Annotated in this window: 70 protein-coding genes and 1 pseudogene; 17 read left to right on the forward strand and 54 right to left on the reverse strand. The window is 37.3% G+C overall.

All coding sequences use genetic code 11. The features are described 5' to 3' along the window. Positions 1–546 precede the first annotated feature (546 nt). The 15 genes from rpiB to LI951_RS09585 form a co-directional block, all read right to left on the reverse strand. The gene (rpiB, locus tag LI951_RS09515; protein ID WP_229442065.1) at positions 547–990 is read right to left on the reverse strand and encodes a ribose 5-phosphate isomerase B; all 444 of its coding nucleotides are present in this window, start codon (positions 988–990) and stop codon (positions 547–549) included. Between the two features lie 22 nt (positions 991–1,012). Further along, the gene (locus tag LI951_RS09520) at positions 1,013–1,873 is read right to left on the reverse strand and encodes a PTS system mannose/fructose/sorbose family transporter subunit IID (RefSeq protein ID WP_229441972.1); all 861 of its coding nucleotides are present in this window, start codon (positions 1,871–1,873) and stop codon (positions 1,013–1,015) included. Next, positions 1,873–2,643 carry a PTS mannose/fructose/sorbose/N-acetylgalactosamine transporter subunit IIC gene (locus LI951_RS09525; protein WP_202068444.1) on the reverse strand — a complete coding sequence of 257 codons (771 nt, stop codon included), beginning with the start codon at positions 2,641–2,643 and terminating at the stop codon, positions 1,873–1,875. The genes LI951_RS09520 and LI951_RS09525 overlap by 1 nt, the downstream gene beginning before the upstream one ends. Positions 2,644–2,671: 28 nt before the next feature. Beyond that, complete coding sequence (locus tag LI951_RS09530; RefSeq protein WP_229441973.1) at positions 2,672–3,145, reverse strand: PTS sugar transporter subunit IIB; 474 nt, start codon at positions 3,143–3,145, stop codon at positions 2,672–2,674. 14 nt (positions 3,146–3,159) lie between these two features. Further along, positions 3,160–3,585 (reverse strand): PTS sugar transporter subunit IIA, encoded by a 426-nt coding sequence (locus LI951_RS09535; protein WP_229441974.1) that lies wholly within the window; start codon positions 3,583–3,585, stop codon positions 3,160–3,162. A 426-nt stretch (positions 3,586–4,011) separates the two neighbouring features. Next, on the reverse strand, positions 4,012–4,773 hold the full coding sequence (locus LI951_RS09540; RefSeq protein WP_229441975.1) for a DeoR/GlpR family DNA-binding transcription regulator: 762 nt from the start codon (positions 4,771–4,773) through the stop codon (positions 4,012–4,014). Between the two features lie 15 nt (positions 4,774–4,788). Continuing rightward, the gene (locus LI951_RS09545) at positions 4,789–5,865 is read right to left on the reverse strand and encodes an alcohol dehydrogenase catalytic domain-containing protein (RefSeq protein WP_202068436.1); all 1,077 of its coding nucleotides are present in this window, start codon (positions 5,863–5,865) and stop codon (positions 4,789–4,791) included. Between the two features lie 169 nt (positions 5,866–6,034). Beyond that, a complete protein-coding gene (locus LI951_RS09550; RefSeq protein WP_229441976.1) occupies positions 6,035–8,635 on the reverse strand; it encodes a sigma-54-dependent transcriptional regulator in 2,601 nt (866 codons plus the stop codon). Positions 8,636–8,962: 327 nt separating this feature from the next. Then, positions 8,963–10,954, reverse strand: a complete 1,992-nt coding sequence (gene tkt / locus LI951_RS09555) for a transketolase (protein ID WP_229441977.1) — start codon at positions 10,952–10,954, stop codon at positions 8,963–8,965. Between the two features lie 228 nt (positions 10,955–11,182). Continuing rightward, on the reverse strand, positions 11,183–13,894 hold the full coding sequence (locus tag LI951_RS09560) for a cation-translocating P-type ATPase (protein ID WP_229441978.1): 2,712 nt from the start codon (positions 13,892–13,894) through the stop codon (positions 11,183–11,185). Between the two features lie 643 nt (positions 13,895–14,537). Next, positions 14,538–15,299 (reverse strand): tRNA 2-thiocytidine biosynthesis TtcA family protein, encoded by a 762-nt coding sequence (locus LI951_RS09565; protein ID WP_202068428.1) that lies wholly within the window; start codon positions 15,297–15,299, stop codon positions 14,538–14,540. Positions 15,300–15,363: 64 nt separating this feature from the next. After that, positions 15,364–17,217, reverse strand: a complete 1,854-nt coding sequence (locus LI951_RS09570) for an LTA synthase family protein (protein WP_420705927.1) — start codon at positions 17,215–17,217, stop codon at positions 15,364–15,366. A 683-nt stretch (positions 17,218–17,900) separates the two neighbouring features. Continuing rightward, positions 17,901–18,278 (reverse strand): hypothetical protein, encoded by a 378-nt coding sequence (locus tag LI951_RS09575; RefSeq protein ID WP_229441979.1) that lies wholly within the window; start codon positions 18,276–18,278, stop codon positions 17,901–17,903. Between the two features lie 50 nt (positions 18,279–18,328). Beyond that, entirely contained in the window at positions 18,329–21,682 is a 3,354-nt protein-coding gene (locus tag LI951_RS09580) for an RICIN domain-containing protein (RefSeq protein WP_229441980.1), read from the reverse strand. A gap of 605 nt (positions 21,683–22,287) precedes the next feature. Then, positions 22,288–23,178, reverse strand: a complete 891-nt coding sequence (locus LI951_RS09585) for an ABC transporter ATP-binding protein (RefSeq protein WP_229441981.1) — start codon at positions 23,176–23,178, stop codon at positions 22,288–22,290. 195 nt (positions 23,179–23,373) lie between these two features. Between LI951_RS09585 and LI951_RS09590 the strand changes: the two genes are divergently transcribed. Next, positions 23,374–24,072, forward strand: a complete 699-nt coding sequence (locus LI951_RS09590; RefSeq protein WP_202068425.1) for a TIGR00266 family protein — start codon at positions 23,374–23,376, stop codon at positions 24,070–24,072. Between the two features lie 76 nt (positions 24,073–24,148). Here LI951_RS09590 and LI951_RS09595 read toward each other — a convergent pair whose 3' ends face one another. From LI951_RS09595 to LI951_RS09625, 7 genes are all read right to left on the reverse strand, one after another. Continuing rightward, complete coding sequence (locus tag LI951_RS09595; protein WP_202068424.1) at positions 24,149–25,111, reverse strand: LCP family protein; 963 nt, start codon at positions 25,109–25,111, stop codon at positions 24,149–24,151. Positions 25,112–25,448: 337 nt separating this feature from the next. After that, complete coding sequence (locus LI951_RS09600; RefSeq protein WP_229441982.1) at positions 25,449–25,835, reverse strand: hypothetical protein; 387 nt, start codon at positions 25,833–25,835, stop codon at positions 25,449–25,451. Between the two features lie 552 nt (positions 25,836–26,387). After that, positions 26,388–27,353, reverse strand: coding sequence for a DUF975 family protein (locus LI951_RS09605; protein ID WP_229441983.1), 966 nt, complete (start codon positions 27,351–27,353; stop codon positions 26,388–26,390). A 271-nt stretch (positions 27,354–27,624) separates the two neighbouring features. Then, a complete protein-coding gene (locus LI951_RS09610; protein ID WP_229441984.1) occupies positions 27,625–28,332 on the reverse strand; it encodes a hypothetical protein in 708 nt (235 codons plus the stop codon). A gap of 97 nt (positions 28,333–28,429) precedes the next feature. Beyond that, positions 28,430–28,666 (reverse strand): hypothetical protein, encoded by a 237-nt coding sequence (locus LI951_RS09615; protein WP_229441985.1) that lies wholly within the window; start codon positions 28,664–28,666, stop codon positions 28,430–28,432. A gap of 1,152 nt (positions 28,667–29,818) precedes the next feature. Further along, positions 29,819–30,148, reverse strand: coding sequence for a nucleotide pyrophosphohydrolase (locus LI951_RS09620; protein WP_229441986.1), 330 nt, complete (start codon positions 30,146–30,148; stop codon positions 29,819–29,821). A 212-nt stretch (positions 30,149–30,360) separates the two neighbouring features. Next, positions 30,361–31,965, reverse strand: coding sequence for a hypothetical protein (locus LI951_RS09625; RefSeq protein WP_229441987.1), 1,605 nt, complete (start codon positions 31,963–31,965; stop codon positions 30,361–30,363). Between the two features lie 730 nt (positions 31,966–32,695). Here LI951_RS09625 and LI951_RS09630 point away from each other — a divergent pair. Further along, positions 32,696–32,917, forward strand: coding sequence for a restriction endonuclease subunit S (locus tag LI951_RS09630; protein ID WP_229442067.1), 222 nt, complete (start codon positions 32,696–32,698; stop codon positions 32,915–32,917). 438 nt (positions 32,918–33,355) lie between these two features. Here LI951_RS09630 and LI951_RS09635 read toward each other — a convergent pair whose 3' ends face one another. The 12 genes from LI951_RS09635 to LI951_RS09690 all read right to left on the reverse strand — a co-directional run bounded on the left by LI951_RS09635 (position 33,356) and on the right by LI951_RS09690 (position 50,309). Continuing rightward, positions 33,356–34,072, reverse strand: a complete 717-nt coding sequence (locus LI951_RS09635; protein ID WP_202068414.1) for a Fic family protein — start codon at positions 34,070–34,072, stop codon at positions 33,356–33,358. A 342-nt stretch (positions 34,073–34,414) separates the two neighbouring features. Further along, positions 34,415–35,905, reverse strand: a complete 1,491-nt coding sequence (locus LI951_RS09640) for a hypothetical protein (RefSeq protein ID WP_229441988.1) — start codon at positions 35,903–35,905, stop codon at positions 34,415–34,417. Between the two features lie 86 nt (positions 35,906–35,991). Next, positions 35,992–36,264 carry a GNAT family N-acetyltransferase gene (locus LI951_RS09645; protein ID WP_324254783.1) on the reverse strand — a complete coding sequence of 91 codons (273 nt, stop codon included), beginning with the start codon at positions 36,262–36,264 and terminating at the stop codon, positions 35,992–35,994. A 9-nt stretch (positions 36,265–36,273) separates the two neighbouring features. Beyond that, positions 36,274–36,861 (reverse strand): hypothetical protein, encoded by a 588-nt coding sequence (locus tag LI951_RS09650; RefSeq protein ID WP_229441990.1) that lies wholly within the window; start codon positions 36,859–36,861, stop codon positions 36,274–36,276. Between the two features lie 624 nt (positions 36,862–37,485). Next, on the reverse strand, positions 37,486–38,439 hold the full coding sequence (locus LI951_RS09655) for a LacI family DNA-binding transcriptional regulator (protein ID WP_202068406.1): 954 nt from the start codon (positions 38,437–38,439) through the stop codon (positions 37,486–37,488). Between the two features lie 84 nt (positions 38,440–38,523). Continuing rightward, positions 38,524–40,176, reverse strand: coding sequence for a glycoside hydrolase family 13 protein (locus tag LI951_RS09660; RefSeq protein ID WP_202068404.1), 1,653 nt, complete (start codon positions 40,174–40,176; stop codon positions 38,524–38,526). 14 nt (positions 40,177–40,190) lie between these two features. After that, positions 40,191–41,861 carry a glycoside hydrolase family 13 protein gene (locus tag LI951_RS09665; RefSeq protein WP_229441991.1) on the reverse strand — a complete coding sequence of 557 codons (1,671 nt, stop codon included), beginning with the start codon at positions 41,859–41,861 and terminating at the stop codon, positions 40,191–40,193. Positions 41,862–42,807: 946 nt separating this feature from the next. After that, positions 42,808–45,102, reverse strand: a complete 2,295-nt coding sequence (locus LI951_RS09670) for a glycoside hydrolase family 65 protein (protein ID WP_229441992.1) — start codon at positions 45,100–45,102, stop codon at positions 42,808–42,810. A gap of 26 nt (positions 45,103–45,128) precedes the next feature. Continuing rightward, positions 45,129–45,953: a carbohydrate ABC transporter permease gene (locus LI951_RS09675; protein ID WP_202068401.1), complete on the reverse strand. Its 825-nt coding sequence runs from the start codon at positions 45,951–45,953 to the stop codon at positions 45,129–45,131. Next, on the reverse strand, positions 45,953–46,816 hold the full coding sequence (locus LI951_RS09680) for a carbohydrate ABC transporter permease (RefSeq protein WP_229441993.1): 864 nt from the start codon (positions 46,814–46,816) through the stop codon (positions 45,953–45,955). The genes LI951_RS09675 and LI951_RS09680 overlap by 1 nt, the downstream gene beginning before the upstream one ends. A gap of 412 nt (positions 46,817–47,228) precedes the next feature. After that, the gene (locus LI951_RS09685) at positions 47,229–48,539 is read right to left on the reverse strand and encodes an ABC transporter substrate-binding protein (RefSeq protein ID WP_229441994.1); all 1,311 of its coding nucleotides are present in this window, start codon (positions 48,537–48,539) and stop codon (positions 47,229–47,231) included. Between the two features lie 909 nt (positions 48,540–49,448). Next, a complete protein-coding gene (locus tag LI951_RS09690) occupies positions 49,449–50,309 on the reverse strand; it encodes a DegV family protein (RefSeq protein WP_229441995.1) in 861 nt (286 codons plus the stop codon). Positions 50,310–51,342: 1,033 nt separating this feature from the next. Between LI951_RS09690 and LI951_RS09695 the strand changes: the two genes are divergently transcribed. Further along, positions 51,343–52,758 (forward strand): gluconokinase, encoded by a 1,416-nt coding sequence (locus LI951_RS09695; RefSeq protein WP_229441996.1) that lies wholly within the window; start codon positions 51,343–51,345, stop codon positions 52,756–52,758. 364 nt (positions 52,759–53,122) lie between these two features. After that, positions 53,123–54,544, forward strand: coding sequence for a helix-turn-helix domain-containing protein (locus LI951_RS09700; RefSeq protein WP_202068394.1), 1,422 nt, complete (start codon positions 53,123–53,125; stop codon positions 54,542–54,544). 104 nt (positions 54,545–54,648) lie between these two features. Here the strand turns inward: LI951_RS09700 and LI951_RS09705 are convergent, their stop codons facing one another. Next, the gene (locus LI951_RS09705; RefSeq protein WP_202068392.1) at positions 54,649–55,020 is read right to left on the reverse strand and encodes a DUF7006 family protein; all 372 of its coding nucleotides are present in this window, start codon (positions 55,018–55,020) and stop codon (positions 54,649–54,651) included. Positions 55,021–55,601: 581 nt separating this feature from the next. Here LI951_RS09705 and LI951_RS09710 point away from each other — a divergent pair. After that, positions 55,602–56,354 (forward strand): annotated as a pseudogene (locus LI951_RS09710) (ISL3 family transposase). Positions 56,355–56,633: 279 nt separating this feature from the next. Here the strand turns inward: LI951_RS09710 and LI951_RS09715 are convergent. The 7 genes from LI951_RS09715 to LI951_RS09745 all read right to left on the reverse strand — a co-directional run bounded on the left by LI951_RS09715 (position 56,634) and on the right by LI951_RS09745 (position 65,164). Next, positions 56,634–59,327 carry an AAA domain-containing protein gene (locus LI951_RS09715; protein WP_229441997.1) on the reverse strand — a complete coding sequence of 898 codons (2,694 nt, stop codon included), beginning with the start codon at positions 59,325–59,327 and terminating at the stop codon, positions 56,634–56,636. 136 nt (positions 59,328–59,463) lie between these two features. Next, entirely contained in the window at positions 59,464–60,090 is a 627-nt protein-coding gene (locus LI951_RS09720) for a hypothetical protein (protein WP_229441998.1), read from the reverse strand. A gap of 23 nt (positions 60,091–60,113) precedes the next feature. After that, positions 60,114–60,563, reverse strand: coding sequence for a TIR domain-containing protein (locus LI951_RS09725; RefSeq protein ID WP_229441999.1), 450 nt, complete (start codon positions 60,561–60,563; stop codon positions 60,114–60,116). Next, a complete protein-coding gene (locus LI951_RS09730; RefSeq protein WP_229442000.1) occupies positions 60,553–61,563 on the reverse strand; it encodes a thymidylate synthase in 1,011 nt (336 codons plus the stop codon). The genes LI951_RS09725 and LI951_RS09730 overlap by 11 nt, the downstream gene beginning before the upstream one ends. Then, positions 61,560–63,218: a nucleotide kinase domain-containing protein gene (locus LI951_RS09735; RefSeq protein WP_229442001.1), complete on the reverse strand. Its 1,659-nt coding sequence runs from the start codon at positions 63,216–63,218 to the stop codon at positions 61,560–61,562. Before LI951_RS09735 ends, LI951_RS09730 begins: the two co-directional genes overlap by 4 nt. A 55-nt stretch (positions 63,219–63,273) precedes the next feature. After that, the gene (locus LI951_RS09740) at positions 63,274–64,425 is read right to left on the reverse strand and encodes a helix-turn-helix domain-containing protein (protein ID WP_229442002.1); all 1,152 of its coding nucleotides are present in this window, start codon (positions 64,423–64,425) and stop codon (positions 63,274–63,276) included. Between the two features lie 31 nt (positions 64,426–64,456). Beyond that, entirely contained in the window at positions 64,457–65,164 is a 708-nt protein-coding gene (locus LI951_RS09745) for a DUF5986 family protein (protein ID WP_229442003.1), read from the reverse strand. A gap of 369 nt (positions 65,165–65,533) precedes the next feature. Here LI951_RS09745 and LI951_RS09750 point away from each other — a divergent pair, with 369 nt between their 5' ends. The 3 genes from LI951_RS09750 (at position 65,534) to radC (ending at position 67,411) form a co-directional block, all read left to right on the forward strand. Continuing rightward, positions 65,534–65,995, forward strand: coding sequence for a hypothetical protein (locus LI951_RS09750; protein ID WP_229442004.1), 462 nt, complete (start codon positions 65,534–65,536; stop codon positions 65,993–65,995). A gap of 14 nt (positions 65,996–66,009) precedes the next feature. After that, positions 66,010–66,309: a hypothetical protein gene (locus LI951_RS09755; protein WP_229442005.1), complete on the forward strand. Its 300-nt coding sequence runs from the start codon at positions 66,010–66,012 to the stop codon at positions 66,307–66,309. A 457-nt stretch (positions 66,310–66,766) separates the two neighbouring features. After that, a complete protein-coding gene (gene radC / locus LI951_RS09760) occupies positions 66,767–67,411 on the forward strand; it encodes a RadC family protein (RefSeq protein WP_229442006.1) in 645 nt (214 codons plus the stop codon). Between the two features lie 261 nt (positions 67,412–67,672). Here the strand turns inward: radC and LI951_RS09765 are convergent, their stop codons facing one another. Continuing rightward, a complete protein-coding gene (locus tag LI951_RS09765; protein ID WP_229442007.1) occupies positions 67,673–67,948 on the reverse strand; it encodes a helix-turn-helix domain-containing protein in 276 nt (91 codons plus the stop codon). A gap of 214 nt (positions 67,949–68,162) precedes the next feature. On the opposite strand from LI951_RS09765, the gene LI951_RS09770 reads away from it, so the two are divergent. The 9 genes from LI951_RS09770 to LI951_RS09810 all read left to right on the forward strand — a co-directional run bounded on the left by LI951_RS09770 (position 68,163) and on the right by LI951_RS09810 (position 76,096). Further along, positions 68,163–69,008: a hypothetical protein gene (locus LI951_RS09770; RefSeq protein ID WP_229442008.1), complete on the forward strand. Its 846-nt coding sequence runs from the start codon at positions 68,163–68,165 to the stop codon at positions 69,006–69,008. A gap of 47 nt (positions 69,009–69,055) precedes the next feature. Beyond that, complete coding sequence (locus LI951_RS09775; RefSeq protein ID WP_229442009.1) at positions 69,056–69,313, forward strand: hypothetical protein; 258 nt, start codon at positions 69,056–69,058, stop codon at positions 69,311–69,313. 157 nt (positions 69,314–69,470) lie between these two features. Further along, on the forward strand, positions 69,471–70,052 hold the full coding sequence (locus tag LI951_RS09780) for a hypothetical protein (protein ID WP_229442010.1): 582 nt from the start codon (positions 69,471–69,473) through the stop codon (positions 70,050–70,052). Further along, complete coding sequence (locus LI951_RS09785) at positions 70,018–70,392, forward strand: hypothetical protein (protein ID WP_229442011.1); 375 nt, start codon at positions 70,018–70,020, stop codon at positions 70,390–70,392. The genes LI951_RS09780 and LI951_RS09785 overlap by 35 nt, the downstream gene beginning before the upstream one ends. A 110-nt stretch (positions 70,393–70,502) precedes the next feature. Beyond that, the gene (locus LI951_RS09790) at positions 70,503–71,792 is read left to right on the forward strand and encodes a CAP domain-containing protein (protein WP_229442012.1); all 1,290 of its coding nucleotides are present in this window, start codon (positions 70,503–70,505) and stop codon (positions 71,790–71,792) included. 1,935 nt (positions 71,793–73,727) lie between these two features. Then, positions 73,728–73,964 (forward strand): hypothetical protein, encoded by a 237-nt coding sequence (locus tag LI951_RS09795; RefSeq protein ID WP_229442013.1) that lies wholly within the window; start codon positions 73,728–73,730, stop codon positions 73,962–73,964. Between the two features lie 111 nt (positions 73,965–74,075). Continuing rightward, positions 74,076–74,564, forward strand: coding sequence for an antirestriction protein ArdA (locus tag LI951_RS09800; protein ID WP_324254784.1), 489 nt, complete (start codon positions 74,076–74,078; stop codon positions 74,562–74,564). Between the two features lie 111 nt (positions 74,565–74,675). Beyond that, positions 74,676–75,074, forward strand: a complete 399-nt coding sequence (locus LI951_RS09805) for a hypothetical protein (RefSeq protein ID WP_229442015.1) — start codon at positions 74,676–74,678, stop codon at positions 75,072–75,074. Between the two features lie 62 nt (positions 75,075–75,136). Beyond that, entirely contained in the window at positions 75,137–76,096 is a 960-nt protein-coding gene (locus tag LI951_RS09810; RefSeq protein ID WP_229442016.1) for an IS30 family transposase, read from the forward strand. A gap of 9 nt (positions 76,097–76,105) precedes the next feature. Here the strand turns inward: LI951_RS09810 and LI951_RS09815 are convergent, their stop codons facing one another. From LI951_RS09815 to aspS, 11 genes are all read right to left on the reverse strand, one after another. After that, on the reverse strand, positions 76,106–76,459 hold the full coding sequence (locus LI951_RS09815; RefSeq protein ID WP_229442017.1) for a hypothetical protein: 354 nt from the start codon (positions 76,457–76,459) through the stop codon (positions 76,106–76,108). A 137-nt stretch (positions 76,460–76,596) separates the two neighbouring features. After that, a complete protein-coding gene (locus LI951_RS09820) occupies positions 76,597–76,947 on the reverse strand; it encodes a hypothetical protein (protein WP_229442018.1) in 351 nt (116 codons plus the stop codon). Positions 76,948–76,974: 27 nt separating this feature from the next. Beyond that, the gene (locus LI951_RS15235) at positions 76,975–77,616 is read right to left on the reverse strand and encodes a papain fold toxin domain-containing protein (protein ID WP_229442019.1); all 642 of its coding nucleotides are present in this window, start codon (positions 77,614–77,616) and stop codon (positions 76,975–76,977) included. A 132-nt stretch (positions 77,617–77,748) separates the two neighbouring features. After that, a complete protein-coding gene (tnpB, locus tag LI951_RS09830) occupies positions 77,749–78,099 on the reverse strand; it encodes an IS66 family insertion sequence element accessory protein TnpB (protein WP_229442020.1) in 351 nt (116 codons plus the stop codon). Positions 78,100–78,534: 435 nt separating this feature from the next. Further along, positions 78,535–79,833 carry a phosphopyruvate hydratase gene (gene eno / locus LI951_RS09835; RefSeq protein WP_229442021.1) on the reverse strand — a complete coding sequence of 433 codons (1,299 nt, stop codon included), beginning with the start codon at positions 79,831–79,833 and terminating at the stop codon, positions 78,535–78,537. Positions 79,834–79,988: 155 nt separating this feature from the next. Then, the gene (gene tpiA, locus LI951_RS09840; RefSeq protein WP_229442022.1) at positions 79,989–80,744 is read right to left on the reverse strand and encodes a triose-phosphate isomerase; all 756 of its coding nucleotides are present in this window, start codon (positions 80,742–80,744) and stop codon (positions 79,989–79,991) included. Positions 80,745–81,090: 346 nt separating this feature from the next. Then, entirely contained in the window at positions 81,091–82,284 is a 1,194-nt protein-coding gene (locus LI951_RS09845; RefSeq protein ID WP_229442023.1) for a phosphoglycerate kinase, read from the reverse strand. Positions 82,285–82,579: 295 nt separating this feature from the next. After that, a complete protein-coding gene (gene gap, locus LI951_RS09850; protein WP_229442024.1) occupies positions 82,580–83,581 on the reverse strand; it encodes a type I glyceraldehyde-3-phosphate dehydrogenase in 1,002 nt (333 codons plus the stop codon). A gap of 39 nt (positions 83,582–83,620) precedes the next feature. After that, on the reverse strand, positions 83,621–84,658 hold the full coding sequence (locus tag LI951_RS09855; protein WP_202067988.1) for a sugar-binding transcriptional regulator: 1,038 nt from the start codon (positions 84,656–84,658) through the stop codon (positions 83,621–83,623). A gap of 552 nt (positions 84,659–85,210) precedes the next feature. Continuing rightward, positions 85,211–86,086 carry a YitT family protein gene (locus LI951_RS09860; protein ID WP_202067987.1) on the reverse strand — a complete coding sequence of 292 codons (876 nt, stop codon included), beginning with the start codon at positions 86,084–86,086 and terminating at the stop codon, positions 85,211–85,213. Positions 86,087–86,319: 233 nt separating this feature from the next. Continuing rightward, positions 86,320–88,089 carry an aspartate--tRNA ligase gene (aspS, locus tag LI951_RS09865; RefSeq protein WP_229442025.1) on the reverse strand — a complete coding sequence of 590 codons (1,770 nt, stop codon included), beginning with the start codon at positions 88,087–88,089 and terminating at the stop codon, positions 86,320–86,322. Positions 88,090–88,226: the final 137 nt, after the last annotated feature.

Consider the following 88,226-nt stretch of genomic DNA (forward strand, 5'->3'; position numbering starts at 1 on the left):
TGCTTGTTGGAAGAGATGGCCCAACTATCCTTGACTACGTGAGCTCCCCTTACTAGGAAACAAAAAAATTGAATAACGAGAGAATTTCAATAAGTGGCTAACTTGCACTTGAAATTTGCGTTTACCAAAAAAATAAGCCCAAAAGAAGAAAAGTCTAAAGAAAGCAGATCGTTCTTCTGGCTTCTCGTCTTAAAATTTGCGGATAAAAATAGCCTCTGTATATTGACCACATTAAAAATAAGTTATAATTCTAAACCAAGAAATATGGAGGATATTCAGCAGTCTCCGTTTAAACATTCAATGATTGTCATCTGCATACCATTCTGCTAAATGGATGTTTACTACAGAAAATCCTTGTATTTATGGGTCTCACTTTGTATTTATTTGGAAAAGCATTGGCATATCTTGTATAACCTTCAGACATGCAACGAGCATTGGGAAAGTATAGGAGAAAGTCCTTTGTTTTCAATCTCATCCTAATTTCAGCACTAAAAGAGTACAGAAAAGAATGATTCATTCCTGAGTAATCTTTTCTGCATTCCAATACTATTTATTTTTTTCAAGCCTATTTATTTTATCTATTCTTGTCTGATGCCTTTCTCCCGCAAATTCTGTATTAAGCCATACATCAACAATCATTAATGCAAGTCCTTCACCAATGACACGCTGTCCCAGACAAAGAACATTTGTATCGTTATGCTCCCGTGTTGCTTTTGCTGAAAAACAGTCGCTGACCAGAGCTGCCCGAATCCCCCTAATTTTATTTGCTGCAATACTCATACCGATACCTGTACCGCAAATTAAAATTCCTTTAGCATCTTCTTTATCCAAAACTCGAGAACAGACTTTTTCTGCATAGTCCGGATAATCAACACTTTCATGCTGATCAACACCAAGATCCTCAACAATTACTCCTTCTTGCTTCAAATATGATTTAACTGCATTTTTATATTCCACGCCGCCGTGGTCGCACGCCAGATATACTTTCATCATTTTACCTTCTCTTCTCTTATTAGTAAACGTTCGTCAATATTCCTAAAGCAGCCAGAATTCCTCCGCCGACAATCAAAATCAGAAGAACGGTTGTCGGCTTCATTTTTTTCTTAAGCAAAATATAGGTCAGCATTGTTGCCCCCAGAGGAAGCAGCCCCAACAGCAACGTATCCAATACATCCGTCTGCATTGACAGAACCTTGTCCCCACTTAATTTGATAGAAGTATCCGTTCCAACTTTTACAAAAGAAGCAGCCAGTGAACCAATAACAATTGCTCCTAAAGTCTGAGCAAAGGTCATCACATATGGCAGCAATGAGCCGGAAAGCATTTTTTGAATCCCTTCTTTTCCTGTTTCGTATCCTTTCATCCATAGAAAATAGGCAATACTTGTCATGATGCCCAAATGGAGAACGAAAAACGCAACAGGTCCTAATAAGATATTTCCTTCTGCACCAAACGCTAATGTAAATGAAAGCAGAATTGGAATCAATGTTCCCTGCCAAAGCGTATCTCCAATACCGGCAAGTGGTCCCATCAGCCCAGTTTTCAGCCCATTAATCGTTGCATCGCCAATTTCTGCTCCATTCGCTTTTTGTTCCTCCATCGCTATTGTCATAGACAAAATCGGTCCGCCAAATGACGGCTCAGTATTAAAAAACTGCATATGTCTTTCAAGCGCAGATTTCATTTCATCAGAATCCTTGCCATAAAGCTTTTTCAATACTGGAGATAAGGCATGAACCACTCCTGTTGCCTGTAGTCTTTCATAGTTGTAATTTGCATGAGAAAAGAAAGTCCAACGCCAAAACGCAGAAACGACTTCACGTTTGGTCAGTTTTTTCTCTGGTGTATATTGTTCTACTACATTTGCCTCCATTAGACAGTCCTCCCGTTCCCATTTTTCTTAAGATAAAGTTCAGTAAATACATAGGCAATCACTGCAGCAAATACCGAAATCGGCAGTGTTGGCAGTCCTGAATAAATTGAAAACATGAAGCCCAGCAGGAAGAAAATCAATGTGCCTTTTCCATTCATCGAACGAAGGTTCATCGCAATCCCCAAAGCGGGAAGAATTCCTCCGATTGTAGAAAGAACTTCCAATGGTTTTCCTCCCAGCTGATCCACCACACCTGCAACTGCATCTGCACCTAAATAAGAAGCCAACGCAACCGGAATCACTGTGATTACCAGTAAGAATAATTGGGGCGGAACAATATGAAGCATGTTAATCCGGTCAATGTTTCCTTCTTCCGCCGCTTTATCTGCCAAATGGACAAAGGTAATATCGACAGTCATGTGAGCCACCCAGACTAATGTACCCAATAAACCAAGAGGTACTGCCAGTGTCACAGCTACTGAAGGTTCAACATTGGCAGCCATAGCCAGTGCTGTGCCCAGTGTACCTGCTAATGCCGGGTCCATTGCCACGGTTCCTCCGGCTGAAATAAATGCTAAATACGGTAAATTAATTGCTGCTCCAATAATACAGCCCTGAACCGGATCACCCAGAATCAGTCCGACAATTGTTCCATTTACAAGTGGTCTCATCCAGCCGTGCGTTCCAACCAATGTAATCCAAGGTGTGCCGTTAACGCCCAAGTAATACACAAGACCAATCAAAATTGCCTGTACAATATTAATTTGCATAACACTTTTCCTCCTATCTCCTTGCTAATTATAAAATCCCTTTTACTGATATAGCTTTTTCGTCTGGAATGATGTGAATACTCATTTCCACGCCATGATCAACAATCTTTCTGAATGTTTCTCTTTCATTATCTGAGGCAGAAATATTTTTATAAAACTTGCTCCTGTTTTTATTTACACCCATTCCGCCGATAATGATCTTCTCCAAAGCAACACCTTTTTCAATCAGCTGAAGATACGCTTCCGGTCCTTTTGTCAAAATGATAATTTTGTCATCTGCCGGAGCATTTTTTAACAGCTCTGCTCCATCTTCAATGCCTGCAATTGATAAATCAATACCTCCAGGTACAGCCATAGAAATGATTGATTTAGTAAACTCGTCTGCTGCAGTCGGTTCATCAACAATAACGATATGGTTTCCTCCTGTATACTGCAGCCATGCTGTCATTACCTGTCCATGTATTAACCGATCATCAATTCTTGCTAACACGATTTTTGCCATTCTTATCTTCCTCTCTACTTTTTCGCCTGTACTGACGTCAGTTCTTCAAAAAACTCTTTGATACCCTCTTTACCTGCCTGCATCACATTTTTATACATATTATCCAATACTATCCCCAGCATCCGCTGGTTAAATGCTTCAATGACCATTGGAAGATTGACTCCCGAAATTAGGCGATAATTATGTCCCTCCAATTTTTTGAAGCTCATTGCCGTTTGATTGTATGGACTGGCTGAGAAAAGATCAGCCATCACCAGAACACCATTTCCTTTATCTAATTTTTTTATCTGTTCCTGAATTTGATCAGCAAATAAATTAATATCATCTCCGTGGCACAAGCTTAAGGTATGATAATTCTGCTGCTTTCCCATAATCAGTTCCAGACTGTCCATGATGCCATCTGCCATTTTTCCGTGCGTTACAATCAATATTCCTGTCATGCCCCATCACTTCCTTTCACCTTCTTTATAAGCAACAGGCATGCCAACTTTTCTGTGCCAGCTTATTACTCTTGCTTCTTTTCGTGATTAGTCTGCTTTTGAAAAAAGAAGCCCTGATACTGCTATATTTCCGTCTGCTATATTTTCTTCCTCAGTACTAGTATTACAAGAAAAAATAACTCTTTTATCCTTGAAAAAAGCTGAAATAGCACACTTTTTAAACTTCCAGCACAAAAAACACCTAAAAAGAAGCACTCACTTCTGCTCGTTCATACTAAATATATCTTTTTCAGCACACTTCGCCAAAAGAACACATTTTCGGCACACTCGCAAAACTATAAAAAACGTCTGAGCACTTTGCTCAGACGCCTTTCCACTTACCCTTTCATATTACATTCGAAGTCTTTATTCAGCAAATCATTCTGTTTAAGTCTGTTCAATCTTTAAGCCTTTCGACTGAAGCAGCGCAATACTTTCAGAATCAGCCTCTGTATCTGTAATCAAAAGATCCATTTCTTCAATCGGCCAAAATGCATGCAGCGCTTTTCTTCCCAGCTTTGTATGATCCGCTACAACAATAACATTTTGAGCGGATACAAGCATCTCTTTCTTTGCCGGAATCAAATATTCATCAAAATGATTCAGCCCTGTTGTCAGATCAAATGCTGGGGTCGCAATAAATGCCTTATTGACAAATAAATTTTTAAGTGCAGCATCTGTCAACATCCCATTCAGCATATAGCTGTTATGGTGAACAACGCCGCCCGTTACAATGGTTTTTACTTCCCGGTTATTTCTTAACACTGTCGCTATATTAATATCATTTGTGATCACAGTTAAATTTTTCTGATTTGTCAAATGTCTGGCAATCTGTAATGTCGTTGTACCTGAATCTAGAATGATACTGTCGTAATCCTTGATTAAGCTTGCTGCATAACGCCCAATTCGTTCCTTTTCATCAATATTCTCTGTCTGCCGCTCATCAAAAGGAGATTCATCTTTTTTTACATCTGACGGAATCACACCTCCATGAATACGGGCAACCAGTCCCTTTTCCTCCAAATCATCCAAATCTCTTCGAATGGTTGTTTCGTGAACAGAAAACGCATCTGCCAGATCATTGACTGAAACGAACTGCTTCTCTTTGATTAATTCAAGTATCTTGTATCTTCTTTCATCTGTTAACACATTACCGACTCCTGTCTATTCCCATTTGAAGTTGATAACTGTTTTTTTCCATCCATGATTTGCAGCAACTCGATCCATCACCTCTTTGAACTCAGCTCCATTGGATACATCATCCATTTTGACAGGAAGAATCCTTTTTAGCGCCTCCTGATAGGACAGATTCTTCATTCCTTCAATCACTGCCTGAAAATCTGCTGTAGATGAGCGGCTGCTGCCATGCAATGTAAGCCCCTTTTCCAGAATATCTCTGGTGTTAATTGGAACCCGGGCCTCGGTCACTCCCATCAGAATAACATCCGCACAGGAATCAGCAATATCAATCGCCTGATTTAGTGCATTCTCACTGAAGGCGCCGCCTGTACATTCCAGCAATATATCAAAACACATCTCGCTGTTTTCAAAATCATAGGTTGTCACGTTTTCTGTCTGCGCAAAGTCAAATTCTGCGAGTTTCTGCTCGTCTGCACCAAAAACAACAAAACGTTCTTTCTCAACTTCATACATATATCTTATCATAGAAGCGGTGAAATAGCCTACAGGACCGTCGCCAAACAATGCAATTTTCTTTGTTTTATCGAGTAGTTTTGAGCGTATATGGCTAATAGCATGAAAGGAAACAGTTGACAGCTCTGCGAGAACCGCAACTTCGTCTGGAATTTCATCAGGTATTTTCACAAGACATTCTGCCGGATGAACCAGCATACTTTGCGCAATACCATCATAGCCGCTTCCCAAAAATGAATTCCCTTTTGTATAGTTAACCGGCACTTCTGACTTTTGTTCAATTTCCGGATGAAGAACAGCACCGGGAATGTTAGGTACAATCACGACTCGGTCACCTGCTGAAAATTCCGGCGCATTCGATTCTTCAACAACTGCAATTCCTTCATGCAGCAAAGCCATCGGTAATTTTTTTGCCAGTGCTTCAGGTCGACGTTTTCCAGAAAAATATCTCAGATCTGCATGACATATACTGGCGAGTTTAGGTTTTACAGCAGCCCATCCCTTTGGAATGTTCCATTCCGTACTGACCTCTTCAATAACACCCGGCTGGATCAATCGATACATAACAGATTCTACAGTGCTTTTCATAATGCTTCCCTCCAAATTTTATCGCTCGAAACAACTCGTTTCTAGCTCGATTACGAGTTTACCACCTTTCCAAAAGCTTGTAAACCCTCGTTTAAACTCTGTGCAGAAAAAAATCTCAAAAAAAAGAGCAAAAACAAGCAATTTAGCACTTGTTTTTGCTCTTTTAAATTCAGTTAATAAATTTTTTCAGAAGTAATTCATTTTTCTTTTTACCCGCCTGATCATCATTGATATTTGAAAAATAGAAAATTTCTGCTACATAGGCAATTTCATCCTTGTCTATCTGAATACCAAAAGAAGCCTCAATAACCTGAAATTCTTTCTCAATAACTTCATAGATTGATTCAAATTCACTAATTTTTTCATCAAAATTATAATACCTCAGTGTATTCTTTTGAATAGCCCGTTCCAGCATTGTTACTGTATGAAATATATATTTGATATACAACGAATCTGTATGTTGAATCTTAGCTTGTTCAAGAATTTTTTGATACGCATCCTCCAACAGTTTACTGACTTTATCAACATTGATGAATGTCGTTGTTTCTTCAATCAGATGAAAAATTTTCTCTTTTATTTTTGGTTTTTGAGTATCAACCTCCGGCAGTCCATGTCGACTTGACGCAACATAGCTGTATTCTTTTCCATTATCCTGCAGAACATTGAGAATTTCATCAATATCATACGAATTACTTAAAGCTAAGCGGGTAGCTTCAAGGACATAAGGAGTACTTACACAGCTCAGTGTTCTGGTCAAACTCCCTGTTTCCTCTGTGATTATTTCACCAAAAGTTGTCAGCGACCCCATATCGACCAGCAGCAGAACTCCTTTACCTTCATCAATTTGACGAACCATCTCAATACTTTGCTCCAAAACCTCACTGACACTTGCTTCTAGCGGCATACAAATAGCATGACAATGCTTGACCTGCAGCAGTTTATTTGCAACAGCAGCTATGTCTTTCGCTGCATAATTTCCATGAGCAATAACCAAGATCCCTACGTGTTTTTCCTCATTTTTCAGATCAAGTGAGTTGAGAAAAAGCGCAATCATACTTACTTCATATGCCGGCACAGAAATATGATAATGCTGACTGATCTGATGAATAATTTTTTCAGCCATAATTTGATAGGACAGTGCCTTACTTTGCTTCACTTCACTGCGCGAGTGACTGTTATAGCTCCCACCCTGAATTTTGCTGATAACATTTTTCAGGTGCATCATCAAACCGATCATCGCCTGATTATTCAAATATATCTTCTGCTGAGACAGCGTTTCTTCAATCACCCTGAACAGAAAATGGTATTCCTCTTCCGGAATAATTTTATAAATTGGTTTTTCCTGTTCATTTTCTCCCTGGTAAATTCTTCCATTTTCTGCATTGCCAAAGTATTTCATCGTTTCTGTATCAACATACCTACGTATTTCTTCAGCAGCAATTCCTTTTTCAAAATACTTCTTAGAATTTTTCTCCAATTCTTTATAAAATGCAGATTCCTGTTGAAAATTAGTAACCAATTCTTCAATTGAGCTTGGTGCATCATCAGGATAAAAATCAAATGCTTCTTTTCCATTCCAGTCGAAATAATGCTTTCTCTGTTCTTCCAGAATCAGAAAGAAATTAAAATGATGCTTTGGCAAATTCCCCACTTCAATGTTTAAACACTCTGTTCCGCTTACCAGACTCTCAGAAAAAGCACTTGCTGTTGTCAACTTAATATCATTAATCAGCTGACCAAGATTATTAACACAGTCATAAAACAATAAAAAATTTATCACATCTGTTGAGACAGTAATCTGCCGATTAATCGCTTTGGCTTCACTTTTAAAATACAGATAAATCAGTTCCAGTCTTTCTTCCATTGAGCGCTCTTTCAGTGATGGAATTTTGATAACGTTGGGAATTCTCCGCAAAAAAGTCTTTAAAATGGCTTCATCTGGATCTTCTGTTGTAGCTGCAATAATCAGTACATCGGCTTTCTGATGTGTGGCAGACTCGCCCAGTCTACGGTATTCTCCCCGATCCATTAATGAAAACAGCATTTCCTGTCCTTCAGGCGGCAAACGATGAATTTCATCAAGAAACAGAATACCGCCGTTTGCTTGAGAAACAAGGCCCCGCTTTTCTTCCTCCGCTCCGGTAAAAGCTCCTTTGACATGACCGAACAGATGGGATAACAGCAGCTGAGGATTACCGGAATAGTCTGCGCAATTGAATAAAATATAAGGCGCATCCTCTGTAAATTTCTCATTTGCTACCGCAAAACGATACATTGCATTAGCAAAGGTTGTTTTTCCTACACCCGTCTCACCAATCAGCAGAGTATTCAAGCCAGACGGCGGGTAAAGTATTCCGGCAATAGCTTGTTTTACCTGTGTTTGCATGCTTTTGTCTGAGCCAATCAAATCTAAAAACGCATTCTCTTTTTCATTATCAGCAAGCTTTTCCAATTCCTTGCCGTTCCGTACCGATTCAATGAATTCAGGCAATGATGAAAATGTATTTCCAGCTAGCTGTTCACTGCTGTAGCTTTTTAATCCAGGTAATTTACGACTTAGAAAAAGAACCGGTCTTCCGCCAATTCTAATGGCTCTATTTTCAAGAACCAGCTGTTTCAGCTCTCTGCTGACATTATTTCTTGAGTAACCAGTTTTCTCTGATAGATCCGAAGCAGTAAAGCCTACCTCCAAGCTGTCAATTTGTTCATCATTAATCAGTACACAGCATTCCTCCAACGCTCCCAAAATATGATCAATTCTTTTCTCCATCAAAACAACTCCTTTCAACGGAACGGTAAACGCTCACAATTTGTGATAAAATCAGATATTTTCACATCCGCTCTTATCTCTATGAGACCATAATTCATTTAGTAATTCAATAAAAGAACAAACTTTTTTTCGAATCGTTCACTTGTTATAAAATAGTTTCTAATTAGTCAATAATTATGGTTTTTCAAAGGTTTTCCCCTAAAAAAAAATATCATAGTGTTATTTTATGAGTTTATTAAATAAACCCTCCCCTTTTTCAGACCCATACAATTAAGCTGAAAAAGAGAGAGTATAACATTAAAATAAAGAAATTCAAGTTTTATTTTTTCACAAAGATCGATATTTATTCACAACATTTTCCACTGTAAAGCCAAATGACTCCATAAGCAGCTCTGCTGGGGCACTAGCTCCATAACGGTCGATGGACAGCACCTCGCCTTCTCTGCCAATGTATTCTCTCCAGTCAAATTTGCTGCCCATTTCAACAGCCAAACGTTTGGTGATTTTTTCAGGAAGAACAGACTCTTTATATTCTTTACTTTGCTTTTCAAACCGGTTCCAGCTGGGCATTGAAACTACCCGGACAAAGATCCCTTCTTCTTCCAGTTTTTTCTGTGCTTCAATTACCAGATGAACCTCCGAGCCTGTCGCAAGCAGCAACCCGTCTATTCTGTCATTTCCTGCTTCAGAAACAATATAGGCTCCTTTGGACACCCCTGCATCAATGACTTTCTGATCAGAAGAAAGTGTTGGTAAATCCTGACGGGTTAATGCCAAAATCGTTGGTTCTTCTCTGTTGGAAAGACAAGCTTTCCATGCTGCAATCACTTCTTTTCCTTCAGCTGGTCGAATCAGATCTACATCCGGCATTGCACGTAATGCTGCCAAGTGCTCAATCGGTTCGTGTGTTGGTCCATCTTCTCCGACCGCAATACTGTCATGGGTAAAGATATATGTCACAGGCAACTTCATCAAAGCTGACATCCTAATTGCCGGACGAAGATAATCGGAAAAGACAAAAAATGTGGAGCAAAATGCCTGCAATCCGCCATGTAGCTGCATCCCATTGGAAATTGCTGCCATTCCAAATTCCCGAACACCAAACCAGATATTGCGGTTTCGGTAATTAAACGAGCTGAAGTCCCCTGTATTAGCCAGATAGGTCTTATTTGAGCTGGATAAATCAGCAGAACCGCCAATCATCGATGGAATCTGCACTGCAAGCTGATTCAGCACTTTCCCGGAGGAAACTCGAGTCGCCAGCGTTTGTCCTGCTTCATAGTCCGGATAGGAGAGCTGTGACAGATCATGAGAAAAGTTGATTGCCTGCTCAAATTCTTTCGCTTCTTTTGGATATTTTTCCTGATATTCTTCAAGTTTCCGATTCCATTCTTCAACAAGTTTTTTCCCAGTTGCAATCTGAGCGCGTGTATGTTCAAGAATATCTTCTGGAATAACAAATGGCTCTTCTGACCAGCCGTAGTTTTCTTTTGTTTTAGCAGCTTCTTCTGCCCCCAAAGGTGCGCCATGGGAACTGGAAGCTCCGGCTTTATTTGGTGAGCCGAATCCGATTGTTGTTCTGATTTCAATTAGAGTCGGCTGTTCAAGATTCGCTTTGGCTTCTTTAATCTTCTCATCAATGGACTCAATGTCATTACCGTTCTCAACTCTTAGGACCTGCCAGCCATAGGATTCATACCTTTTTTGAACATCCTCAGAAAAGGATTGGCTCAATTTACCGTCCAAAGAAATATCGTTGCTGTCATAAAGAACAATCAGCTTTCCAAGTTTCAAATGACCTGCCAGAGAAGAAGCTTCGCTGGTAACTCCTTCCATTAAATCCCCATCACCGCATAACGCATAGGTATAATGGTCAATGAGATTCAGCTCTTTCTTATTATAAGTTTCTGATAGATGCGCCTCAGCAATAGCCATCCCCACAGACATGGCAATTCCCTGTCCCAAAGGTCCGCTTGTAGCATCAATTCCGGCTGTATGCAGATATTCAGGATGTCCAGGTGTTTTACTGCCCAGCTGTCTAAACTGTTTCAGCTCCTCAACAGTCATCTCTTCATAACCAAACAAGTACATTAACGAATAAAGCAACGCAGAACCATGTCCAGCAGCTAAAATGAATCGATCCCGATTAATCCAATTTGGAACAGTGGGAGCATACTTCATTTGCTTTGCCCATAAAGTATAAGCCATTGGTGCTGCGCCCATCGGCATTCCCGGATGTCCCGAGTTTGCTTTCTCCACAATATCAATTGCCAAACTCCTAATCCCTGCAACAGCTCTGTTCTCTATTTCTTTTATCATTCTTACAGCCTCTTTCTGCTCTTAAGAGCTTGAATTCGTAAAAAACAACTCGTTATTGCTCATTTACGAGTTTAGCATGTTTCAATTCTGTTGTAAAGGCAATATGAATTAAAGAAAAAGAGTATAAGACTACCTTCAAACGGCTTTGTCTTATACTCAATCTAATGAACTGGAAAAAATTTTCCTTTTCTTCTTTTTTAAAGTACTGATATCCTGATTTTTAAGAAATTATGCCTTGCCTGTTCGTCTCTGAACCAATTTAACAATCTCAACAATCGGAATAATTGACACAGATGCCAATACCACAATCATCCACTGATAGGGATCAAGCGTAGTTACTCTGAACAGGTCATTAAAGCCCGGAACCACGATCGTTGCGGTTAGCAGCAGCGCAGAAATTAACAACGCCCAGTTAAAGGTCTTGTTCTTGAACAAACCAACTGTAAAAATAGACTCATGGATCGATTTCACATTAAATGCATGAAGCAGTTGAATCAGCCCTAATGTAGCAAATGCCATTGTTAATGCATCGCCATGCTGCAGGTCATATAGTGCCTGTGCAGATAAATTCGGCATATTTATTGCAGTATGAGCAGGATTCGTGATGGCCAGATGATACACAAACAGAATCAGTCCGCCTTGGAGTACTCCCTGATAAATCACACTGCTCAGTACACCGCCTGAAAAGAAATTGGAATTCTTTCCTCTTGGCACCTGCTTCATAACATCACTTTCTGCCGGCTCAACACCTAATGCAATTGCAGGGAAAGTATCTGTTACCAGATTAATCCATAATAAGTGAACAGGCAGTAATGTATCCCAATTCAACATGGTGGCAATGAACAGCGTCAATACCTCTGCAAGGTTCGCGGATAACAAGTATTGAATCGTTTTTTGAATATTGGAGAAGACTTTACGTCCCTCTTCCACCGCAACGATAATCGTTGAGAAGTTATCATCTGCCAGCACCATATCAGATGCTCCTTTGGAAACCTCCGTACCTGTAATACCCATTCCAATACCGATATCTGCAGCTTTTAACGCCGGTGCATCATTAACCCCATCACCAGTCATGGCGACTACTTTCCCTTCATTTTGCCATGCTTTGACAATACGAACCTTGTGTTCAGGTGAAACACGAGCATAGACAGAATACTTACCGACAGTACTTGCAAACACCTCATCAGAAAGATTATTCAGCTCCGCTCCGGTAATTACCGCAGCGTCATCCCCTTCTTTAATAATACCAAGTCTTGCAGCAATTGCTTCAGCTGTTTCACGGTGATCTCCTGTAATCATAATAGGACGAATACCTGCTTCTTTGGCAACCTTCACTGCAGCTGCAGCTTCTTTCCGTTCCGGATCAATCATTCCAACCAAACCAGCAAAAATCAAGTCTTTTTCCACTGATTCAGAAGTCATTTCAGATGGTACTGTATCAGCATAATTATAAGCCATTCCCAGAACGCGAAGTGCCTGCTTCGCCATTTTCGTATTGTTTAAAAGTATTTCCTTACGGTCATTCTCACTAATAACCGCTGTTTGACCATTTGTTTCGATCTGACTGCAGCGTTTCAGCAGTTCATCCGGTGCGCCTTTCACAGCAATCAAGTATTTGCCGTTTTCAAGTTGATGAACCGTCGTCATCAATTTCCGATCGGAATCAAATGGAATTTCAGCCACACGTGGTTCAGCCGTTACTTTCTCCGTAACATTAAAGCTGTGATCCAGTCCAAACTGTACCAATGCAGTCTCCGTTGGATCTCCAATGAGTGTACCGTCTTGAGAAATTTTTGTATCATTAGCAAAGGTCATAATCTTTAATGCCATATTATCGGGCGAAACAGCCTGTGAAGCGGGTGCCAAATGATTATTCGCATACAGCACTTCAACAGTCATTTGATTTAATGTCAATGTCCCGGTTTTATCTGAACAAATGATGTCTGTACTGCCCAAAGTTTCCACCGCAGGCAGTTTGCGGACAATTGCATTTTTCTTTGCCATTTTCTGTGTGCCCAGCGCCAGAATGATCGTTACAATAGCTGGCAGCCCCTCCGGTATGGCAGCTACTGCCAGCGAAATAGACGTCAGCAGCATGTCCACCCAATCTCTGCCGTTTGCTAATCCGACAGCAAACATAATCACTGCAATAATCAGAATTGCAACAGTCAGAACTTTTCCCAGCTGGTTTAAGTTCTGCTTGAGCGGTGTTTCCTGTTCCTTTTCACCAGCAAGCATCCCGGCAATCTTCCCAACTTCCGTATTCATTCCTGTACCGACAACAACTCCTACACCACGACCATAAGTTACGTTACTGTTGGAATAAGCCATGTTCAAACGATCACCTATTCCAATTTCCTGTGCCGACTGCTCCAATGTGCCGGCTTTTTTCTCAACAGGTACGGATTCCCCGGTTAACGCAGCCTCTTCAATTTTCAGACTTGCTGCTTCCAGTAATCGAAGATCCGCCGGAACCACATCTCCAGCATCAAGCAATACAATATCGCCTGGAACCAGTTCATCACTTTTAACGGAAAGAGCATGCCCATCACGACGAACATTGGCATTTGGCGAAGACATTTCTTTTAGCGCTTCGATCGCTTCTTCCGCCTTAGCTTCCTGAACAACACCAAAAACAGCATTCAGAACCACCACTAGTAGAATAATTACCGAGTCAACAATCTCATGAGAAAATAAAGCCGAGATTACCGCTGCAGCAAGTAATACGATAATCATAAAATCTTTGAATTGTTCCAAAAATTTAACAAAAATTGATTTCTTCTTACCTTCCTCTAATGCATTTTTTCCGTATTCAGTTAATCTCTTTCTCGCCTCTTCTTCGGAAAGACCATCAACACTGGTGGTCATTTTCTCCAGCACTATTTCCTCCGATTGCATATAAAATGCTTCTGTTAATTGTACTCTTCTCTGTTCTGACATTTTCTTCCTCCTTGAACATTGCAGCTGCTTTCCAGTCTATTTTACCTAATTTTTTACAAAACATAAAAAAATAGACTTCTGCATGCTACTTAAAAATTAAGTACACACATAAGTCTCACTGTTTAAGACAACACCAGGGAACGAATTCCAGTGTTGGTGATGCTGCCACAGCTCTTCAGCTGCCAGTTACTCCCTCATGAAAGAATAATCTCTAAAAACAACAACTGTTTTAAAAAATTACCGTTTCTAATATTATGACTGACAGCGATCCGTTTTTCAAGTCTAAAAGTAAATTTTCATGCTTTCTTTTTCATGAGGTCAGTAATTCACTCAAATAAAATGACTTAATTTTCTCTGGACTGTGGAATTAGTATATCTAGAAGTCTTAAAACCGAATAAAAAGCGTTCCAGTCTTTGTATGATCCGAGCATTCGTAAGAAGCATAGGAGCAAGTTCTTATATGCCCCTCAGACATACGATGAGTAACCGCAGGAGCACTTGCACGATCTTAACTGCGACGAGTAACCGCAGGAGCACGGAGCAGCTTTGTCACGACCTCAAAATAAAGAAACAGCCGCACAGTTATTCGATTTTTCAGGATTTTACCAATCTCAATTTTCTTCGCGTTAAACCGCCTGACTTCCTACCCTTCATCCTTGAATTTCAGACTTTTTGTCCAGAAATTTTCTTGCGTCCCCTGTTCCATTCCCATGATGAATTTCTCGCGAATATCCGGATACTTTTCTGAAAGCCCTGTAACCAAACGCTTTATTTCTTCCCGCTTTGTCTTTTTATCAACTGGACAGGGATTGAATATCACCGGCAGCTCTTCTCGCTTCACAAACTTGACAATATCCGTTTCATGAAGATAAAGCAACGGACGAATTAAGGTAACCGCTGTTTTTGTCAAATAGCTCTTCGGCTCAAAGCTTTCCATCGTTCCATGAAAGAGAAAGTTCATGAAATACGTTTCAATTGCATCATCCAAATGATGTCCTAGCGCCACTTTATTACAGCCCAGCTCTTTAGCACGATTATACAGAATCCCTCTTCTCAGCTTTGCACACAAAGAACAGGGGGAACGCTCTTCCCTGATGTCAAAGACCACTTTGGCAATATTGGTCGGTACAACATCAAGTGAATAGCCCAGCTTCTCCACAAAGTCCTGCATTGGGCGAATATCCATATCAAATCCCATATCCAAAGAAATTGGCACAATTTCAAACGAAAAGCCCAACCGTTCCTGCTTCGAGATAGTATCTAAAAAGTAAAACAGACTGGTGCTGTCTTTCCCGCCGCTCATTCCAATTGCAACTCTCTCTCCAGGCTGAATCATTTGATAATTTAAGACCGCACGGCGAATCGGGTTATAATAAATTGAGTTGTCTTTTTTCTTAAAGCTCATTTTAGTACTCCTCTTACCTATCATTCTATTGAGAAAAACGCAGAATTATGACCGGGCATCTCGTCTACTCAAAAGCTGAATTATAAAAATCTGTTTTCAAGCTGTATTTTTCTCCTGATACCAAATCATACTGAACCATCTGGTAAGCTTCATAATAGGCTTCCTGCTCATTGCTGAGCTTCATTTCCTTACTCCACTGATCACCAACATAGTAAATTCCTTTTTCAAATGCAGGGATTGCTTCCTGAACATTTAACAGCAGCTGATAGAAGCCGGATGTTTTCAAATTGCTCTGCTCAAGCAAGGATGGTGCAAAGTAGTATGGACTCGTGATTGCATCATGTGTTGTTTTTTCAGATAGCTGATGGGCTGTATCATACATGAGAAATTCTGTTCTGTGCATTTTAGCATCTGCTTCGTTGGCAGCCTGAAGTTCCTCTGAATAAATACTAGGCAGATGATCTCCCCAAAATACAACGAGTGTTCGCCGATCCAGCTGGTTCAGCTCTTCAATAAAATCTTTCAGTGCTTCGCTGCTGTATGCAATATCCTGCATATAGCTGTCGATGCTGTACTTATTTTCAGTACTTTGAGAAGAGTAGCTCAAGGTTGTATACTTATCGCTGTATGGCATGTGCGTCTGCATGGTAACCAAATGAATAAATTGCGGATCAGACGTCCCTGACAACAAACCCATGATTTCCTTATAAGCTGCTGCGTCTGAAATATACGAATTATTTTCAATCTTGTCAGTATGTTCCATTGTGTCTTCATAAATAAATTCATCAAAACCAAGCATAGTGTAAACATCTTTCCGTTTATACATCGAGGTATTGTAAGGATGAATTGCTGTCGTTGCATAATCCTCTTCTTTTAAGAAAGAAACGATCGAAGGAAACTCCTTCATATTTGGCAAAAGCATGGTGTATGGCGTTGTCATTTGCGCATTGAAAAGCTCCATGGACAAGCCGGTTAATGCTTCAAATTCGATATTCGCTGTACCTCCGCCATAATTTTGAGAAAGCATTTGACCACTGTAAGTCTGCTCAGCAATTGACTTATATTCTGCCAGCGGGTTCTTATCAGCAGTAATTCCTTCGAGTGCCAGCGGATCAGAAAAGCTTTCACTCATTATAAAAATAATATTTGGTTTTTCCTCAACAGCTTCCTGATTCTTTTTCTCTGCTTCTGCAGTGTATGTTTCGACTATTTCTTCAATAGTCTCTTTTGAATAATTTTCCGGCTCTTCCATAGCAGTAACTTTTAGATTGTAGAGAAAGCCGCCAATAAATCCGGTATTATAATAGTTCATTTTCTGACTGTAAGGAATCCAGAAGGCTGATCTGTTATATGCTTTTCTAAGCAGATTATTTGGATTGTTAAAATCACTGAAATAGAACATTAATCCAACAGAACAAATCAACAAAGCTCCTCTGATGATCTGTGTTTTCTTTGGCTTGGAAAAGCTTTTATAGATGGCCCAACCGAATAACCCCAAGCCAGCCAAACTGATTCCAATAATCACCACAAAAAGTACCGTTCCAATCATTTCCCTTAGCAGTCCAAATTCAGTTATCATTTTTAAATCATCGGGATAGATGGGTTCAAGCCGATAAAACATCTTCTGATAATCAGCAAAGCCCAGCACTCCGATAATAATGACATACAACAAGCTGCCAAAGCCTATCGACCCAGATAAAGCTACTAAAAACAGCAGGAATGTTCCAAGAACCAGGCATCCTAAAAGGAATTTTTCTGTATGCCATGAAAAAGCAAATTTAAAAGCCAAGTCAAAAGACAGGTCATTTTGACACATCTGTAAATATAAGTTGCTGATTAGAATCATTAGCGGTATGCCAACAATCAGCAGTTCTTCTTTCCATTTCATTTTTCCAAAAAAGTCTTTTATTTTCTTTATATATGTATGCACAAACAATCTCCTTTAAGTAAAATAGACACTCTATTATTCTATGTGTTCATTCTTAAAAAGTAAAGATTCTATTTTTGTCTTAAACGAAACCAAAACTATTTTTCTTCTTTCTGTGATCTCTACGTATGACTCACATACAAAAAATGATTTTTCACGTGAAAAACAGATAGATGAAGAGAGTTTGGATCTTTTATTTCTGTTCCACTCTCTTCATTCTCAATAATTTACAAATCATTATTAGGGCGTGTCTGAAAAGGTAGCGGCATTCGAATTTTTCAGTAATTTTTGTTGAAATAAAGGAAAAAAACAGCTTATGTGGTTCATAAATGAGTATTTATGACAATGAGTTCTATTAAAAATCATCAAAATATTTCCCGGTTGAGTTTTCAGACACGTCCTAGTGCTCTGACCAAATTATAAATTATAATAAAAGATCGTTTATAAATGATATTCAATGGTAAAAAATGTTAACGTGTATGCTTCAATGACAAGAACGAGCAGCTTCAATAAGTATTCCCTGAAAGAAGCGAGCTTAGTTAAATGTTGCACTGTTTTACACCTAGTTTGACTCCAGTTAGGGATATAATCGGCATTTTCTGACGAGTTGCTCCCGTACTGGCTGCACATTTCTTGGATTGGAAGCATAACTTGTTTTTAATTCGGTCAACACACTAGTTTAAAATATTTTCTTCCACATAAGTAACAAAATCAATATCTTTTTCTTTCGCCTGCTTTGCGTATTCTTCGATTTTAGAATCGGTCATACCACTTGAGTTAATTCCTGCTTCATACAGTTGTCTTCTTAACGTGGAAACATCTTCTTCAGGCGTAACTTTCCTGACATCATCAACTGAAGAAATCGTGGTTGCCGGCTCTGAGGTATTTTGCTGGTCGCTGCTGACAGAGTCGTTGCTTATAGAAGAACTTGTTTCATTGGATTGTGCAGATGATTCTGCCGTAGTATTTGTTTCCTTAGTCTTCGATTTATTGCAGGCTGATAAAGTTCCGATAAATAAAACAGCAAGAGCCAATGTTAAGATTTTTTTCATAATACTAATACCCTCCTTCATTCTTATATCCTGTCAACTTTATCCTTACTCTATTTAATAACAAAGTACGGTCTTCCCGCAGACCAGTCAATTGAATCTTTGGATGGTGTATTCCAAAGTTGACTGGTTGAAACCCAGCCATTATAAAATTGTCTGCCATAAGGATCATAAACATTTGTTTTACCGTTGGAATAACCATGAGTCACAATCGCATGCCCAATACCAACATCTACCAGCATAATAACCGGATAACCTTTTGACAGATAATCATTCAGCTCGCTTAGGCTGTTTATATTTGTAATGGTTCGTCCATAGGCTCTCATTCCTCTAACCAAGTCAGTACCGGATGAGCCAAAATACTGCTGATTGAAGCCCCCATAACTGAATACCCGGTTTGCTGTGTCAACAGGTGTTACATTCATTCCATAAGAACCCTTCAAGACCATTGCCATACTGGTCGGTACACATCCGGAAGGTCCGAATTTTGAAGTTCCAAAAGTCAGTCTGCTCCATCTGCTGTCCAGCTGTGAATAATAGTACGGCGGTTTTGCCAGGCGGTCATTAATATTGTCCTGCTCTGTTCTAACTTTTTCCAGTTTATAACTGGTTTTACCCACATAAACATCCGTACCGCCGGATTTAACATAGACGTGTGTATCAAAATGACCTGCGTGTTTAAAGTCAGCAGAATTCACCGTGACCGACCATGATCCATCTGAATTTTTCGTTCCGTTCAGCCATTTGATATCATCCTGACCATTCTCTCTGCTCCACGTAGGAAATTTTACACCGTCTGCTTTTCCACTGTTTGGATTGAATACCGTAACACGTGCTTTATCTTTACTCAATACTGTTGTCCGGAGTGCATTTGCCGAACTGATATTTTGAAGCTTGAATTTTTGAGCGGTTGTTTTGTTCAAGCTATATGTCTGAAGCTTCGTTCCGTCTTTCGTTGAGCCTCCAATAATATCCAGGTAGCTGCCCAATTTGCTTTGAATATAGACATAGCCGCTCCCGGCATTGATAAATCGAAATTGCTGTGCATCAGACGAATTCCATGAATATTGCTGAACTGAAACTTTTGCATCACTGCTGCCGCCAGAAATATCAAGGACCTTTTTAGATTTCACATTTTCCAGTTTATACCAGCCATTCCCCAAATCCTGAGGAATAAATTTCTGTTGATTCACTTTGTTTTCAGTCCAAAGTTGAACTTTGGCGCCATTTGCTGTACTGCCCGCTGAAACATCAAGTACAGAGTTTGAGCTTGTTCCTGCCTCTATAAAGTATCTATTTCCACTTGTTGGCTTGACAACATTAGGGGTTCCCTGTTTTTCAATTTTCCATTTTTGCGCTGCCGTTTTGTTCCAGACATACGTCTTAATAACCAGTCCTTCTGATACAGATGCTCCCGGTCTTTCCAGCACCGGCCCTAATTTAGATTTAATATAAACACAGCCATCACCTGCATCAATAAAGCGAAACTTCTGTGCCTCAGAATTATTGCTTGTATATTGTTGAATATTCGTACCGTTTTTATCTGACCCGTTTTGAATGTCTAGTACTTTCCCCGAAAATTTATTTTTTATTTGATACCAGCCATCCGATTGCTTAGTAAAAATAAACGCATCAATTTTTCCGTATGTTGAATCCCTAAGCTGGACAGTCTTCGAATTTGAACGATTCAGTTCACCAATTGAAAACACTTTGCTGGTACCTGCACCTTTAATCTGATACTCGCCATTTTCAATGTTGATCAATGAAACTTCCAGTGGGGCTGTCAGCTTCCACTTTTGCGCAGCCGTTTTATTCAGGCGATATGTTTGAATAGGTGTTCGATTCTCTGTTCCGCCTCCGCTTCTCTCCAAAACAGTTCCCAATTTTGAAAGAATGTACACATTCCCACTGCCTGCATTAATAAACTTAAATTTTTGTGCATCGGATTTGTTCGAAGCATATTGCTGAACCTTCGCTTTATTACCCGAATTTGCCGCATTCACATCCAAAACTTTTTTTGAATACTCATTCGTAATCGTATACCAGCCATCGGATTCTTTTATCACGTTAAACTGCTGTTTATTGTCAAAATCCACATGATTGATAATCAAACCGACACCGTTTCCTGTAGAATTAGTTGCCAAAGTCATATTCTTATTCAACCCGGCACTTGATAAATTATAAACACCATTTGCAACACTTACTTCATTTGGCGTCACTTTAGCAGCAACTTTCCATTTTTGTGCTGCTGAATAATTCAGCGTGTATGTCTGAATGAGTGTGCCCTCAGCTTGTCGACCTGCTGTCCGTTCAATGACAGTACCAAGCTTTGATTTGATGAAAACATCCCCGTTACCTGCATCTAAAAATTTAAATTTTTGCGCATCCGACTGGTTGCCTGAATACTGTTGAACAACCGCCTGCGCTTTTTTTGAAGCTCCCGCAACATCCAAAACTAAAGAAGAGTATGCATTCGTAATTGTATACCAGCCATCGGAAGACTTTGTAATTTTGAATTCACTGGATTTGCTGTACATTTCTGAAGAAATGATCAGCTGTTTTTTCAAACTTTTATTTAAATCACCAATGGAAAGGTACATCCCTAAGCCGCTGCTCTGCAACTGATAGGTACCATTTGCAACAGCAATCTCAGCAGGTGCAGCTGCAGAAAATGCAGTTGCTTCTGTAGCTGCAGGTTCGCTTACTTCAACTTTCCATTTTTGACTGTTTTCTTCTGTCTTCTCTGCCAGTTCAATTGTTCCTGTTTCAGATGTTTCCAGGTATTGTTCTGACTTTGACTGGATTAAATATTCACCATTTTCGCCATCTGCAAACAGCCATTTTTGTTCATTTGTATTCGCTGTATCTGAGTACGTTACTATTGTTTGTTCATTTTCAGATCGTTTTTCTATGCTTAAATATTTTTGTGTAGCTTCATTTTGAACCGTAAACCAACCGTCAGCAGAAGGTTCGATATTAAAATTTTGTTGTCTGCTTTCACTGATACCCTCAAGAATCAACTCACCTTCTTCATCTGAAGCCAATCGTTTCTCAGGCTTTTCCAAAGGAATCAATTTGATTTCCTTATTTAAAAAGTTAGTGATATCCGCCGGTTCAACTTGTATTGAGTCCTCCGTAGAAGAACTCGCAGTTTCTGGCTGAGCATTGATTGAATTTTCAATGCTGCTTTTTGTCGCCGACTGCTCAGAAACACCTGAACCTGCTGCTTCCTCAATAGAATGAGAGGAGCTTTTCTGATCGATGTTGTCCACTATTGAATTTGAACTGTTTTCTACTATACTGAAATTTTGTATTTCCTCACTGAATACAGTTATTGGAAATAATAAATTACTAGCAAGCAACAGACTTGCCCCACCCAAACAAAACAATTTTCCTGAGAATTTCATTTTTGTCCTCCTAAATTTTATATAACACTTTCCTTCTTAAATAGTTTACCTTAGTTCATGCTCATTATCGATATAATTTTATCAACAAATTTGTTTCATAGAAAAATAAATGCTTTTAAAAACCGCTGAGCAATCGACCTGTAAAGTTCCTTCTCGTTATTTCTCCATTCGTTTGACATATAATTCAATATATATAATTGATTGCTAAAGATTACTATAACCCATCCTGTTAGTTATTTACATTCACTTCTGATTAGCTGTTTTTCAAAAAAAAACTATTCTTCACGAAATGAAGAACAGCCTTAAAAAATTATAAAGTATTCAAGAGAAATAACTACACAAAATTTCCGCTTTTTTCTAATTTTTATGCTTCCCACCCTCACCAAAATACTAAGGAAGGTTGTGTGTCTCTGCCGGACTTGCGTATCTCCAGAGCTGTTGAATTTTGTCTGCATTTGCTTTCAGCTCATTAAATCAGCCTTGTCCATACATCGGATTCTGTCCTATCGACCAGCTAAATGAATCCCAAAAGAATAAAAAGAATGATCAACAGCAATACATTTTTAGAATTTCTTTTCCACTTTATTCATTCAAGTTTTATCAGCTTAAACTGCCTGCATATTTGAAAATAGTGTAAAGTAGATCATTTCCAGTGTCTCTTTTGCCATCCTCTGTTCAAAGATCGTAATATGCTGCTCCTCACAAAACGCCTGAAATGCCAGAAGCTGTTCTGAGTAAAAATAGCCCCTTATTTTATAAGGCGAACAGCTTTGATAAGATACATTGATATTCTCCAGAAAACTACCTGCAAGTTCCTGATTTGACAGAATAAACTCATACTCCATTTCATCAATATCTATTTTTTCCTTAGGGATAAGCTTTCCTTCATGTAAAAACAGGATGTTTTCCGTAATCTTTCCTATCTCCTCCAGATTGTGAGAAGATAAGATTATGGTTATCCCTTTTTTATGGAGCTTACTTAAGATTTCTCTAACCTGCAAAATACTGCCTGGGTCCAAACCGTTCAAGGGTTCATCCATAAGAAGCAGCTTGGGATCATTCATTAAGGCAATTCCCAGAAGCAAGTGCTGTTTCATACCCAAGGAATAATTTTTTACTTTTTTCTCCATATAATCGGTCATGCCAAGTTCTTCTACAAGAGCCGTCATTTCTTCTTTTGTCTTTTTATATTCCCGCCGAATAAATTCCATATGGTCCCAGCCAGTTAAATGCTGGTACAGGATTGTCGGATCCTGAAGATATGACATATCATAAAAAATCCGATAGTCATAATTTGGTCGTCCACAAATTCTCACTTCTCCTTCATCATAATCCTCAATATCCGCAATTAAATTCAACAGGGTTGTTTTTCCGGTACCATTTGGTGCGACAAGCGCAATAATCTCAGGTGTATCAATCACAAAATTGATTTCATCAAGAATTTCCTGCGTTCCATAGCTTTTGGAAAGACCGGTTAATTTTAGTATTTCATTCATTACTTTCACTCCCTACCTCATTTTCTCCCAATATCCTCTTATAGTTTATCTTGAATCTATTGAGTTATTATGAATTTCCTGATTCTAAATTAGAATTTTCTTTGAATTATCTTGGAATAAAGTTATAATTATTTGCACATGTGTTATTAAAAATAGTTAAATTTTAATTAAGGATATTCGAGGAGGAGATTACTGTTGGAATTTAAAATGACAGAAAACACGTTGTTTCCGTTGGTTGAAATTTCTTTAAAAAATGGAGAAATGATTCAATTAGAACGTGGTGCAATGGTTTATCACAATGGGCAAATTAATTTAGAAGGAAAAATGAACAGCAATGGCCAATCAGGTCTGGGCGGAGCAATTCGTGCGTTAGGGCGTTCCATGGCAAGCAGTGAAAGCTTTTTTATTACACAGGCAAAAGGCTTGAGTGATCACGCCATAATCGCTTTGGCTCCGGGAACTCCGGGAGCAATCAAAAAGCTGGATGTTGGTTTGGAACATTGGCGTTTAAATGACGGTGCTTTTCTGGCAGCCGACTCAACAGTTTCGTATCAAATGAAACGTCAAAAAATAAGTACCGCATTCTTCGGTGGCACCGGCGGATTCTTCGTTATGGAAACATCAGGAAAAGGAACACTTTTAATTAATGCATACGGTGACATTGTAGAACTTCAGCTTGACGGCAGCCAACCATTTATTATCGATAACCAGCACGTAGTAGCTTGGTCTGAGTCGCTGGAATACAATATTAAAGCGGCTTCCGGTATGTTCGGCTTCACAACAGGTGAAGGTCTGGTTAATGAATTCCATGGCAGGGGAACTGTTCTTATTCAAACAAGAAATGTTGAAGCTCTGGCTGGAATGCTTTCTCCATTCATTACTTCCGGTAAATAATCGTTTGATGCAAAAAGACCCTTTGACGACTTTCAAAAAGCTCCGTCAAGGGTCTTTTATTTATTTTTACTACTTCCTATTGTCTGCTGTCAGCGATCTGCTGATCAGTGTTTTCAGCAGTCTGAGTACCATTTAAGAATTCTTTTATTGCCTGTGCATTCATGGCTTCATCAATTTCAATCACACTTCCTGAAGAAGTATAATTGTTAAAATTCCAGCTTCCTTCAACAGGCACTGATAAAATTTCCAATGGTTTGACTCTGCCAATCAGAAAATTCTTCGCCAAATCAATAATCAAATCCGTCGGAACATTCGTATCAAGCTTGCCGGCTGCTTTTCCAGCTGCTTTTGGCAGTTTTAGTAAAGGAACCAAATCCTTAGACTGATCCGCTAAAGCAACCATTACCTGCTGCTGGCGACGCACACGACCAAAGTCGCCTTCTTCATCCATTCTAAAACGGGCGTATTGCAGCAATGTCTGACCATCCATCACCTGCTCACCCTGGTATATATCAACACCGTCCAGATTAATATCTTTTTCAGCATCAATAGATACCCCTTTTGGATAAAGCTCATCAATCAACCCGCTAAACTGACTGAAATCAATCACTGCATAATAGTTTATTGGAAGATCAAAGCTTTCATTTATCACTTCTTTTATCACCTTTGCTCCACCATATGCATAAGCTGAGTTAATCTTGTCATAGCCGTATCCCGGAATATTCACATAGCTGTCACGCATTATCGAGATTAGCTTCGGCTGCTTACTGGTAGTGTCGTAGTGCGCAATCATCAACGTATCTGAACGACCACCATCTACGTCGTCATCTACGTCAACATCTCGTGTGTCTGTTCCAATCAGCATGATTGTCAGCTCTTTATCATTCTGTAAATCATCCCCTGTAAAGTCATTATTCTTTGTTGCTTCTGCATTTTCTTTGGCGCTAAAAAAAGTAAGTGCTGCATAGCAGCCTAGTGCATCCAAAATAAAGACAGCCGACAAAAAAATAATGATACTCATTCTAGCTTTTCTTTTCATTGGTTAAACCCTTTCCAGTGTTTTTCAGCCATTGTTCTAAAATAAGTCCTTTTTACTATACGGCTGTACAACTAAGTATATTCGTAAGAAATCCCCAATTATATTTATTATTTCTCTAATTTTTTTCACTTTCTTACTATACCCACATCAAAAAATGAAGTCAATAAAATAATAGTTAAAATTTCATCCGTTTTTCACACGAGAAATATTTAGATAAAATAACAATTATTATTAATTTATATCAATAAAATTTACCATTCATACAAATACAAAAAAAGCCGATCTGAAGAGGATCAGCTCCATAATTGATATTCATTCTTAATACATCCCTGTATTCTTAATGAACCCTTTTTTTCAAAAATCTCACGATAATTCCAAAACTTACAAGAATAAAGAAAAGCAGCAGCCAGCCATACCAGCTTTGAAAAAGCTTTAGGAAGATATAGATCAGCAACAAGATTTTTGACAGAAAAAATAACCCTGAGAAAAGTTTTATCCAGCGAGGCTTTGTCATCAGCAGCACCAGCAAGCCGGAAGCTGAACTGATAAACGGAAGATAAATGATTAGCTTAAAAATGGAAAATCCAACAGACGCTTCTGCCAATGACACAGCAAATACAAGCGGATAAAAAAGCAGCAGATTTATCAGCACCTCACTCACTAAAAAAAGAATGACATTTCCTTGTTTGAATTTATTCTTTAATGCTTTTATATTCAGTTTCATTTATTACACACCTTTCATACATAATTAAATACTATTTGTGCAGAAAGGGAACTATACCGCATCTCCTAAAAACCGAATAAACGATACTCCACTTTATATACCTCTGTGATTAGCCATCTCCTATTTAAGAGTGAATATCTGCACATTTATGAGATCGTCAGTTCGCATACAGCTGTTCTTTTATATAGAATAAAATTTTGACAAATTTATCCCCATCAGAGCTGCGCATACCTTTCCACTTGATGTTCCTGTAACAGTAAGACTGGCAATTCTGATAACTGACTTTTTACTACAGAAAACCCTTGTATCTACACGTCCCACATCACTATAAATACAGCTCATCTATTTAGAAAAGTGTTGGCATGTCTTGTATGACCCTAAAACATGTAACAAGCATTCAGAGAAGCGCAGAAGCAAATTCTTACATAACCATAAGACATGCGACGAGTAGCCGCATCTTTTTCATTCTGCTAATTATACCATCTTTCAAAAAAAAACGATTCTGAGTGGTAAATCAAGCTCTCCCCAGAATCATTTTATTATTTATACTCTTTAGAAATCTGTAAATCCTGCTTCCAGTTCATGACTGAACAAATGGTGTTTTTCGGCAATCAGCTGATCAAAGAACAACGCCTCTGAAACACTGAAGTATGGAATAATATGGAATAATGAAATACCTATACTGAAGAAAGCGGAGAAATACCAAAGAGCGAATGACAGAGTAAACATAAAATATTCCATCTTATATCCCTTCATTAACTCCATACTCAACGCGATAGCTTCCTGTGCCGTCAACTTTTCATCTTTTCGCAGCAGATAATTTGTCATGCTGTAGGAAACTCGTTTCACAATTCCTGGAATATAGAATAACAGCGCCCACAGAAATGTGTAGAGCCATACCAGCAAGTTTGCTTTGACTACACGATTTCGATTTTCATTAAAGAATTTATTAAAGGTCAGCTTTAAACTAAATGGTTCTCCTTCAATATTATCAACAGCTGCCCATTTAATCATTCCCTGATACAAGACCATGACAATCATAATCAATAGCCATACTAGAAAAACAAAGAACCTTCCAATGAAGCCTGATCTGTCCCCATAATTATGATAAGAACGATACATGCTGCTTTCATTTGACAAAGTTGCTGTCGATGTACTCAATGGAACATGGATATTCAGCGGACTTTCTTCATCATCATAATAATAGTCATCTTCATGATATGCATCCCAGCCTTCATCCCAACCATCGTCCCAGCCATCATTATAACCATCATCATAGCCATCCCAATAATCACCGTATGTATTATTATTTGTTCCGCCATCCTGCCACGAACGATAAACATTGCTGTCATCATAATAGGTATGACTGCTGATTGTAGCCGCTGCGATGGAAAAAATCATTATAAAGAAGAAATAAATCCCCAATAAAACAAAAGGAATTACCACAAGCGTGCTCCAATGTCCATAATTCTTATGCAATAATTGTTTGGCTTTCTTTTTTATCTCGCTGCTAATCATTTTATTTCCCCTTTTCTTTTCAACAACCAATTTCTGAGCCCATCCAATATAGGCATTCTATTGTTGGATGGACCTAACTTTACTATATCGAATATCGGAGAAATGCACAACAGAAAAAGCTGATTTTAGTTTTCATAAAGCAGTTAATGAAGTTCATTCATTTTGTATCCAATCCTCTCAAAAAGGGCTGCTTCATAAGCTTATAAGCCTTCCTTAATCAGGACCCAGCATATTTTCTTAATAAAACTACTTGCAAAGTCCTCAGTCATTATTATAATTTATTGATAATCGGAACAGCGTCAGAGTCTTCAATTCTTTGTTTTTTTCTTATATAGTAGCAATACTCCAGCTTTGCCGCCCAAAGCAGTTCTGCCTGAGGAGGAAGAACAAATTGTCTGTCACGCTCATTCCAACAGCTGTCAGCTTGTCTGCAACCTTGCTCTAAGATACTATTTAGCTGATTAACCTTATCAAAGATCGCTGAAGAGCTGTTATGAAAACTTATCAGCTGATCGAGCTTTTGTTTCAACTCTGCCTTAATTCCTCCATAGGTTCCTAAAATCATCATATTTTCACTGATCTGAAAAGCTTTATTTCGTGGATCCATAGAAGAATCAGCCAAAGCTCTCAGCCTCATTTGACTTGTCGTAATTTGCAGCTCCCATAATTTGATTTGTTCTTCCAGCTCAGCTGAGTTCAAGCTGCAATCGTCTATATTTTCCAGATATTCTTCAATAAATCGCACATTCGCCTCTACAATCAGTTCACTTAGCAAAGCCGCTCCTTTGACTAAAGGTAAAAGGACAGCAACAAAATACTTTTGTGTCGAATCATACATCGGCGACTCCCGACTAATTGTTATACTTAAATGCTTAATTGTTTTTTGTAACTGTTCGTAAACCTGTAATTGGCTCCGACACATTTCCCGTATACTTTCAACCTGCAATCTTGCCAGTGTTAAATCCATTTCTATAACCATAGCTCTCTCCTAAAATTTCTGTCGTCCTGGATAACGCACAGCGATACTTTTAACAGATTAATCCTGCACTAATTAAACCGACCAACCAGTATTTATCCTAATACATGTCATTCCAATTCGCTCTCAATTCCAACTCTCTTAAATGAAAAATAGATTTACTTGTAATCAAATGAATCTCTTTTGCTGTTTTTAATGCAATATTGACAGATTCCTGTGCACATTGATTGCCATTTATCGTGGTAACCTCATCCCTATTTATAAAATACTCTCTATCCAGAAGCTCTAATACTGCTAAAGAATTCTCTACGATCAGCTCTGCCTGTTTTTCTCTCATGAACATAATCACTCCAAATTATAAAGAGGAAGCATCCTATATGTATAATTTATTCTTTTGGTTCTATGCTTCTCTTTTAAAAATATTTACCCTTATTCTTCTCTTGCTATATCCAAGCAGCAAAGATATACATAATATAAGAAAATAATAACACTAAAAACTGTATTATCTTATCAAAATTTTACAAAAAGGATAAAAGTCGTGAGAAAAAAGGGCTATTTTGAATATGAAATTACAGATTCCCCTAAAATAACAGGCTGTTCTATTCCATTTAATCAGAAAAATATGGCACAATGATTTGTTCAACATCACTTTAACTATTCGCAGAAACAAGCGATTATCACAATCTTTATTGAAGATCTATATTCACCAAAGTCGACTCTTTTTCAAAAAAAAAGAACTAAAGGAAAATAAAAAAAATAGTTACTTATACTTTATTTCCCTTTCCTCACCATTTTCATTTTTCTCACTTTTTGTCTTGCGTTTTTATTTAGTTCGTTTATACTAATAGGGTAGGATAGAAAGTATAATTTAATAGTAACATTGGCTCTTTTGATTTGGCGCCAACCATTTCATAAGAATGTTGAGACAACCACAATTGCCCGACCTGTTGCCAATAGTATCAGTAATCCGCTGCCTGAATTGTATACCAATTAGCCTGCAGTTCTCCATTACCCTGTGCTTTTTTAGGTGCACCTGTAATAGGGGGGAAGTGTGATTGCTTTTAATAAAACTATTGTAAACGATATTGGGATATTTCCAGTATCGTTTTTTCTTTCTATCCTGCCTTTTTTCAAAAAGAGGTAAAATAAAAAAAGGGCATCTCAAAGATCGGCGCCAACCAATCTTTGAAACCCTGTTTAGACAGCCACAACCCTCTAAACAAGTTTGCCCTAACCAGCACTTAAGCACTGGCTTCTCTATTGTACCGAACTTTACAGAGAATTTCCAGTCAGTATTTCTTTGTTCACTCCAATTTGAGACTAAACTTTCACATTTAGAAGTTTGGCTGGACCGTTTCTTGAGACAACCTTTTCTTTTTACTTCTTCTGAAATCAGGTTGAGTTGCAGTATCAGCAACTCAATAATTGAAAGCACCCTGTACGGATCGACTAACTTTTCAGTAAATCGTCTGTTCAAGGTGCTTTTTGTCTATAATTCTGTACATTTCTCTTTAGTTCCTTTACTTTTCTCCACAGGATATTTTATTGCATTCAGCTTCATCTTGCTTCGGATAATTTCTTTTACATCCAGATTTAAATCAGAAGCCAGCATCAAACTGTAAATCAACACATCTGCCAGCTCTTGTCGGATATTTTCTGTATTTTCCTGAAGCGCCTCACCATCAGTCAACCATTGAAAATTTTCCAATAATTCAGAAGCTTCCAAACTGATTGATATCGCTAAATCCTTTGGATGATGAAACTGACGCCAGTCTCTTTCATCTCTAAAATGATTTATTTCATTGATTAAATCTTCCATGATTCATCCTCTCCTATCATTTATGATTAAAGTTCCAAAAACAATTCTTTATTTATTTTACTCTATTTTTCAAATACTGTCGGTAATTTTCTTTGGCATAAAGAAATAAGAATAGCGGCTGAGGTGGATATTCTCCAAGATTTTATTGCACAGCCGTTCAAAGAGGCAGCACCAAACCTTTAGTTCACTACTGCCTCTTTGTTTAATCTCTCTTAATCTGCTTCAACTTTTACAATACCCATTGTCCTGCCATTTTCGTCAAACACTTCTGTTTCACCGTTCGAATGAACGATCATCACCCGGCGTTCTCCTATCAACAGCTGCTCATCTTCTGACCCTTTGTATAGAAGTGCACCATCAATATTGGTGTAAATAACCTCTGATGTATTATTGTTTTCATTTAGGCGTTCAATTACAAAAATATTTTTGATCTGATTAATACGAATAACTATTCCGTCTTCAATTGGGAAAAGTATCTTCCCCTTTTTATCAAGCAGCCCTTCATCATATTCTTCATTGGCAACAACGGAAAGTCCATTCTTAGTAAAAGGACCGATCTCAATAATCTCTTCTTCTGCGGCCTCCTCCTGTGAAAGAAGCTCTTTCCCCGTTGAAGTGATTAAGGCTGGCGATTCATCATTATAATTTTTTCTGACTGACAGCAGATCCTGGCCCAGATAACTTGGTTTAGATATTTCTTTATTCTTTATGGTTGAGAGAATCGTCAGCTTTTCATCAATCATACCATATGTTTCTTTCCCATCATTTAAAAATACTGCTATCGCTTTCCCATCCGGGTTAAATCCATAAATATTATGAATTTCTTTCTCGCTAAATTTTAAGCTGCTGGCTGCTATTTTACCAGTCTCATCAATAATCACCGCTTCATCTTCCAGTGTTCGAGCGGAAGCATAACCGTTGGAGCTGAAATTGCTTATATAATGAAACAGAAGTTTATTTCCTTCTTCATCTCTGACAATTTTCCCTTCTCGATCAATTATTCCATCCATTCCCTCAACAGTCGAATAGAGAGCAACCGGTGCAGCCCCATATGAATTAATAAAATTTATTCCTTCTTTTTTTACTTCTTCGGGAGATAGGATTAATCCTTCCTCAGAGTGGAAAATACCAAACTCCTCTTTATTTATACGAGCAGCTACTACATTTATATGCTCGTTAAATGTATCAAGCAAAACCACATCATCAAACTTTTTGCCTAACAGTTCGCCTTCTATATTAAAAACCCCCTGCTTTCCATCAGCAAATGAAGCCGTCATAAAATAATTATTCTTACTTGTTAACGTTTCGAGTCCGCTGAGTCTTCCAGGCTCAATGATATTCTTTCCATCTTTACTAATAAGTCCATAGTTTCCAGTTTCCCTATTATAATAAGAGCTGTAATTTGATTCCACAAAAGAGGTTTCATCCATCGAAAATTCTTCTGTCCTTATTCGCCATTCATTTTTTGTATTAAAATAAAATCCTGTGTAGTCCCCTCTGGAACACTTAAACCAGCTGCTGTTTGGAAGACTTTCAATCATTTTTACTCTTTCTGTCTCAGCATCAAGAACGATTTCCCCGTTTTCATCCATCAATCCCATAAAACCATCTGAATGATACACAAGAAATTCATCCTTCAGCTCCTGATCAGATGTCTTTATCTTGGTTTCCATTGCTCCCTGACTATTTCTGCCAGATCGGCTCTCACTCTCTTCATATTTAAAAAGCCAGAGTCCGCTCACCGCAGCCAGTGTTAATCCGGTAATCACTGTCCCGGAAAGAATCAGTTTTTTATGCAGCTTCCATATCTTCCTCATAAGTCACGCATCCTTTTTATAATATCTATACCTTCCGATGTTTGAATCACAGCAGTCCTTGTCTTCCAGATTTATTTCTCTCTCCCATTTCCCCACTTTTCTCAAATTATATTATAACAATATTTCATTAGAAAAATCTCTCGAATTTTCATTTTTTTCTAAACAAATGAGAAACTTTCTTGAAACATAAAAAGCCTGCCGGCGGACTCTTTGAGAAGAGGACCGGGCAGGACTAATATTTTTCTGGAGCAACTATCATTTGTAATAAAAAAACAAGTTATTTGAATAAGGTGTCGTGGAGTTTTTTTAAGATGGATAAATTCCATTTAATATCCTACAGAAAAGAATTAATTACTGAATTCCATTACCGTCTTTATTTCTGGCAATTGATTTTTTCATATGATTTTGTTATTCAGAAAAAAATTTTTCGACGCATGGGAACTGCATGAGTCATCTAGCCTGATGCCATTTTCAAATGGTATTAATGCCCCAAAAGAGAATTATGGTAAAGGTCATAAGATGATATATCCTTGATGATCAGCCTATAAAGTATGAATATATTCGAAATTCTGTTCAAGTTGATGCAAAAATTGAAGTAAAAAATAAAATTGAGTATGGAGCTTTAGTCTTCGTTAGGTCATCTGAAGTTCCAGAAGAAGTAAGATGGGCTAAAGCCTATTTAGAGGAAGAATATGCTTTATATAGTGGATTTTCTATTCGAGGGAAGAAGATAAATGAGTTTAATCCACATTTCGTTGAACTTTCATTAAATTCTATCAACAGAAAACAAATAGAAAAAAAGGCAGGCGGTAGTACCCGTTTTAATGTTAGTCAAACTATTTTGAATAGCTTAGAGCTACTGATGCCGAAAATTGAAGAGCAGAATAAAATTGATAAATTCTTTAAACAACTTGATAATACTGTCGTTCTTCATCAGTATGAGTATTTATAGCATGATTGTATCATGAGTAAGTAATTTCTAACAACTTCCTTTTGTGTTTAATTGATCGAATTTGGAATCTATTATTTCATTTTAAAATATTGCCAAACAGGGTACTAATCGTTTATTTATGATAATTAAAAGTATCAATTTCCCCTTGTAATAGATAACATAAATTGATACCAAATAGAATATCTTTTAAAAACTATTATTTCAAAAAAACAACTGGCACATTACCAGTTGTTTTGGGTTATAGGATAGTTATATTGGACTGCTTAGTGACTAGTCAGCTTTTTTCTGTTCAGCATCTTTTTCACTCTTCATTCCTGTACTCTTCTTTTCTGAAAGTAAGTTTGTTTACTCTCTTAATCACTCAATAGCCTCAATAATACAATCTTACCTTACTTATTTGTTTAGACATCTTATGAAGCAGCTATTTATTCACCTACATCAATTAAATCGTTCAATCAATTCCCTGTAATAGTCCTGTTCATTTAATAACGTATCTATCAAATATCCTTGATTTGTTTCATACTCTTGCAGCCCTCTTATATAATAAGCTCGATTTTCATCCCGAACAACCAGTGGTATTCCATCTATCCTTAAAAGTTCTTTATACAATAATAAACGCCCTATTCGACCATTTCCATCAGAAAAAGGATGAATTTTTTCAAAATCATAATGAAATTTGGCTATTGATTTTCCTTCATCTTTGATATCTTTGTACTTTTTAAAATAAGTCGTCATTTCTTTCTCAACATCTTCTACTGAGGTCGTTTGAGCAGCATTTAAGCTTCCTATTTGATTATTAAATCTCTTATACTCGCCAGTGCTGAATAATTCACTGCCTTCCTGGCTGGTATTCTGCTTTAACAGTCTATGTAAATGCTTAACAAAATCATGAGTTAATGATTCGTTTACATGTACTAAAATATAATCAAACGCTTTAAAATGATTTAATGTTTCCAAAATATCATCTGTTTTTATTGGTTTACTGCCATCAGGGAAAAAAGTTCCACTATCAAAAATTTGTTTGGTTTGTGACTCTGAAAGCTGACTTCCTTCCATATGATTGGAATTATAGGCAAATAAAATCTGTGTCCAATAATACAGACCCCCAGAAAAATTTCCACCTTTTTCCTGTGTCAATCGTGCTCTTAAGTTCACTTTTGCCGCCTCCTAAAATTCCTCTATTTCTTATTTAGTACTACATTCTGCTTTTCAAAGTATACTTTTCTTTTTTGATTGGTTAACTAATACTTTTTTTCTTCCATAATAAATTATCAAAGGTCACATATTAACCCATACCTCTCAGCTTTCACTATTCGATTATCAAAATTTTTTCCATTATCACTTAGTAAAATTCTCAAAATCACTCGAAAGAAACCTTTCCACTATTATAATAGCACTCATTCTATTTTAGCATGAAAATAAAAGAACTGAATGATACAGTTTTCTTTGCTGAATCTCTGCCATCTCAGTTCTTTCTCTCACGTTTTATACTTGCTCTCACCCCAAAAAACGCTCTACCTTCAATTCTTCAAAATCTTCTCCAAGTCTCTTCAACTGCTCTTCCTCATTTTCTGTGAACTGCACAAAAAATCTTCGGTTCCACTCCTGATGCCAGAGATTGATCCGAATAATGATCTCTCTTCGGACATCGTCATTCAGACTTTGCGGATATAAGGTAAATAAATCGATCAAATACTCTTTACGTGTATCTCCTGTCATCACTTTAATCACACTAATTTGATGTTTTTCCAGATCGGTTTGATTAAATATAACAAACAGTTTTTCTTTCACTGTCGGAGTAAAATGTGAAACGAGTAATTCTACTGCTTTTTTGTGAACATATCTGGAAATATCCATAATTCCCAGATACAGCAACGGCAGCTGCTCTTCTTCTGACAGACAAACTGACCAGTTTATTACAGCTGACCGCAGCTTTTTCCTGGCATCATGTATCAACGGTACCAGCAACTCCTTATCACTTCGGTTCTGAAGCATGCTCAATCCTTGGACGGCTATAACAGGTTCCTTTGAAAGCTTCTCCAAATAGAAGCTGCGAATATTGATATCTGGAAAATATTTGCTTATGTAATCTTTCGCCAGATAGCGTATACTGGTAACGGAATCCATCAATTTTGGAAGCATTGCTTCTTCCCACTCAAGATGATTATAGCACCATTCACATGCTAGCTTTCTGATGATTGTTTGCGGATGTTCCATTAGTTCCCTGACCCGAATCTCTGCATCAACGGTTTGCTTCATCAATTCTCGGAAGGTCCTGCCCAGTGTTAATTTATCCTTTTTCAGAAGCCCATTTTCCATGCTCTTTTCTTTAAGTACTCCATCAGATAAATAGCTCAGCTCGAAAGCATAACGATAAATGAATGGATCTTCGCTTTGCTGCGCACTCAACAATACTTCCGGCTTTTCAAGAAGCAATTGATTTAGATATTTTTTTATTGCTTCATTTTCCATCTGCTTTAGTCCGGACAGTCGCTGAATGAATGGTAAGCTGAAAATCAACTCTTCATCAGTTGTCTGCTCAGCTGTTTGCAGGATCATCGCCTTCGCCATGCTTCGAATTTCCGGAATATGATCGTTTAGAGAAAGCAGACAAACAATCATTTTTCTTCTTACAGGCTGCATATACAATTTGCTTAGAGCAAATTCTCTAATATAGCCATTTGGATGACCAGCCAGCCAACACCAAACTTCCGGAGGCATATCGCCAACTTTGTTAAGTTTTCTTTCATTCAAATCACTCCAATTCCAATCCTGCGACTTTTTTGAATAAAAGTACTGAAACTTTCGTAATTCTTTATGGGTTATTAAAAATTCTCTAGGAGTTAAACATTCGATATAGTCTTGAAAAATCCCCACATACTTTTCTTTATGTGCCAAGTCTAAAAACAGTTTATTGTAATAATATTTAATTTCCCCTGCACTCGAGGTTGTTCTCATCTGTTGACCGAATTCTTTAAAAATCGTCATCCTTTTCCTCATTTCCATACAACACTTTTTATTTTCTATAAGTAAAATAACGCAATTTCATAGTCTTATTCTGCCATTGTTCTTACCTATTCAGCTTTTCTGGAATAATATTCCGTCAATTTATGATTCCCAGAACAGCAATCAAAGTACACCGTTTTTCCACACGCTTTTCCCTGTTCCTTTGCACAACGGAACAGATGATCAATAGACTGCTTCCCCTGATAAAGAGGATGAATCACTATTTTTTCCAGATAAAAGACTGCCTCAGAAAGTTCAAGACTCTCCATATCTTCGCACTCAGTCAAAACCATGCCACCAATAATTTCATGGTCAGATACTAATAAAAATTCCTGACATATTCTTCTCCCTTACCAGATAATGATTTTTTCATCCACAATTAGTTTACCGGTCTCAGTATCTGTTGCTTTAATCACGATTACAGCAGGAATAAAACTTCTCCCTTTATACTCTGGCTGGCAGTTAAAAGAAATCTTTTTCCCGTCTCTTAGAAGACCTTCTAAAAGAGTATCAAATGAATCCTTGATCTTAGCTATACCAACCGGAACAAAGACGGTATTTTCAATACCTGTGCTGCCTCCAAAGCGTTCATCAATCAGGTACAGCGATTCTAAATTTCCCGCTCTTGCCTCTTCTAACGCTTTATCCATAGATGTAATAGATGAAAAATCTGGTTTATTTAAATAATCTTCACCTAACACTTTATTCTGTTCTTTCTGCATTGCTTTCTGATCTATTATATTCTTCAATGCCTGTACCAGTTTTGTCATCTCTATTTTTGGAAGATTCGGAAAGTTCTCAGCGAAATTATGTAAAGCAGCTGCTTCGATTTCACGCTTCACTGCGGGTATCTTTTTATCCACTGCCTTTTGTTGCCCAGTTGAAGGTTTTAAACTAACCTCTTCTTCTCTGCCAAATAGCTTCTTAAAAAAGTTCACTTCTTTTCCTCCGTTCATTGTTTAATTTACTGAGAGAATTCCTCTTTTTACAAGTCTTCTTTTTCTAATTTTATCACAGACACTCAGAAGTTCGTTCGATTTTTTTCCAAGCAAGAAAGCTGTTGATATAAATCCCACGGCTCTTGGCAGTCCGGACATTAATCTACTCTATTGCTGTTAAATAAGAACAGTCTAGTAAAAGAAAATTCTCCTATCAAGAAATGATAGGAGTTATGTTTGAGTTAGTGAACAACAAAAAGATCGGATGGTCAAGAGTTTTTTCAGTACCAAAGGAAAATTGGGAGTTAACAGCTGTTTTCAAGAACAAGTACAGCTGATTTGACTCGATTCAGCAATGGCATCGGACAATCGCTTTTCACAGCTAAGCAGCTTGCGGCTCACTGCCCGAATAATTGAACATGGCGATTCTTACAATTGTATTTTATAGAAGAATAATCCCTGGACGTAATACCCGTCTAAAAGAATCTACAGCTTAATTTACGTATTCTAAAAGTTCCATCATATTTATTCTCTTTCATCAATAAAAAAGGGATACTTTTCATTAATGAACAAGAAAAACAGCAGCTTCAATCAATCAGCTGCTGTTCTGTTTCATTCTCTGTTCTATTTCCTCTTTGTCGAATCTCTGATAATCAGTTCAGGTAGAAAGCGTCTGTATCCCTGGCTCTGACCATCTTCTTCAATCTTTTTAATCAGCATCTCTCCGCAGACTTCACCCATTTTCACAATCGATTGTTTTGCTGTGGTCAGCTTGGGCGAGCTGACCTGATCCAGAAAAACACCATCGAAACCAATAATACCAAAATCATGTGGTATTTTCCCGCCGCTGTTGGCGATTCCCCGCTCGATTCCGATTGCCAGCCGATCTGAACTGCAAATAAAGCAGGTATTAGGCGAAAAAGTCTCCCAGTACGCTTCAATAAACAGCTGACTTAGGGTTGATCGATTATTGAAACGCTCAATTCTGGCAGCTTTATTATTTAGCTCCATTGTTTTCAGATATCCCTGTTCCCTTGATTGTTCGAAGGACTCATCCACATCAATTCCAATATAAATGATTTCATCATAGCCGCAGGCAATCGCATAGTTGGTCGTCATTTCTGTTCCATACTGATTGTCGCTGTCTACATAATCATAGCCCTGACTGTTTTCGCCAAAGAGAACTACAGGTTTTTCCAGTGTACGAATCCAGTCAAAATCATTTGCCCGAAATCCCGTAATAATGTAACCATCGCAGGTGCCGGTATCAAAACCATCCTTTGTAACGAGCTGTAAAGAGTAATGCGCTTTTCCAACCGATCGTGCAATTCCCATCAGCAGATTCATATAATAGGGCTCTGTTGTATCAATTTCTTCCAAAATAAACAGTTTAATAATCTGAGAACGATTTTTCACAAGAGCCTTGGCCGCAATGTTTGGATGATAATCCACTTCCTTCATTGCATGATAAACCAGTTCCTTCAGTTCATCCGTCACTTGTTCCGGATGATTGATTACTCTTGAAACTGTCATTTTTGAAACATTTGCCAATTTTGCCACATCAGAAAGTGTTGCCATTTACTCACCTCGCCCTTCATAGCCTGCTGCGCTGTCTTCTGTGCCAAAAGCACTGCCCTTTGATTATACATGAAAAACAGTTTTTTAAACACGTACAACCCACGCATCATAAGGCTTTAATTGTATAGATGATGAAGCAAATGAGACAGAAGAAGAGTTGCTGATTATAAGCTCCTGAACTGTATCTTTTAGCTCAAATGTATGTGACTGACTGGAGAAATTCGCCGCAATCAGCCAGCGCTCTCCTTTATATTCTCTGTAATAAGCAAATACCTCAGCTTTTGTTGTATTAACCAGCTCGTAATCTCCCCAGACAATCAGCGGATGTTCTTTCCTAAGCTGAATCAGCTTTTGATAGGTATAAAAAATAGAATCCGGATTCTCCAATGCTTTTTCTGCATTAATTTCGTGGTAGTTTTCATTCACCGGCAGCCAAGGAGTTCCTTCGGTAAATCCTGCATTCTTTGAATCATCCCATTGCATCGGTGTCCGGGCATTATCTCTGCCTTTAACGTTAATGGAATGAATAAGTTTCTCCTCTGAATGCCCTGCAGCAAGCCGTTCATTATACATATTGACACTCTCAATGTCTTCCACTTCCTCAATCGAAGTAATCGGACGATTAGTCATGCCCAGTTCTTCTCCCTGATAAATATAAGGTGTTCCCTTCATCATGTGAAGCAGAATCGCAAACATTTTCCCGCTCTTCTCACGATAGTCCCGGTCATTTCCCCATCTTGAAATGATTCTTGGCAAGTCATGATTATTCCAAAAAAGACTGTTCCAGCCCTGACTGCCTAAAGACGTCTGCCATTTGGACAATACTTCTTTTAGTTTCTCAACAGACAGCGGCTGCAGGTCCCATTTATCTTTTCCTTCCTGCTGATCCAGACCCATATGTTCAAACTGAAAAATCATGGATAATTCCTGACGTTTCGGATCAGAATACAGTTTAGCAATTTCAGGTGTTGCTCCCCAGGTTTCGCCTACTGTCATCACATCATATTTTCCAAATGATGCCTGATTCATCTCCCGTAAATAAGTGTGAAGCTTTGGTCCATTCGCTGTCAGCATGTCATCCGGCAGCTTGCCGATCAGGTCAATCACGTCCATTCTAAAACCGCCAATGCCTTTTTCCAGCCAAAAATTCATCATTGCATATACATCTTTACGAACAGCTTGATTTTCCCAATTTAAATCCGGCTGTCTTTTACTGAACAGATGCAGATAATATTGACCGGTTTCTTCATCTAACTGCCAGGCACTGCCGCTGAAAATGGATCTCAGCTCATTTGGTTCCTTTCCTTCAACCGGATCACGCCAAATATAATAATCGCGGTAAGGATTATTTTTTGATTTTCTCGCTTCCACAAACCATCGGTGCTCGTCAGAGGTATGATTGACAACCAAGTCCATAATAATCTTGATGCCGACCTCTTCTGCTTTTTGAATCAGTTCCTCCATATCAGCCATTGTACCAAACTCCGTCATAATTTCCTGATAGTCACTGATATCATAACCGTTATCATCATTTGGCGACTGATACACCGGGGAAAGCCAGATGGCTGTAATCCCCAATTTTGCCAAATAATCAATCCGCTGAATAATGCCCTGAATGTCACCAATGCCATCCCCGTTGCTGTCCTGAAAGCTCCTTGGATAAATTTGATAAACCACAGCATTTTGCCACCAGTTTCCAGTTGATTCTTCTTGAAGTTCATTATGTTCTTTTATCATTTCCCCACCTGCAATCAATTACTATTTTTTTCATTTATTTTCAATTGATAAAGTCTTGCTTCATAGGGCTGCAGTGTACTTAGTTCAGAAAGCTTTCCAGTCTCGAAATAATTGCCTAAAACCAGCTGCCAGTCTTCCCCCAATTTCTCTAATTGTTTAGAATGTTTATAAGCTGCCCGTTCACCTGAAAGATTCACAATGATTAGAAATACGTCCTCTTCAAGAAGTCGAAGGTATACATATAACTGTTCATCTTCAGGTAACAGCTCTTCAAAGCTGCCATAAATCAATGCCTGATTTTCTTTTCGAAGCTGAATCAGCTGTTGATAAAAATGAAAAACAGAAGTCGTCTCCGTTTGTTCTTGTTCTGCATTAATTGTGGATTTATTTGGGTTTACAGACAACCAAGGTTTGTTTTCTGAGAACCCGCCGTAGTGTGTATCATCCCACTGCATCGGTGTTCGGGCATTATCCCGGGAAGTAGCCCGGATAACTGCCATAGCCTCTTCTTCCGATTTTCCCTTTTTCCGCAGTTCATGATAAAGGTACTTGGAATCCAACGCATCTACCTGCTCAATGCTTTCAAATGGCATATTCGTCATTCCAAGCTCCTGTCCCTGATAAATAAACGGGGTACCTTGCAAAAGCATGTACACCAACGCAAGAGCCTTCGCAGAAATTTCTCTGAGCTCCTTAGAATCGTTACCAAAAGCTGAAACAGAACGGGGAACATCATGATTTTCCATGTACAAAGCGTTCCAGCCCTTGCCGTCCAATGCATATTGCCAGCTTGACAAAGCTTCTTTAAACGCTTTTATATCAAATTCTTCTGACTCTTCCTGCTTCCAAAGTCCTATATGCTCAAATTCAAAGATCATATTGAAATAGCCGTCTTTCCCTGCCCATTTTTCCGCTTCATGTGCACTCACTCCGCTGGCTTCGCCTACAGTCATAATATCGTAACGATCAAATACTTCTTTAAGCTCATTTAAATGACTGTCAATACCTTCAATATTCTGGTATCTTGCTGCAACCTTTGTTTCGTGTGCCGGTAAATCATGAGCAGCTTTCTTTATATGAGAAATCGCATCTACCCGAAATCCGTCAATTCCTTTATCCAGCCACCAGCTGATCATTGAAAACAGTTCTTTTCTCACTTCTTCATTTTCCCAGTCCAAATCCGGCTGTTCTTTCGCAAATGCATGAAAGTAATATTGTTCTGTTGTCTCATCATATTCCCAGACAGAGCCGCCGAAAATCGCCTGCCAGTCAGAAGGCGGTCCGCCGTCCACTCCATCTTTCCAAATATAATAGTCTCTGTAGGGATTATCCTTGCCTTTTGCGGACTCTCTAAACCAGTCATGCTGATCAGAGGTATGGTTGATCACCAGATCCATAATTACTTTTAAATCCAGCTGATGCGCTTCTTTCAGCAGCAAGTCAAAATCTGCCATTGTACCAAAATCCGCTAAAATCTCATGGTAGTTGCTGATATCATACCCATTATCTATATTTGGAGAATCATAAACCGGATTAATCCAAATAAAGTTGACACCCAGCTCTTTTAGATAGGGAAGCTTTTCTCGAATACCATTCAAATCGCCAATACCGTCCCCATTACTGTCTTTAAAACTTCGAGGATAAATTTGATAACCAACTGCTTCTTTCCACCATTTTTTTTCCATAGTTTCCTCCCTGCTTTGAAGCTTTTTACCTGCATATTCCTTTGGAGTCATCAAGCTTCTGCTGCTATTCCTGAGAATAACGATAGAGAGCGGAACAGAAATAAAGTTCCAAGCTCTCTTCGTATCTCCCCCCGAATGAACGGCGGGACAAAAGGGACTGTGACATAAGTATGTCCGAGACCCCTAAAACCGAATAAACGGTGTTCCAGTCTTTGTATGATTCGAGCATTCGAAGAAGCGTAGAAGCAAGTTCATACATGCCCCTAAGACATGCGACGAGCATTCGAAGAAGCGTAGGAGTAAAGCCCCTCCATGCTTCGAGGATCGGAACGAAGTCCTTCAATTCTTAATGGCTTTGCCGTTTAGAAATTGATGAGATCGAAACGAAGTGTAGTGTAGTGAGAACCGTAGACGCAGAAAAACGGATACAGCGTAATGTTTTGTCTCGAGAATCGTTAGACTCGTAGAGACAGCAGTTCTTCTACGTAATGGTTTGTCTCGAGAATCGTTAGACTCGTAGAGACAGCAGTTCTGGAAATAAATCACTACGATTGACTCGTCAGAGTAGATGATGCATGATGCCTACTTGGTTCTTGAGACAGAACACTTCTGTCACAACCTCGACGAGTAACCGCAGGAGCAGCTCCTTCACCGGGTAAGTAACAGGACGTCATCTACTCTGCTAAAGCAAGCCTAGTGAAGACTGTCAACTCTAGTATGTTTCGTACGTAGAAGTTGATGTGATCAAAGTACAGTGTAGTGTCTCAATTCTCAGCTATTCATTCTATGAATAGTATTCCTCAACAATTTTCGGATATTCCTTCTTAATTCTCAGAGCTGATCGCTTTTGTCCCGACCTCAGATCGTTAGAAGCTTTCCTTCCACATAAAGTTGTTCCGCTGCTGTCATAATATAGATACGCATTTCCTGAGCAACTCCGCTCATTTTAGTCAACCGTTTCTTCTTTACGAATCGGAACTGTAATTTTTTCTCTTAAAGTCATTTCTTTTTCATAAATCGACAGACTCAGTTCTTCCCCTTCAACCAATTCCAGCGCAACTGTTTCTGAATTCACTGCGATTGAGATCAGACGTCCGCGGTAGTTAATGGCAAATGAGTAGCCCTGCCACATTTTAGGAAGAAACGGATTAAATGTCAATTGTCCATCGTAGGTGCGCATTCCTGCAAAGCCCTGAACAATTGCCAGCCAGCTGCCGCTCATGGATGTGATGTGAAGCCCATCATCTGTATCGTTATTGTAGTTGTCCAAATCAAGGCGGGCAGTTCGTTTATACAAGTCCACAGCTTTTTCTTCCTGCCCCAGCTCTGCAGCCAGAATTGCATGGACACATGGAGACAGGGAGGATTCATGTACCGTCATTGGTTCATAAAAATTAAAGTTCCGCTCTTTCTCTTCCCTTGTAAACTGATCACCGAAGAAATAAACACCCTGCAGTACATCAGCCTGCTTAATAAAACAGCTGCGCAGAATGCGATCCCATGACCAGTGCTGGTTTAATGGACGCTCTTCAGGTCTTAAGTCTGAAACCGGCATCAAATCTTTATCGAGAAATGTATCATGCTGAACAAATACATCCAGTTCCTCATCATAAGGATAATACATATGGTCAATAATGTCCTGCCATTTTTCCTTTTCATCTGCCGACACATTCAGTTCATGCTTTGATTCAGTATATGCACAGTCAATATTATCCAGCGCATATTTTAAGCACCATGAAGCAATATAGTTGGTAAACCAGTTATTGCTGACATTATTGTCATATTCATTTGGTCCTGTCACTCCATGAATCATATATTTCTGAACACGTTTCGAATAATGAACGCGGTCAGCCCAGAAACGGGCAATATTTACTACGACTTTGATTCCATCTTTTAGTAAATAGGTTTCATCTCCTGTGTAATTGGTATAATCAGCAATCGCATGAACCATTGACCCATTTCGATGAATTTCCTCAAAGGTGATTTCCCATTCATTATGACACTCCACCCCTGTGAAGGTCACCATTGGGTATAAAGCGCCTTTCAGCCCTTGACGCTGCGCATTGATCAGCGCACCATCAAGCTGCTTGTATCGATATTCCAGTAATTTCCGGGTAACCTTCGGCTCAGTAACAGACAGATACATCGGAACGATATATGCTTCCGTATCCCAGTATGTTGCTCCTCCATATTTTTCTCCGGTGAAGCCTTTAGGACCAACATTCAGACGTTCATCTTCTCCGTAGTAAGTGGAAAATAATTGAAAAAGATTAAAACGAATACCCTGCTGCGCTTCATCATCTCCTATAATTTGAACATCTGCTTTATGCCAGCGTTCTTCCCACGCTGCTTCCTGTTTTTCAAGATGCTGATCGAAAGTCTGAGAGAGACCAGCTGTTAAAAGCTCTTTCGCTGCTGTCAGCTGATTTTCTTCTGGAACATCCCTGCTTGTTACGACAGCGATTGTCTTTTCCAATGTAAACATCTGTCCGATATTTCCCGACCAGGTAAACTGATCACCGACCAGCAGTATTTCTGAAACCCTCTGTCCTTCAACAGACTCGCTGACTTTATTTTTCATCACTGTAGTAACAGTAAATCTGGGCACCTCAAATGCATTGGGAATGGTTTCCATCATCAGGTAGTTTATTCCATCCTGATTTTCCCGCTGCTTTTCTTCCCAGAACATTTCGTCATAGTTGCTGTCTTCGTTTCGGACATTTCCATCTACTTTTGAAAAGACACGAATTTCCGGATTTCCTGACAGCACTTCTGCTTTAACACGGACAAAGCCCAGTTCTTTATCAACAATACTGACAAAACGCTCAAAAGAAAAGGCAACCTTATTTTCTGCTTCCTCATAGACAAATGTTCGTTTCAGCAAGCCGTTTTTCATATCCAATTCCATATAGAAGTCTTTTACGTCCTGCTTTGCAAGATCTAATACTGTTCCGTTAATGGTAATATCAACAGCAATAAAATTGACTGCATTAATTACTTTTCCAAAATAGTCCGGATAACCGTTTTTCCACCAGCCAACTCGAGTTTTATCCGGATACCAGATGCCTGCCAGATACAACCCTTGATGTGAATCACCGCTGTATGTTTCTTCAAACATTCCTCGCATGCCCATATAACCATTGCCAATGGATGTCAAGCTTTCCATCAGTCGTTTATTCTCACGATCTAACTGGTTGGTCGCTATTTTCCAAGGATCAATCTCAAATAATCGTTTATACATTTCAGCCCTCCAACTGTCGCCTGTACCTATTTCACAGCACCATCGGCAACTCCTTTAATAATTTGTTTTTGCATGATAAAGTAGAAAATAATTACCGGAAGTATTGCAAGTACCAGACCAGCCAATGCTAGATGCCATTGTTTTGTATATTGTCCGAAGAAGAAAAACATTTTCAACGGAATCGTCTGTGTTGTCGGTGAATTAATAACCAGTGAAGGAAGCAGATAATCGTTCCAAATCCACATTGTATTCAATACAATCACTGTTACAGTCGTTGGCTTCAGCATCGGGAAAATCACTTTCCAAAATACCTGAAATCGGTTGGCTCCATCAATAATCGCCGCCTCATCCAATGCCTTTGGAATACTCTTCAATGCGCCATGGTATAAGAAAATTGACATACTCGCACCAAACCCAAGATACATGAAAATGATACCTGTCTGATTCAACATTTGTGCTTTACCAAATAGTGATACTAATGGAATCATAACAGACTGGAAAGGAACCAGCATTGCCGCCACGAATACCATGAAAATAAATGTACTTAATTTCGTCTGCATCCGCTCCAGTGCATACGCACAAAGGGAAGAGAAAATTACAATCACTGTTACACTTACGACAGTGATCAGAAGAGAATTAAATAAGGTCTTAATAAAGTCCAGCTGACTGAAAGCTTCAGGATAATTTGCCCATGTAAAGTTTTCAGGAATACCAAGCGGATTGGTAAATATTTCCTGTTTTGATTTGAATGAGTTGCTGATCATTAAGTAGAAAGGAATCAGCCAGACCAGCCCCAGACCGATCCCCAGAATCATTCGAAGTATTCTGCTGCTTGATTTTTGTTTTTCCATTATACTTCGACCTCTTTTCTCTTCGTCAGATATACTTGCGCCAATGAAATAACGGCTACAATAATGAAGAAGATTACCGCTTTGGACTGTGCATAGCCCATTTTATTTTCTACAAAGGCGCTGTTATAGATGTTCATAGCCACCATCTGCGTTGAATTGTATGGTCCTCCATTTGTCAAAGACAGGTTTTGATCATACAATTTAAAGCTGTTGGACAGTGTCATGAACAGACTTACCGTAAAACCGGGCATAATCAACGGGAATTTTACATGCCAGAATTTTTGCCAAGAAGTTGCTCCATCCAGATCTGCTGCTTCCAGCAGAGCATCATCCACATTTTGCAGATACGAGATATAGATAACCATGATATACCCAGACATCTGCCAGCACATCACAATAATCATCGCCCAAAAACCAGTCTGTGAAGTGGACAGCCATGTTTTAAGTCCTTCATTTCCAATCAGATCACCAATTGCGCTGAATGCATTAATAAAAATAAACTGCCAAATAAATCCAAGAATCAACCCGCCGATAAGGTTCGGCATGAAAAAGACCGTTCTTAATAAGTTCGCACCTTTAAATTTACTGGTCACCAGCATAGCCAGTCCCAGTCCAATCACATTGATTAATACAATCGATACAACAGAAAATCGAACTGTAAACCATATAGCTGACCAAAAGCCACTGTCAGATAATAACTTTTTATAGTTCGCTAAACCAACAAACTCTCCTCTGGCAACTGCATCCCAGTTTGTGAATGAATAATAGACACCATATAAAAACGGAATGACGACCACTATCGTCAATGCCAGCACAACCGGTGCAGCAAATAGATAAAACCACGTTTTCTTTTGATGTTTCATTATGTGTTCCCTCCTCTTATGTAAAAGGGACTGTGACATAAGTATGTCTGATATCCCTAAAACCGAATAAACGGTGTTCTAGAAGCTGCCTCTTCGGAAATAAGTCGAACTATACTGAAAATATGAGTAGCTATTTTCGTATAGTCCGACTTATTGTCATAAATCACTACGATTGACTCGTCAGAGTAGATAATGCATGATACCTACCTGGTTCTTGAGACAGAACACTTCTGTCACAACCTCACACAAAGCTTGATTTTCAGTTTTCCAAAACCATTTCTTTTGGAAATAAACTGTATTCTTTTAAACAGCACCTGAAATCAGCTGAATAGTATGGCAGCCTGATTGTCAGTTCTACTGTTTATTCTGTTCTATTGGTCCTTCTTTAAAACTATATCCCCTTAATACAGTCTTATTCTCTTTCTTCTGCCCATTTATCCTGAGAAACTTTTACTACTTCATCCCATGTTGCTTCTCCGGCAACATATTTTTGAATTTGAGCACCTAGTGTTTGTTCGCCCCAGCCGGCAGGATAGCCCATAAAGACCCAGCCAGTCGTGTTTCCTTCTGTGTAGTATGTGTATACTTCTTTAGAAAGAGGATCAGAAATCTTATCTGTATCATAGCCTGCATATGCCGGCACAAATTTGAACTCTTCCAATACAATTTGTTTTCCTTCATCTGTTGTATACAGATAATCGAGGAAATCTTTCGCTGCCTGAACTTCTTCATCAGAACCATTTGGATTTACACCCCAGTACATTGGTACACCAACTGGAATTGTTCCTTCCGTTACACCATCAATTGGAATTGGCAACAGACCAATATTTTCGTTTGCCAGTTCTTCGTCAAGTTCTGCAATGGTTGGATATACCCAGTTCCCCTGTTGTGTCATGGCAACTTTTCCATTTGCAAACAGTTGTTCAATTTGTTGAGAGTAATCCAGACTATTTGTCGGCTGTACAGAGTATTTATTAGAGATATCGATATATTTTTTAAATTGATCTCCATAAGTAAACTCCACTTCTTTCGCTTCATACGCCTGCATTACATCGTTGTTAAACTCCGCATTTAAAAATGCATTTGACCCGTGCAAGCCTGTAATCCACTGTTCTTTTGCAGCCAAAGCGAATGGCGCTTCAATGCCCAATTCATCCTTTTTAGCTTCCAACGTCTTCGCTGCATCTTCTAAATCAGATAAGGTAGAGATGCTTTCTGCATCAATGCCTGCCTTTTCAAAAATTTCTTTATTGTAAAGAACACCATAGCCTTCAATATTGTATGGAAGCCCAAGTACCTTACCGTCTTTTGTCGCACCAGTCAATGTTCCTTCAAGTGCCTGCTTTGCAGATTCGGTATCGCTTAAATCTGTTAAATTATCCAGCCACATATTTACATCTTCCGGACCGCCGATATTGTAGATATCAGGCTCATTACCGGAAGAGAATTTAGATTTCAGTGCAGCACCATAGTCAGAACCGCCGCCAACTGTTTCTATATTGATTTTTACATCCGGATTTTCTTCTTCATACTTTTTTGCCAGAGCTTCAAATTGATCTTTGAACTCTACTTTAAATTGAAAAATATCGATTTCTGTTTTGTCTGATGAGCTATTGCTTGAACTGCCGCTATTGTCAGCAGAATTCCCGCATGCTGCCAAACTTAATGCGATTCCCGACGCCAATAAACCTAAACCAATTTTCTTCCAGCTTCTTTTATTCATTTTGGTCCCTCCAAAGTTATTTTCTTAACATCTATATTGTGCAATCGATTTCGCTATTTTGCAAGCGTTTTTATCCTGTTACCGATAACAAGATTATTTCACCCTACAAACACATTCATTCCATACCATTCCCCATTCATTTAAAGTTAAAATCACTGTAATTATGATTGCTGATCTATTTTTATTTTACGCAAACGAATGCAGAAACTTAGTATGGGAGATACGGGATTTAAATTAGATTGCGACCGCAAAAAAGAGGTCGGGACAAAAGCGATCAGCTCCGAGAATTAAGAAGGAATATCCGAAAATAGGGCTTCATATTTTCAGGATAGTTCGGCTTAATTCCGAAGGAGTTGCTCCTGCGGTTACTCGTCGCAAAAAGAATTTTTGCTTTTGTACCGCCGTTTATTCGGGTTTAGATATGAAGAGAGTTTGGAACTTTGATTCTGTCCCAAACTCTTCGTTAAATCAGTCGCTCATTTTTATTATCAGGTTCGTTTTATATCAGATTCAACAGCTCTTCATCACCTATCAGCACATTAATCAAATTGCCTACCCCAATACCCCTGTCTCTTTACCAAGGTTCGTTTCTGGAATAACGACTCCCAGAGAGCATCACTCACCAGCTGATTGAAGATGAGGGAAGCTTGCGTACGATTCCTAACATGAATATTTTTGACTGTTTACCATCAAGAACTTCACGGACAGAATACATTTTTTCAACACTAATTTTCACTCTTTTGACATACGAAAAACTCCCAACATAGTAGTCTAGAAATTTTTATTTTTTCTAGTTCCTATTATGTCGGGAGCATATCAAACCTGAATTTCCTTCTCTATCTTTTTCACAGCAGGCAAAAAATCAAAGTACTTCTACAGCTTATTATTCAACAAAAAATCAAGAGACTTTTATAGATGATTCCCGGAAAAACCGACAATACCAAATGCTCCTGGACCTCCATGACTAGAAACCACACAACCGGTAGGAATCCAATGTACTTTTTTAAACCCCGCCTCTGCTGCCAACCTCTCTGCAGTTTTGCGAATTTCTTCCGACAGACCCTCACTGTATACAAAGGTTAATTCTTCTCTATCTAAATTATACATTTCTATATAATAAGCAAATAATTTTTTCATCGCAAGCATCATGGAACCACGATATTTTTTTGTTGATGTCAGCTTTCCCTCTTTCATTTCAATCAACGGCTTTAAGTTCAACAGTTTTGCACCAAGATATGCAGGGTTGCTGACTCTGCCTCCGGCCTTCAAATACATCAGCGTTTCAGGCATAAAACACATTTGGCAGGTATCAATCAGTTCATTTATTTTATTGATAACTTCACCATACTCCGCTTCCGGATGCGCCTCTATGAATTCAGCGGTTTTAATCACAATCATTGCCTGTCCGGCAGAAACCATTTTTGTATCAATGCTGGTAACATATGGCCGATTCTCCGCAGCAATCTTTGCACTTTGAAAAGACACAGTTGTAATGGAAGAATAAGCCAGATAAAGAATATGCTTATTTGGAAATTCCTGATGAATGCGGTCAAAAACTGTTTCAAAATCATGAGAATTACTACCAACTGTTGTCGGCAATTTTCCTGTCTTATCATAATAAGCAAAAACTTCTGAAACCGGGATAGACCCATCATCAAAGAATTCATCACCCATCCCTACATGCATGGGAACTACTCCTATATTATATTTCTCTACATACATCTGGGGGATATCCGCTCCGGATTCTGCTACCAAAACATAATCTTTCATCTTACACTTCCTTACTTCTTTTATTATAGGTTCTCGATTCCGAACAACGATCAAACTTATTTGAATGGCACCCCTATGCTTCAGCAAGAACAGGTTCCAAGGCATGATCTATAATAATGTACGTAATCCTCCTAAGCATACCATATGAAAGGCATTATCGCTTTATATTTTTTGCTTAACAAAAATAAAAAGAACCTGATATATTCCTCTTAATCTTTTTAGCCTTCAGTTCTTCTCTACTCTGTCTTCTTTAGAAATATCATTCTAAAAAAGTCTCGCATCAAAACATTCAATGTTCCACAAAATTGAGCGTATACTTTTATCCAACAAAAAAGTCTTTTATACTGACTCACTGGAAAATTTATCCTAAAATGATGTATGATATAGGTATCTACCTGAAAAAACACTATGGGAATGTACCTTGGCTTGTCAGTGAAAACAGCATGAACAGAAAGAACAATATATAGATGAAAATGGCATCGTAGAGGATAATTCGTATTGAATTCATTTTACAGCAGCTTGCATAGCTTTTGCGGGAAATTGAAGAAGGAATCAACTTTGAAGATTACATACTTTAGCATTTACAGACCGTGCTTCTCCAATGAATGCTTTTAAAAAGCGTTATGGACTTCATACGAATCGAATTGGATAACAACTAGACAAAAAGCTTAAAAACAGCACACTGTACAAGCAGCTGATTAATGAACGTGAATTCACACTCGCAGACAACGCTGCTGTAAAATAAGCAAAGCTCAATTTAACTCTGCTTATCTTAAGAGACGTACTCCTTCTCTGATTTAAGTAAAGCGAGGTAATTGTTTTAAGGAGAGTCTTTATCCCATGGAAAAAATCTCTTGAATTCTCCTAAAAGAAGCAACTATTTCAAAGACTGTATAGGTCAAAAGTACTCATACGATGGCTTTATCCTAAAAATTTCTTCAATCACTCTGTAAAGTATAAAAAGTTAAAATCATTAAACTTTTACCACACAGATTGTTTAAAGCACATAACGACCATTGAAAGGAGCAATAAGATGTTACATCAAACAATAGTGACCATTGATGTTGGCACCACCGCAATTAAATTTACTCTTTACCAGAATCACAATCAGATTCTGACAACAGAGCTGCGTATCCAAACTTACACTGAAAAGAGCGGAAAAAAATATCAAAAACCTTTGGAAATACTTGATTTATTGCAGACAGGAATCCACTCCATAATAGAAGAGTATCCTTACCCTATCCATTATATCGCCTTAAGCACCGCAATGCATGGACTGATGCCAGTCTATGAAGACGGGAGCTGCGGGGAACTGCTGATCTGGTCTGATAATCAAGCTGCCGAAACAGCTGCTGCATTTAGAAAGTCAGCACTCAGCCAATCTTTTTATGAAAAAACTGGGACGCCTATCCACTATATGTCCCCTTTCTCAAAACTTTTGTGGTTAAAGGAAACAGAACAGCTGCCGGATAATGTTATTAAATGGATTGGACTAAAAGAACTGGTTTCAAATTTCTTCACGGGTGAATATTACCTTGATTATTCAACGGCCTCGGCAACAGGGCTGTTTAACAGCCTTGTTCTTGACTGGGATAATGAAATCTTGACCTACCTCTCAATTAGCAGAAGACAGCTGCCTATACTGGTTGATACAAATACAATTTTAGCCCTCTCTGATGAAACAAAAAAAGCGTTGGGACTCTCGCCTCAGACGCAGCTCTTAATTGGTGCAAGCGACGGCTGTTTAGCTGCGTACGCCGGTTATTTGAACACGGAACTCTCAGTTAGTCTTACTTTAGGAACAAGCGGCGCCATCAGAAAGATCACAGCAGACCGAGAGTTAGATTCTGAAGGAAAAACATTTTGCTACTATCTGAAGAAAGGCTTATGGGTTGTAGGCGGTCCGACAAATAATGGAGGAACTGTTTTGGAATGGCTAAGCAAGCTGTTTTTCAATCATCCAACAGCCATTTTTGAGCACCTGGATAGCGCCCTTGAAGCAAGTTCTCCGGGAGCAGAACATTTACTCTTCCTCCCTTATATTAACGGAGAAAGAGCACCTATGTGGGAGCCATTTCTGACAGGCTCCTATCAGGGGATCACAGCACTGCATGGACAAAATGAATTTATCCGTGCTGCCGTCGAAGGACTGCTTTTTAACCTAAAAGCCATTATGGACGCAAGCCCCTTTCCTGATCAGGAAATTTCTATTAATGGCGGTGTTTTTCGACATCCGGCATTAAGTCAGCTTACTGCTGATATTTTAGGCAAAGACTGTCTGCTATCTGCCAATAATGAACCGTGCTTTGGACTTTTAGGACTAATAAATCAGAAGGCTCTTCCACAGTCAGACACTAACTGTCAATATATAAAAAAAGACACTAAAAATGAAAGCCAATATCTCTCCTTTTATCATTCTTTTCTAGAAACAGCAAAAATAAATCGATAAATATTTTAACTCTATTCCAGAGCAGCCCAATGAAGTATTTTTTGGCACTCTGGTTTTTTATTTTTCACTTAATGAACAGATGGGGTTAAAACACTTAATTTCTCTTGAAAATCAAGCAAAAAAACACTATAATTAATGATCGTTAAATACAAAAAATACATTATTTTTTAACATGTATTCAATTAATTTTCTAAGTGGAGCGGTAATCTGAATTGAGTACTACAACGACAAAGAGCTGCAGCTATTTTCTAGTATCTCTGGATTATACTGCATAAATTACCGTCTTTTTATTCAGCTTATAGGCTTTTAACAAGAGAATCTTTTGAATCCAATGTCAAATCTAATTTGTCTATGAGGAGAACAAATGATACACACATATCTAGAAAAAAAGTTATTACGAGCCATAGACGTTATCGACCTGCTGTTCGGCAGTGACTATCTTTCTCCTGCAGAACTTTCCAGTAAACTCAATTGCACTATTTTAACTTTAGAGAAAGATATTGCTTATCTCAGAGAAGAGCTGTGCATCCCTGTCACAGAGGATAAAACGGGAAATCTTCGTATCGATCCTTTTATTGCAGGCAATCAGGAGAGGCTTAGCAAGGAAGTCTACTCCCACTCACTATTTTTGCGAAGCCTGAATTTTTATCTCGTTCCCTCTGATAAAAAATATATTGACTTTATTGATGAACATTTTATTTCAGTTTCCAAGGGATATCAATTAAGATCAGATGTGGAGCATTTTCTAAAAAAGATTGGATTACAATTAACTGATAATCACGTCACTGGTGATCTGTCCAGAATCCGTTTTTTAATTTCCGAACTGGATAGACAGTTTGGTGCTGAGCTGTTGGTCTTCGATCCGATTGTTACTCAGAAGTCAAATCGGATACTTGATCATTTTGAACTGAATATGGGCATCTGCTTCTCTGAATACGAACGGACTTTCTTTCATTCCTTAATGCAGACAACAGTTGGAGAGGATCTGCCAAAAACTCCATTGATTTTCTCGAAAGAAGCAATTTACTCTATCAGCAAATATACTTGTCCGGAAAACTTTGAAGAGTTCGTGAAACAACAGTTTGAACCGATTTGGCAAGAACGCTTTAATGACGAATACAAATTCACTATACTGGCCTTAATTGTTATTAACACACATATTTTTGATCATACAACAAATAAAGAAATTTTGGCAGCTTACCGTGAAAATCTTATCAGCAATTCCTGTTTTCAAAAACTGCTGAGGCTTTTCACTGAAACATTCTCTGTAGATTATTCGAACGAGGACTGGTTTCTATCTGCTGTATATATTTTTTTAAAAGGCTCAACATTTAACTTACACCCAATGATTTCCATAGAATATTCAAAGCCTAATAAAATTGATCCATACTTTTTTAATCAAATAAAACAAATTGTGGATAAATGGAATGATTGCGGACTGATTATTACGGAAAAACACTTGAATGCCTTATGCTCTCGGCTGAGTCCGTTCATACTGCAAAAGCAAGCAAACACGATTGCACTTATTACAGAAAACAGTTTTGACTACCACATTACAAAACAAGCAATTCAACGGTTTCTTCCGGAAACCATCGAATTTTCAACGTATACTGAATTAACCAGTGAAATTATTGAGAATGATGATGTTGAAAATACATTGTTTATCCTTGATAAACGGGCACCGCTAGCCGGGAGTATTGAGAGTGTTAAACATTTCCTGTTTATTAACTTCCCTCCCGGAATCGAAGAACTTAAGGAAGTGCTGGCCTTTACACTTATAAAATAAAAAAGCAGCTTGGAATAAATGGTTATTTGAAAGATAGCCTTTCAAAAATACTTTTATTCTGCCTGCTCTTTTATCATATTTATTCATAAATATTCTGACTTGCTTCATCCAATTTGAAACAACAATGAATCTTTTTCAAACGGCTTAATCTCAAAGCTGGCCAGTCGATCAAAATGAGTCTTTTTGTATTCTGAATCTGCCAATTCAATTAGTTCTTCACACCTATATTCTTCAATTATTTCTTTGTTCGAAAAAAAGAAGGAAACAATTCGAAGCTTTGCATCAAACTTCATCAGCTGAGGAAGAACTTCATAAAAGTTTTCTCCGTTAATTTGCTGAACTAATTCGTTCGCTTCTTCACGAATCTTTGCAGAATAATCCATCAATTCCCTGTATTTTTCTCTATCCTCTTCCTCAAGAATATCCAACGAAAAGCATTTCTCTGAATTCCATAATCCGCACCATATATTTTTCAAGCTCCTACCTCCTCTACCCGCATATGATTTCGGGCAATCTTTATTCTACTTTGGCTCACTGCCTATTTTACCTGTTTTAATTACACTTATTTTCCACATTTATTTTTAGAAAAATAGAAAATAATGGTAAGATTTCACAAATATGTAAGAAAACAAATAAGAGCCTATTTCATCGGAAAAATAATTAACAATTTGAGCTTCAATTATAGTAATAATCGGCTTTCTTTCCTTAATTACTAGTTCTGCTCACATAAATACTCTAGCAGAATGGCGGGCGAAGGGCTCTATACTTTATGATGTTGGTGAAAAATCACTGGCATCTTTTTTAGTAAAACTATATGGAAAAGACACCCTGCAATCCTTTAAAATAAAGTCGTCAAAAACCACTTTAAAGGAGAATGCACGATGTCTTGTTCAGATTCTATCGAAGATATGCTCGATATTCTAGACGTAACCCTTCATTTCGAAGAAAAATTTTTTTCTAAAGAAATAATCAAGGAACAGGTATGTATGTTTTTTTCTGATGTCCTTGATGACATCCCTCGCAATTGTCCGCATTGCTTATGTTCTGTGGCTTCATGATGGACGGAGACACCCATCAGCTCATTGATATCCTTGAAAACAGACAGCTGACTTATTTAGAAAGGTACTTTACTCGTTACCCTTTGGCAGAACGGCAAAAAGTGACCTTCGTTGTCTGTGATATGTATACGCCCTATTTTTCTTTAGTGAAAAAGATGTTTCCAAATGCACAGATCATTCTGGACTGTTTTCATCTCGTTCAGCTCATCAGCTGAACGTTTCTGACCCATCGTATTCAGCGAATGAACACATTTGATCGCCGTGTTTATGCGGAACGAAGAAAGTACAACCACATAAAGAAGTGTTGGAAACTGCTACAAAAGAATCAAACAAAACTGAATAGTCAGAAGCATCTGTGGTGTCCTGTATTTCGTAACTATTTAACTGAAACAGACATTGTTGATCGCTTATTAAGTTATGATCTGGAGCTACATAAAGGATATACCCTTTATCAACACTTTCTTTGTGCATTTAAAGAGAAAAATTTTTCTCATTTCCACCAATTGCTTCTGGAAGATGTCTCTTCTCTTCCAGAAAACTATCAAAAAACGATACAAGCCTTCAAAAAAATGTCAAAGAAGATTAAGCGATCCTTTGAACGACCTTATTCTAACGGCCCTTTGGAATGTTTAAATAATCATATCAAGGTGCTCAAACGCAATGCTTATGGATTCAGAAGCTTTTATAACTTCAAACTCAAGATCAATCTCTGCTTTGGCGAAGCGCATTTCAAACTGAGCAAAAAAGCCTAGAGAAAATTTCTCTCTAGACTCTACTCTATTTCTCTCGATTTTTCTTACCAATATTCATTGACAAAGAACCGTTATCCCGCTGACCCTTCCAGCAAAGGGATAGTGTTTTCTACAAGTTTCAACAGCTTCTAAATGCTGTTATATCAACATCCGCTGTTTGGAACGATATCATGAAATTCTGGTGATTTTTCTAGATTGGTGCTAGTTTGGGTGTTAGTTATCAAATAAAAAATAGTTCCTAACTTCACTTTTCTTAGTGATAAGAGTATTTCACTTATACTAACTTTCCTCACCATCCTGGGTACTACTCTTAATAATACATTCGTTTAAAAATACTTTTGTTTTTCTCTCAATATTCCCCTCAGTTGTCTTTAATCTAAGCAAAGGAATATCAGCCTTTTCTAAAATAATATTTTTTACCGCATCACGTTCTTGTTGCACCTTAGCATCATGACTACCCCCATCTACTTCAATCACGCCTATCGGATTCTTTCCGACCTTATAATAAATGACAAAGTCACAGCTCGCTTTTTGTTTCATAAATTCTATTTCTCTATCAGTAAATGAATTATTTTTAATTGAGACAAGTTGAATCAAATCGATCTGCATATGAAACATTAAAGAAGTAAATTCAGCTGTCATTAAAATATCCCTAAGTAGGACAGCCATAATCTGCTCAGATTTGAAATGTGAATCCTTTAAATTCAATCGAGTATTTAACTTTTCTAGAGAACGATCATATTCTCTATACAATAAATCGAATGCGGAGATTACCGGGCTATCATAGACATATTCATCTGAAGCATAGTATTTAATATATCTAACTAAAGCTGCCAAACTTTGGTTGTTTCTTGTAAAAACTTCATTACCAGTTACTAAAGTAAATTTGTTGATGGCTCTTGAAACAGCTACATTCACCAAATGTGGATCATCAACAAAATCAATAGATTTTTGGCTACTTTTTTTCTTATCCAACACTGTTGAAAAAATAACCTCTTTACATTCTCTACCTTGGAATTTATGAATTGTTGCTTTAGCAAACTCTTCTGGCAAATACTCTCCAGCTAAATTGACTTGATTATTATAAGGTGTAATAAATCCGATATTTTTTTCATCAGACCAACCAACTTCCACTAGAGACTCAATTTCTCGCAGGTTAGCTCGTTTTCTTGTATGATTTCCTTTAGATGTGACGATTAGCTCAATTGAAGATTCGCCTCCATCTATAGTCATGGGTATTAGTTGATTATCGTAAAATTGTTGATTACAAAACTGGATAATTTTAGGATGACATCTATAATGCTCCTTCAGCAACGTTACGGGCACTTCCTCCTTGAACAGCTTAACAAATGAATCTAGCAAACTATATTTCGTACAATCATAATACTCTAAAGGAGAGACAGTTTCAGTCTTTTCGGGTATATGTGGGAGTTGCTTACGATCACCTACAACAATAATATTTTTTGCACAGCCCAGACTCAAAATACCTGGAACGATATCTTGCTGCGACGCCTCATCAATAATGATGTAGTCCAATATTGCTCCATCTGCTATCGAGTTAATAATCGAATGTGTACTACTTCCAATCACAGGAAACCGTTTAATAAAATTACTGAAATCCTTTCTATAGTTATCTACGGTAAAATTCGCATTTGCTGGAACCGATTTTGATAACTGCTGTTTAAGATACTGCATTGATTTATTCGTTAAATCTTCTAATAATTTTTTGAAATTTTCTTTTTCCAAATCGTTTTTATATTTTTGTAATTGCTGCTCTTTTTGTTGCAACATTTTTTCATAATAATGAAACTGTAGGGAATAAGTAAAATTTATTCGTTCAGTATAAGTGTCTAAAAATTTAGTTCTAAATATTCTAAACTCTAACAACAAACGGAATCTTTCTTTAAAAGACAAATTTTTTTGAGAAAGATAATTCATATATGCAAGTAAATCAGAAGTTTTCTCAGGACTCAATTTATATCTATCAACATCAATTAAATCTACAAGTACATTTTCCTCACGCCATTCTTCTAAGTGCTTTTTTTCAACAAGCAGCTCACTGATTTCTGCAGTCAATTGCGCTACTTTATTTTGTGCAGTTAGACTCGTTTTCACTCTTGTCAAAATATCATCAATTTCCTCTATAGAAACGGCTACAGAATCCGAGCTATAACGTGGTACTTCTTTCACTTCTGCAAAAAATTCTGTCTTATTGTCTGAACTCCCTAATTTAGCAATAAGGTAGTCTAGTTCTTTTTTAGCCATCTTCTCATACACATTTTCAACTGCTGGATTATTATTTGAAACAATTGCAACAGATTTTTTATTCACTAAAATGTTTGCGATGATATTTAAAATAGTTTGTGTCTTTCCTGTACCCGGAGGTCCTTCAATAATACTAATTTGAGAGGAAAAGGCATTTTCAACAGCTTCTAATTGACTCTCATTCAACCCAAATGGAAAAATAAAATGCTCTAAAGAATCTCTAACCTCATTTTTACCATAACAATACGAATGCAAAGCTGTTCCTTTATAAGGAGTAATTTTGTTCAATTGTCTCTCTATATTTTCGGCCATAGGTTTATTTGTTGGACTAGCATGGCGAACACGCTCTTTTACAATTTCAGTAAAATAAGAAAATGTATTCTCATTTTTCAAACCAGAACTCGCAATAATACTTACATTTTCCGACCTCATGATATACTTTTTTTGATCATTTGGATAATTTACAACAACATACTTATTCCCATATTCAGTCGCTTTATCTATTTGTTGATAAATGTTTTCTTCTCTAGATAAAAGACCTGCTTGTATTTGTTTTTGCGGTGTAATCTTGCAGAAGTTTAACGGTTTTGTAAATGACTTACCTGATGGAAAATCTACAGTCACCATCAACTGATTTTCTTTACTCCAGAGTCTCCAATCTGTTATTTGGTTCGTTTTGTTCTGTCCGTTCATATATATCGAAAACATTTTATACCGCCTCAAATATAATTTATATAAAACAAATTATATCAAACAAAAAGAACTATAGATAGTAAAATAATATTGCTATTGACTAATTTTATAAAAATTACTTTTCTGTATCACCTATATTAATGAAAAAAAGTTAGCTTATACCATCATATCTTTGGAATCCAGAAGTAAATTTTTCTGGATATCCCATTAATTGATTGCTATCAAATTGATGTATCCAACTTATAAATTCATCAATAAATTCCTTATCATCATTTTCCTTAATATTTTTATAATTCATTCTGACATTAGTTAATCTTTCTAAATTTGGTGGAAGCTTAACAGCATTTTTACCAAAATACCAAAATTTATTTGAGATCAAAACTTTTTCTCCACCAGTATCTCTGTTTAGATTGTGCATATTGGGTTCACCATTCTCATAGCTATGATGAGAATCAAGTTGTTCTATTTTTCCACTCTCATTAGTGTGATATATATTATCACCATATTTTTGTTGTATACTACCATTCATTACTGGCTTTTTTATTTGAAATCGACTATCCTTCCAATACTGATCGAAAGTTAGGATTTCATCTACTTGCATAGCACAAATTATCTTCCCTTTATAGATACTTGAAGCTGATCCTATACCAACTACCCAATCTCCAACTTCCGCACGTTTTCTCAGCATAGATTTGCAGGTAGCTAGTGTACACACACCATAAAATGGATTTGGAGCGAAACCATAGTCTCTTTTTACAATATAATGTGATAGTTTCATTTATTATCTATCCTCCATTCAAATTAGCAGCTCGATCTATGAATACTATCATTTGGCAAAGGTGCTCCAGTAGGGTCATCCCAAATTGGAACAGTTCCATTAACAGCTTCAGCAGCCTTATCCATTCCAACAGCTGCTGATCCAAAAATTCCACCACTATCTGGCAATGAGCCTGCTTCTTCCAAGTAAATAAAAACTACTCTTTTCCCCAGCATGCCAGCCTTTTCGACACACCAATCAATCCATTTAACTTCAGCTGTATCTTTACCCACCAGCACTACAACAATATCAGACCATTTAACATTTTCTTCAATAACTTTTTTCATTTTATCTGAAATATTACTGTTTGAAGAAAATAGCCTATACACTTCATCACTGTTACGAAAAGTATGTTCAACGCCTAAAGTCCTTGGCAACTGATTGATACCTTTTCTATCTTCTCTGCTATACGCTACAAAAATTTTATTTCCCATCTTCTCTTATCTCCTTTTTTTCTTGGCTCCAATTTTCCCAAAGTTTTACATACAATTCATTTGAGCAATTAGATAAAATCAGCTCGCATATTTCACTATATCCAAGTTTATCAGCTACATAGGAACTTATAATACGCATCATATTACAGTATCCTTCTTCTGGTTGATTTAGTTCAGAAAGTTCTAGCAACTTTTCTTTACTTAGATTTTTTCGAGTAAGAAGTTTCATATTATCAAAAATTTGTGAAATTAATTTATCTGATTTTTCTTTTGTTACTCTTAAGTCATCTGTATTTTTTACCTCTAGAGGAATCTGTGCACCAACTTTTTCTTTATCTCTATCGTACAAATGTAAACTATCACTAAAGTGACAATATGATCCAATTTCCAAGCCTAACCATCCAGCCATTATTTCTTGAATACTTGTAAACTGAACAAAATTATATGGTAATCCAAGTAAGAGATCATTACTTCTCATAATCTGAGTCCACTCCAGCTTTCCATTTCTCACCTTTAATAGAGAACAGACATTACACGGGATATCCTCAGCCCTGGGTTGTCCATCAGAATCTGGAAAGTCTCTATCAGGGTTCCATATAGAAATTACTGTTTGTCTGCTTTCTGGATTATTTTTTAGTGCTTCATACGCGCTATTCAACTGATCAAAACCATAGGATTTCCTAATTCTTTCGCCATATGCTCCATAATAAGTATCTCCCATACCAGCGTACTGTTTCAACGCAGGATTCCAATAATTAATAACCTTTGAATCATTGCTACCAGCCAGTATCCAAATCACTTCTGCTAAAGCAAATCCAATGCTTATTGCAGGTACTCGACTAGATACCCATCTTTGTTTCGGATTATCAACTTGCATAATTACATGTAAAAGTTCAGCTGTCTCACCAGTACGACTTTTCACACTATTATGAGTCTCTTTCAATTCTTTTTCTGCTTGAATCCACACATCATCTACCGTCTTACCTTGATAAGAATTCACCGATCTACCCTCTCCCTTTTTATACTTTCATTAATCCCCCATTTAGGCGGAAAAAAGTATTCAATATTTTCTCTATTACTAGCTCTGAACATTTGTTTAATACGAGTATTTTTCCCTTGGTTATATTCTGGATGTTTCACTCGAGTATATTTATCAGTTTCACAAAATATATTCTGGCAATCAATCAATTGTAATTTTCGTCCCCATAAATTTGAAAACTCAAGGTTTAACCTACTTATTTCTTTTTCTTGTTTATCTGCCATCCACTTAATGACATCTTCATAAGTATATTTACCTCGAGACTCGAAACACTTATCAATACCTCTCTTGGCACCTGGTCCTGCTATCACGAAAGACATCTCATCAAAATCACAAATTGGACTATAATTTATATCAATTGCTAGTTGAAAAGCAAGAAAACTTCCCAAAGTAGGGTAGTTTAACAGTAAATGATATAGCTCTTCCAAAGAATTACACTCTTTTATTTTATTTAACAAATTATCCTTTAACATATATTCTAATAGTTTAAGATTATTTTGATGTTTTTTAGAATGATTAAAAGAACTGACTCCCGATGGCATAATATATGCTGCGGAGTATATTTTCTTATTTTGTCCCAATTCATCCAGAAAGATTTTATTATAGACGTCGAATGAGTATGTTCTGTATGAAACTGTACCTAATTTTTCTTCTAAAGTTTCCCATGTTTCAATCTTATTGAACAATTTAAATAACAATATTCTAAACAAAATATCCTCTTCATCATGCGCCTGTCTAGTTTGATATATAACATTTCTAATTAGATACTGACTTACTCTATCTGAAGCTCTATACACATTAGTAAATTTGTATTTACTTAAGATATAATCTTGCGACCAAGGAAAATTTTCATTGTTAAATCGAGCGAAAAAAATCTTTTGCCTTTCTGCAGTAAATTTCCAATATTCTGAGTAGATTGGTGATTTAATTAAAGCAGAAGAAGTATTAATTTTTTTAATGGTTTTACTTTTTTTGGGAGTACTATCACCAAAGAGATCCATCTGTAACCCTTTACAATTTTTCAAAATCTCACTCACAATTTTATTCGAAGTCTGTATTATCGTAGAATCATTACTTATATTATGAACTAAATATTTTTGAGAGTTACTTGCAATTTCTCTATATTCATCTATTAATCGTTTCTTTTCCTCGGTAACAACTTGTTCAGATGACTTCCTCTCCAAATAGAATACTTTGTTTACGTGTATATTTTCCCAATATTTAAGCTCTGGAATTAACAAGTTATTTAGTTCTTCTTTGTCAATCCCAGAGGCTACACCATAGCAAAAGGTCGACCACCAAAATCTATCCAACAAAATTAATTTTCCATTCTTCAAATCTGGAATAAGTTTCTTTTGAAGTAACTCAATATGAGCAGCGACGTGTAAAATTTGTAAGCTGATAGGATTGAGCTCCTCTTTAAAATACTTGCCTTGTTCATGATGTATATCATAGACAAGCCCACCTAAAGTCCCCTCTTCTTTACCAGGAAAACTGTATTTAGAAATATCATAGCCCTTTAGCTCTAGCTTCTCTGAAACTTTATCCATTACTGATGACTTACCAACATTGTCAATTCCTTCAAAAATATAAATTTGACCGCCATTTTCATTCAAAATAGTTACTCCTTCTTCTATACTAACTTCATTCTTAATAGTCAGACCTAGTATTTTACTTCAAATCCATTTTCACTCCAACACTAGCAGAGTTTACTAAATAACCTTTTTCTAGACCACAAATTTTTTCTATAATCTCATTGGACAAAAAAACACCATATTTTCTAAATATTTCGCTTGAAATAGCTTCTCGGTTGATAATATCGTTATCTACTAAAAGATCCAGTGATTGCTTTAATGCCACTGGTCGCATAGCTTGCTTAGTATCATCATATGGTTCATTTTTTCTCCATTTCCGATAATTAATTTGTTTTTGAAGCTTTACAAATTCATCAGAAGAAATTAGTTTGAGTGCTTTAGCTCGCATAATTAATGTCCCTATGGAGACAAACCATATTCGCTTCAAACCTAAATACGATTCAATTTTAGCTAAATCTAGCCCTTGAACGCTTTTAATAAATGCATCTTTTGGTAGTAGAAATGAAGAAGCAAAGTTATTCGCACGTTGTTCCATTTCCTTGTACTCATCTTTTTCTAATTCTTCAGGATCGTTGTTCCCCTTATCTAAAATCCAATGTCCTAGCTCATGAGCTAAACTAAATTGTTGCCTGTAGAATGAATAATCGTCTCCTTCAATCATAACAATATAGTATTCACGACCATTTATATTGGCACTTCCGCCTGAAGCATCGACTTTGTTATACTCATTTTTTACGACTGAAATAACAAATCCTTTCTCTTCCATTAATCTCATAATATCGACAATAGGTGTATCCTCTAATCCCCAGTTTTTACGAAGATCCAAGGTAATTGACTCTACATCATCTAAATCTGAAATATTATGGTTTTCTATAAGCTCTGGAAAAGAAATAAATGCTTCAAAATAATCTCGAATTATTGCAGCATATTTTTTATCATATGTTACAACTTCTTTTTCACCTTGAACTGCTGTTAATTGACTACGAAAATAAGTTCCTTCATCTTTATATTCAAACAAATCTTTTGAAAAGAAAAACTCCCTTGGAAATCCTAACGTTTTCATTAATGTGAATGTTGACTCTAGCGGAGGAGTAGCCTTACCATTCTCATATTTTGAAACCATTTGTTTAGTAACACCTAGTTCTCTAGCAAGATCTGTGATAGACAATCCTCTGTATCGTCTAGCTTCTCGTAAACGACTCCCATTAAAATTGCTGTCTAAAACCATCTTCAATTCCTCCAATATTTAGTTAAAATTATCACTTATTATTTTCTGTAATCTCATTATTATTTTCTTTTAAATCTACTACAGACATATCTGTTTTCTTGATTCCTGGTTTAAGTCCTACAAGTAAATCTTTTTTGTCTACTGCTTCTTGATTTATAATACTTGTATAATCAGTACTTATAGCATCACTATAATCTGTTACTTCTACGTAATTGCCTTTACTATCTAAAAATAGCTCTTCAGCCCTAATTGCTTTACCATTAAATTCGTCAATAGTAAAAATTCGTACTTCTTTAATTTTTCCACAATATTCACCAAATAATTTTATATTTATTTCATTTCGTTTTTCCTTGAACTCATCTTCAAGGAGTTCTAATTGCACATTATTACTTTTATCATTTGCAGATTCATTAAACCCTAAAGCGCAGAGCACATAATGATATGGATTATCTTCACAATTTTTAAGAATAAGTTTGATATTTTTATCCTTAAAAAAAAAATATAGTTCTCCTTCTGAAAAAATACCAATGAATTCCCACAAAATTGATCTTGACGCTCTAATTATCTCAAAACCTAATGAGTCAGCAACTTGACTGATTCGCTTGAATCTTAAATCCCAAGCAGTCATTGCACGTGAATTATATGTGATAAATCCATTATCATCCTTGATTCGCTTTTGATCTGTTTGGCATTCTTCAGAAAAAGCAGCTACTATTCTTCTTTTTTCATCGCTATTCAATACACTTACACCTCAATCCTACATATTATTACATCTTATTTTAGCAAAAAAACCAAAAAAGTCAACCGCTCTATTCACGAATGAAGTTTTTCCTTTAAAAGTTCCTTAAAGAAAACGAGAAAAAGAACCATTCATCCAATTAATTTCTAAATTCCCCTCTCAGATTTTTTATAAAATCAATTTTCTGAATATGGGATTTAATTAAAGAAAATAGAGAATTTAGACTTAAGGATGAATAGGAACTGTTCGTAACAACTATATATAGTTGTAAAACAAATAAAACTCTGATTCCACACACTATATATTGATCGACACATTGAAAACATCAGCTATAATAGACTTAAACAACTACAGAAAGCAGGAAACTATATGAGCAAAATTGGAGAACAGCTAAAAGAACTAAAAGATGGAACCCGATACAGCTTTAAAGGTACCTTCCAACACAATGGATTGAAATCAACTGATTATATTGATAAGATGGGAAATACTCGCTATCAGCCCACTTTTATGCTGACTGATATATATCAGATTGATACCGATGGAAAAGAACATTATGTTGCAGACCACCTTTGGATGAATCTTACAAAGTTATTCTTGAAATATGGATGGTTAGAAAAAGGTGATCTCGTACAATTTGATGGTAAGGTTGTTGAATATATGACCCAAAGGAAAAACGATTTTAAGATTGAACGTCCTTCTAAAGTCATCATCACAAGATCAGAAGTAACACTCCCTCACACAGGCAGCCTTAAAAAATTGAGCAAGAAATTAACCTACAAAATAGACCTTACACTGAAGCAAGAGATATCATGTTATCCTTCTTTAGCTTAAATAAATTTCACGCATTGGAAAAGAAGTGGAGAGATATTCAAGCATATGTCCTACTCGATAAACAGCTCTTCACAAGAGACAGCTTTAGAGAATGCTATTACACTAGAGAATCCATGGTTGAATTACACCATCAATATCTGCATGGTAAAATTTTAGTCGAAAAATTTGTTTATAACGGAAAACCTATTCAAAAAAATTTAATTACAGAAAATGAAATTAAATCTTACTTGTCAGAATACACTGAACAGCTTACCGAACAAAGAAAACTACGAGAACAAGCTTATGAAGACGGACTGGAAAGCTATTATTTTTAACTCTTTCCTTTTTCTCGCTCATCAAGTCAACAAGATTACTCAAAATTACAGTTAATTACTTAAAAAATACACTTTTCAATCCTCTAATCCCCTGTAAACACTCACTTTTTTGATGAATTTACACTCATTACACTTTTTTATAATAAAATATATAAAATTGTATCTATGAGTGTATATCGAAATAAAATAAGAACTCCCAAAATATGTAATTTTGTAATTCCAACATAAAACCCATTAAAAACACTACCATATCAACCTTTTAATGATTACAGTAAAAGGTAATATTTATTACAAAAATACACTCCTATCCCTTATTCTAAGTTGCACGAGAATCAAGAAGAAGCTATCTACGCTACTCTGTTCTTACTTTCATCCTCAAACCTTTCTTTTATAAATCAATGCAAGCCATGCTTGCCAAAAAGAGGAAGTGAATAAAATAGAAAAGGAATGATGGATAATGACAGTATCAATTGAAAACACTCTAAAAAAGCAGTCAATAACATCTAATATATTTAACAATCGAATAAGAACGACAAATTTTAATGAATTAAGTACTCAAGAGTTAATTGAACTTTCCTTTAATTTGAAACCTTCTGAAGCTGCCAAGCTGCTAGAAAATACAGATGATCTAACAGACTTAAAGGATGTACTTACTAAATTTTCACCAAATAAGGAATTTCAATTTAAAGCAAGCTTTGAATTATCAAAGCGCATTTTGCAGTTTGATATGAAAAAGGAGAAGATAACAAGCTCGTATGGACTTGCCCAACACTTAATTCAAGAAACACGTGATTTAGAGCAAGAGCATTTTATTCTCCTAACTTTGAATACTAAGAATCAAATTATCAGGAAGCGGACATTATTTATTGGAACGTTAAATCAAAGTATTGCACACCCTAGGGACATCTTTCGGGAAGCAATAAGAGATAATGCTGCCCAAATTATCATTGCACATAACCATCCATCAGGAGATCCAACACCCAGTGAAGCTGACTCCGTATTCACATCCCGACTAACAAAAATTTGCGAACTGGTTGGAATACAAATGCTGGATCATCTCATTTTAGGAGAATCCACTTATTACTCCTACGCTGAAAACTAAATATCATTTTTAAGCAATTTGACAGAACTTGACACGTATATTAAAATTAATTTTACTCAAAAATATTTACTAATAACGAAATTAATTCATGAACTTTTGAGCTATTCACAAATCAAAAATAATGTTGTATTCTAGCCTTAGCTGTTTTAGCTAGGGCTTTTTTCGATGTCAAAAATCCTCTAATTCAGCACATATGAAAGTGATGATTGCTTAGATTTAAACAAAAATAAAAAGACTACGAATTGTAATCTTTGAATTTTTCTATTCAGATAAATCGACGATATTTTCAATCAGCTTAGTCATTTTTTCTCTTTTTGGTGAACCTTTGACTTCTCGCATTAGATGGGCTAACGCGGGATCATCACTTTCTAAATCTAAAAAACTAAAAAATTCAGACGGTGTCATCTTCAAACCAGCAATAATTTTGTCCAAGGTATTCAATGTAATGTTAATTTCATTACGTTCCACTCTACCAAGATAAGTGTCATCTATCCCGGAAGATTGAGCTAATTCAGCCAAAGTCATTTTTTTGTTCATACGATAAGCTCGTATTTGCAATCCGCTCATTTAGCACACCATCACCTTCTTTCAATTTAATGATATATCCTCACAGATAAAAAAATAAGATGACAAATGTATTCTTGCAACCTACAATATGATATATATGTATTTATTTTTGGATTTAAATACATATTGGTATGGTAACTGAGTAATTTCAATACTGTAGAAACCAAAACAAGGAGTGATTGAATTGAAAAAAATAGTAATGACAGCAATAATTTTTTGTGGACTTGCTCTGACAGGGTGTAACGGCGGAAATACTGATAAAGGACTCCCAGCAACTGGCGGCGAAAGGCATACCGCAATTCCTGAAGAGACACCGATTAGTGAAGCATTCAACCAAAAAGATCAACAAATTTGGTATAGTCTATCTCCAAATGATGGTACACCTGGTAAGGATTCAATCCCTACGATTTATGTGTTTCAAGATGGAAATGCACAAGTTTATAAATCTAATGGCTTAACAATGAGCAAGATCACTAAAATGTCTGATGGCGAAATCATTAAAAACATTAAAGAGTCTGAAAAATCTGAGCTGTCTGATTCAATTGATAAGAGAATACAGGAGTTGAAACAAGATAAGGAAAGGGATCAAAAAATGTCTGAACCGCTTTTAAATAGTTCTCAAATTGATGCCGCCATTGCTGCACTCGAAAAAGCTAGAACGACCAAACTAAAAGTTGAACCTCAGCCATACACGTTAAATATTGAGACAGATTCAACAGGAAATAGAACAGAAAGAGAATCACTCACTTTTGATACTTATTTTATTAGCTTACCTGACTATTCTATGAATGAAATAGGTGATGAATATTTTTCAGATACCGTTGAACTAAAAGAAAAAGATACTGAAAATTTATATTTTTCTAGTGGTTATGCAAAATTTGAAGTATGCGACCAATGGTTTACTGGTGTGTATTTAACAGGATTAGGTAAAGAGGGTAATTATTTTGTCACACGTGATCCAGAAAAAACTGGAGAACTTTCTTTCATTTTAGACCAACCAGGAGCGAAGGGGGTGACAATTGATGAGTAAAATTATCTATCGTACTCATAGCTATTTTTTCCCAGCAGGTATTTTAAATGACTAAATCTGAGGAGTTTATGATGGAATTACACGACTTCAAACAAATTTGTGATTATGAACGCCAATCTGCTGACTATGAAAAGAAATGGATGGAAATTGAAAAGCAAATCGGAGCTCTTTCGTTAGAGATACGCGAAAAAGAAGTACAACGTCGTTTTTTAGAAGAATATCGTGACTATATTGAATCTCTTCAAATAGCTTCTAATGATTATGCTCAAGCAATTCGTGACAAAGCATTGGACGAGAAACTGTAAACCATTTTTTTGATGTTCTTCACATTAATTTAAGAATTTATTATTAAGAAAACGTACAAAAAGGAGACGATTTAATTGGAAAAAATATGTATTAAGTCAAAAACGGGAAGTATATTAATTAGCACTTACAGATATTCTCATTTTAAAGGATTCAAAAATGAGAAATAATGCAGAGCACGGAAAATTCATATATGTTATTTCACAATTGCTATTTGCTGGACTTCTACAGCTTATTTTATGGATATCCGTAGGATTAAAATTCGTTTATATCAGGCTAAAAATTTATAAGCTATATCAGCCCTACTTTTATTTAAGAGTATTTCCAATAGCTCTCATTGTTTTGATTGTCAGTGAATGGATGATGCTTTTCTTTTTGGATTATACCAACGGAGCTCCACTGGGGTACAGTGCTGTCTTTTTAGTTCTCTATGCCTTCATGGTAGTGGGCTGTCTATTGATATTCTCATCACTCTCACGCAATGATATTTTTTCTAATAAAAGACTTCGCTTTCTTCTTATTGGGTTTGGTAGCTTATTTATTGGTATGTCTATTAGAGATATTCTTCCGCGTTCTATTTGCGTAGCAGCATTTTTTCTCTATCTAATTGTTAATATAGCTACCGCTTCTAGCGATCAATCCATTTTCCAACAATTGCCTCTGCTAAAGAATATGCATAATTATTGTCAGCAGCTTTTTAAAGAAGATGAAGCGAGTAAAAAGCATTGGTTTCATAGATGAAGCTGTTGCTGTTACGTTCGTTTTTAGTTTATTCATCTTGTTCTTTCCTTTGGGAGAAAATCTATTTAAAGAAATTATTTTAAAAATTGTGACTATTTGCCTTATTTGGTTTTATGTGGTGACATATCCCTTTGCTGCGGGAATGTTAATGCGCTATGGTTGGTCAAATAAGATTCTTCAATTTTCAAGTGCTCAAGGCATTGCATATTCGTTAACACAAACAAAGAATGGCTTCATCAAAGATTTACTGAATACAGAATTTTTTACGACTTCTACTGCTGTTCCCTACACCTATACAACAAGCCAAAATTATTACGAACAGCTGGCTACGTCTTATTGAGAGGATTTATCTTCTTAATCAGTCCATTTCTATTTCCATCCTTATTTTTTATCGAGCTGATTAGATACTCTAAAACAGGATGAAAGGATAATCAAAAGGAGATTATTATCATGAAACCAAAATTTAAAACATTAATCGTAACAACATTAACCATCTTAGCACTAAACATTTTAACCCCCGTAGCAACTTTCGCTGCGACATGGAATGGGGTATCAGGTGTATCAGATGCTACTGTAAACTCAATTACAGCTTATGAGAATGAAGCAGCGAGCTACGATTCACAAATCATTACATTGACTAACGCTATCAATATGAATCAAGGTGCAATCACTGAAGCAGAGAAAACGATTAAATTTCATCAAGACACAATTAATTCCAACGCATCAGAAGCAACAAAAGCCGTAGCACGTAAAGGTATTGAGCAAGAGCAGCTTAAAATCGAAAACAACCGTAATCCCATGAATCAACGTATCGCAGAACGTAATCAATTGTACGCATTGCAAAATCAAGCATTAGCAAACGCTGCAAATGCACGCGCTCAAGCAGATGCTGAAGCAGCAGCCATCACTGCACAACAAAATACAAACAATAATGTAGGTAATTCAAGCGGTGGCAACACAGGTGGAACAAGCAACTCTGACACAGTACCAAGCGAAACAACACCGCCAGGATCAACAAAACCATCAGAGTCTACCGAAGAATCAAAGTTGCCTGAAAAAGATAAAAATAAGGATAAAGACAAAACAGAAGAATCGAAACCTAAACCAGACAAGCTAAAAGACGAAAATGAAGCTGGTGATATCGTCATTGACAACAAAGACGATATCAAAGATGAACTAAATGACTTCGATCACAGTAAAACTATTGAAGACTTAATCAAAGAAAACGATAACGGCACCTATACAGTAACCGAAGAAGCCATGCGTAAAGCAATCTTAGACAAAATCAATATGTATCGTGTGGCAAACGGACTAAGAGAAGTTGCTGTATCTGATGCTTTAGTCGATTATGCAGCAGCAAAAGCTGAAGATCACAAGAATGGTTTAAAACATGTACGATCAAAAGAATCTAATGAAGAATACGCAAAAATAGAATCTTTATTGCCAAATGTATTATTCATCACAGACGACTTAGCAACATTCCAAAGCGACTTTGACTCACGAGAAGTAAAATCAATGGAAGCAGCTTTAAAATTGGCTGACAAAATCGCAGAAGGAATTGTAGGTGAGTACGGAGGTTTTCTATCAGATGGTCACAAATTCGACATTCTTGACCCTAATGCTGTATTAGCAAACCTAATGTTAACCTCAGCACAAAAACGATACATCGATGCGTGGACAGGCGAAACAAAATACACGACCATTTGGTATTTAGCTTATGTATATACAGAAAACAAATAACCTATCTTAACTTCTATATGAGTAGAAACGTTTAACTAAATAAAATAGTTTCTTTGACAGACCAATCCTAATTTCGAGATTGGTTCTTTTTTTAACACCAGACAAACCCATTTCCTCGCAAATCAGAGTACGAATAATACATTTATCGCTTACTCTCATCATTCGTATTTGTCCTGACTGTTAAAGAACCCACCTCAAAACCCTGCAAACCATCGGGGCAGTATCTCGCTGTATTAGACTTGATATAATTGCCCCATTCTTGTTATTTTATCCCCCTGCTTCATTTTTACAGCAATTTGCTACCATTTTGCTGACTTTTTGAAGCAATTTTACAGCAACACACCCTTATTTTTGTGACGAAATTGTAGCAACCCTTTCTTTTTTATTAGACCCTTGTCATAAGACACGTTCATCTCTTGATTCTTACCGTCATTCCTTCATTGGGTCCCCTTCCTTTCGGCTATCCCCTTGGTATCACTGCGTTTTCCGGCTCAAGTCAGCCCAATAAAGCCATGAGATACTAGGCTTCAAAATGAGCAGAGAACCTCTTCACCTCGACTACTTTCTTAGTAACCTTTTCAGTGTCCGACTCGGCTCAGCCCTCTCTCATTTTGTACACCCACTACATATTTTAATAGGCTTGCAGCCAGCTCTTTCGTAATGAATTTCGTGCCGAAATCCTGACCACCTTCGGGACGTATTGTAAGATGCTTCACTACGTTACGCTACCGCCTTGTGCACGATCAGGGCGTCACTTCGTTCTCGCCCTAAAAGTCATTTCATCAATCGACTTTCTAATATTGCAACACCTATACAGTGAATTTTTTGATACTCCTCGACATGGCGCTACGCTATTTTATTGAGAAACGCTCGATACTCCCTGTACAGCAGAAGACCCTTCATTTTTGCAATATTATACTCCTAGATTTAACGGGGCAATGCGGCTTACAGCCTGCCCCAGACGCCTGATACTCCTGAGACGCCTCAAAATCACCGCAGCGATGCTCGCTGTGAATGGCGTTATATCAACGATTTTAAATATCAGGCGTATGATGTTGCAAAATCGGTACGCCCAAGGAAAGAGCATAAGGGGGATGTATGTACAATCAAAACTTCGTTTCAATTGTCCAGTCAGCATAGCTGACCATCCCCCTCACTGCGTTTCGGGTGCTCTTTTGTTGTATTTCATTGTCTAACGACAAATGAAATCCTAACAAAAAACGGAACAACATTTATGTTGTTCTATAGGAACTTCACTTCAAACAAAATTGCTTATTAACACAAAACATGAACTCATTACATCTTCACAACAACAAATACAACGTATGTACACAATGCAATCACACACAAAAGAATGGACTGAAAATGATCTTAAAATCCTATTGTGTAATTCGCAGCGAGTGACAAAGCAACCTAATAAGAAACAATGTGAAACACAAGCCGATTAGCAACGAATGATAATAGATCATCTGAAAATCATTGCCTGAGCTTTGTTATTTTGATAACAAAACAAATTATTGGAAGCAACGATGTACCATTGCTAATGCTGTGATAAATCACAGCCAAAAAAGTGAATGCACGAATAAAAAAGAAAGTAGTGATAAAAATGAAACGACTTATTTCTTTACTAAACTACTCCTACGATGGACGTAAATCTCAAAGAAGATTTTTACTAGCACTTAATACTTATCTATCTATTAAGCTAATCCAATTTATTAATTTTCTATTCTACTCACCTCAAATTCAGCCAATGCCATCAAATATCATACAAGCTATTCATTTTGCACTGATTCTTTTTATTGTCATTTGGTTCTTTGCAATTAGACCATTACGGAGTGTAAAAAGAATGCAATGGAATTTTCTGACTATCACACTTCGTTGGAAATTAGCATTACTTACACTTAAAGTAGAACAAAAATTTAAGGAGGTGATTCAATGATTTTCGATACAAATTATCCACGTTTTAATGATGTTTTTTGGATTAATCAAGGCGATAATACTGTTCACGTGATTGAAAAAGAGAATAATTTATTTGCAGCAATTCATGCTGGTGATAGTGATTCCTCAATTATAGAGTGTCTTTCATTAAGTGCTGAAAAGACTTATGCAGAGCAAGGCTTCAAAATTTGGATACCAAGCATAGTTCTTACAGATGACGAGCTATTACCTTAGTATTAAATCGCTTAACAATGCGGAGGGGGGGGGTGAATGGAAATGTTAGTAACTGAAGCTATGATATTAGAAGCAAATGGACACCGATTTGGTGGAGATAGTGAGTATTGAATTTACTTAACTAATTTGAAAGCCTACAACGAAGGTTTTCTATTAGGCGTGTATCTACATTTCCCCTTCGATCAAACTGATTTAGACGAAGCATATGAGGCAATTTATATTGGAAATGAATTTATAGACGAGTTTGGCTATCCTTATGAGGAATACTTTATCACCGATTATGACGCTCCCTTTTCTGTAGAAGAGTATGATTCGCCAAAATCATTAGCAGAAAAGTATGATCGTTTAGAAGAATATATGAACTACCCCGAAGATGTTGTTCAAATAATTGCAAGTCATGAAGGTGAAGAGCTCACTATTTATGAGCTTTATGAGGGTTCAACTGATGAGGAAAAACTGGGGTATGTTTTAGTTGATGACGGACTAATAATCGTTCCAGAGCATTTACGAAATTATGTTGATTATGAAGCCATTGGTCGAGACTATGCACTTAATACCAATGGTGATTTTGCTGAAGATTATTTTAACGAATTTTTATAAGACAGCTAAAAATGATTATAATTAGTATTTTTTTACTCCTTTGTTCCCCTCTTCTTTCTATATGCAGTATAATATAATTGAGAGTATCTGAAGGGCAAAGGGGATAAAAAGATGTTTGATCACAAGGCTTATTTACAAAAAAATGATTCCATGACTTTTGATGAAGCAGTGGAAATTTACAATTCGATTTTTAAAATTCTGGAATGTAACGATGAATACTTGCATGAGTTGTGGAAAGAGGTCATAGATTCAGCATTGGTCTACTCTAATATGAGAGTAAGTTGGAATTACTTTTCTCGTGAAGAGAAGCATGAAAAAGATAATTTACGAACTAGCTATCACAATACGTTTATGATCAATTTAAAAGCATTTCATAAATTGAGCGAACAACTAAAATTAGATGGCAATTGGATAAAAAAGTTAGGCTCGTCAGAGAACAGAAAACGTTGGGGCGATTTTGCAGGGTACATTTTATGTATCGCCGATAGTAAAATTAAGCTAGACAACTAAATAAGTCATTTGTGCTACACTCAAAATAGTTCCGTCCAAAGAATTATAAGGAGTGAAGACAAATGACCTATACTCATCTTACTACAGACGAACTAGTTTTAATAGAATCTTATTTCAATACCCAGCAACCTGTTGCACAAGTTGCTAAACGCTTAGGACATGCTCGTCAAACCATCTATAAGGTGTATCATTTTCTAGCAGCTGGACATACTGCGCTCGAATACTACCAACAATACAAGGCGCACAAATCCCGTTGTGGTCGTCGGTCCATTGTTTTACCTGATGAACAAAAAGACTATATTCAGACAAAAGTAACTCAAGGGTGGACGCCAGATGTTCTGATTGGTCGTGGTGAGTTTCCAATTGACTGCTCGATTCGAACCCTCTATCGGATGTTTAGAAAAGGCCTCTTTGATTGTTCCTTCCTACCGTTGAAAGGAAAACGAAAGCCTAATGGTCAGAAGGAAAAACGTGGAAAACAAGCCTTTAGACGGACGATTGACGAAAGAGAACAGGAATATCCTCATTTTTGTAAAGAATTTGGCCATTTAGAAGGTGATACGATTGTGGGTGCTCATCATAAACGTGCTGTCATTACGCTAGTTGAACGCCAATCAAAAGCCATCGTCACACTCAAACCTAATGGACATAAAGCCAAAGATATCGAAACAACTTTGAACGAATGGTTTAGCACATTTCCTAAAAATCTCTTCAAATCAATTACGTTTGATTGTGGAAAAGAGTTTTCGAATTGGAAGAGTATTTCTAATAAGCAAGACATCGATATCTATTTTGCGGATCCAGGAACTCCCTCTCAACGCGGCCTGAATGAGCACTCAAATGGGCTGCTTCGAAAGGATGGACTTCCTAAGCAAATGGATTTCAATGAAGTTGATGAGGCATTTGTCCAATCGGTTGCCTCAAAAAGGAATCATATTCCAAGGAAATCACTGAACTATCGAACCCCCATGGAAGTATTTTTGAGTTATATGGATGATGAGGTGGTGTCTAGCTTAATTTGACAAATGAAACTAGAAAAAACTATATATCTGGATTATTTTTATGATAGTCATCGAAAAATTCTTTACTGGCTTCAAAAAACAATTCCATAGCTTCTTTGTCCGTCTAAGCAGCTTTTTGAAACCATTTATACCAAAATAATTCATCATATTTTTTTTTCCAAATTTTTCTAACATCCATTCTTCTGTCCATCTGCTAAAATTACGCTTAAATACTAAATCAATATCTTCTATTAAATCTGTTCTCATAACGGCACTTATTCTTCCTAATAAAAAATGATATAAATAATCAATCCTTATTTCAGCTATATACATTTTGGGTCTTAATTGAACACTAGTTATTAATTTTTCAACATTGCGATACATTACTTTACTCCCTTCAATTTATCTTATTCAACTAACCATACATCTGCATACGCCTTGTCAACTATTTCCTGAAATAGAACTCTCTCATCCGGCCCAATCTTACATCATACTAGATCTCTGTAATACAGTATCAAAAATTAGGTCTTCGAATTATCTTTATGATATTCATCAAAAAATTCTTTACTAGCCTGAAAAAAATTTTCTACAGCCTCCTCTTCTGTTTTTGCAGACTTTTGAAAAAGGTAATACCACGGACCAACTTCTGTGCTAAAATCTCTATCTAAATTTATTAGTATCCAATTTATAGACCAATTATTAAATTCCCTTCTAAATATTGTATCAATTTCTTCATTTATTTCAGTACCTTGTGCACATAATAGATAACCTGTGAGGAGAAAATAAAGATTATCAATACGCATTTTTTCTATAAACATTTTCGGCCTTAAATTAATATTCATTATAGTTTTTTCAATATTCATATAGTACATTATCATGAAATCTCCTTCTGTCTTAAGTCAATTTACTGATATCCCTCCGACTATGCCAATACCTAGATCCAGTAACCACTCATCGTAGTTCATTCCATTTAGAGTTAAATTATCATACACCATATCACCTACTTTAATTGCATCATGATATCCTGTTTTACCAATTAACTCCCCTTGTTTATCAGAAAATATCCCTGCATCACTTTTCACTTTCAATCGTTTATAATCTATTCCAGCTTCCTTCAGTAATTCCTCTAATGCATCCGCAAACTTATCACACTGTCCATTTTTCTTATACTCACTTGGCACTTGATCAACAAGCTCTTCAATGTTGCTACTTAAATTGCTGATATCCGGATCCCAATTATGTCCATTCCCTAAATTACCAACTGCTGATACAAGAGATAATGTTCCATGCCCAGCTACCATAGTTGACACACCCACAGATATCGGAATCAGAGTTAGTGTTGTTCCTCCTGTAAATGGCGACATCCCTACACTGAAGATTGATCCTACACTGAAAATTAATCCCCCTCCTAGTACTTCTGCTACTCCAGTAACTAGACTTAACACATCTCCTGTATATTGACCAATTACATAGGCTTTACTTTTTTCCCACCAGTCTTGGAAATACCCCACTCGATCTGTTCCAAATAGGTAATCTAACACTGGATAATACCTATTATTTATGCACCATTCAGAGATTAATCCCTCAATAAAATCCCCCATATTCGTTACAAATGATCAACTTAGATCCACTATTTATTTATATCATAGAGAGAGAAAAGAAGAAACGTTTTTTTAGGTCAGTATCCCAATTTTAGCAGGACGAATTTTCTGATAAATGGAGAAGCCGTGAAACAACCACTCAATCTGCTGAGGAGAAAGCTTCTGAGCTTCTTCTGTTGAACGTGGCCACTCCAGTCGTCCCTGATCATAGCGTTTATAAAGTAAATAGAAGCCTTCGCCATCAAACCAGAGTGCTTTGAAACGATCGGGTCGTCTTCCGCAAAAGAGAAAGACAGAGGATTCAAACAGATTGAGTGCCAATTTTCCGGAAACGCTCGCAGAAAGACCGTCAATTCCTTTGCGAAGGTCCGTATAGCCACAAACTACATAACAAGTATCTACTCGGGAAAAATCAACGAACATAGGTTATTCACTCCTTTAAATTGAGAAAGAATTGTTTCACAGAGGAGAAAAAAGAGTAGCGGAGAGGAGGGAGAACACGGAGAATATAAAACAGAAGAAACAATCTCTTTCTTTGATAATCTTAGTATAAAGATTGTTTCTTTCAATTGATATGCGTTGGTTTATTTCTCGCTTACCGTTATCCGACGCTTACCTATCATTTCTGTGTACAGCAAAAAACACCATCCTTTCTCTTAGTCAGAGAAAAAACAGTGTTTAATGATGATTATTGGTTATAATTCGTACTACGTCAAATATCCAGTACTGCTAATTAGAAGCAAATTCAAGTTAGCAATACATTCTTTTACATAGTACGTAACTATTGGTCTACCTATAACTTTCAAAATAGATTACTTAACTAGTAGTCATAAGAATCCTTTTATACCAAGTGATTTCTTATTTATTCTTCAAGTTGTAGAAAGATTTAAGACCTTTATATTCTGCAACATCACCCAATTGGTCTTCGATACGTAATAATTGATTGTATTTAGCAATACGGTCAGTACGTGAAAGAGAACCTGTTTTGATTTGTCCTGCATTTGTTGCAACAGCAATATCAGAGATTGTAGAATCTTCTGTTTCGCCTGAACGGTGAGAAACTACTGCAGTGTAGCCAGCTTCTTTAGCCATTTCGATTGCTTCAAAAGTTTCAGTCAAAGTACCGATTTGGTTAACTTTGATAAGGATTGAGTTAGCAATTCCTTTTTCAATACCTTCAGCTAATTTAGTTGTGTTTGTTACGAATAAATCGTCACCAACTAATTGAACTTTATCGCCTAAAGCTTCAGTTAATTTTTTGAAGCCGTCCCAATCGTTTTCATCTAAACCATCTTCGATAGAGATGATTGGGTATTTTGCACATAATTCTTCGTAGAATTTGATCATTTCTTCAGTTGTTTTTTCGCCTTCGCCAGAATCAGCTAAAACGTAAACGCCTTTTTCTTTATCGTAGAATTCTGAAGAAGCAGCATCCATAGCAAGAACAATATCTTTACCAGGAACATAGCCGGCTTTTTCGATTGCTTCGATAATCACTTCAAAACCTTCTTCGTTAGAACCTAAGTTAGGAGCGAAACCACCTTCATCACCTACTGAAGTAGCCAAACCTTTAGATTTCAAGATAGCTGCCAAAGCGTGGAATACTTCCGCACCATAGCGTAAAGCTTCTTTAAATGTTGGAGCACCTACAGGCATAATCATGAATTCCTGGAAGTCGATACTGTTGTCAGCATGAGATCCGCCATTGATAATGTTCATCATTGGAGTTGGCAGTACTTTTGTATTGAATCCGCCTAAGTAGTGGTATAGAGGTACTTCAAGGTAATCCGCAGCAGCACGGGCTACAGCGATAGAAACACCAAGGATAGCGTTCGCACCCAATTTACCTTTGTTAGGAGTTCCGTCTAATTCGATCATTGCTTTGTCGATAGCCATTTGGTCACGAACATCGTAGCCAATGATTGCTTCAGCAATACTGTTGTTTACGTTGTCAACTGCTTTAGTAACCCCTTTACCTAAGTAACGAGATTTGTCGCCGTCACGTAATTCAACCGCTTCATATTCACCAGTTGAAGCTCCTGAAGGAACCATTCCGCGTCCAAACGCACCGCTTTCAGTGTATACTTCTACTTCGATTGTTGGGTTACCACGTGAGTCAAGGACTTCGCGTGCATATACATCAGTAATAATTGACATGTTTTGTCTCTCCTTTGAATTGTTTTTTATACTAAGGGGATTCATTCCCTTAATTACGATTGTAGTGAATTTTACAAAAGGAAGCAATGAAATTTTACTATTTTTTCAAATAAGGCAAAACTTCCTTCAAAATAATAAATAATTTTCAGTGAAGTTTATTTAACAGCATCAAGTAAAGCTAGGAATGAATCTGCTTCAAGACTTGCTCCGCCGACTAAAGCACCGTCAACGTTTTCTTTCGCCATATATTCAGCAATATTTTCAGGTTTTACTGAACCGCCGTATTGGATACGCACACTGTCAGAAACTTCCTTACCATATAATTTTTCAACTGTTTTACGAACTACGCCACAGATTTCGTCAGCGATGTTTGCATCAGCAGATTTACCGGTTCCAATTGCCCAGATTGGTTCGTAAGCAATAACAAGATTGCTTACTTGACCATCTGTTAAGCCTTCCAAGCCGGCAGTAATTTGTCCTTCAATCCATTCAGCAGTTTTACCTGCCTCATAGGTTTCCAAAGATTCACCACAGCAAAAGATCGGAATCATGCCGTTAGCGAAAATAGCTTTCGCTTTTTTATTGATTTCTTCATCTGTTTCATGGAAATATTCGCGACGCTCAGAGTGACCGATAATCACATAGTCAACTCCTAAGTCAGCTAAAGCTTGAGGAGATGTTTCTCCTGTAAATGCTCCTGCATTTTCCCAGTAGCAATTTTGACCTGAGATTTTTAATTCTGTCCCTTTTGCAGCTTCAACTAATTCCTGTAAAAATAAAGCCGGAGAACCGATTACTGAATCAACTGCATCATTTGCAGGGATTTTTGTTTTCACTGCTTCAGCAAATTCTTTTGCTTCTTTAGCCGTTTTGTTCATTTTCCAGTTACCAGCGATAATTGGTTTACGCATTGAACAGCACTTCCTTTTCTATTGTTTATCTGAGCTTCCTAAATCAAGCCTGTCGACAAGGCATAGTACCTTGCTTGAGGATTACCCGATTCTTTCAGCTTTTATTATTGTCCAGCTGTACAGATCAACTTCTTCGATGATAAGATAAACCATCTATACTGACAGAAAACATCAGTATGCCGCTTTCCTTTATCACTCTGAAGTTACCCAATCTGCTTCGCTTTTCTTTATCCAGCTTCCCGAATCAATCCTATCGACAAATAGATAAATTCATTTCAAGGACAAAAAGCATCCTTGAATAAATTTCCTAATTTGCTTGAGGATTACCCGATTCTTTCAGCTTTTATTACTTATCATTAATTGCAGCTAATCCTGGTAATGTTTTACCTTCAAGTAATTCCAAGCTTGCGCCGCCGCCTGTTGAAATGTGTGTAAATTTGTCAGCAAAGCCTAATTGAATCGCTGCTGCTGCTGAGTCTCCACCACCGATAATTGTTGTCGCATCTTCAAGGTTGGCGATTGCTTCACAAACACCAATTGTTCCTTTGGCAAAGTTGCTCATTTCAAATACACCCATAGGACCATTCCATACAACAGTTTTAGCTCCTGCCAATTCCTTTGTAAATAGTTCAATGGATTTAGGACCAATATCCAATCCCATATATCCTTCTGGAACAGCCTGACCGTCTGAAACAATTGTTTCTACGTCGTTGCTAAATTCTTTTGCACATACTGAATCCACCGGTAAAATTAATTTATCACCAGCTTTTTCGATTAATTCTTTAGCCAAGGCAACTTTATCTTCTTCTACTAATGAGTTTCCAATTTCAAGTCCTTTAGCTTTGTAGAATGTATACGTCATACCGCCGCCGATCAAAATTTTATCCGCTTTCGCAATCAGATTTTCAATCACACCAATTTTATCTGAAACTTTTGCTCCGCCGAGAATAGCCACAAATGGGCGTTTTGGCGCTTCAACAGCTTCACCGATGAATTGAATTTCTTTTTCCATCAGGAATCCAGCTACAGTTGGAATACCAGTTGAAGCAATTCCAACGTTTGAAGCATGCGCACGGTGGGCTGTACCAAATGCATCATTGACAAAAACATCACCTAATGATGCCCAGTATTTACCTAGTTCAGAATCATTTCCGCTTTCTTTTTTGCCGTCAATATCCTCAAAACGAGTGTTTTCAAAAACTAAAACATCTCCATCTTTCATATTGTTGACAGCTGCTTCTAATTCAGCACCACGAGTTTCGGGAACGAAAGTCACAGGCTTTCCCAATAATTCGCCAAGACGTTCAGCAACAGGCTTTAATGATTTGCCGGCTTTGTCTTCTTCTGTTTTTACACGACCTAAATGAGAGAAAAGAATTGCTTTTCCGCCATTTTCGATCACGTATTTAATTGTAGGCAATGCAGCCACGATACGGTTATCATTAGTGATAACACCGTCTTTCAAAGGTACGTTGAAGTCCACACGAACAAGAACTTTTTTGTCTTTTAAATCCACATCTTTAATTGTTTTTTTAGCCATGTGTAAATTTTCCCTCCTACTTCTTATTGACTGCGGCAGAAAATTCGGTTGATGAATTTTGCTGTCGCTTTCTATTCTACCATTGTTGGGTTAATTCATAAAAAGATAAGCGGGGAAGCGCGTTGCTTCCCCGCTTATTATTGCACCTAGTCTCAGAAATTTCTTTACTTATGATAAACGGTGTTCAAAAAGCTGTTTCTTCAAAAGTAAGCTGACCTATCTCAAAAATTTAAAAAACACTTTTTAGACATTCCGTCTTACTTCTCAGAGCAAAACACTTCTTTTTACAACCTAATTATAAGTTAGCAAAGTATTCTAAAGTACGAACTAATTGTGCAGTGTAAGACATTTCATTGTCATACCAAGCAACAGTTTTAACTAATTGTTTGTCGCCAACAGTCATAACTTTTGTTTGAGTAGCATCGAATAATGATCCGTAAGTCATACCTACGATATCAGAAGAAACGATTTGGTCAGTGTTGTAACCATAAGATTCGTTTGCTGCTTTTTCCATTACTGCATTAACTTGTTCTACTGTTACTTCTTTGTCAAGAATAGAAACTAATTCTGTTAATGAACCAGTTGCTACAGGAACACGTTGAGCAGCTCCGTCTAATTTACCGTTTAATTCAGGAATAACCAGACCGATTGCTTTAGCAGCACCAGTTGTATTAGGAACAATGTTTTCTGCTGCAGCACGAGCACGACGGAAGTCTCCACCTGGGTGAGGTCCATCAAGAGTCATTTGGTCTCCAGTGTAAGCGTGGATTGTCGTCATCAGACCTTCAACAACACCAAAGTTATCTTGTAATGCTTTAGCCATAGGAGCTAAACAGTTAGTAGTACAAGAAGCACCTGAGATAACTGTTTCTTTACCAGTTAAGATGTCATGGTTTGTATTGTAAACGATTGTTGGAACATCGTTTCCGCCAGGAGCAGAGATAACAACACGTTTTGCACCAGCTTTTAAGTGTAATTCAGCTTTTTCTTTTGAAGTGAAGAAACCAGTACATTCTAAAACGATGTCTACGCCTAATTCGCCCCATGGTAATTCTTCAGGATTGCGGTTAGCCAGAACTTTAACTTCTTTACCGTTTACGTTGAATGAACCTTCATGCACTTCAACCGTACCGTTGAAACGACCTTGAGTTGTATCATATTTTAATAAATGAGCCAACATTTTAGCGTCTGTCAAGTCGTTGATTGCAACTACTTCAATTCCTGCCACATCTTGGATACGACGGAATGCCAAGCGTCCGATACGTCCAAATCCATTAATACCTACTTTAACTGTCATTAAAGATTTCCTCCTTATGAAAATCAAAAATTTTTTATTTTAAAGGGTTTCCCCTTTTAAAATCTCGTTTGCAGCAGCTTCATCTGTAATGAGCCACGTTTGTTTTGGTGCATTTTTCATGTATGCCCGTATTGCTTTTGCCTTCGTCTTTCCTCCAGCAAGTGCAACGATATATGGAATCCCCTTTAAATGTTCCAGCTGTAAGCCAATCCTTGGAACCTTGTAGACTACTTCGCCGTTTTCATTAAAGAAATAACCAAATGATTCTGCTACAGCATTTTTCTGTTTCAGCATAATCATCTCTTCATCAGACATTTTTCTGCGGGCTGCCATATGCAGTGCTCTCCCGATACTGTGAACCACCGCATTCGACTGATTAATCAGCTCCAACACTTCCTGTATGGATGGCTCCTGAAGTAAGGAGTCATACGTTTCCCTACTAAGCTGTTCCGGAATATACAACGCCCGATGCTGCCCGCCAGTCTTATGTGCCATCACCGCACTTACCGAATTGGCCTGAGCAGTTAATGCTTCACCGATTCCGCCTCTTGCAGGAACAAACAAATTGTGTCGTTTGTCATTCTCAAGAACACCCATATTTTCTGCTGCCTGAGCCATTGTCGTACCGCCCATTACAGCAATGATATTGTCTCCTTCAGGTAAAAGTACATCCAAAGAGTGAGTTAAAACCGAACCAAATTCATCCAGTATTTTTTTTTGACTATCACTGTTTCCTGCGACGACAATACAGCGCTGAATACCAAAGAGCTGTGCAATATCAATTTCGACCTGCTGAATTCCGAAAAGTAAATTCATCATCTTTTCAAGTCCCTGATAAATCATCAAGCCTTTATCAGTCAGTGTCATACCACTTTTGGATGTTTTTACCAGCTGCAGATTTTTCAGAATGTCTGTTTCAGTTCGGAGAACCCGTTCTGTCAGTCCCATACTCTCTGATAAACTTTTTCTGCCAATCGGCTGCATCCAATAAATACTGCGCAAAATATGATATCTTTGCTGCATTACATCTAGCATATCCGGAGCAACTGCTTCGATCATTTTCAATTCTTCCAGCATGATTGATTCCTCCGTTGGTCATATTATGTCCAAGTAAGACTGAAAACGACCTATGAACACTAAAAAAATAGATGAAGTCCTTCCTCTGCATTTTTCAGTTAAAAAGACTTTTTTTACCTCATAGAAATAGTTTAGCAGTTTTACTGGTTCTTTTCAAGAAAAAGTATTTAAAATCCATGGCAAAAATACGAAAACTTCTATATCTTCATTATGAAGGAGTTTGGCAACTTTTTTTTAACTACAAAAACGGACAACCAAAGCATTAAAAACACTGTGTATCCAGTTTGTTTCTTCTAAAAAAAGACAGTCAGCCGGAAGCAGAATATTTTCTGCCGAGCTGCTTCCGATTAACTGTCTCCTTTTTTCACTTCGTCCTTACTTGACAGGAGGGCTATTTTTATTTTATTTCAACTTTTTTCATTTACATGTTCCTACGCTTTTGTCGTGTTCAAAATCATGCATTGTTTTCTTTTTCTAGCCTTATCAATAACCTATGATGAAATGTACAGGAATCGCTGAAAACTATCTGAAAAAACAACTCAAAAAGGCTGCTTACAATTCTTCTTCATAAAAACGACCAAGGATCTTAACATTATCCGAAATACTGACAAAGGCAGAAGGATCAGCTTTCTTCATAGCCCCTTCCAACGCAGGCAGTTCAAAACGAGTCACCACCGTCAGCAGTACAGTTTGCTTATCATGAGTATAGGCTCCTTCAGCCTCATGAATGATCGTAATTCCTCGACGCATTTTTTTCTGAATCTCGCTGATGACAACTTCCGGATTTTTTGTGATAATCATCACCTGCATTTTTTTCTGTTTCGTGTAAACTGCATCTGTTACTTTCCCGCTGACAAAAATGGACAGCGCACTGTAAAACATATACTGCCAGCCAAACAGATAACCGGCGACAAAAATAATCAGTGCGTTAAAATAAATTGAAATGGACCCCACTGAACGACCGGTCCTTTTACGGATAGTTATGCTGAAAATATCCAATCCGCCAGAAGAAAGTCCGTTTTTCAATGCAAAGCCAATTCCTGAACCCATTACTGCCCCGCCAAAAATTGCGCAAATTATCGGATCATTTGACAAGATTGTTTCAGGTACAATCTGCATAAATACAGAGGTTAGCGCTACCGTAATAAAGGTAAAAATTGTAAATTTTCTGCCAATCTTTTTCCAGGCCAAAAAGAATAAGGGAATATTCAGCGCAAAGAGTGACACAGAAACCGGAACTTGAAAACCTAAAGCTCTTGTCGATAAAGTTGTCAGGATTTGAGCCAAGCCTGTGATCCCGCTGGAATAAATATTTCCGGGCTGATAAAAAAAGTTCATTGCCACAGAGGCTAAAATTGCATAAACAATGGAAACGGAGAGTTTTGTCGTATATTCATTGACTGGGATACCTTCAATTGCCTTTTTCATAGAGAAAACCTTTCTTTTTTTAACTTTAATTTTGACTGTTTTCATTATACTATACACTATTTTTTACTGTAATGATAAAACACTGAAAATCATATAATTTCACGGAAAATTTTGTTCCTGCAAAGATACCTCAAAAAAATTAATCTGAAATAAAAAGGACAGAAAGACCGTTTTCAAACGATTTTCCTATCCTCAAGTTTTATTTTACAGGGTTTTATATAGACGGACTTTTTCTATTCGTCAATCGCTGTTACATCTAAATTCAATTCGAACAACTGTAAATCTGATACAGTACTTGGCGCATTATTCATCGGATCAGCTGCTTTTCCGTTTTTAGGGAAAGCAATGACCTCACGAATATTTTCTTCACCTGCAAGCAGCATAACCAGACGATCCAGCCCCAAAGCAATTCCTCCATGCGGCGGAAATCCATAAGACAATGCATCCAATAAATAACCAAACTGTTCTTGAATGGTTTCTTCAGACATCCCCAGTGTTTCAAACATTGTTTGTTGCAGCTCCGGCTGATAAATACGCAGGGAGCCTCCGCCAAGCTCATATCCATTCAGCACAACATCATATGCCTGTGCATAAACTTTTTCAGGAGTCGTTGAAAGCATCTCGATATGCTCTTCTCTCGGCAAAGTGAATGGATGGTGAGCAGAAACATAACGCTTCGCTTCTTCATCATATTCAAACAACGGCCAATCTACGACCCAAAGGAAGTTATATTTAGACTCATCAATCAAGCCAAGCTCTTTACCCATTCGAGAGCGGATGGCACCTAATGATGCAGCAACAATTCCCGGTGTATCTGCACCAAACATCAGCAGATCCCCTACTTCTGCATTAGTTACTTTAATTAATTCATCTGTAACATCTGTCAGGAATTTCGCAATTGGTCCTTTCAGTCCATCTTCTTCAACCTTCAGCCAAGCCAAGCCTTTTGCTCCGAATTGACTTACATACTGACCTAAGTTATCCATATCTTTACGTGAATATTTATCTGCAGCACCTTTTGCATTCAGCGCTTTTACCTGTCCACCATTTTGTAATGCCATTTGGAAAACCTTAAAGTCCACATCTTTAACCACCGGTGCAATATCAATCAGTTCCATCTCAAAACGAGTATCCGGCTTGTCACTGCCGTATCGAGCCATCGCTTCATCATAAGTGATTCGAGGGAATGGCAGCGGCAGGTCTACACCTTTCGCTTCCTTCATCACTTTCGCCAGCATTTCTTCCGTCATTGTCTGAATTTCTTCTGCTGTAAGGAAAGTTGTTTCAATATCGACTTGTGTAAACTCAGGCTGACGGTCTCCACGCAAATCTTCATCACGGAAACAGCGAACAATCTGATAATATCTGTCAAATCCGGCACCCATCAGCAGCTGTTTGAAAATCTGCGGTGATTGAGGCAATGCATAAAAATGTCCGGCGTGTACACGTGAAGGCACCAGATAGTCTCTTGCCCCTTCCGGAGATGATTTTCCCAAGTAAGGTGTTTCTACATCCATAAATGCATGATCATCCAGATAATGACGGATAGATTTTGTTACCTGATGACGCAGCTTGAAGTTTTCAGTCATCCCGGGACGTCGCAAATCAAGATAACGATACTTCATCCGTACTTCATCACTGACGTTATTGTCATCTTCAATTAGGAAGGGGGGAGTTTTCGCTTTATTTAAAATAGTAATATCTGAGGCCATTACCTCAAATTCACCGGTTACCATCTTAGGATTCACTGCTTCATCATCACGATAAACGACTTCACCAGTGATCTCAATTACATATTCACTTCGGCATTTGTCAGCAATTTCCCATGCTTCTTTTGAAACCTCAGGATTGAATACGACCTGTACAACTCCTTCTCTATCTCTTAAATCAATAAAGATTACGCCCCCAAGGTCACGACGCTTTTGCACCCACCCTTTAAGGACAACCATCTTGCCTGTAAATTCTTTTGTTATTTCTCCACAATACACTGTACGCTCTGACATAAAATAGTACTCCCTTTCTTTTTTGACACCATTCATTTTTTACTTATAATTTGAATGCTTTAATTTTGAAGGTCCGATGTCCATTATTCCTACCATACTTGATAACAGGATAATGGCACTCCCTTTCTTGTTTGACA

Source organism: Enterococcus sp. BWT-B8, from assembly GCF_020567625.1.
GTDB lineage: Bacteria > Bacillota > Bacilli > Lactobacillales > Enterococcaceae > Enterococcus_L.

Excerpts from the sequence above, each read along its gene's own strand:
- LI951_RS09525 (WP_202068444.1), bottom strand. The coding sequence starts at position 2,643 with ATGCAAATTAATATTGTACAGGCAATTTTGATTGGTCTTGTGTATTAC.
- eno (WP_229442021.1), bottom strand. The coding sequence starts at position 79,833 with ATGTCAATTATTACTGATGTATATGCACGCGAAGTCCTTGACTCACGT.
- LI951_RS09740 (WP_229442002.1), bottom strand. The coding sequence starts at position 64,425 with ATGGTTTTAGACAGCAATTTTAATGGGAGTCGTTTACGAGAAGCTAGA.
- LI951_RS09855 (WP_202067988.1), bottom strand. The coding sequence starts at position 84,658 with ATGCTGGAAGAATTGAAAATGATCGAAGCAGTTGCTCCGGATATGCTA.
- LI951_RS09530 (WP_229441973.1), bottom strand. The coding sequence starts at position 3,145 with ATGGCAAAAATCGTGTTAGCAAGAATTGATGATCGGTTAATACATGGA.
- LI951_RS09700 (WP_202068394.1), top strand. The coding sequence starts at position 53,123 with ATGATACACACATATCTAGAAAAAAAGTTATTACGAGCCATAGACGTT.
- LI951_RS09860 (WP_202067987.1), bottom strand. The coding sequence starts at position 86,086 with ATGAAAAAGGCAATTGAAGGTATCCCAGTCAATGAATATACGACAAAA.
- LI951_RS09765 (WP_229442007.1), bottom strand. The coding sequence starts at position 67,948 with ATGAACAAAAAAATGACTTTGGCTGAATTAGCTCAATCTTCCGGGATA.
- LI951_RS09565 (WP_202068428.1), bottom strand. The coding sequence starts at position 15,299 with ATGAGCTTTAAGAAAAAAGACAACTCAATTTATTATAACCCGATTCGC.
- LI951_RS09820 (WP_229442018.1), bottom strand. The coding sequence starts at position 76,947 with ATGTACTATATGAATATTGAAAAAACTATAATGAATATTAATTTAAGG.
- LI951_RS09665 (WP_229441991.1), bottom strand. The coding sequence starts at position 41,861 with ATGGAAAAAAAATGGTGGAAAGAAGCAGTTGGTTATCAAATTTATCCT.
- LI951_RS09560 (WP_229441978.1), bottom strand. The coding sequence starts at position 13,894 with ATGTCAGAACAGAGAAGAGTACAATTAACAGAAGCATTTTATATGCAA.
- LI951_RS09675 (WP_202068401.1), bottom strand. The coding sequence starts at position 45,953 with ATGGAAAAACAAAAATCAAGCAGCAGAATACTTCGAATGATTCTGGGG.
- LI951_RS09670 (WP_229441992.1), bottom strand. The coding sequence starts at position 45,102 with ATGTATAAACGATTATTTGAGATTGATCCTTGGAAAATAGCGACCAAC.
- LI951_RS09685 (WP_229441994.1), bottom strand. The coding sequence starts at position 48,539 with ATGAATAAAAGAAGCTGGAAGAAAATTGGTTTAGGTTTATTGGCGTCG.
- LI951_RS09520 (WP_229441972.1), bottom strand. The coding sequence starts at position 1,873 with ATGGAGGCAAATGTAGTAGAACAATATACACCAGAGAAAAAACTGACC.
- LI951_RS09805 (WP_229442015.1), top strand. The coding sequence starts at position 74,676 with ATGTTTGATCACAAGGCTTATTTACAAAAAAATGATTCCATGACTTTT.
- gap (WP_229442024.1), bottom strand. The coding sequence starts at position 83,581 with ATGACAGTTAAAGTAGGTATTAATGGATTTGGACGTATCGGACGCTTG.
- LI951_RS09785 (WP_229442011.1), top strand. The coding sequence starts at position 70,018 with ATGAAGCGAGTAAAAAGCATTGGTTTCATAGATGAAGCTGTTGCTGTT.
- LI951_RS09750 (WP_229442004.1), top strand. The coding sequence starts at position 65,534 with ATGAGCAAAATTGGAGAACAGCTAAAAGAACTAAAAGATGGAACCCGA.
- aspS (WP_229442025.1), bottom strand. The coding sequence starts at position 88,089 with ATGTCAGAGCGTACAGTGTATTGTGGAGAAATAACAAAAGAATTTACA.
- LI951_RS09610 (WP_229441984.1), bottom strand. The coding sequence starts at position 28,332 with ATGGTTATAGAAATGGATTTAACACTGGCAAGATTGCAGGTTGAAAGT.
- LI951_RS09720 (WP_229441998.1), bottom strand. The coding sequence starts at position 60,090 with ATGAAACTATCACATTATATTGTAAAAAGAGACTATGGTTTCGCTCCA.
- LI951_RS09620 (WP_229441986.1), bottom strand. The coding sequence starts at position 30,148 with ATGGAAGATTTAATCAATGAAATAAATCATTTTAGAGATGAAAGAGAC.
- LI951_RS09660 (WP_202068404.1), bottom strand. The coding sequence starts at position 40,176 with ATGATAAAAGAACATAATGAACTTCAAGAAGAATCAACTGGAAACTGG.
- LI951_RS09815 (WP_229442017.1), bottom strand. The coding sequence starts at position 76,459 with ATGTATCGCAATGTTGAAAAATTAATAACTAGTGTTCAATTAAGACCC.
- tpiA (WP_229442022.1), bottom strand. The coding sequence starts at position 80,744 with ATGCGTAAACCAATTATCGCTGGTAACTGGAAAATGAACAAAACGGCT.
- LI951_RS09655 (WP_202068406.1), bottom strand. The coding sequence starts at position 38,439 with ATGGCAACACTTTCTGATGTGGCAAAATTGGCAAATGTTTCAAAAATG.
- LI951_RS09625 (WP_229441987.1), bottom strand. The coding sequence starts at position 31,965 with ATGAGGAAGATATGGAAGCTGCATAAAAAACTGATTCTTTCCGGGACA.
- LI951_RS09615 (WP_229441985.1), bottom strand. The coding sequence starts at position 28,666 with ATGAGAGAAAAACAGGCAGAGCTGATCGTAGAGAATTCTTTAGCAGTA.
- LI951_RS09715 (WP_229441997.1), bottom strand. The coding sequence starts at position 59,327 with ATGTTTTCGATATATATGAACGGACAGAACAAAACGAACCAAATAACA.
- LI951_RS09690 (WP_229441995.1), bottom strand. The coding sequence starts at position 50,309 with ATGAAAGATTATGTTTTGGTAGCAGAATCCGGAGCGGATATCCCCCAG.
- LI951_RS09580 (WP_229441980.1), bottom strand. The coding sequence starts at position 21,682 with ATGAAATTCTCAGGAAAATTGTTTTGTTTGGGTGGGGCAAGTCTGTTG.
- LI951_RS09725 (WP_229441999.1), bottom strand. The coding sequence starts at position 60,563 with ATGGGAAATAAAATTTTTGTAGCGTATAGCAGAGAAGATAGAAAAGGT.
- LI951_RS09600 (WP_229441982.1), bottom strand. The coding sequence starts at position 25,835 with ATGAAACTGAATATAAAAGCATTAAAGAATAAATTCAAACAAGGAAAT.
- LI951_RS09790 (WP_229442012.1), top strand. The coding sequence starts at position 70,503 with ATGAAACCAAAATTTAAAACATTAATCGTAACAACATTAACCATCTTA.
- LI951_RS09680 (WP_229441993.1), bottom strand. The coding sequence starts at position 46,816 with ATGAAACATCAAAAGAAAACGTGGTTTTATCTATTTGCTGCACCGGTT.
- LI951_RS09780 (WP_229442010.1), top strand. The coding sequence starts at position 69,471 with ATGAGAAATAATGCAGAGCACGGAAAATTCATATATGTTATTTCACAA.
- tnpB (WP_229442020.1), bottom strand. The coding sequence starts at position 78,099 with ATGTTCGTTGATTTTTCCCGAGTAGATACTTGTTATGTAGTTTGTGGC.
- LI951_RS09775 (WP_229442009.1), top strand. The coding sequence starts at position 69,056 with ATGACTAAATCTGAGGAGTTTATGATGGAATTACACGACTTCAAACAA.
- LI951_RS09585 (WP_229441981.1), bottom strand. The coding sequence starts at position 23,178 with ATGAATGAAATACTAAAATTAACCGGTCTTTCCAAAAGCTATGGAACG.
- LI951_RS09695 (WP_229441996.1), top strand. The coding sequence starts at position 51,343 with ATGTTACATCAAACAATAGTGACCATTGATGTTGGCACCACCGCAATT.
- LI951_RS09845 (WP_229442023.1), bottom strand. The coding sequence starts at position 82,284 with ATGGCTAAAAAAACAATTAAAGATGTGGATTTAAAAGACAAAAAAGTT.
- radC (WP_229442006.1), top strand. The coding sequence starts at position 66,767 with ATGACAGTATCAATTGAAAACACTCTAAAAAAGCAGTCAATAACATCT.
- tkt (WP_229441977.1), bottom strand. The coding sequence starts at position 10,954 with ATGATAAAAGAAATAGAGAACAGAGCTGTTGCAGGGATTAGGAGTTTG.
- LI951_RS09535 (WP_229441974.1), bottom strand. The coding sequence starts at position 3,585 with ATGACAGGAATATTGATTGTAACGCACGGAAAAATGGCAGATGGCATC.
- LI951_RS09795 (WP_229442013.1), top strand. The coding sequence starts at position 73,728 with ATGATTTTCGATACAAATTATCCACGTTTTAATGATGTTTTTTGGATT.
- LI951_RS09550 (WP_229441976.1), bottom strand. The coding sequence starts at position 8,635 with ATGGAGAAAAGAATTGATCATATTTTGGGAGCGTTGGAGGAATGCTGT.
- LI951_RS09640 (WP_229441988.1), bottom strand. The coding sequence starts at position 35,905 with ATGACGATTTTTAAAGAATTCGGTCAACAGATGAGAACAACCTCGAGT.
- LI951_RS09545 (WP_202068436.1), bottom strand. The coding sequence starts at position 5,865 with ATGAAAAGCACTGTAGAATCTGTTATGTATCGATTGATCCAGCCGGGT.
- LI951_RS09595 (WP_202068424.1), bottom strand. The coding sequence starts at position 25,111 with ATGAAAAGAAAAGCTAGAATGAGTATCATTATTTTTTTGTCGGCTGTC.
- LI951_RS09605 (WP_229441983.1), bottom strand. The coding sequence starts at position 27,353 with ATGATTAGCAGCGAGATAAAAAAGAAAGCCAAACAATTATTGCATAAG.
- rpiB (WP_229442065.1), bottom strand. The coding sequence starts at position 990 with ATGAAAGTATATCTGGCGTGCGACCACGGCGGCGTGGAATATAAAAAT.
- LI951_RS09575 (WP_229441979.1), bottom strand. The coding sequence starts at position 18,278 with ATGAAAAAAATCTTAACATTGGCTCTTGCTGTTTTATTTATCGGAACT.
- LI951_RS09810 (WP_229442016.1), top strand. The coding sequence starts at position 75,137 with ATGACCTATACTCATCTTACTACAGACGAACTAGTTTTAATAGAATCT.